Raw genomic sequence first — 115343 nt, 5'->3', positions numbered from 1 at the left:
TCCGGGCCGGTGACATTCAGCGGGAACGGTCGGTTCTACGTGTTGTCCGCCCCGGCGCATCACAGCTATCCGACGCGGCTGATCACTTTGGCTGACGCCCGACGCGTCGAGATGGGCGCGAGAGAAACGGCGAATGAACGGGTGATTATCCAGTTCCTGCACCCCGAGGTGTGCAAAAGCTGCCAGCTTTTGATGGGCTACACGCAATTCGCCGAAGGGTCGGTCTGGAACACCATGCCTGCCCATCTCCATGATCGCAGGATGGAGGCGTATCTTTATTTCAAGCTGCCCGAAAACCAGCGCGTGTTTCATCTGATGGGTGAGCCGTCGCAGACCCGGCACATCGTCATGGCCAATGAAGAGGCGGTGATTTCGCCGCCCTGGTCGATCCATGCGGGCGCTGGCACGTCATCCTACACCTTCTGCTGGGCGATGGCGGGGGATAATGTCGATTTCACCGATATGGACATGGTGGCGATGGGGGATTTGCGGTGAAGGCCTTTTCGCTGGAAGGACGCCGCGCGCTTGTGACCGGGGCCAATACCGGCATCGGGCAGGCGATTGCAGTGGGTCTGGCCGAGGCCGGGGCTGAAGTGATCTGTGCCGGACGCCGGGCGTGTGACGAGACCGTTGCTGCGATCACGGCAGAAGGTGGGACTGCGTCGTCGGTGCTTGTTGATTTCTCTGATCCGATGGCCGGGCAGGGGTTGTTCGACGACCAGCCCATCGATCTGCTCATCAACAACGCAGGGATCATCCGTCGCGCCGATGCGGTGGAGTTTTCCGAGGCCGATTGGGACGACGTGATGGACGTCAATCTCAAGGCGCTGTTCTTCACCACGCAGGCCTTTGCAAAAGCGTTACTCGCCCGGGGCGGCACCGGGGCGGTGGTCAACATCGCTTCATTGCTGTCCTTTCAGGGGGGCATCCGCGTGCCGTCCTATACCGCGTCAAAACATGGTGTCGCTGGGCTGACCAAGCTCTTGGCGAACGAATGGGCGGCTAAGGGCATCAACGTCAATGCGGTCGCCCCCGGTTATATCGAGACCAACAACACCGAAGCGCTGCGCAACGATCCCGACCGCAATCAAGCGATCCTTGACCGCATCCCGGCGGGTCGCTGGGGGCAGGCCGAGGACATCGCCGGAGCCGCTGTCTACCTATGTACGCCCGCGGCGCGCTACGTGCATGGCGCGGTTCTGAACGTGGATGGAGGCTGGCTTGCACGCTGACCTGACAGATCGACCACAGACAGGCATCGTGCATCTGGGCCTTGGTGCGTTCTTTCGTGCGTTTGGATGTGTTTTCATCGAAGACGCCATGGCTGCTTCAGGGGGGGATTGGGGCATTGTGGGGGTATCCCTGCGCAGCCCCGATACGCGTGATGCGCTGCGCGGACAGGATTGGGGATACACCTCGGTCACACTGGCATCTGAGGGCGAGCAGACGCGCTGGATCACCGTTCTGAATGACGTGCTTGTCGCGCCCGAAGACCCCGAAGCGGTGCTGTCGGCGATGGCGAACCCGGAGGTCCGGATCGTGACGCTGACGGTCACCGAAAAGGGCTATTGCCACAACCCCGCGACTGGTGCGCTGAACGTCGATCACCCGGATATTCAGCACGATCTGTCCCATGATGCGCCGGTCTCTGCGATTGGCTTTCTGGTTCGCGCGTTGCAGCGTCGACGGGCGGCGGGTGCGGCCCCCTTTACCGTTCTGACCTGTGACAACCTTCCCGAGAACGGACGGCTTGTGCGCGGTCTTGTGCTGGATTTCGCACGGCGGCTGGACCCGGCACTGGCGGACTGGATCGAGGCCGAGGGCAAGTTCCCCTGCACCATGGTGGACCGGATCACACCCGCCACCACTGAGGCCGACATCGCGCGGGTGGCCGAGTTGACCGGGCGTCCCGACGCGGCACCGGTGATGCATGAACCCTTTGCCCAATGGGTGATCGAAGATGACTTCGTCGGTGACGCGCGCCCGGATTTCGTCGCTGCGGGTGTCGAAATGGTGCGGAATGTCACGGCACATGAACATATGAAGCTGCGCATGCTCAACGGCACCCATTCCGCGCTGGCCTATACCGGCTATCTGGCCGGGCACGAGACCATTGCCGACACCATCGCCGATCCCGTCTTTGCCGCCTATGTGCGGCGGCTCTGGTCCGAGATCATGCCGGCGGTGCAGGCCCCCGAGGGGGTGAGCCTGACGGAGTATGCTGATGCGCTGTTCGACCGCTATGCCAATCCCGGCATCCGCCATCGGACATGGCAGATCGCGATGGATGGCAGCCAGAAACTGCCGCAGCGTCTCTTGGGCAGTCTTGCGGCCAACCTGTCTGCCGGGCGTAGCTGCCCGGCGTTGTGCCTCGCCGTGGCGGCGTGGATGCGATATGTTGGTGGCATGGATGAGCAGGGGCAGGAGATTGACGTGCGCGATCCGTTGGCGGCGCGGCTACGGGATGCATCCCACAGTGCCGATACGCCCGAGGGTAAGGTTGCAGCTTTGCTTGGAATGCGAGAAGTTTTCCCAGAGGAACTGGCGGAACAGTTGGCGCAGCCCGTGACCGAGGCGGCGATCCATCTTTGGGCCAAAGGTGCCCGCGCTGCGATCCAAGAGGGGACGCTATGATCGAAACCTGGCGCTGGTACGGTGAATTCGATCCGATCACGTTGCCTGAGGTGTTGCAGACGGGGGCTACCGGTATCGTCAGCGCCCTGCATGCCATCCCCTATGGTGAGGTCTGGCCGCGTGTGGCCATCGCGGACCGCAAGCGCGCGATCGAAGAGGCGGGGTTCGTCTGGTCCGTCGTGGAAAGCCTGCCGGTGCACGAGCGGATCAAGAAAGGCGAGGGCGACTTGTCCGCGCTTTTCGCGAATTACCGCCAGTCGATGGCCCATCTGGCGGAAGAAGGCGTGCGCACGATCTGCTACAACTTCATGCCGCTCTTGGACTGGACTCGCACCGATCTGGCGGCCCCGGTTGCCGGAGGTGCCACCTGTCTCCGGTTCGAGGCGACCCATATGGCGGCATTCGAGATCCACATGCTCGGGCGGCAGGCCGCCGAGGACGATTACAGTGACGAAGTGCGCGTGCGGGCCGCTGCGTGGTATCAGCAGGCCAGCGAGGCGGAGCGGGACAAACTGCTCAGGTCGATCATGGCAGGAATGCCGGGGGCGTTCGACCGCTACGACATTCCGGGACTGCGCATAGCGCTGGCCACTTATGACGGGATCGACCGGGACGCTTTGCGCGCGAACTACGCTCGGTTCCTGGCTGAGGTTGTCCCGACCGCCGAAGACCTTGGCATCCGGCTTTGTGTCCATCCCGACGATCCGCCGCGTGATATTCTTGGCCTGCCGCGCATCGTGTCGACGGGCGACGATCTGGAATGGGTGCTGGCGACGCAGGACAGCCCGGCCAGTGGCGTGACGCTCTGTTCCGGCTCGCTTGGCGCGCATCCGGGGAATGATGTGCCCGCAATTGCCGCGCGAGTGGCCGACCGCATCCATTTTGCGCATCTGCGCAACGTGCGCAAAGAGGCGGATGGGTCTTTCGAGGAAGCGGCGCATCTGGACGGCGATACGGATATGGTGATGTTGCTTCGGGTGCTGCTGCGCGAAGAGGCGCGGCGGAGGGCCGAGGGGCGCGCGGATCACGTCATCCCGTTCCGACCTGACCATGGCCATCATATGTTGAGCGACCATGACCGGGATTTTGTGCCCGGCTATCCGCTGATCGGGCGTTTGCGCGGGCTTGCGGAATTGCGCGGTGTGATCCGGGGGATTGGTCATGTCTGAACCGCTGGTGCTTCATCCTTCTGACAATGTGGCGGTCCTGACGGCACGGGCGCAGGCGGGCGAGGACCCTCTGGGGCTTGGTACGCCTTTGGAAAAACCGCTGTCCGCCGGGCACAAGATTGCTCGCATGGCCATCCCAGCAGGTGCGCCGATCCTCAAGTTCGGCCAGTTCATCGGCAAGGCGACCCGCGCCATTGCCGCCGGGGATCACGTTCATACGTCCAACTGCATCTTCGAAAACCCCGAGCAATCTTACGCCATCGGGGCCGATCTGGCGGCGGCACAGGCGGCAATTCCTCAAAGCGAGCCTCTGACGTTCCAAGGCTTTTTGCGCCCTGACGGACGGGTGGGCACACGCAATTACATCGCGCTTCTCGCGACGGTGAACTGTTCCGCCACGGTGATCCGCCGCGCCGCGACCGAGATCGAGGCGAGCGGTGTGCTCGACGCCTATCCCGATATCGACGGCATTGTCGCGCTGGCGCATGGCACGGGCTGCGGCATGGCAGGCAGCGGACCGGGATTCGAGATTCTTGACCGCGTGCTCTGGGGCCATGCCACCCATCCGAATGTGGGTGCAGCGGTGTTTGTGGGCTTGGGCTGCGAAGTGATGCAGATCGCGCGGATGCAATCGCATTTCGGGGCCGAGAGCACGGCGCATTTCCACGGGCTGACCATTCAGGACACCGGCGGCACGCGCGCCACGATTGATGCGATCAAGGATCATGTGGTTGGGCTGCTGCCTGAAGTGGACCGCATATCGCGCAGCCCGCAGCCGATGTCGGCGCTTCGGGTGGCGTTGCAATGCGGTGGGTCGGACGGGTTTTCCGGAATCACCGCAAACCCGGCGCTTGGGGTGGCGAGTGACTTGCTGGTTGGGCAGGGTGGCACTGCGATCCTGTCGGAAACGCCCGAGATTTATGGCGCCGAGCAACTGCTGCTGCGCCGCGCCGCTTCTGACGCGGTGGTGCAAAAGCTGATCGGTCAGATCAAATGGTGGGAACAGTACACAGCGCTGAATGGCGGATCGCTCGACAACAACCCGAGCCCCGGCAACAAGCAGGGCGGGATCACCACCATCCTCGAAAAATCGCTGGGCGCTGCGGCCAAGGGCGGGTCCACCCCTTTGACCGCAGTCTACGACTATGCCGAACACGTCGATGTGCCGGGTCTCGTGTTCATGGATACACCCGGCTATGATCCGGTGTCGGTCACCGGCCAGATCGCAGGTGGCGCGCAGATCGTGGTCTTTACCACTGGGCGCGGATCGGCCTTTGGGTCGAAGCCCGCACCGACAATAAAGCTGGCCACATCGGACCAGCTTTTCGCACAGATGCCCGACGACATGGACCTCAACACCGGCGATATCCTGTCCCAAGGTGTGACCATCGCCGAGAAGGGGCACGAGATTTTCGACCTAATCCGCGCCACGGCATCGGGTCAGGCCACGAAATCCGAAACCCTTGGCCTTGGCGATCACGAATTTGTCCCGTGGCAAATCGGGGCGGTGATGTAGACCAGCGCGCCGCTGGGCCTACCGGACCGCGCGAGCGGCTTGTCTCGGCCTGCAAATGGACGCATCTTCGCGCCATGACGCGTTCTGCAGACATCAAACACCGTGGCAGCACACGGCACTGGGCGCTTGGCCTGATCCTGGGCGGGCTGGCTGTGCTTTTGGCGACGCTTGTTCTGTTGTTGCCTGGGCTGGAACGCATCTATCTAGGCCAATTGGGCAAGCGCGAGGCATCGACCCTGACGCTTGCGGTCGAGGGCCTGACCGGATCCCTGCGCCGTTTCGAGGCATTGCCGGGTCTGATCGCAGAGCGCCCTGACCTTGCGCGCGCGCTGCGCGATCCTTCGGACACCGCCTTGATTGATCGGGTGAACGACGAACTTCACCTGACTGCAGAAGAGGTGGGTCTGTCCGACATTTTCCTGATCGACCCGACCGGTCTGACCATTGCCGCCAGCAACCACTGGAAAGCGCTGTCCTTCGTTGGCCGGAACTTTGCCTACCGTCCCTATTTCACAGGGGCGCTTGCTGGCGAGCGGGGGCGGTTCTTCGCTCTTGGAACCACGTCAGGCGAGCGTGGCTATTTCTTTGCAGATGCAGTCCGCGACGGATCCGAAATCATTGGCGTGCTGGCTGTGAAATTTACCGTTGATGCGTTCGAGGATGCTTGGCGCGACGGGGCAAACGAGATTGTTGTGCTGGACGATGCCGGGGTGATCTTCATGGCCAGCCGTCCGGAATGGCATTTTCGGTCGCTGGGACCGCTCAGCCCCGAAGCCCGTGCGGCGATCGAAGACACCAAGAAATACCCGATGGATCGGCTTGTGCCGTTGCAGACCGAGCAAGAGCCGTTCGACGACACGTTCCGTCAGGTCACCATTACCAATGACACGGGTCCGGTCGAGCGGTTCATCGTGCAAAGCCAGATGATCCCCGAAGCCGGCTGGGAGGTGTCGCTTCTCACACCGAGCGAGCAGGCGTGGACCCGCGCCATCGGGACAGCTGCGGTCTCTGCGTTGCTGCTCTTGCTGGTCGGACTGATCGCCACTGTGGTCATCCAGCGCCGCATCCAGATGCAGGAACGCATCGCGGCTGCGCTGTCGATGCAGGAAGAACTGGAACTTCGGGTGACGCAGCGCACGGCAGAGCTTGAAACGGCGAACCGCCTAATCACACAGGAGGTCGAAGAACGCCGCGCGGCAGAGACCCTGCTGCGCCAGACCCAGACCGAATTGATCCAGGCGGGCAAGCTCGCCGCGCTGGGCCAGATGGCCGCCGCGCTCAGCCACGAATTCAACCAACCGCTTGCGGCAGTGAAATCCTTTGCCCGCAACGCTGGGGCTTATCTGGATCGGGGTGAACCGGACAAGGTGCGCCAGAACGTCGGCTTGATCGACGACATGGTCGACCGACTGGCCGCAATCTCGACCCATCTTCGGAATTTTGCCCGACGCCCCGGCGAAAAGACCGAACCGGTGCTGCTCAATCGTGCGCTGGACACAGCGCTTGTCATTGTTGAACCCAAGATGCGCGCCTCGGGCTGCCGGGTGAGCCGTGATGAGATCGACGGCGAAATATGGGTTCAGGGTGGACAGGTGCGGTTGCAACAGGTCTTCGTCAACCTGCTCAGCAATGCGGTCGATGCGATGAGCGATGTGCCTGATCCCGTCGTCGATCTGGTGTTGGACCGCGACGGTGGTCATGTCCATGTGCGCGTTCGGGATCGGGGGACCGGCATGACCGACGCTGAGATCGCACAGCTGTTCGATCCGTTCTTCACCACCAAGGAGCCGGGCAAGGGCATGGGGCTGGGCCTTTCGATTTCCTACAACATCGTGCGCGATTTCGGCGGCACGCTTGAGGGTCGCAATCATCCTGAGGGGGGTGCGGTGTTCAGTGTGACACTGAAACTGGCCGAAGCCCCGTCATTGGCGGCTGCTGAATGACTGGACCTGCGCCAGTTCTGTTCGTCGATGATGAGGAACCGCTGCGGATTGCAGCGCAGCAGACACTTGAGCTGGCTGATCTGGAGTGCCGGTGCTTTGACCGTGCGGCTTCGGCGCTGCCGGTGATCGGTCCCGACTTTCCGGGCATCCTTGTCACCGACATCCGTATGCCCGGAATGGACGGAACCGAGCTTTTGCGCGCCGCCTTGCAAATAGACCCGGAGTTCCCGGTGATCCTCGTCACCGGACATGGTGATCTTGATCTCGCCGTGGCCATGATGCGCGAGGGGGCATATGACTTTATCGAAAAGCCCTATGCGCCCGAACGGCTGGTCGAGGCGGTGCGGCGCGCTTTGGACATGCGCCGACTGACCATTGAAAACCGCAGGCTGCGCACGGACATGGCCCCTCTGATCGGGATCAAGGACGGTCTGCGCGGTTTCAGCCCCGAAATGGAGACCGTCCGTCGCCAGATCCGCACAGTTGCCGTGAGCGATGCCGATGTCCTGATCGTTGGCGGGACGGGCACCGGGAAAGGGCTTGCCGCTCAGGCCCTTCACGCGGCCAGCAAACGGGCGGACCGCCCTTTTGTGGCGATCAACTGTGCCGCGCTCCCCGCTGACATGATCGAAAGCGAATTGTTCGGCCATGAGGCGGGGGCTTTTGCGGGGGCAACGCGGGCGCGGTCCGGAAAATTCGAACATGCACGGCGCGGCACGGTGTTTCTTGACGAAATCGACAGCCTGCCTCTGGCGTTGCAGGCCAAGCTTTTGCATGCCGTCGAAACGCGGTCGATCAGCCGTCTGGGATCACATGACCGGATTGATCTGGATGTCCGCTTCATCGCGGCGTCGAAATCCGATCTTGAAGCAGCTGCGGCCCAAGGCACATTTCGCAGCGATTTGCTGTATCGACTGAATGTCGTGACCATCCGGATGCCGACTTTGGCGGCGCGTCGACAAGACATCCCCATGCTCTTTCTGACCTTCGTGGCGCAAATGGCCGACCGCTATGAGCAGCCCGTACCGCAGGTGCCGGGTGCGGTTCTGGATGCGATTGCCGCGCGGGACTGGCCGGGCAATGCACGTGAGCTGCGCAATGCGGCAGAACGCTATGTCCTCGGCCTGCCGGACGGTGCGGATCAGACTCCACCGGTCGCGGGAACATTGATCGAGCGTGTTGCAGAACATGAGCGGGCACTGATCGCCGCCAGTCTTGCGGCCAATGCGGGCAGGCTGAAAGAGACCTACGAAGCCTTGGGAATCTCGCGCAAGACGCTCTACGAGAAGATGCAGCGATACGGCTTGGAGCGTGAGTCGTTCATCGAGCCAGAGAGCTGATCGTCGGCCGTGCTGCCACGCAACCTTGGCGATGTGTCGAAGGCGACCCACGAAAATGGCGGTTTGTACCCCTTTCCACCCATTGGCGGGAAAAAACCGCGTTCTTTAAAAAATGTTCGCGGTAACGGCGCTATGCGACGTGCAGGGTGACATGGTTCCTGAGCGGCAACCCGGCGAGGAGACACAGGCCGGGTGTTACATTCATTGTATGCGTTTGGGAGGAACCAATGCAGAAGATCACAGCACTCACCTTTGCCGTCACCTGTGCCATCACGGGTCAGGCATTCGCCGAAAGCCATGTCGACCGCACCGGCTGGCCGGAAAGCTTTACCGTGGGCACAGCATCGCAGGGCGGCACCTTCTTTGCCTATGGCTCGGGCTGGGCAAACCTTGTTGCAGAAGAGCTGGGCGTGTCCGGCGGTGCCGAAGTCACCGGTGGACCGATGCAGAACATGGCGCTGGTTCACACAGGTGACGCGCAGTTCGGCATGACCACAATGGGCCCGGCAGCGGAATCGCTGGCAGGAACAAACCCGATCGCACCGGGTCTGCAGATGACTAATGCCTGCGCCATGTTCCCGATGTATGAGACACCGTTCTCGGTGACCGCGCTGTCCTCGTCCGGCATCACGTCGATCTCCGAGATCCCGGCAGGTGCCCGGATCGGTTTTGGTCCGGCTGGCTCGACATCCGACACGTACTTCCCGCGGATGATGGAAGAGCTGGGCGTCAACTTCGAGCGTCGCAACGGCGGCTGGTCCGATCTTGGTGGTCAGCTTCAGGACGGTCTGCTGGACGTGATCGCGTTTGCCGCAGGCGTTCCGGTTCCTGCCGTGTCGCAGCTTGAAGTGCAGACCGACGTGAACATCATCGAGTTCACCGAAGAAGAGCAGGCCAAGATCGTCGCCGCCTTCCCGGTCTCCGCGTTCGAGATCTCGGCCGATGCCTATACGACGCTGACCGCACCTGCGCGGTCGGTGTCTATGTGGAACTTTGCAATTGCGAATTGCGACCTGCCGGCAAGCTTTGTCAACGCGGCTGTTGACGTTGTCATGTCCGACAACGCGCGGATGGTGAACATTCACCGCGCGGCCACCGCCACGCTGCCCGAGCATTGGGACAAGAACACTGTCATGAAGTGGCATCCCGGTGCAGCCCAGTGGTTCAAGGACAACGCGGGCGCTGACATTCCCGACAGCATGATCCACGGCATGTAATCTGACTTCCGGCGGCGCGACAGACGTCGCGCCGCCGCTTTTTTGCATCCCGCGCGCCAGAGGCTGCGCCAAGATGGATGCCTTTTCTCACACATGACACGAAGCGCCGACGCAAGCAGCCAAGGCGGCTTTGCCAGGGAGGTGGCAATGGTTCAGGAATCCACACAGGCCGACGCGCCGGTGATCGCGGAAGGCGTCGACGAAGAGCCGGTCGAAGCCAACCGGAGATTGTTTACGGGCTGGCGGATGCAGATTGTGGCAGCGGTTGCCGCTGTCTATGCGCTGTTCCATATGGCGGCGCTCAACGGGGTCTCGATTTCGGCCTATACCGGGATCACAGTGCCGCTCTTGCCGCAATTCCCGATGGAAACCTGGAATTTCCGGATCGTGCATATCGCGGGTGCCTTGGCCTTGGGCTTTGTCGTCTACAACGCCATGTTGTTCTCGGACAAGGACGAGAACACGCAGGGCGGCATTTGGGGCAAGCTTGCCTATGTGCTGTTTATTCCGGCTCTCTTTGCTCTGGGCACCAGCCTTTGGTTCGCACAGACAATCGCCTCTGGCACGCTGCCCGAGATGGGTGGGCTGACCACATGGCCCGCATTCGCCGGAACCCCGATTTACAATCAGGAGGTCTGGTATTTCGGATTTCCTTTGCTGATCGCAACCGGGGGCGGCATTGTCCTTGGCTGGCTCGAGACAGCGCCAAGGGATCGCTTTCGGGTGTCCGACATCCTGCTTGGCGTCTGCGGGATCGCGGTGGCGGCCTATCTCGTGGCCATCTACGGGACCGCAGCCCGCAACGCCGTGGGAACACCGTTTGTGCCGATTGGTGTGGCATTCGCCGCAACTGCCGGGTCCGCGATGATCCTCGAACTGACACGTCGCGTTGCCGGTCTGGCGCTGGTCATCATCACCGGCGTGTTCCTTCTTTACACTTTCGTCGCGCACCTGCTGCCCGGCATCCTCGCGGTGCAAAGCGCCTATAGCTGGCAGCGGTTCTTCGGCCATGTCTACTCGGACGCCGGTATCCTCGGCCCGACTACGGCCGTGTCGTCGACTTATATCATCCTCTTCATCATCTTCGCGGCCTTCCTTCAGGCGTCGAAAGTGGGCGACTACTTTGTCAACTTCGCCTTCGCCGCAGCCGGTCGCGCACGGGGTGGTCCGGCAAAGGTTGCGATCTTCGCCTCGGGCCTGATGGGTATGATCAACGGCACGTCTGCCGGTAACGTGGTGGCGACCGGATCGCTGACCATCCCGCTGATGAAGAAGGTCGGTTACCGTCCGACGACTGCTGGTGCTGTCGAAGCCGCCGCCTCGACCGGTGGGCAGATCATGCCGCCGATCATGGGGGCAGGGGCCTTCATCATGGCCGAGATTACCGGCATTCCGTATCAGGAGATCGCCATCGCGGCCATCATCCCGGCGATCCTTTACTTCGTGTCGGTCTACTTTATGGTCGATTTTGAGGCGGCCAAGCTGGGCATGCGGGGCATGCGCGAGGATGAACTGCCGAAACTCGCCAAGATGGTGCGTCAGGTCTACCTGTTCATCCCGATCATCATTCTGATTGCTGCGCTGTTCATGGGGTATTCGGTGATCCGTGCGGGTACGCTCGCGACGATGGCCGCTGCCGTGGTCAGCTGGCTGACCCCGTTCCCGATGACCCTGCGGGGCATTGCCAAGGCGTTTGAACTGGCGGGCATCATGTCGATCCAGATCATCGCAGTCTGTGCCTGTGCGGGTATCATCGTCGGTGTGATCTCACTGACCGGAGTCGGTGCACGCTTCTCGGCTGTGCTTCTGGACCTTGCAGGTGTAAGCCAGCTTCTGGCGCTGTTCTTTGCCATGTGTATCGCGATCCTGCTGGGGATGGGGATGCCGACAACGGCGGCCTATGCGGTGGCTGCGTCGGTTGTGGCACCGGGGCTTGTGCAGCTTGGCATTCCGCAACTGACCGCGCATTTCTTCGTGTTTTACTTCGCGGTTCTGTCAGCCATCACGCCCCCCGTGGCTCTGGCCAGCTACGCGGCGGCGGGTATTTCGGGTGCGAACCCGATGCAGACCTCGGTTGCCTCGTTCAAGATCGGCATCGCGGCCTTCATCGTGCCCTTCATGTTCTTCTACAACAGCGCCCTCCTGATGGACGGCACGTGGTTCGAGGTGATCCGCGCCGGGATCACGGCGACCTTCGGCGTGTTCCTGTTGTCAGGTAGCGTTCAAGGCTGGTTCATGGGTCAACGATCGGCGTGGTTCATCCGCGTGGGTCTGCTTGCTGCAGCGCTTCTGATGATCGAAGGCGGTCTGGTGACAGACCTGATCGGCATTGCTGTGACCGCAGGTGCATGGCTGATCCAGCGCTTCCTGCACCCTGATCCCAATGCCAGCATCGCGGTACGTGGCGCGGACTGAGACACATCGAGCAGCAACAAACCAAGGGTCGGCCTGAAAGGGCCGACCCTTTCTTTGTGCGGATCACTGGTCTTCCAGAACCTTGCGCGCCACGCGGAAACACTCCAACGCCTGCGGCACACCGCAATAGATGCCCACCACGTGGATGATCGCGCGGATCTCTTCTTTGCTAACGCCGTTCTTGATTGCGCCGCGACAGTGGATTTCCCATTCGTGCATCTTGCCCAAAGCACCGATCATGGCGAGGTTCATCATCGACCGTGTCTTGGGATCGATCACATCATCGCCCCATCCAAAGCCCCAGCACCACGCGGTCATTGCTTCCTGAAACGGGCGGGTGAAATCATCGGCGCTGGCAAGGTTCTTTTCGACATAGTCTGAGCCCAGCGTCGCCTTGCGCTGTTCCAGCCCTTTCAGGAAAAGGTCTTCGTCGAATGTGCTCATGGCGGGTCTCCCTGTTGTGCCGTGTCACGCAAGAGTTTGGACGGGTTTTCAGGCAAGGCCAACCAGCGTGATGCGGAGCATGACATATCGCTGTGACACGCGAACGCTACTGCACGCTGGGACAGAGGCATCCGATCAAACGGGCGGATCTGCATCGACAAATCCGTCGAAGACGATTGCAGTCCCGCACCGGTCCCGCGATACATACACATGGTCCTCTTGGACATACGGACACATCTCGACGATGCCCTCATTGAAGAACATTGCGGCTGACCCGCCGCCCGAGACGAAATCCCGAAAGGTGTTCGATGGCAGTTTCCTCGTGCTCCTTGCCCTGACACTTGCGGGCGGGGTCGCAGTGGGGGTCGTGTCAGGTTGGGGTCGCGTGGGCGACATTCTGCTTGAAACCTTCGGTTTTCTGGCCGTGCTCGCGCCCAAGATCGGTGCGGGGATCTTCATCGCGGCGACCCTGCCGATCCTGTTGCCCCGCGACCGGGTCGGGCGGTTGATCGGTCGGGAAAGCGGTGTCCGCGGATTGGTGGTGGCAACCGCCTGCGGGGCAGCCATTCCAGGTGGGCCGATGATGACTTTCCCGCTTGCTGCAGGGTTGGGTGTGGCTGGGGCGGATTTGGGCGCAGTGATCGCTTTCATCTCGGGATGGAGCCTGTTGGGACTGAACCGCACCCTGATCTGGGAGTTCTCTTTTCTGCCCACAGACCTTGTCTGGACCCGCTACTTGCTGAGCCTGCCGATGCCCGTCCTGTTGGGGATGGCGGCGCGGTCCTTGATGCAAAGGCGCGCCGCGTGAACATTCTCATCGGAACAGTGCTCATCGGGGCGGGTGCGATCTGGCTTTGGTTGCAATTGCCGAACGAGGAGTGGCGCAGGGCATCTTACCGAGCGTCACTGGACACGTTCCTCTTTACCGCGCCACGGGTGATCGTCGCCCTGCTGGGCGCAGGGTTCTTTGCCGAATTGCTACCCGAGGACCAGGTGCGGCAGCTCTTGGGAACCGAGGCCGGGATCACTGGCATTCTCTTGGCCATTGCGCTTGGACCACTCACACCGGGGGGAGCGTTCGTCAGTTTCGCCATTGGCGCCGCCGCACTCAAGGCTGGGGCCTCGCCGGTCGCGGCAATTGCCTATGTCACGTCCTGGTCGCTGTTTTCGACAACCAAGATCTTTGCCTACGAGTTGTCTTTCATGGGGCGTCAGGCGACATTGACCCGTATCCTTGTGAGCCTTCCGGTACCCTTTGTGATCGCGGCAGTTGTTTCGGTGCTGATGTGAGCCTCGCACGGCTTGAGCGTTCACGACTTCGGCAACAACCGCTTGATCCGGCGGCAATCAAATGCCGCAGCATTGTGCCTGCAACAGATGGGCGTTACCTGCTCCAAGCCAATTGACCCATAATACCCAGCCCGAGGGTAACGGGTCTTTTGCCTCTCGTTGGTCTTCTGCAAGGCTTGCTACCGCGTTAGAGTGAAGAAATGGACATCGTCCTCGTCACCACGATCATCGCTTCGCTGTTTCTCGTCATCGGCGCGGCAGAGCCGCTCGCGGCGCGACTTCGGCTGCCCTACAGCGTGATCCTTGCCACGCTGGGCATTCTGATCGGTGCCAGCGCGACCTTCTTCCTGCAGACGGAATTGACGGACGCGCTCAACCCCGTGGCCGAGGCGATCCTTGCCCTGCCGATCCGGTCCAATGTCTTCCTCTATGTGTTCCTGCCGACCCTGCTGTTCCAGGCGACGTTGGGGATGAACTTGCGAAGAATGCTGGATGACTGGGTTCCGATCCTTGTCCTGGCCATCGTCGCGGTCGTCGTTGCCACCCTCAGCGTCGGATACGCTCTTGCCTGGGCAAGTGCGCTGCCGCTGGCGGCGTGTCTGCTGATCGGCGCGATTGTGTCGACAACCGATCCCTCGGCGGTGGTGTCGATCTTTCGCTCAATCTCGGCGCCGCAGCGGCTGACACGGATCATCGAAGGCGAAAGCCTGTTGAATGACGCGGCAGCGATTGCGCTTTTCGGCCTTTTCATGGGGTTCGTGATGCTGGGTGTCCCCGACCCGGAACTGTCGGACGCGGTCGCGCAGTTTCCGGTGCTGATCGCAGGCGGGGCTCTGACCGGATGGCTGGCGGCGCGGCTCGCGGTCTGGATCATGGCGATCGTGAACCAGCACGAACTGGCGCAATTGTCGATCTCGGTCGCGCTGCCCTATCTGGCCTATATCGGCGCGGAGCAAATGATCGGAGCGTCCGGCGTGATTGCCGTGGTGGCCGCAGGCATCACGATGAACCTGACCGCTCCGGGTCGCTTGCCGCCCCAGACATGGACAAACCTGCGTGAACTCTGGGGTGTGCTGGCGCATTGGGCGGGCGCGCTGATCTTTATTCTGGCGGCCTTGTTGATCCCGCGCTTGCTGGAAGAGGTGCGTCTGGGAGATTTCGCCCTTGTCGCGGTGGTTGTCTTGGCCGCCATTGCCGCGCGGGCGGTGATCCTCTTTGGCCTTTTGCCGATCCTGAGCTTTTTCGGCACATCGCCCCCCGTCGAACGCCCATACCGCGTGGTGATCCTGTGGGGCGGGCTGCGGGGCGCTTTGACCCTCGCGCTGGCGCTTGCTGTGACGGAAAGTTTCCGCATTCCGGTCGAGACAAAACGGCTTGTCGGGATATTGGCCACGGGTTTCACGCTGTTTACGCTGATCGTGCAGGGCACGACGCTGCGCTGGGTGATCCGGAGGCTGGGTCTGGATCGGCTGTCCCCCATCGACGAGGCACTGTCGCGCCAGGTGATCGCCGTGGCCTTGCAGACGGTGCGCGAGTATGTGGCGACGACCACCGAAAACTATGATCTGAGCCGCGACATTGTCCGGTCCGAGGCCAAACGGTTCAGCACACGTCTGGATGATGCGGTGAAATCTGCGGAAGACAGCGCGGATATTCTGGACCGGGACCGCATCACGCTGGGGCTGATCGCGCTGGCGGGTCAGGAACGCGACACCATCCTGCTGCGTGTCCGCGATCGCACCATTTCCGCGCGGATCGCGGAACAGGTCCTTTCCGATGCGGAGCGTCTTATCGAAGGCGCACGGACGCAGGGACGTAGCGGATATCAGCGCGCGGCCCGGCGCAGCATCTCCTACGGCCGGACTTTCCGGATGGCCGTGTTTCTTCACAACCGGGTGCGCCTCTCCCGTCCGCTGGCGCTGATGACCGCCGATCGCTTTGAATTGCTGCTGTCGCAGCGCTTGATCCTGCGTGATCTGGGTGACTTCATTCAGGCGCGCATCCGGCGTATTCATGGGCGTCGCGTTGCCGACCTCCTGCAGGATTTGCTCTCGCGTCGGAACGATGCCATCGAAACCGCGTTGGAAGGATTGCGGCTGCAATATCCCGGCTATGCCGAAGAGCTGGAGCAGCGCTTTATCCGCCGCACGGCGCTGCGGATCGAAGAACGCGAATATACCGCGATGCGCGATGACGGTCTGATCGGAGCCGAGGTCTTTACAACTCTGATGCAGGATATTGCCGGCCGTCGCATCTTGGAAGAGGTGCGGCCCAATCTTGATATCGCGTTGCAGCGCGCTGAATTGATCCGCCAGTTGCCACTTTTTGCCGATCTCGATGAGGCGGCACAAAAACGGCTGGGGCGGGCTCTCAAGACCCGCTACGTGAATGCCGACGATATTGTCGTGCGCAAGGACAGCCCGGCTCGAAACGTCTTCTTCATCGCCTCTGGCGCTGTTGAACTTGTCACCGCGCGGCAAACTCTGCTTTTGGGGCGGGGCGAGATGTTCGGACAGATGGCGGTTCTGTCCAAGAAAAACCCACGCGCCATGGTACGTGCGATTGCTCCCTCGACCTTTCTTGTTCTGGACGAAACGCGTTTCCGGCGGCTTCTTGAAAGGAGCAATTCGCTTCGGAACGCGGTGCGCGCCAGCGCGGAGAAGCGCGGAATTCCTCCTTCGCAAATCATGCCCGGGGCCGCTGAATAGGCGCGCTGGGATCGGTACTGCAGGCGCTAGAAGGTTTAGTACACGACACCCTTGCGCAGGATGAAACAGCCGAACGGGCGGTCTTCGGTGCATTGCACCACGGCAAAGCAGGTGGCCGCGTGTTTGTAAAACGCCTGCCGTTCGATGCTGGACAGTACGCCGCCTTCGGGCAGGCGCGGTTGCAGGACATCCCAAACGGCCTGATGCGCCTCCGAAATTGTGTCGGGTGCGTTGTCGATCTCCATCCGAAGCGCAGAATAGGTATGGAAGCTGTCAAGCGGCATCACCTGAGTGATCAGGTCGGCCAGTGTCGGCGCATCATGGCCGGGATAATGGATCACCTCTTTGACGATGCACCCCGCGGCAGAAGCGGCTGACGGGTAGTTGCGGTCGGTCAACACGATCTCATCGCCATGCCCCATCCGGGCTAGTGTGTAGAGCAGGTCAGGTGTCAGGCGCGGGTCCAGTCCGATCAACATGGCAGGGCTCCATTGGCAGAAGGCAAGGCCCGACCTCGCACGTGGCTGGGTCGGGCCTGATGGTCTTAGCGTGGCGGCAGAGGCATCCAGTCGGCCATGGCCACATCCGCGTGCTGGAATTGGGGCATCTTCGCGCCGAGGTCTTCCATGTTGCGGATATCGTTGTCGTTCAGGAAGGCCTGCGTGATGAGGGTCGGCGGCACGATCACCGATGCGCCCGGGTTCTCGCCTGCCAGCATCAGCGCCAGTGCGCGAACGGACACTTCCCCAACAACCGCCGGGTTGGTCGCCACGGTTGCTTTCCATCCGCTGCCCGCCTCGCGCATGAGTGCGATGTCGGCGGTCGAGATGTCGGCGGAGTAGATGCTCAGATCACCGCCGATGCCCAGCTCGTCTGCGGCGATCTTCACACCTTTGGCAAACTCGTTATAGGGCGCGAAGAAGACCGAGATGTTCGGGTTCGCCTGCAGGGCCGCGCGCGCCTGGTTGGCGTTCGCGTTGGCAATCGGGTTGTCGAGCGTGCCGATGCGCGCCGCTTCGGTGATGCCGGAATTGGCGGCCTTAACCTCTTCCCACGCGACATGGCGACGGTCCAGCGGGGCGATGCCTGGCACGTAGACGTAGCCGGCGGCAAAGCTGTTGCCGTTGTCTTCGATGGCCTGTTCGAGTGCCAGCTTGCCCAGCAGGTAATCCGACTGTTCGATCTGCGGGATCGCCTCGTTCTCGACGTTCACATCAAAGGCCACCACCTTGATCCCCGCATCGACAGCGCGCTGTGCGGCGTCGCGCATGGACTCGGTCAGACCGTGCTGGATGATGATCCCATCGACGCCAAGCGCGATGGCCTGATCCACCATGTCGGCCTGTAGCGCTGCGTCCTGACGGCTGTCGAGCACCCGCAGGTTTACACCAAGTGCTGCGGCCTGCGCCTCGACGCCCGACAGATACGCCTGGAAAAAGTCACCGGTGGACAGGTAGCGCACCAGCGCGATGGTCACGTCGCCGGGATTGTCCAGCGGGGCGGGGGCGCTCTGCGCCGTGGCGGCACCCGCACCGAGGGCGAGGCTGGCGGCGCTCGTAAGGGCCATGAAGTGACGTCTCAGCATGATGATATCCTCCCTATCGCTGATTGTCAGTGTCCTGCGCCGCTGCGACGCGACGACAGGTAGAACGTGAATACAAGGGCTGCGACCAGAACCGCACCCTTGACGAAATCCTGTGTGTAGTAGGGCGCGTTCATCATGGTCATGCCTTGCAGCAGGATGCCGACGAACAGCGCACCGATGGCGGTGCCGAATGCGTTGGGCCGGGCTGCGCCCAGTACAGCAAAGCCGATGAGGGCCGCAGCGACCGAGTCCAGAAGTAGGTTGTTGCCGCTGGCGATGTCGCCGCGCCCCAGACGGGCGGCCAACAGAATGCCGCCGATGGACGCGGTCACACCCGAAATCATGTAGGCCGCGATCTTGTAGCGGTTGACCGGTGTCCCCACCAGCGCCGCTGCGCGTTCGTTCGATCCGATGGCATACATCAATCGCCCGTGCCGGGTGAAGCCAAGGAACAGCCAGATCAGCACGGCGATGCCGATGAAGATGACCACCGGCATGGGCAGAAGTCGGTCAATGACCAGATCAAAGCGGTGCCGACCGAGCCAAAGGAAGGCGGCGGAAAAGGTGCCTTCGGCCACTGTGCCATCGGTCAGCGTCATGCCCGTGGCAATGGAATTGCCCTGCGTCGGGATGCGCTGCAGGCCGATCAGCAGGAACATCATGCCAAGCGTCGCCAACAAGTCGGGCACACGGAATTTGACGATCAACAGCCCGTTGATCAACCCCACCAGCGCCCCCATCGCCAGACACAGAAACACCGCCACGAGAGTCGGGTGTTCGAGGATCACCATCGAATAGGCCGACAGCATCAGCGCCGATGTGGCCACTGCGCCGATGGACAGATCGAAACCGCCCACAACCAGCGTGCAGGTCACGCCGAGTGCCAGAATGCCGGTGATCGCCACGGATTGCAGCACGAACGCCGCAGAAAGCGGGCCGAAAAAGCCCGGGGCCGCAATGCTGAAATAGACAACCATCCCGAAGAGCAGGATCAGGAATCCGTAGCGGATGGCAATGTCGAGTAGTCGGTCGTTCATGGATGTGTGCCTGTTGCGGTCAATTGGGCCCCCGAGATGTCCGCGACCAACGCGGCGAGGTCGACATTCTGGTTCTTGTGTTCTCCGACGATGGCGCCTTCGTTCATCACGACGATGCGGTCCGCGATCTCCAGCGCCTCGTCGATTTCCGCAAGGAACACGAGTGTTGCCCGACCTTTGGCCGTGGCACGGATGTGCCGCCCGATGTCGCGCCGCGCGCCGATGTCGACGCCTTGGAACGGCTCGTCAAGCAGGAGCACCTTTGCCGGTTCCAGAAGCCAACGGGCGATCATCACCTTCTGCTGGTTGCCACCCGACAGCGTGCTGATGCCGTCGCCCACCGATTGACAGACGATGCCAAGTTGGCTGACCATCTCCTGCGCGCGGGTTTTCTGGCGGCTGGCCTTGAGGAACGACCCGACGCTCAGACCTTTGAGAAAGGGCAGGGTCATGTTGTCTGCTATGTCGAAGGCGGGGATCACAGCGTTGGTGCCTCGGTCCTTGGGCGACATGAACACGCCCTGTGCCACGGCATCTTCGACCGAGCGTGGCGTGTAGTCCGTGCCGTTGATGCGGATCGCGCCGCTGGCTGGGCGGGCTATCCCGTAGAGGACTTCGGCCAGACGGCTTTTCCCGCTGCCCAGAAGGCCGACCAGCGCCACAACCTCACCATCGCGGGCGTGCAGGTTGATCGGGGCGGCGTCTTCGAAGAGCCTCAAATCCGTGAGTTCCAGAACCGGCGCGGTGCCGCTTTGCACGGCGACATCCACCTCGGTCATGCGGTGGCCCAGCATGGCCGTCACGGCGGCTTCGTAGTCGAGCGGTTCGGTGTCGAAGGTGCCGGAAATCGCCCCGTCGCGCATGACGATGATCCGATCCGCGATGCGGCGGATGTCGGACATGCGATGCGAGATGTAAAGGATCGCAACCCCCTGCGCGCGCAGCCGGTCGATCAGCGCGAACAACCGGTCCGCCTCGGTTGCAGAGAGTGACGATGTCGGCTCATCAAGGATCAGCACCTTCGGCGCGCGGGCCATGGCGCGGGCGATGGCGATCATCTGGCGATCCGCAACCGACAGATCGGACACGCGGGCGCGCAGGTTCACATCGATCCCCATGGCGGCGGCGACCTTGGCCGCCTCGGTGCGAAGGTGGCGTTCGCGCACGAAAAGTCCGTGGCTGCGTTCCACCAGACGGTCCAGCATCAGGTTGTTGGCGACGTCCAGATCGGGAATCACACCGTCATCGATGGATTGGTGAACCGTGACGACACCTTGCCGGATCGCGTCTGCGGCATCCACGGGGTCAAACGCCTGACCGGCCAGCAGCATACTGCCGCCGTCGGCGCGGTGATGTCCGCAGATCACCTTGACCAATGTGGATTTGCCCGCGCCGTTCGCCCCCATGAGCACGGTCACGGACCCCGGTTCCAAGGTCACATCAATCCCGCGCAATACATGGTTTTTACCGAACGATTTTTGCAAACCGTTCACTCTGAGCGCATCGACAGCCACTCGGTTCCTCCCCTGATGTGCTGACGGTAGGCGGGGCGGAATACATTTGTCAAATGATTTGACATAAGTGTAAATTGAAGGCTACGCACAAAGGGAGTGTGCATTGGAGGAAGCGGGGAGGCCACTGATGAGCGCAAGCGCCAGCTATGAAGCCCTGAGTGTAGAGACATTGCCTGAGCGTCTGAAAGGCGTCGCCGCATTGGCGTCACAGGTGGGCGCGGACCATGCGACGTGGCAGGTGCAAGAGGTCGGGGATGGCAACCTGAACCTCGTCTTCATCGTGACCGGCCCCGAAGGCAAAGCGGTGGTAAAACAGGCGCTGCCCTACGTCCGACTGGTCGGGGACAGCTGGCCGCTGCCACTTTACCGCGCGTTCTATGAATACCACGCGCTGACCCGTCAGGTTGGGCGCGACCCCGGATCGGTGCCCGGGATTTACCATTTCGACGAGGCACAGGCACTGATCGTGATGGAGTTCCTGTCGCCGCATGTGATCCTGCGCCGCAAGTTGATCGCGGGGGAACGGGTCGACGGGCTTGCAGAGTTCTTGGGCAAGTTCTGCGCCCGCACCGCGTTCCGTGGGTCCGAGCTGTCGATGAAAAGCGGTGACAAGAAAGCGGATGTGGCTCTGTTCGCGGGCAATGTGGATATTCCGGCCATCACCGAGGCGCTGGTCTTTACCGATCCCTATTTCAGCGCCGAAATGAACCACCACACCGAGGGTCTGGACCCGGTCGTCAAACGCCTCCGGTCTGATGTTGCGCTCAAGGTGAAGGTGCAGCAGGCGTTGCAGCGGTTTGTGTCCAACACCGAAACCATGGTGCATGGCGATCTGCATTCGGGGTCGATCATGTCGACGGGCCGCGAAAGCCGGGTGATCGACCCGGAATTCGCCCAATACGGGCCGATGGGGTTCGATATTGGCATGCTCTGCGCGAATTTCCTGATGGCCTATTTCAGTCAGCCCGCCCACCGGGGTGAGGATCTGGCCGACTATCAAGAGTGGATTCTGGGCGTGATCGAAGAGGTCTGCACGACCTTCGAGACCGAGTTCCGCCATCTCTGGAAAACCGAGCGGACGGGCATTCTCTACCCAGCCTGCTTGTTCGAAGATCAAGGTCACGACAGCACCCCCGCCTGTGATGCGGTTCTCGCGGGCATCTGGCGCGACGCATGGGCGGTCTGCGGGATCGAAATGCACCGCCGCTGCCTGTCTCTGGCGCATAATGCCGATTTCGAAGACATCGCCGACCCGGCGGTTCGGGCACCCTTGGAAGCGCGCAATCTGCTCATGGGCGCGGAACTGATCCACGAGGCCGACAGGCTGACCGATGCCAGCGCAGTCTGCGCCATCGCGCGGGACTTCAACGGAAAGGACGTCCTATGAAGATCGACGGAACCCATTACCGCTCGCTGTGGTGGAACCACGAGAAGTCCGTTCTCGAGATCATTGACCAACGCTGGTTGCCGCATGACTTCCGGGTGATCCCGGTGGCGACGATGCAGGACTACGCCGATGCCATCTACGAGATGCGCGTGCGCGGCGCGCCGTTGATCGGGGCCACGGCAGCTTACGGTATGGCGCTTGCGATGGCGGAAGACCCGTCAGATGCAAACATGGATGCGGCGTGGACGTTCCTTGAGAAAACACGCCCGACGGCAATCAACCTGCGCTGGGCGCTTGACCGCTGCCGCGCCGCGTTGCGACCTTTGGCAAAGGGCGACCGTGCTGCTGCGGCCTTGGCGCTGGCGCATGAGATTGCGGACGAGGACGTTGAGATCAACCGCCGGATCGGGGAAAATGGTCTGGCGATCATCCGTGAAATCGCCGCGAAGAAACCGGCAGGGGAACCCGTGCGCCTGCTAACCCATTGCAACGCGGGGTGGTTGGCGACGGTGGATTGGGGCACAGCCACAAGCCCGATGTATCAGGCGCATGATGCGGGCATTGCCCTGCATGTGTGGGTTGACGAAACCCGCCCCCGCAATCAGGGCACGCTGACCTCGTGGGAGTTGGGCAAACATGGCGTGCCGCACACCTACATCACCGACAATGCGGGCGGGCATCTCATGCAGCACGGGATGGTGGACATGGTCATCACCGGCACTGACCGGACGACGCGGCAAGGGGATGTGTGCAACAAGATCGGGACCTATCTCAAGGCGCTCGCGGCAAAGGACAACAATGTGCCGTTCTATGTGGCGCTGCCATCACCGACCATCGACTGGACCGTGTCGGATGGTGTGGCCGAAATCCCCATTGAAGAGCGCAACGCGCGGGAAGTCACCCATGTTCAGGGCGTTCTTGACGCCGGTGGCATCGGTACGGTGCAGGTCACTCCTGAAGGCACCCCGGGTGGCAACCCGGCCTTTGACGTGACGCCGAACCGTCTGGTCACTGGCTTGATCACCGAACGCGGTGTCTGCGATGCGTCCGAAGAAGGGCTGGCCGGCTTGTTTCCCGAATTCGCCCGCGCGACAGAGTAGGGCACCCCGATGCCTGCCACCCCGCTTGGCAAAATGCGCACGGCTTCGGTGGATGCAGCACGGCTGCCCGCACGGGACGACGCGCCTTTTATCGAGGCGGCGTGGCTCTATTACCACGACGGGCTGAACCAGAACGACATCGCCGAACGCATGCGGATCAGCCGGGCGTCGGTGGTCAATTACCTCAATGAGGCGCGCAATCGGGGTTGGGTGCGGGTGCATATGGACAGCGACGTGTTCAAGGGGCACCGGCTGGCCGAGGAGCTGTGCGCCGCCTACGGTTTGACCGAGGCGATGGTGGTGCCGGACGATCCTGTCGATCCGCATGGCGTTGCGGCAAGCGTCGCGCGGGTGACACGGGCGGCGGCGGACTGGCTGCCGCGTTTGCTCGAACCCGGCGACCGGCTGGGCGTCTCCTGGGGCGCAACGGTCTACCAGATGGCGCAGCAGGTGCCCAACACGCCCGTGCCGGACCTGTCGGTCATCCAGCTCTTGGGATCGCGGCCTGCCGCTTTGGGATTTGCCGCCGAAGCCTGTACGGCAATTCTGGCGCAACGGTTGGGGGCCGAATGCATCAACTTCCATGCCCCTCTGGTTTTGTCGAACAAGGCGCTGCGGGATGCGCTGTGTGACGAGCCCGTAGTACGCGATCAATTGGACGCGCTGGCCACGTGCAACAAGACGGTTCTGGCATGTGGCACCTGCGATGCAGACGCCCATGTGGTGCGCAGCGGTATCCTGACGCCCGACGAAATCGCGTCCCAACGATTAAAGGGGGCCGTCGGCGTGATCTGTGGGCGCCTGATTGATGGAGAGGGACATCCCGTGGTGTCTGCCGTCGAGGATCGGATGATCGGTGTCTCACTGGATCAGATGAGGGGCAAGGAGATGGCGCTTCTTGTTGCGGCGGGACCGGGGCGGGCGCGTCCTGCGCGCGCTGCGATGAAGGGTGGCTTTGTGACTCATCTGGCGACCAGCGCGCAGGTCGCCGAAGACCTGATGGAGATGATCTGATGACCCCAGCCGCACCACTGCAAGACACCAAAGAGACCCGGCAGGCGCTGATTGCCGCCTGTCTCTGGATGAACGAACGCCATCTCAATCAGGGCACGTCCGGCAACATTTCTGCGCGGACCGAAGCGGGCATTCTGATCACACCGTCGGGTGTGCCTTATGAAGACCTCACGCCTGATCTGATGGTGACCATCCCGCTTGATGGTCAGCCGGATGGAGCGGGATTGAAACCGTCGTCCGAATGGCCGTTTCATCAAGGGCTGCATCAGGCACGACCCGATATGCCCGTGGTTCTGCACGCCCACCCGCCCTATTGCAGTATCCTCGCGGTGCAGCGCAGACCGATCCCGGCCTGTCATTACATGGTGGCGGCTTTTGGCGGCAACGATGTGCCTTTGGCCGATTATGCGCTGTTCGGCAGTCCCGAGCTTTGCGCCAACATGGCCGAGATCATGGCAGACCGTCATGCATGTCTTATGGCCAATCATGGGGCCACGGTTCTGGGTGAGACGATCGCCAAGGCGCGGTGGCGGTTGGAGGAATTGGAAACGCTCGCGCGCACCTATCTGTTCAGCAGAATTGGTGGAGAACCTCATATCCTGTCGGAGGCCGAAATCGCTGAGGTCCTTGTTGCTTTTCAAAATTATGGGCCGCGACCAGCGGCGACAGAAGAAGCCTGAAAACGCGGGTTTGAACACCTCTTCGGCAGACACGAATGCCGTGACCGTGGTGTCGTGAATTTGGCAGACCCGTCTGTTGCGCTCTTTGTGTCGCTTCGAAACCGTGGCGCGTGCTTTTGAACAATGGCACGCGCGAGATTTTCGGGCTAACTTCCCCCAAGAAGGAAGGTGACCATGAAAATTCTAGCCGCACAATCAAGAGCTGGGGAGACGTCCAGCGGTTTGGCCGAGATCGCTTCTCGGCTCGAGATGGACCGTAATGGCACGCCGGACTTTCTCGCGCTTCATTTCGGCGTTGGACTTGATGCAGCGGATCTTCATCAAGGTGCGCAGACCGCTTTCGGGGCCACAGCGTTGCACGGTGGGTCGTCCTGTCTGGGGATCATGGGATCGTCAGGTGTCGATATCGGCGGGTCCGGTCTGGGGGTGTTTGCGATCTGGGACGCCGATGGCAGTTATGGCACCAGTTCCGTCGATTTGGGCGATGACGCTGAAGCTGCGGCGCGCGAGGCGGCCACCGAAGCACTGTCCCGTGCAGGACGTCCCGGTGAAATCCCCGAGATGGTCTGGCTGAGCGTCGCGCCCGGACGCGAGGAAGATGTGATCGCCGGATTGTGTGCCGTTGTTGGCGAAGACACATTGATCGTCGGAGGCAGTACAGCCGACAATGATGTCTCAGGCAAGTGGTCGCTGTTCGGGCCGGACGCAGTTCATTCAGACGGGCTGGTCGTGTCGGTCTTGTTCCCATCCACACCTGTCGCTTCAGTTTACAAGAGCGGGTACGCGCCAACAGGATCGAACGGAACAGTGACCCGGGTCGAGGAACGCCGCCTTTACGAGATCGACGGACGCCCAGCGGCCGAAATTCTGAATGAGTGGTCCGCCGGTGCTGTTCCGGTTGCAGAAGAAGAGCCGCGATCCATCCTTGCGGACTCCACGTTCTGGCCCCTGGGTCGTGAGATGCGACGGGTCGCGGGCGTTCCGTTTCACCTGTTGGCGCATCCTGCCGTTGCCCATCCTGGCGGTGCGGTGGACCTGTTTGCAGCGGTGTCCGAAGGGGATCAGCTTTGGCAGATGCAGGGATCGGTGGAAAGTCTGGTCGAGCGGGCCGGCCTTGTCGCGGAGCAGGCCAGCCAGAACGCCGGAGGCGAGGTGACAGGGGCACTGGTGGTCTATTGTGGTGGGTGCATGTTGGCGGTGAAGGACCGGATGGACGACGTGTCGGCCGGGATCAACGACGTCCTTGGAGACAAGCCATGGCTTGGCATCTTCACATTCGGCGAGCAGGGCGTGCCAGCCGGAGAATATGCAAAGCACGGAAATCTGATGATTTCCTGTACGATGTTCAGTGCGCCTGAACTGTGATAAGCCGGATTGTGCGAAGGATCGTGCTGTGGTTGCACATGCACGATCGCGGCTTTTCGGATCGTCCCTTTTCGAAAGGGGTGATCCTGTGGGTTCGAGTATTGTGGGGCGGTTTGACAAAAGAACAGATGGTTTGACACGCGGACCCGAAACATGACCAGTGAAACCCGAGAACCAATGATCTCGCAAAGCCTCTACGAGCGCGAAAAACAGGCGCGTCTTGAGGCGGAAGCGCTTCTTGAGGCGAAGAACAACGAAATCGTCGAGATCAATTATCGGCTTATGGCCGAGGCCGAAGCCGTGCGCACTGCGCTGGCAAATAACGAAGCGGTTCGTCTGCGGGAAGCGGTGGCGCTCAAGGAACGGTCGATCCTTTCGGAGGCGCTCAAGGCACTGACCGGAAAGTCCGGCGCAGATGAAGCCATGCAATCCCTGTTGGACGTGTTGAAGCGCGAAATCGGTGGTCGTGACTGCTTTTTCATTCAGGCCGACGGCGACCATACGATCATTTCGACCTGTGCGGACAAGGTCAACCAAGGGCATGCCTTGCCTTTGCCCGCAACGATGATCGACCGGTCGCGTCGCCTGACAAAGATGACAAACCTCATCGAAGGCTATTCCTGGCCCGGTGGTGCGGAAGAATTGGCGTCGACCATGATTGTCCCGTTGGAGATGCCCGACGAAAAAGCCGGGGCGTTTCTCTTGGGATGCAAGGTGGCAGGACGGTATTCGTCTGGCGACCTCCGAACTCTTGAGCAAGTCTCGAAACTGGCTGCTCAGGCGTTGCTGGCGCTGCGCGAGGCCCGGCGGAATGCGCTCTTGCTCGGGCTGATCGAAGGCAAACCCCTGGAAAGGTCGGATGCTGTTCTTGATGCCCCGTTCGAAGCAGTCCACAACGCGTTTTCACGTCTGACCGAGATGCAGGGTCAGGTTGTTGGCATTCTTGATGCGCTGCTTGGGGCACCGCTCAAGGACATTGACGCGGCAATTGATGCGGCCCTCGACCAAATGGGCAGGCTGACTGACACCGACCGGGTGTATGTGTTCCGCCTTCGCAAGGACGAGGCGTTCATCGACAACACGCACGAATGGTGCGGCCCCGGGATTGAGCCCGCGCTGGAGATGCTTCAAGGTCTTCCCATCGGGATGATCGACCATTGGCGCACGCTTTTCGATGCGGGATCAGAAGTCGTGATCCCGGATGTGGCTGCAATGCCGGATGACGCTCCGGAAAAAGACCTGTTGGTGGAACAGGGCATACGTTCGCTTCTTGCTGTGCCGATGGTCGAGGATGGTGCCTTCAGAGGCTTTGTCGGCTTTGACGCGGTCCGTGACCAGCGCACCTTCCTGCCGGGTGAGGTGCATCTGATCCGGTCGGTGGCAAAGGTCATCGTGTCCGTTCTGGCGCGCCGGGATGCCGAGGAGCGTTTGGTTTCGGCTCATGCCGAAACGCTGACGCAACGCAACAGACTTGAAGCCGTCTTGTCTGCCTTGCCCGACCTGATTGTCGAACTTGACCGCGAAGGCCGGTTTGTCTCGTGGCATTCCGGGGCACTTTCGCTGCCTGAAACAATTGACGCAACTTACGTCAATCGAACACCCGAAGAAAAACTGCCTGCCCACCTTGCCAAGGTCTTGCGCCAGAAACTGAGCGAACTGGACGCAGGTGCAGATGTGGTCAACCACACTTTCCAAATGGCATTGGGCAAGTCTGTCACGGGCTGGTGGCAACTGACGGCGTCGACGATCCGCGATCAGGGCTATGTGCTGGCTTTGCGCGACATCACCGAGGCACGCGAAAAGGCGGCAGAAGTTGAACGCCTGTCCGAAATCGCGCGACGCACCACCAACCTTGTTGTGGTGACCGATGCACGGCGGCGCATTGAATGGGTGAACGAAGCGTTTGAACGGACAACCGGTTGGACACTGAACGACGTCAGAGGCAAGAACCCCGGGCGCATTTTGCAGGGACCTAACACCGATCCTGCAACCGTCGAAAAGATGCGAAAGGCTCTGGACCGCGGGGAAGCCGTTCAGGTCGAAGTGCTGAATCAATCGCGTGACGGTCAGGAATACTGGCTGTCGATTGATATTCAGCCCTTACAGGACGAGGCTGGAGGTATACAAGGGTTCCTCGCGGTCGAGGTCGACATCACTGAACAACGCGAGCAGGCTGAGTCGCTGCGAAAGGCTGCCCGAGATGCCGCACTGGCGCGGGCAAACCTCGAAAAAGCCGTGGAAGCTTTGCAGGACGGGTTCGTTCTCTACGATGCCGATGATCGGCTTGTGATCTGCAACAGCCGCTACCGCCAGATCTATGAATTGTCGGCACCGGCGATTGTCCCGGGCGCGAGCTTTGCCAGCATCATCCGTTACGGTCTTGAGGTTGGCCAGTACCCCGAGGCGATTGGGCGCGAAGAGGAATGGCTGGCAGAAAGGTTCGTTCTGCACTCGCAGCCTGACCGTGAGTTCGAACAGCAATTGCCGGACGGCTCATGGCTGCGCGTGTTCGAAAGAGCCATGCCCGACGGCGGTCGCGTCGAATTGCGCGTGGACATTACCGACCTCAAGCTGGCCGAACAGCGGGCACTTGCAGATCGTGCCGCAGCAATGGAAGCCAGCCTTGACGGGATCGCCATCACTGATGCCGAGGGTCGCTTCGTTTACACCAACCGCGCACATCTCGATATGTTCGGTTATGCGGATGAACGCGATCTTCTTGGTGAACCGTGGTCCATGCTTTTTGCACCGGACGAAGTACGCTGGATGGAAATTAATGCCGTGCCTGCGCTGATGCAGGACGGAGGCTGGTCCGGAGAGGTTGTCGGCCTTGCCAAAGACGGTAGCCCGGTCGATCAGGACGTGTCTCTGACGGTGAACGCGGACGGCGGCGTGCTGATCATAACGCGGGACATTTCTGCGCGCAGACGGGAACGGGCAGAGCGCGAGCGGCTGATGAATGAACTCCAACTCGCACAACGCCGCGAGATGATCGGGCAAATGGCAGCTGGACTGGCGCATGATTTCAACAATCTTCTGGCCATCATCTCGGGTGGGGCGTCGCTGATCGCCGAAGAGGGCGGCTCCGCAGCTGCCGGCGCAATGCGGATATTGACGGCGTCGGATCAGGCTGCAGGCCTGGTAAAGCGCCTGTTGACCTTGGGTGCGCGCCAATCGGCGCGGATCAATCTGGACCTGCGCCGACCCGTCCAGGAAGCGGCTGATCTCGTCCGGTCCAGCCTGCATCCTTCGGCCCGGCTTACGGTGACTGTGCCCGAGACGCCAGTCGAAGCTTTGGCAGACCCGACGGATGTGCTCCAGCTCCTGCTCAACCTCGCGATCAATGCGCGCGACGCGATCGCTGACAGTCCCGGTGCGATTTCGATCCGGCTTTCGTCTGCAAGCTGTCATGTCCCGACCGGGGCAATGGCTGTCGGGCGCGTTGATCCTGCCCGTTGCTACGCCTGTCTTACGGTCGAAGATACCGGCCCCGGCATGCCGCCGGATGTCGCCTCGCGGATCCTGACCCCTTATTTCAGCACAAAGGGAGATTTGGGCACCGGATTGGGGCTGGCGGTCGTGTCTTCGGTCATCGAAGACAATGGAGGGGCTTTGAGGCTGACCACGGAACTTGGAAAAGGCACAAAATTCGAAGTGTTCTGGCCAATCGATATGGTCGAGCAACCGGTCGCGCCGGATGATCCGGATTTTGAAGGGACTGGTCGTCTTGATGGCCGCATGATCCTTGTTGTGGATGATCAGCCGGAAGTGCTTGACGTTATCACAGCCTATCTCGAAGCGGCCGGTGCCGAGGTCGCGGCGACCACCAATCCTGAGGACGTTCTCGATGCGTTGCGCGATGATCCTGACACGTGGGACTTGCTGGTCACAGATTACGACATGTCGGGAATGACGGGGGCCGAACTGACCGAAGCCGCCAAGGCAATCGTACCGAACCTGCCATCCATTCTTGTCACCGCACTGGCTGGCGAGGCGGGTCGGTCCGGTGCGTTGTTCACCGCGGTGCTGTCAAAGCCGATTGACCGCCAATCGCTTGTATTGAAGTCGGAATTGGCCTTAATGTCTTCCGTCGAACAGCACGGGTAAGGCATGCGCGTATTAATCGCCGACGATCAGGAAATGTTGCGCGAAGTGCTGGAGGCCATCCTGACTCGGGCCGAGATGACAGTCACGCTGGCGCATGATCTTGACCATGCACTGGCCGAAATTGCGAACTGTGATCCGTTCGACTTGATCCTCCTCGACTACCACATGCCGGGGATGGACGGTCTGGACGGCGTGCGCCGTACCATGGCCAACGGAAAGGGTGCACGCGTGGCCCTGATGTCCGGCAATCTTCCGCATCACGTGGTTCGGGATGCGCTGAGCTTCGGCGCAGCCGGGTTCCTTCCCAAAAAGCTTGCTGCGAAAAGCTACATCGAGGCTGTGCGTGCCATGGTGTCTGGCCAACAGGTCAACCTTCTGGACTCTGATCCCGATCAGCCGAGGAAGGCATCCGCATCCATGTCGGAACAGCGTCTGACAACGCGCGAACTTCTGGTTCTCAAGCAACTCGACAGCGGCAAATCCGTTGAACAGATCGCCAGCGATTTGGGGTTGAAGGAGCTAACGGTGAATTTCATCGTCAAGACATTGTGCCGGAAGTTCGAGGCTCAGGACCATGCGGAAACCGTGGCGATCGCCAGGAAAGAGGGCGTCCTCTGATCTTTGGCCGGTTCTGACGTCGCGCGCGTCTCTTGCCCAGCGGATTTGCTGTCGCGTGCTCAACTGGAACGACGGTTGGATCAGGCTTCGGGCCGGCGTGAAGACGACACACAGACCGTCTAAGGAATCGCATTGGCGTTGGTGTTAAGATCCATCACCGTTCTTGGTTTGGCTTCCGGATCGGCGTCCAGAACGGCATGCATGCGCTCCATCACGTGGAAGAACGTGTCGAGGTCTTCGGAGCTGACGGCATCGGTCAGATGCCGTTCAATCCGGGTGGCCGCCGGGATAATGTCCGCCAAGGCGGTACGTCCTGCATCTGTCAGCGAAATTGCGACGAGACGCCCATCGCCATCGCCTTGAGTCTTCTGCACCAGCCCCTCTGCCTCAAGCCGCGACACCGCACGGCTGACCCTTGGCTTTTCCAGATTGACGCAATTGTGGATGTCACGGATCGACACCGCTCCGCAGCGCAAGAGATGCACCAGAACCCGCCATTCCGCGACGGCCAGCCCATGGGTCCGTCCGTATTCCACCGACAGCCGTCTGCTGACCCGTTCCGACAGAACCGCCAGCCGGTAGGGCAGGAACGAAGACAGGTGAAAATCGTCGGGTGTCATGGAGTGATCCAAAATCGTTGCATTTGAAATGATATTGACTTTCGTTGCTTTTGCAACGACGAATGATCTGCCCCGGGATAACATGGGCTGGGGCACGATAGGGAGACGCGTACACATGGCTTTTGCATCGCAGGGCGACACCGCAGAAAAGCAGATTTCCTTTACCGAGATCGGCGAGGGCCTTTACGCCTTCACCGCCGAAGGAGATCCGAACTCGGGCGTCATCATTGGCGATGACAGCGTGATGATCGTCGAAGCACAGGCGACGCCGCGCCTTGCACAGAAGGTGATGGACTGCGTTCGCACCGTCACTGACAAACCGATTTCACACGTGGTACTGACCCATTATCACGCGGTGCGGGTGCTGGGGGCCAGCGCATTTGGCGCTGAACAGGTCATCATGTCCGACGCGGCGCGCGGGATGGTTATGGAACGCGGGCAAGAAGACTGGGACAGCGAGTTCCAACGCTTTCCGCGCCTCTTCGAAGGCCATGAAAGCATCCCCGGCCTGACATGGCCCACCACCACCTTCAGCGACAGCATGACCGTTTATCTGGGCAAGCGGAAGGTCGAGATCAAACAGATCGGTCGTGCGCATACGGCCGGTGACAGTGTGATCTGGGTGCCGGACAGTCAGACCATGTTCACCGGTGACATCGTGGAATACCACTCGGCCTGCTATTGCGGTGATGGCCATTTCGAAGAGTGGGGTGCAACGCTGGACGCGGTCAAAGCCTATGATCCGCAAAGCATTGCGCCGGGCCGTGGCGACGCTCTGGTCGGGCGCGAGATGGTGGATGCAGCCCTCGCCAACACGCGGGATTTCGTCGACAGCACCTATAACGCGGTCAAACCGATTGCCGCGAAGGGCGGAAGCCTCAAGGATGCATGGGACGCGGTGCGAGATGCCTGCGACCCGAAATTCAAGGATTACGCGATCTACGAACACTGCCTGCCGTTCAACGTCGCCCGCGCCTATGACGAAGCGCGCGGGATCGTGCATCCGCGCATCTGGACGGCGGAACGCGACCTCGAAATGTGGGCGCAACTGCAAGGCTAAAGGCTGACTGAAGGGGGAGGAGACCCATCATGCCGCTCGATGACCGTTACCAACTGGCGTTCAAACTCTATCCCTACGCGCGCAGCACGGATCAGGACGCGTCTGCTGCGGTCCGTCATCCGGTTGTCGTGATGGGCGGCGGCCCGATTGGCGTCGCCACCGCTTTGGACCTTGGCCTTCAGGGCATTCCGGTTGTGCTCTTGGACGACCACGAAGGCGTCGGGCAGGGGTCGCGCGCCATCTGCTTTGCGAAACGTACGCTTGAGATCGCTCATCGGTACGGATGCGGACAACCGATGCTGGACAAAGGTGTGGTCTGGAACCTTGGCAAGGTGTTCCATGATGACCGGCAGGTCTACGAGTTCAACCTGCTGCCCGAAACCGGCCATCGCTACCCCGCCTTTATCAATCTCCAACAGCCCTATTTCGAACGCTTCCTTGTGGAACGCGTCCGCGAGGCGCAGGCGGCAGGTGCGCCGATTGATCTGCGCGGTAAAAACCGGGTGGATGCGGTTGAGGTCAAGGACGATCACGTTGTCCTCGACATCGCCACGCCGGATGGCCCGTATCGGATCGAAGCGGACTGGCTAATCGGTTGCGACGGTGCCTCCAGCCCGCTCCGCAAGATGATGGGGCTCGATTTCGAAGGCCGGGTGTTCGAGGACAATTTCCTGATCGCTGACATCACCATGAAAGCGGATTTCCCGACCGAACGCTGGTTCTGGTTCGAGCCGCATTTCAAATCCGGCGACTCTGCGCTTCTGCACAAGCAGCCCGATGGTGTCTGGCGGATCGACTTCCAACTAGGCTGGGACATCGATCGCAAGGAAGAACTGAAGGAAGAGAACATCCGCCGCCGTCTGGATGCGATGTTGGGGCCAGATGTGGAGTATGAGCTGGTCTGGACCTCAATCTACACCTTCCAATGTCGCCGTATGAAAAAGTTCCGCCACGGTAGGGTGATCTTTGCCGGGGATGCCGCGCATCAGGTGTCACCCTTCGGCGCGCGCGGCGCCAATTCCGGCATTCAGGATGTGGACAATCTGGGGTGGAAGCTCGGGCTTGTTCTGAACGAAAAAGCGCCTGAAAGCCTGCTGGACAGCTATGATGTCGAGCGGCGGTACGGCGCGGACGAGAACATCCTGAATTCGTCCCGCTCAACCGATTTCATCACGCCGAAATCGAAGATCAGCCATGTGTTCCGCAATGCGGTACTGGATCTGGCCGAGCACCACGCCTTTGCCCGTCCATTGGTCAATTCCGGTCGGCTCTCCGTGCCTTGCGTCTATGATGGTTTGCCGCTCAACACACCCGATGCTCTGCCCGCTGGACCCGCCCGCACACGGCCCGGTGCGCCGTGCGCGGATGCGCCATTGGGGCAGGGGTTCCTGCTGGATCACCTTGGCGGAGACTTCGTATTGCTCGGCGTCGGGGGTGATGTCCCCGACACGCTGGAGGTCGAAGGGCTTACCGTCCGCTGTCTGTCCGTGCCTGCCGACGGGGAGATCAAAGACCGGTATCTGGGCGATGCGCCCGCTGCCGTTTACCTGATCCGCCCCGACCAGCATGTCGCCGCGCGCTGGCCTGCCTATGACACTGATATGGTTCGTGCGGCCCTGCGGCGCGCCATCGGAAAGGACTGACGCGATGGCTTTGAACACCACTCCCAATATACCCGATCCCGATGGGTTCTACGCGGAATTGCTCAATGCCCATGAGGGGCTGAGCGACGATGACAGCATCGCGCTGAACGCCCGTCTGATCCTGATCCTCGCCAACCATATCGGCGACCGCGCGGTGCTGACCGAAGCGCTGGCCGCCGCCTCGAAAGGAGACAAGTCATGAATGCTCCGTACACATCCGGCCTCGTTCAGGCCAAAGGCACCCTGACAGAGCCGGGATATATGCCCGGCTGGGGCAATGATTTCGAGACGGAGGCTTTGCCCGACGCCCTGCCGCGCGGCATGAACAGCCCGCAGAAATGCAATTACGGGCTTTATGGCGAACAGCTTTCCGGCACGGCCTTTACTGCAGAGCGCCCTGAACGCACATGGTGCTACCGCATTCGGCCTTCGGTCAAACATTCCGCTCGTTACACGCGGATTGATCTGCCCTATTGGAAAAGCGCGCCGCACATTCCCGAAGACGTGACCAGCCTTGGTCAATACCGCTGGGACCCTGTGCCGCATACGGGTGAGGCGCTGACCTGGCTCACGGGCATGCGCACCATGACCACGGCGGGGGATGTGAACACGCAAGCGGGCATGGCGAGTCACATCTACCTTGTGACCGAGAGCATGAAGGACGGCTATTTCTTCAGTGCCGACAGCGAGTTGCTGGTCGTTCCTCAGGAGGGGCGGCTGCGCTTTGCGACCGAGCTTGGCCTCATTGACATCGAACCCAAGGAAATCGCGATCCTCCCGCGCGGTCTGGTCTACCGGGTCGAAGTACTGGATGGCCCGTGCCGGGGCTTTGTCTGCGAAAACTACGGCCAGAAATTCGACCTCCCGGGGCGTGGACCAATCGGGGCCAACTGCATGGCCAATCCGCGTGACTTCAAAGCGCCGGTTGCTGCGTTCGAGGACCGCGAGGTTCCATCGACCCTGACCGTCAAATGGGCCGGGCAGTTTCATGAGACCAAGATCGGTCAAAGCCCGCTCGACGTGGTCGCGTGGCATGGAAACTACGCGCCCTACAAGTATGATTTACGGAACTATTGTCCCGTCGGCGCGATCCTCTTCGACCATCCCGACCCGTCGATTTTCACCGTTCTGACCGCCCCTTCAGGGGTTCCGGGTACGGCGAATATCGACTTCGTTCTGTTCCGCGAACGCTGGATGGTGGCGGAAAACACCTTCCGTCCGCCGTGGTATCACAAGAACATCATGTCCGAGCTCATGGGCAACATCTACGGACAGTATGACGCCAAGCCGCAGGGCTTTGTCCCCGGCGGCATGAGTTTGCACAACATGATGCTGCCCCATGGCCCGGATCGCGAGGCGTTTGAAAAGGCGTCGAATGCCAACCTCGGTCCCGACAAATTGGACCGCACCATGTCCTTCATGTTCGAAACGAGGTTCCCGCAGCATCTTACTGAATTTGCGGGGAAAGAAGCGCCTTTGCAGGACGACTATATCGACTGCTGGGACAGCTTGGAAAAGAAGTTCGACGGCACGCCGGGGAAGAAATAATCGATGGGTCTGCGTCGGTCCTGGCTGGAAAGCGCCAATGCGCCGGAGTGTGATTTCCCGCTGAACAATTTGCCCTATGGCGTGTTTTCGGTGGGCGACGGCGATCTGCGCTGCGGTGTGGCGATTGGCGACCGCATCGTTGATTCCACCGGGCTAGAGGCGGCGGGTATTCTGCGCGCCGATCCTGATGCGGATGTGCTGGACGCGCCTTATTGGAACGATTTCATGGAGTTGGGGCGTGAGGCGTGGTCCCGTTACCGCGCGGCGCTGACTGCCATGTTGGCCGACGGCGCGGACGAGGCGGTGCAGGACGCGATCATCACCCATTCCGTCCCGATGGCCCAGGCGGTGCTGCATATGCCGTTCCGTGTGAGCGAGTTCACCGATTTCTATTCCAGCCGCCATCACGCCACCAATGTCGGCACGATGTTCCGGGGGGCCGAAAACGCCTTGCCGCCGAACTGGCTGCATATCCCGATTGGCTACAATGGCCGTGCGTCCTCGGTTGTGGTCTCCGGCACGCCCGTCACGCGCCCGCATGGTCAGATCAAGGGACCGGACGATGCCACACCGCGCTTTGCGCCGTCGGCCCGGTTCGACATCGAACTCGAAATGGGCGCGATTGTGGGGCAGGCGTCCGACGGGCCAATCAGCGTGGCCGAGGCGTTCGACAACATCTTTGGCTACGTGATCCTGAACGACTGGTCGGCGCGGGACATTCAGGCGTGGGAATACCAGCCGCTCGGCCCTTTCCAGTCCAAGGCCACAGCGACGACCATCAGCCCGTGGATCGTGAGCGCCGCCGCACTTGAACCGTTCCGCACCAACACACCTGCACGGGACAAGCCGCTGCTGGATTATCTGTTGGAACCCGGTCCGATGCTCTACGACATCGCATTAGAGGTTGGGCTGACGCCAGACGGCAGCACCGAGACCGTTATCGCCCGGACCAACTATCGCGAAATGTATTACTCGGCTGCGCAACAATTGGCGCATCACACCAGCTCTGGCTGTCCAATGCGGGTGGGCGATCTGCTTGGGTCTGGCACAATATCAGGGCCGGAACGGCACAATTGTGGGGCCTTGCTGGAATTGAGTTGGGGTGGAAAAGAACCGATCACGCTGGAGACCGGCGAAATGCGGACTTTTGTTGAAGACGGCGACACTCTGAACCTGCGCGGTCATGCGCAAGGGGACGGCTACCGCGTTGGCTTCGGTGCATGTGTCGGAAAGGTTCTGCCCGCGCGACGGTGAGACCTTTCACCCCAGATGCGCGGTGGCCTCGATTTCGACCTTGGCCTCGTCTTCGATCAACGCGCTGACCACCACCATGGACATCGCGGGGAAGTGCTTGCCGAACACGTCGCGATAGGCTGCGCCGACTTCGGCCTGATGCGCCAGATACTCGGCCTTGTCGGTCACAAACCATGTCAGCCGGGTGACATCTTCGACTGTGCCGCCTGCTGCTTCGACGATGGCGCGGATGTTGGATAGAGCCTGCCGCATCTGGCCGATGAAATCCGAAGCCACAAAGACCTTGTTGGCATCCCAGCCGATCTGCCCGCCGATATGCAGCACGCCGTCCTTGGTCAGCATCCCGTTGGCATAGCCCTTGGCGGGCAACCAGCCCTCGGGCTGGATCGTTTTATGTGTCATCTCGGGCCTCATGGGTCTTGACTGTGTTGCGCAGTTGTTCGGGCCATGGTTCGGGGCGGCCCATGCTATTGACATGCACCAAGGTGGCGCGGGTCTCAAAACGCAGCTCGTCGCCGCATGTGGCGGTCATCTTGTAGGTCATAGACGTCGTACCAAGCCGTGTCACCCACAGCCTCAGCTGCAACAGATCACCGTGGTAGCTTGGCAAGACGAACCGGGTTTCGATCTGGGCAGTGGGGACGCCTTCGGTCTTGAGGATTTCTTCAAACGGATAGCCGAGAGCTTCGTCAAAGAACTCTTCGACAAGATCGTTCATCATCTCGAAATAGCGGGGAAAAAAGACGATCCCCGCCGGGTCGCAATGACGAAAGAGGACCTTTTGGTCTTTGGCAAAGGCGGGTTCTGTCATTGTTCTTTCAACCTGAAACGCTGGATCTTTCCGGTCGCGGTCTTGGGCAAGCTGTCCGTGAACACGACCGACCGAGGGTATTTGTAGGGCGCGATGGTCGCCTTCACATGCTCCTGCAAGGCTTTGACCATATCGGCAGTCCCGAGATGTCCTTCGGACAGCACCACATGGGCCTGAACGACATGTCCGCGTTCCTCGTCACGCGCGCCAATCACCGCGCATTCGGCCACGGCTGGATGGGCCAACAAGGCCGCTTCCACCTCGGGACCGGCGATGTTGTAGCCGGAGCTGACGATCATGTCGTCATTGCGCGCGGCGAAGTGAAAATAGCCATCTTCGTCCCGCCAGAAACTGTCGCCGGTGATGTTCCAGCCATCCTGCACATAGGCGCTCTGGCGATCGCCCTTGAGATAGCGACACCCGGTCGGGCCGCGCACCGCCAGCCGCCCGACCTCACCGTCTGGCACCACTTCTCCTGCATCATTGAGGACCTTGGCCTCGTACCCGGTCACAGGTTTGCCGGTGCAGGCAGGCTTGTGGTCGTCAAACCGGTTGGAGATGAAGATATGCAGCAGCTCCGTCGCACCGATCCCGTCGAGCATGGGTTTGCCCGTCTTGGCGATCCACTCGTCATAGACAGGTCCGGGTAGGGTTTCCCCAGCCGAAACCGCCGCCCGCAGGGACGACAGGTCGGCCCCATCCTCCATCGCGCGCAGCATCACGCGATAGGCGGTGGGGGCGGTGAAACAGACCGTGGCTTTGTATTTCTCGATGATCTCGATCATGTTCGGCGGCGTCGCCTGTTCCAGCAGCGTGGCTGCCGCGCCGAACCGTAAAGGAAAGATCGCGAGCCCTCCCAGCCCAAATGTAAACGCCAGCGGCGGAGAGCCGACAAACACGTCGTCCGGTGTCACGCCCAACACCTCGCGCGCATAACCGTCGGCGATGATCATCAGATCCCGGTGGAAATGCATCGTCGCCTTGGGCACCCCGGTAGACCCCGACGTGAACCCCAGCAGCGCCACATCGTCCCGCCCCGTGGGGACGCAGGTGAACCGCACGGGCTTTTCCAACGCCAGTCGGTCCAATTCTGCATCGTGGTTAGAGGTGCCATCGAACCCGACCACGGATGTCAACGTCGCGCTGTCCTTGGCGCAGGCCACCATCTCGTCCATCAGTCGTGTGTCGCAGAGCGCATGCGTGATTTCGGCCAGTTCTACATAGGTCCGCAACTCCGCCGCGCGCAGCATCGGCATGGTGTTGACCACCACCGCACCCACCTTGGTTGCAGCCAGCCAGCAAGCCACCATCGCCGGGTTGTTGGCCGACCGGATCAGCACGCGATTGCCCGGTTTCACGCCCAAATCCTCGACCAGCACATGGGCCAGCCGGTTGGTCCAGTCGCTGAGTTCCTTGTAGGTGCGCAACCGCCCGTTGCCGATCAGCGCGGTGTGGTCGCCAAAACCCTTCTCGACCATGCCATCGGTCAGTTCCCATCCGGCGTTCAGCCGTTCGGGATAATCGAACCCCGCCAGATGGAACTCGGGCCAGAGGTCAGGCGGCGGAAGGTTGTCGCGGGCGAATGTGTCGACATGGGCAGAGGGTCCGAGCATCACGTTCCTCCTTCGAAGGCAGCAAGGGTCTGACGGGCAATGATGACTTTCTGAACATCCGACGCGCCTTCGTAGATGCGCAGCGCGCGGATCTCGCGGTAGAGCGTTTCGACAGCCGTGCCCGACCGCACGCCGTCGCCGCCGAAAAGCTGAACCGCCTTGTCGATGACCTGTTGCGCCTGATCGGTGGCAAAGAGCTTGGCCATCGCCGCTTCGCGGGTGATGCGCGGCGCCCCGCTGTCGCGTGTCCACGCGGCGCGGTAGACGAGCAGGGCGCTTGCATCGACATCGACGGCCATGTCCGCGATATGGCCTTGGACCATTTGCAAATCGGCCAGCGGCGACCCGGCGATCTGCCGCGTTGTCACCCGCGCCAAAGCCTCGTCCAGTGCGCGGCGTGCAAAGCCAAGCGCAGCGGCCGCTACAGTGGTGCGGAAGACGTCGAGCACCGACATTGCAACCTTGAACCCCTGACCGGGCGCGCCCAGCAGCGCACTCGCGGGGACACGACAATCGGTGAAGCGCAACGTGGCGAGCGGATGTGGCGCGATGGTGTCTAGCCGTTCTGCAATCTCGAAGCCCGGAAGGTCGGGGGTGACGATGAAGGCCGACAGGCCCTTGGCCGCCGGAGCCTCTCCGGTGCGGGCAAAGAGCGTGTAGACATCGGCGATGCCGCCATTTGAAATCCACGTCTTTTCGCCGTTCAGCACGTAGCTGTCGCCATCGTGCGTGGCGGTCATGGCGGAGTTGGCCACATCCGATCCCGACCCCGGTTCGGTCAGCGCAAAGGCGGCAATCGCCTCACCCACGCGGGTTTTCGGGAGCCAGGTGGCTTTCTGCGTCTCGGTTCCAAACAGCGTTATTGCCCCGGTGCCCAGCCCCTGCATGGCAAAGGCAAAATCGGCCAGCCCGTCGTGCCGCGCCAGCGTTTCCCGCGCAAGGCATAGCGCGCGCAGATCAAACTTTCCGTCGTCGCTTGAGGTAGGTTGCAAAAGACCCGCCGCACCCAATTGAGCGACAAGCGCCCGGCACGCTGCATCCGTGTCGCGGTGGTCAATCTCCAAACCCAGCGCCACCTCTTCGACACGCGCCGCCCAGTCCCGATGGGCGGGGTCGAAAAACGGCCAGTGGAGGTAGCTTTGATCTGCCATCAATCGCCCTCGAACACAGGTTTTTCCTTGGCCACGAACGCGTCATAGGCGCGGCGGAAGTCGTTGCCCTGCATGCAGATCGCCTGCGCCTGCGCCTCGGCCTCGATCGCTTGCTCAAGACTCATCGACCATTCCTGCGCCAGCATTGTCTTGGTCATGGAATTGGCGAAGGTCGGACCTGCCACGATGCGTTCGGCAAGCTTGATCGCCTCGGCCTCCAGCGCGTCCGCTTCCACAACGCGGTTGAAAAACCCCCACGCCTCGCCCTCAGCCGCACTCATGGCGCGTCCGGTGTAAAGCAGGTCTGCGGCACGCCCCTGTCCGATGATCCGGGGCAGGATTGCGCACGCGCCCATGTCGCAGCCCGCAAGTCCGACGCGGTTGAACAGGAACGCAGTCTTGGCCTCGGGCGTGGCCAAGCGCAGGTCCGAAGCCATCGCCATGATCGCGCCAGCCCCCGCGCAGACGCCATCGACAGCCGCAATCACTGGCTTTCCACAGCCGATCATCGCCTTGACCAGATCGCCGGTCATGCGGGTGAAGGTCAGCAGTTCCTTCATGCTCATCCGCGTCAGCGGGCCGATGATGTCATGTACATCGCCGCCCGAGGAAAAGTTGCCGCCATTGGGCAGGATCACGACGGCATGGATGTCGTCTGAATAGACCAGCGCCCGGAACCAGTCGCGCAGTTCGGCGTAACTGTCGAAGGTAAAGGGGTTTTTCCGTTCGGGCCGGTCATGCGCAATGCGCGCGATGCCGCCTGCGATCTCGCAACGGAAATGCTGTGGCTTACTCAGATCCATGTCTGGCCTCCTGCGTCATGGCCTTTTTCAGCAGGCCCATCAGTGTCTGGGTATCGCTGTCCGAGAGTGGCGCGAGCAGTTCGTCAATCCACGCCTCGTGCTGAGCAGCGAGGTCTGCAAACGCGGCCTCTCCCTTGGGGGTCAGTCGCGCCAGATTGGCACGGCGGTCGCCGGGCACGGCCACGCGCAGCGCCAGCCCTTCTTCGACCAGCCGGTCAACGATCCCGGTCACATTGCCGTTCGACACTTTGAGGTAGCGGGACAGATCGCTCATCTTCAGCCCGTCTTTGTGGCGGGCAAGGGCGGCCATCACGTCGAACCGGGGCAGGGTGGTGTCATGCCGGTCGCGCAACCGGCGGCGCAATTCGCCTTCGATCCCCGAAGACAGTTTCAGAAGCTGCAGCCAGAGGCGCAGGCGAGCCTTAGACATCGGTTCGGTCTGAACGCTGTGTTCGGGTTTCATACCTCGCCCCCCGAGACTGACAGAGCATGTCCGTTGATGCCAGCCGCGGTTGGCGAGGCAAGGAAAAGCGCGGTTCCGGCAATCTCGGACGGGGTGATCAGCCGCCCTTGCGGGTTGCCTGCGGCGACCTTCGCGGTCGCAGCCTCGCGGTCCAGATCGAAGCGTTGCATCAACCCGGTGATGGCGCCTTCCGCCAGATCGGTATCGGTGAAGCCCGGACAAATCGCGTTGCAGGTGCCGCCAGTTTTGGCCACGTCCAGCGCGATGGAGCGCACAAGCCCCAGCACACCGTGCTTGGCCGCGGTATAGGCGGGAACAGAGGCGTTGCCCTGCAAGGACGCGGTCGAGGCGATGGCGATCAGCCGTGCCTCCGCTGGCCCCGTCCGCAATGCTTCGCGGAAGGTGAGGAACGTGCCGGTGAGGTTGACGGCAAGCGTCGCGTTCCAATCGTCAAGCGACAGCTTCGCCACCTTGCCGGATGCGCCCCAGCCTGCGTTGGCGATCACCACGTCGAACGGGGCGTCGAACAGGGCCGCGATGTCTGCTTCCGAGGTCACATCGGCCTGACGGCAGGTGATATCGCGCCCCTCGGCGGCATTATGCAATGGCTCGATCCGGCGGCCTGCGATGGTCACCGCATCGCCGTGGTCGGCAAAGGCATGGGCAATCGCCCGACCTATGCCCGTTCCGCCGCCGGTGACCAGAACCCGCCTCATGCCCGCACCGCCTCGGCCTCGCGCTCGGCCAGCCGCCACGCCTGATCGCGCCCGGCGAGATAGGGCAAAGGCCAGTCCTGTGCCGCGCGGTCGCCAAGCTTGGTCGCTTCGTGCAGGGTCCAGTAGGGATCGGCCAGATGCGGTCGCCCCACGGCTACCAGATCGGCACGCCCGGCCATCAGGATCGAGTTGGCGTGATCGGCTTCGTAAATATTCCCGACTGCCATCGTACAGAGCCCCGCCTCGTTGCGGATGCGGTCCGAGAATGGGGTCTGGAACATCCTTCCATAGACGGGTTTGGCCTTGGTCGAGGTTTGTCCTGCGGACACGTCGATCAGGTCGGCTCCGGCATCGGCAAAGGCTTTGGCGATCAGCACCGCTTCGTCCGGTGTCACACCGTCCTCGTCCAGCCAGTCGGTGGCCGAAATACGCACCGACATTGGTTTCCCCTCAGGCCAGATCGCCCGCATCGCAGAGAACACCTCACGCGGGTAGCGCAGACGGTTCTCAAGACTGCCGCCGTACTCATCTGTACGGATATTCGAGGCGGGCGAGATGAACGACGACAGAAGATACCCGTGTGCCGCGTGCAGTTCGATCATGTCGAATCCGGCCCGATCTGCCATTTCGGCAGAGGCCACGAATTGCGCTGTGATCTCATCCATCTCTGCCCGTGTGATTTCGCGCGGGGTGGCGTTGTCGTCCGACCACGGCACGGCCGAGGCGCTGACCAAGTCCCAGTTGTCCGTGGGCAAGGGCGCGTCCATTCGTTCCCATCCCAATTGGGTCGAGCCTTTGCGCCCGGAATGGCCGATCTGGCAGCAGATTTTCGTATCCGTAACGCCGTGTACGAATTTTGTCAGCCGCGCCCAGGCCGCTTCGTGTTCGGGCGCGTAAAGCCCCGGACAGCCCGGTGTGATCCGCCCCTCGGGCGACACACAGGTCATTTCGGTAAAGACCAGCCCCGCGCCCCCCTTGGCACGTTCGCCGTAGTGAACAAGGTGCCAGTCGGTGGGGCAGCCATCCTCTGCCATGTATTGCGCCATGGGTGAGACCACGACGCGGTTCTTCAGCGTCATGTCCCGCAGACGGAATGGAGTGAACATTGGCGCCCGCAGAGGCGCGTCCTCCGGCACACCCGCCTGCGTCATGAACCAGCGTTCCGCGCCTTCGAGCCACGCCTTGTCGCGCGCCCTCAGGTTCTCGTGGCTGATCCGTTGGCTGCGGGTGAGCATCGAGTAATTGAGCTGCACAGGATCTAGGCCCAGATACCGCTCCACCGTTTCGAACCACTCCATCGAATTGCGCGCCGCCGATTGCAGGCGCAGCACTTCGAGACGGCGTTCGTCTTCGTAGCGCTGGAACGCGCGGGTCATGTCAGGCTCTGTGTGCAGGTACTCGGCCAACGCAATCGCGGATTCCAGCGCCAGCTTGGTGCCCGACCCGATGGAGAAATGCGCGGTCGCGGCGGCATCGCCCAGCAGCACGACGTTCTCGTGGCTCCATGTCTCGCACAGCACGCGAGGAAACCGGATCCAGGCCGATCCCCGGATATGCCGCGCGTTGGTCATCAGGGCGTGGTCGCCAAGGTGGTTTTTGAAGATTTCCTCGCAGGTGGCGATGCTTTCGTCCTGCGTCATGTCGGCAAAGCCGAAGGCGTCAAACGTCTCTTGCGTGCATTCCACGATGAAGGTCGCGGTGTTGTCGTCGAACTGGTAGGCGTGCGCCCAGACCCAGCCCTTGTCGGTTTCCTCGAAAATGAAGGTGAACGCGTCATCAAAGCGCTGATGGGTGCCCAACCAGACAAACTGACAATGGCGCAGATCGATGTCGGGTTTGAAGCTCTCGGCATAAAGCGTGCGGGTCTTGGAATTGAGACCGTCGCTGGCAACCACAAGGTCGTATTCCTGACGGTAATCGTCAGCGCTGCCGATTTCGGTCTCGAACCGCAGTTCGACGCCCAATTCCCGTGCCCGTGCCTGCAGCAGGATCAACAGCTGTTTGCGCCCGATCCCGCAGAACCCGTGCCCAGAGGACACAAGTCGTTCGCCGCGATAGTGCAGGGCAATGTCGTCCCAATAGGCGAAATGGGCGCGGATCGCCTCGGCACTTTGTCGGTCATTGGCGGCCAGATTGTCGAGCGTTTCGTCCGACAGCACCACGCCCCAGCCGAATGTGTCGTCTGGTTTGTTGCGTTCGATCACCGTGATCTCATGCGAAGGATCGCGCAGCTTCATCGAGATCGCGAAGTAAAGCCCCGCCGGACCGCCCCCCAGACATGCAACACGCATTTCGACCTCTTTCTTTGGCAGCTTGAAGGGAAGGCTGCACGAGTCGCAAATTTATTTCAAGTTTGAAATTTTAAATTTGAAATAAATTCATCGCCGCGCCTCCGATGGAGGGAGGCACTTGCCATTCTTCACCCGCGCCCCGACAAATACGCCAACACTTCAGGACAAAGGCGACCCAGAGCGATGACCGTTTCGATAGCCAAACAAGGCCGCGTTGCGGTCGTCACCATCGACAATCCTCCGGTCAACGCATCGTCGCAAGCCGTGCGCGCGGGGCTTTTGGAGGCAGTTGCGGCGACTGAGGTTGCCCCTGATATCGACGCGGTTGTTCTCGCCTGCGCCGGGCGCACCTTTGTCGCCGGGGCCGATGTGCGCGAATTCGACCTGCCGCCTGTGGAGCCGCATCTGCCGGACGTCATCGCCGCCATCGAGGCAGCATCGAAACCGTGGGTCGCGGCGATCCACGGCACCGCTTTGGGCGGCGGGTTGGAACTGGCGATGGGGTGCCACGTGCGCATTGCCGACCCCAAGGCGCGCATGGGGTTGCCCGAAGTGACCCTTGGACTGGTGCCGGGGGCAGGGGGAACGGTTCGTTTGCCGCGATTGGTCGAGGCGGAACTGGCTCTGACGATGATCGCGGGGGGTAAACCAATCTCGGCCAAAGCCGCGCTGGAGGCCGGTCTGATCGACGCGATTGCAACGGGCAATCTGTTGGGCGAGGCCGTGGCCTTGGCAAACACGCTGGATGCTCCACGGCGCACGCTTGAGAATGCAGTTGTCGGCGCAACCAATCCTGACGCATTCGACAAGACGGCATCGGGCTTGCGTCGCAAAGCACGCGGACAGGTGTCGATTGGGGCGGCCATCGACGCGGTTGAGCGTGGCTTGCGCTTGCCCGCGCAAAAGGCTTTGGCCGAAGAACGCGCGACCTTCCTTGCCTTGAAATCCAGCGATCAGGCCCGCGCCTTGCGGCACATCTTCTTTGCCGAACGCGCCACCTTGGCTGACCCGAGTTTCAAACAGACCCCGCGCCCGGTCACCCGGATCGGCGTGATCGGTGGCGGCACAATGGGGGCGGGAATCGCATCGGCCTGCCTGATGCGCGGGTTCCATGTGACGTTGATCGAACGCGATGACACAAGCCTTGCGGCCGGAACCAACCGCGTGTGTGGGACGCTCGACAGCAGCGCCAAGCGCGGCCTTCTGCCTGACCTGGATGCGGTCATCGCGCGGTTCGAAACCGCTACGGATTACGCCGCTCTGGCGGATGCGGATTTGGTGATCGAGGCGGTCTTCGAAGACTTGGAGGTCAAGAAACAGGTCTTCGCACAACTGGATGCGGTCACCAGACCGGATGCGATTTTGGCGACCAATACCTCCTATCTCGACGTGAACGCCATCGCGGGTGTTCTGTCCGACCCCTCGCGCGCCATTGGTCTGCATTTCTTTTCCCCGGCCCATATCATGAAGCTCTTGGAGATCGTCCTGCCCGACGCGGTGGCCGAGGATGTGATTGCCACGGCAGCGAAGTTGTCGAAATCGCTGGGAAAGATCGGGGTCCTGTCCGGTGTCTGCGACGGGTTCATCGGCAACCGCATCATGTCGGCCTACCGCGCCGAGGCGGATCGGTTGTTGATCGACGGGGCCACCCCTGAACAGGTGGATGCCGCAATGCGGGACTATGGCTTTCCGATGGGCGTGTTTGAAATGCAGGATCTAGCAGGGCTGGATATCGCCTGGGCGATGCGCAAACGGCGGCTGGCCGAGGGCAAGATCAGTGGCCCTTATATCCGGATCGCAGATCGGCTCTGCGAGATGGGTCGGTTCGGGCAAAAGACAGGCGCGGGATGGTATGACCATTCCGACAAAGGCGCGCAGCCGTCCGAGCTGGTGATGTCGATCATCGCTGAAGAGCGTCAGGTGATGGGCAAAGCTGACCCAAGCTTTCCCACTGAACATGTCATGCCGCGCATACTGGGCGCGATGACCCGCGAGGCGGAGGCGGTGCTCGCCGAAGGCATCGCCCGGTCTGCCAATGATATCGACGTGGTCATGGTCAATGGATATGGGTTTCCCCGTTGGAAGGGTGGGCCGATGTTAGCGTCGCGTGCCGCCGCGGACTGACGCCCCTCGCGCGCGGCAGGATCGACGCGCGGAACATCCTGCCCTAGATGCCAAGTTACGATCTTTTTGAAAGGCCAACCATGCACCCGCAGACTGTTCCCGACGCCTTGTTCCACACCCGCGTTCGCAACGATGCCCTGGGCGGACCCAACCCGTTTGAATGGAAGCAGTTGACCTCGGATGATGTCTTCTCCGGCAAGCGGATCGTTCTGTTTGGCGTGCCGGGTGCGTTTACGCCTGCCTGTTCGGACAGCCACCTGCCGGGATACGAGGCGCATGCCGACAGGTTTCGTGCGTTGGGTGTCGATCAGGTGATCTGCGTATCCGTCAATGATGCCTTCGTGATGCATCAGTGGGCCCTGTCTCGGAACATCGAAAACGTTATGATGCTGCCTGACGGAAACGGCGAATTCACCCGCAAGATGGGGATGCTCGTCGAACGCACCAGCAATGGCATGGGTCTGCGAAGCTGGCGGTATTCGATGTATGTGAACGACGGACAGATCGAAAAACTGTTCAGCGAGCCGGGGTTCAAGGACAACCCACCGGGTGTGCCGCTGGATGTGTCTGCCGCCGAGGTCATGTTCGCCTATCTTCGGGGGCTTTGACGCCTTCGAATACCTGTAAATGGTCTCGCAGGTGGCAAGCCGCACGTCTGACTGGGGCTGTTCAACTTGTTCGGCTTGCGCCTATCCTTTGCGGACAGCCGGTTTTAGAAGGTAGATCATGTCCAAAATCGAAGATGTCCCCAAGGCACAGCCGGTGCGCAGCCGGAACCCCGAGCGGACACGGGCTGAGATTTGTCGGTGGCGGTCACCGAGTTTGCCGAACACGGATTTCACGGCGCGCGGGTGGAGCGCATCACCAAGGCTGCCAAGTGTAATGCGCGCATGATTTACCACTACTTTGGCGGCAAGGAGCAATTGTACCTCGCGGTTCTGGACAGTGTTTACGCCCAGATCCGAAACCGCGAAGCGCAGTTGCGGTTCGGGACAGCCGATCCCGTTCTCGAAGCGCGCCGTCTGGTGGAATTCACCTATGATTACTTTGCCCAGAACGGCGATTTCCTGAAGCTGATCCGTAATGAGAACCTGTTGAACGGCAAGTATATCAAGAGATCACAGATGATCCGCGACATGTCGCAGCCTTTTATCACGGCGATTGGTGAATTGATGGAACGGGGTCATGCAGCAGGCTCGTTTTCCCGCAAACCCGACCCGGTTCAGCTTTATGTGACTGTTGTCGCGCTGTCTGCGCACCACCTCAACAACGCCGCTACGCTGGGCACCGTTGTCGGGCAGGATCTGACAGATCCTGAATGGCAAGACGCGCGGCGCGGCCATGCCGTTGACGTTGTTCTGTCCTATCTTGGGGCTGGAACATAGGTCTGACGTTCGCGCTGTGGGTGAAACGTTCACTTACTTACGATTTCACGAAAGCAGAGATTGAAGCGCCGGTTGGCCCGTTCGGCTGATTTCCACTTCGTCGCGTTTTGCCAGACGGGTGTGGCAGGGTGACGATTCTTGCCGCCATCCGTCGTCGTAATCGACGGAAGCATGTGACATTTTTTCGTGTCGGTATACTTCCGCATATGCAAGTTTTACGGGCAAACAGCGTGCAAATCGGTTGCGATTTGATCGCGGGCGAAAATTAGTCAAAAATAATTTACTTAGAATTTTGGCCTGGAAATACTCTGCGATTTACCAGCAGGCATGAACATTTCAGCACACCCCGCAGACCCTGTAGAGACCGTAAGCCTGACCGCGGTGCCAAGTGCTGCCGCGACGCGGATCAAAGCCGTGGAATTGCAGCAGGCCTCAGTTGTTTTTGGCACTGGCGACAAGGCTGTGACGGCCTTGTCCCCCACGAAACTGACCCTGGAGCAGGGCGACTTCGTTGCTCTTGTCGGGCCCTCGGGCTGTGGAAAGTCGACCATCCTGCGACTGGTCACCAGCCTGATCACTCCGTCCTCGGGCGCGGTACTGGTCGGTGGGCGGGATGCTGCGATCCGGCACCTGCGTATGGGGATGGCGTTTCAGAACCCCACCATGCTGCCGTGGCTGACGATCGAGCAGAACGTGATGATGCCGCTCAAGATCGTCAAACCGTTCAAGAACACCTTTCGGCAGGACCGCAAGGGCGCGTTCCGCGACAGGGTGCACACGCTCTTGGGGCAGGTCGGGCTCAAGGATTTTGCAGGCCATTTTCCGTGGCAATTGTCCGGTGGGATGTTGCAGCGCGCCAATCTGTGCCGGGCGCTGGTGCATGATCCCGATCTTCTGCTGTTGGATGAACCCTTCGGCGCATTGGATCAGTTCACCCGGGAAGAGCTGTGGCAGATCCTGCAGGACCTCTACCTTGACCGCAAACCCACTGTCCTTCTGGTCACCCACGACCTGCGCGAAGCCGGCTTTTTGGCCAAGCGGATTTGCGTGATGAGCGCGCGTCCGGGGCGGATCATTTCCGATGAGGTGGTGCCGTTGCCGCAGCCGCGCGCCATCGAAACGATTTACTCGCCCGAATTCGTCGAAATGACCCAGACCCTCCGGGCGCTGATCGCCCAGGTCCGGACCTAGGAGCGCGCCATGACCGAAAAGCAACGCATCCGGATGTGGTCGTTTTCCCTGATCGCAGGTTTCTTCCTCATGTGGGAACTGCTCTGCATCGTGCTGGGCGTCTCCGATCTTGTATTGCCGCGCCCGTCCGAGATCCTTGTGACGCTCTGGACCAAATTCCCGATCCTTTGGCCGCATATCCTGCAGACCCTCTATTCGACGCTGATCGGATTTTCGCTTGGGGTTTGTATTGGCGTGTCTCTGGGTGTTCTGGTCGGGACCTCCAAAGTGGCGTATTCCGTCGCCTATCCCTTGCTGGTCGGGTTCTCGTCGATCCCCAAGGTCGCAGTCGTGCCGATCTTTGTGCTCTGGTTCGGCTCTGGCACCACACCTGCGATCCTGACCGCGATGGTGATCTGCGTGTTCCCCATCGTGGTGAACATCGCAACTGGCCTTGCCACGACCGAGCCCGATCTTGAGGACGTGCTCAAGACGCTGGGTGCGTCAAAGTCCGAAATCCTCTGGAATGTCGGTCTGCCGCGCACCATGCCGTATTTCTTCGCCTCGCTGAAAGTGGCCATCACCCTGTCTTTCGTGGGCGCGGTTTTGTCCGAGACGGTGGCCTCCAACCGGGGCATCGGCAACGTGATGATGACCGCATCATCGAACTTTCAGGTGTCGCTGGTGTTCGCCGGTCTGATCATCCTCGCCATGCTTGGGGTCGTTCTTTACGCGCTCTTCTCCTGGCTGGAGCGCCGGGTGACCGGATGGGCCACCCGTGACACCGAAATCGCCATCACCTGACCTGTATTCCCTTAGATCGAAAGGACAAAGACGATGAAGCATACCCTGTTTGCCGCCGCAGTCGCCGTGATGGCCGGGATCACCCCGGCGATGGCCGAGATGACGGACATCAAGTTTACCCTTGGCTGGAAGACCCAAGGGTCCGACGCGCCCTTTCTGGTGGCGCTGAACAAAGGCTACTTTGAAGAAGAAGGTCTCAACGTCACCATCGATCAGGGGGAAGGCTCTGCCGCCACCGTGACCCGCATCATGAGCGGTGCCTACGACGCCGGGTTCGGTGACATCAATGCCATCATCCAGAACGCCGCTGCGCGTCCGGGCGAAGCACCGGTGATGGTGTTCCAGATGTGGAACCGCCCGCCGTTCGCGATCGCGGTGCCCAAGGAACTGGGGCTGACGTCGCCCAAGCAACTCGAAGGCAAGACACTGGGCGGCGCTCAGGGCACACCGACAACGCGCCTGTTTCCGGTCTTTGCCCGCCTGAACGACATCGACATCGACACGGTGAAGTATGAAAGCCTTGCGCCGAACCTTCAGGAACCCATGCTGATCCGCGGGGAAATCGACGGGGCGTACACCTTTACGGTTTCGAGCTGGTTCAACCTCATTGCCAACCGCAAGGATCCGGCAGCTGATTTCGACTGGTTCAACTACGAAGACTACGGCATGGACCTTTATTCCAACGGCATGATGGTCTCGCGCACATTGCTGGCGGAAAATCCCGAAGCCGTCGCGGGGCTTGTGCGCGCGGTCACAAAGGCGACGCTGGAAGTCATGAAGGATCAGGATGTCGCGGTCGAAGCCATCATGGCTTTTGACAACCTCGTCGACCCAGAACTGGAGCGGGCGCGGTTGGAATTTGCACTGACCAAGCTGATGAACGCGCCCGAGACGGCCGAGACGGGCATTGGCGATCTTGTGGATGAGCGTCTGACCCGGTCCATCGCCCTCATTGCCGAGGGTTACGGCCTCGACACTATCCCCGAAGCGTCGGAAATCTTTGACCGCTCCTTCCTCAGCCCCGCATCCGAGCGGATGCTGGACGTGTCGATCAACTGATCCAAATTAATTGCCAGATGCGCCGGGGCTATCGCCCGGCGCATCGCTTGAGACAGCTTACCAATTCAAGGGAGATCCGAATGGACATGAAGACCGATCCCGTCGTCGAGGCCAAGGCAATCGTGGAAGCCTACCTCGAACGCTCCATGGTTCCGGATCCCGAAGGCGCATCGGCCTATGTCTCGCAGGATTTTCAGTTGGTCTTTACCGGGGGTCGCCGGTTTTCAGGCCCGGCGGACGCCTCGGCCTTCAATGCCAAACGGTACGCCTGGGTGAAGAAACGGTTCTTGCGCACTGACGCCGCACTCGATGCCGAGACCGGCGACGTGCATGTCTACAACACCGGCTATCTTTACGGCGAATGGAAAGACGGCACTACGTTCGAGACCAACCGGTACATGGACAAGTTCATCGTGCGCGGGGGAAAGATCGTGGCGACGGATGTCTGGAATGACAGTGCGGAAATCCTGCTTCACAAGGCCGGATTGGCGGAGGCGGATCTCTAGATGCTGCACGACCATGGGCGCTACGCCTACAGCCCGATCACCGGGCGACCGGATTACACCTGGCCGAATGGGACGCGGCTGGCGGTCTATATCGGACTGAACCTCGAACACTTTGCCTTTGGAAAAGGATTGGGTGCGGAAATCGCGCCCGGCGGGCCGCAGCCCGATGTGTTGAACTATGCGTGGCGCGACTATGGCAACCGTGTCGGCGCGTGGCGGATGAGGGATATGTTCGACGCGCTGGGCATGCCGGTCAGCGTTCTTGCCAACAGCGCGATGTACGATTACGCGCCCGACCTGATCGCGGCCTTTCGTGAGCGCGGCGACGAAATCGTTGGACATGGGCGCACGAATTCCGAACGGCAAAGCGTGCTTGACCGGGCAGGTGAGGCGGCACTGATCGCAGAGGCGACGCAGGTCCTGACAGAGGCCGAAGGTATGGCTCCGCAGGGATGGCTGTCACCTTGGATTGCTGAAAGTGTCGATACGCCCGACCTTCTGGCCGAGGCGGGCTACGGCTATACCCTCAACTGGTGTATGGACGATCAGCCGGTCTGGATGCAGACCAGCGCGGGGCGGCTTCTGTCCATTCCATACCCACAAGAGGCCAACGACATTCCCTCCATCGTGGCGCGCAAGGACGGCGCGGCGCAGTTTGCGGACATGATCATCGACAATTTTGACGAAATGCTGGAGCAGTCCAGAACGCAGCCTTTGGTCATGGGCATTGCACTGCATCCCTATCTTGTGGGGCAACCGTACCGGCTGCGCCATCTTCGTCGGGCCCTGGCGCATATCTGCGCACATCGGGACGATATCTGGCTGACCCGAAGCGGGGAGATCCATGAGTATTGCCGGAACAGCATTCCTGATTTGATCGTGTAACCGGGACCTAACGCGCTGGCAAAAAGCGGGACGGGTGAAAATCGGCGTGCCCGATGCAATATTTTACCACTTGGCAAAAATCGGGGGCACCGTGGATCATCCATGGCGGGATCGGGGTGCTAAACCGTTTATCCTGAAACTTCGGCTCGACGCTCCGCGCCTCCTGCGCGATGATGGACGCGGTACAAAGGGTTCAAGAGTCGGACGGCATCGTTCCGGCGACCCTTCTCCACATGCCCCGGCGAAAGGAAGCGACGCCGCATGGAACCGTCCGGCACCGACCGTTTGAAGACCGTCATATTGCTGCTTGCGGCGACGGGCCTCGCTTTGGGGCTGGTCCTCTGGTTTGCCGACAGGCCGGATCTCGCGGACCTTGTCTGGATTGCCGGGGTTGTTCCCGCGCTTGTGGCACTGGTGATCGAGATCCTCCGCAGCCTGCGATCTGGCGAAATCGGTCTGGACATCGTGGCGGCGCTTTCGATGTCGGCGGCATTGGTCTTTGGCGAAACACTGGCCGCTGCGGTGGTTGCGGTCATGTATTCCGGCGGTACCTTCCTTGAGTCTTTTGCGGAAGGCCGCGCGCGTCGCGAAATGCACGACCTGTTGTCCCGCGTGCCACGAACCGCGACGCGACACCGCGATGGTGGGTTGGAAGAAGTCCCGCTGGACGAGATCGCCATGGGCGACCGGCTTTTGATCCGGCAGGGCGATGTGGTGCCCGTAGACGGGACAGTGGCGTCTGACACGGCCTTCGTGGACATGTCCGCGTTGACGGGTGAATCCTTGCCAGTCCGCTTGGCGCGTGGAGCTGAGGCGATGAGCGGCTCGACCAATGCGGGTGAAGCGTTTGACCTGACCGCGATGCGCGAAGCCAAGGACAGCACCTATGCGGGTATAGTCCGGCTGGTCGAGGAGGCGCAGGCCTCCAAAGCTCCGATGTCCCGGCTGGCGGACCGCTGGTCACTGGGGTTTCTTGTCGTGACGGTCTCGATCGCTTTGGCGGCGTGGTGGTTTACAGGCGACCCGATCCGGGCGGTGGCGGTGTTGGTTGTGGCAACGCCTTGTCCACTGATCCTTGCCGTACCAGTGGCCCTTGTGGCGGGGCTGTCGCGGGCCGCGCATTTCGGCGTCCTGATCAAGGGTGCTGGTCCGCTCGAAACGATGGCAAGGATCCGCACGCTGATCCTCGACAAAACCGGCACGCTGACGGATGGCCGACCCCAGATCGTGTCGATCAACAGCGCAAACGGCATGCCTGCGGACGACATCCTGCGCTTTGCCGCATCCCTGGATCAGGCCTCGAAACACCCCGTGGCGCAGGCCGTTGTGGCTGCGGCCAAGCTGCGCGGGCAAGCATTGCCGATACCGACCGATGTGATGGAGATGCCGGGCGAAGGTGTCAAAGGGCGTGTCGAGGGCCGCGAGGTGATTGTCGGTGGCGATGATTTTGTAGCGTCATTGGTTGGTCGAGGGGACAGGGGGCTGCCCGGCAAGGACGTGGGGTCTGTGTTGGTTGCTGTTGCAATCGACGGGCAGATGGCAGGGCATCTGGTCATGTCGGACCCGCTGCGCGAAGGAACAAGCGCCATGCTGGCGGGGCTGCGTCGCCAAGGGATCAGTCGGATTCTGTTGGCCACAGGTGACCGCGCTGAGGTCGCCGAACGCGTGACCGAAGGTCTTGGTCTGGATGGGCTGCGGGCCGGGCTGACACCGGACCAGAAAGTTCTGCTGGTTCTCACAGAGCGCAAACATGGACCGGTGATGATGGTAGGCGATGGGGTAAACGACGCCCCAGCGCTGGCAGCGGCCGATGTGGGTGTCGCCATGGGCGCAAGGGGCGCTGCCGCGTCGGCCGAGGCCGCTGACGTGGTGCTACTGGTGGATCGGATCGACCGGTTGGGGCCGGGGATCGAGATCGCGCGCGCGTCCCGTCGGATCGCCATGGAAAGCGTGGTTGTGGGGATCGGACTTTCTGTTCTGGGCATGATTGCTGCGGCCTACGGATATCTCAGTCCGGTTCAGGGCGCGCTGTTGCAAGAGGTGATCGACGTGGCTGTCATCCTCAATGCCCTGCGGGCGCTGCGCATCGCACCGCAGGATGTTATGTCGGCGAACCCGGCGTCGAGACCAGCCGCCGGCCAGGACACAGCACAGGGGGCGACCCCATAGGCCGATAGAAGCTGACCGTCGCACACTGCAAACCCTTGCATCGACGCGTTTCTTGCCCACCCAATGCAAGACCACTTTCAAAACAGGACTGCGCCATGAACGACGCCACCCAAGCCAGCGCCCAAAGCTACGCTCCAGACTCCCGGAACGACGAAGTCGAAGTTTATGTGAACGGAGCGTTTTTCCCTCGTGACGCGGCCAGTGTGTCAGTCTTCGACAGTGGCTTCGTTCTGGGGGACGGAGTGTGGGAGGGGCTGCGGCTTGTGAAGGGGCGGCTTCTTGCGGTCGACGACCACATGGCGCGGCTTTATGAGGGCGCCAATTCCATCCAACTGGATATCGGGATGGATCGGGACGCATTGGTTGGCGAAATCTGGAAGACCCTCCGTCATAACAAGATGGAAGACGGCGCGCATATTCGTTTGATGATTTCGCGCGGCGTGAAATCCACTCCGAACCAGGACCCGCGATTTATCGTTGGCGGCGCAACCATCGTCATCGTTGCGGAATACAAGCAACCCAATGCGGCGCTCAAGGCGCGTGGATTGAAATTGCTGACCTCGACCATCCGCTGTTCGACGCCGGATGTGTTCGATCTGCGGTTGAATTCCCATTCGCGGCTGAATTTCATTCAAGCGCTGATCCAGGCGATCAATATGGGCGCGGACGAGGCTTTGATGCTGGATGACCGCGGCTTTGTGGCAAGCTGCAATTCGACGAATTTCTTTATTGTCCGGGGCGAGGAGTTGTGGACGTCTACCGGAAGCACCTGTTTCAACGGGATCACGCGGTCCAAAGTCATCACGCTGTGGAACAATGCAGGCAAACCGGTTTTCGAAAAGGATTACACGCTTGCCGAAACTTATGCGGCGGATGAAGCCTTTGTGACCGGAACGTTAGGTGGGATCACTCCAGTGACGATGATCGATGGGCGCAACGTGGGTAGCGGCACACCGGGGCCTGTCACTGCAGGTATTTCGGAACTCTACAAGGCATTTATCGGGGAGTGATTGTTTCTGCGCGGCAGTTGCCAAGCTTTTTCATGGCAACAACTTTTTCAGTCTTTTGGTGCTGAGGCGAGGGGTAGGATCGTCTAAACCCCGCTCGAATAGTGAAAAGCTATATGATTAGATTTTTAACTTGTATCGCATGGCTTGCTGTCTGAAATGGCGCGGTATTCAGCAAGAACACCCCATACAGGAAGCCCTCAATGATCCTTGAAACGCTTCAAGTCGCCGTTGCCGACTACGTCGCCACGGTGACCATCAGCCGCCCGCCCGTGAATGCGCAGAACAATAGGCTGCGCGAGGAGATGCAGGTGGTCATGGACAGCTTGGGGGACAGGGTCGATGTCCGTGCGATCATCCTGACAGGTGAGGGGAAGGCGTTTTCTGCCGGGGCGGATCTGTCCGAGCGGCCTACACAAGAACCCGGAAATTACACGGCGCACAATCGCCGCGTTCGGGCCAGCTTTGATTGTATCATGGAGTGCCCCAAGCCGGTCATCGCCGCAGTCAATGGCCCGGCCATCGGAGCAGGCTGTGTGACAGCATTGTGCTGCGACATCTTGGTGTTCTCGGAAAAGGGATACCTCCAGATGACCGAGGTGACTGTCGGCCTCGCTGGCGGTGTATCGCATGTGCGCCGTCATTTGGGTGAATCCGATGCGCGCATGATGCTGTTCACCGCGCGCCGACTGTACGGACTTGACTTGCTGCGCATGGGCGTGGCGTCGGCCTGTACCGCGCCAGAGGATTTGATGGAAACTGCGATGGGCATTGCCCGAGACATCGCGAAGGCCAGTCCATCGGCGGTGAGGGCGGCAAGGGCGTCTTTCCAGGTGACAGAGGGACAGTCGATCTACGAGGGTTACCGCGTTGAACAAGGGCAAACCAAGGCACTCTCGACCTCCGAGGACAGCGCCGAAGCGATGGCGGCGTTCCGGGAAAAACGCGTGCCCGTGTTCAAACCGTGAATGCAACATCGCGCAGTTTCGGTGCGAACAGCAGGGGCGCAGGCATGGCGATCACTGACGAGATGATCCACACGGCGACGCGCGAGCTGTATTCCCGCGCATTGCGCAAAGTGCCCGAGGACGCAAAGGCGGCCCTTGCAGGCGCGATGAAGACGGAAACCAACGAGACCGCGCGTCATACGCTTGAGCTGCAACTGCGCAGCGCGGAACTGGCGGAAAAGAAGGATCGGTTCGTCTGCTCGGACAGCGGAGTGCCTGTATACTTTGTCAAGATCGGTGCGAAGGCCCCGTTGGCGTGTGATTTCAAAGCAGCGATCCGCGCGGGTTATGAAGAGTTGGTTGAGACGATTGATCCGCCAATGCTCAAGCACGTGACCAATCCTTTGACATTGGAGAGGGGCCATCACGGCAAGGACATGCCCATCGTCAGCTATGACTTCGAAAGTGGCCTCGATTATGTCGAGATGATCTGCTCGCCCAAGGCGCTTGGATCGGGGCGCTGGGCGGCGATGTAGTTGTTTACCTTCCCGTCGCTTGAAGAGATCGAGACATATATCCTCGACGTGGCGATCAAGGCAGGCGCGCAGCACTGCCCGCCGGTGGTGATGGGGGTCGGGATCGGTGGGACCTTTGACCATTGTGCGGGTCTGGCCAAAAAGCAGACCTTGCGCCCAATCGGTCAGACCAACCCCGAGCCAACGCTGGCATCCATTGAAGAGCGCTTGTTCAAGGCCGTCAATGCGCTGGGTTTTGGGCCAATGGGCACTGGTGGCGACACAACCGTGCTCGGGGTGCATGTGGATTATTCAAGTGGCCATGGCTTCACACCCGTTGCCGTGGCGTTCAACTGCTGGATCAACCGCCGCACCAGCGTGAAGATCTGGGGGGACGGTCGGATGGAGTGGGGCGAATAATGACTCTGCGGGAACACGACTTGACCCTGCCGCTGACCGAAGACGCGGTGCGCGCGCTCAAGATCGGCGATCTTGTGTATCTGACCGGTGAAGTGTTCGCGACGGCCGGAATGCCGACCCATGACCGTTTGCTGGGATGCCTGGATGGGGTGGAGCCTCTGCCTTTTGATATGCGAGGCGCTGCGCTGTTTCATTTGGGTAGCCTGAATGAAGAAGCCGAGGATGGATCGCTGAGGATCGTCTATATGAACCCCACGACCAGCACGCGGTTCAACGGCCACATGCCGCGTCTCATTCCGGGGCTCGGCCTGCGGGCTACGGGCGGCAAAGGGGGACTGAGTGCTGAAAGCGCGCAGGCCATGGCCGAGACGGGCTGCGTGTATCTTTCCTTCCTTGGCGGCGGTGCGGAAATCATCACCGCGGGCATCAAGCGGGTCACCGGGATCGGCTGGCCTGAAATGATTTCGCACTACCGTATTGCGCGGATCGAGGTTGATCGGCTAGGCCCCCTGACGGTCGGCATCGATGCTCATGGCAACAGCATCTATGATCAGACAACAGCGGCCGCTCTGGACAAACGCGCCGCCATTCTGGCCGAGATGCGCGCTTCAAGGCAGAGCTGAGAAAAACAAAGCCCGGGTCTGATCTATCGGAGATACTATGGTGGTCCAGACGGCCCCAAGTTTTTGACCGGACAGGTAAATTCTATGCAGACTCTCACGACGGCACCCACTTTGATGACCGAGCGGTTGATATTACGCGGACCAGAAAGGAATGACCTGCCGACGTTCACCCGTTTCATGACAAGTGCTCCATCGCTGCAGGCGCAGGGGGAAACGGTGACCTCTCAACAGGCGTGGTTCGGTTTTCTGACAGGCATCGGTCACTGGCAATGGCACGGCTTCGGTTTCTTTACTCTGGTCGAACGGAGCACGGGGCAGCCGATTGGCCGCGACGGTTTGATCCAGCATTCCGATTGGCCCGATATCGAACTGGCTTGGCATTTGTTCGAAGGGGCAGAGGGGAAAGGATTTGCCACAGAAGCCGCGCGGGAAGTCAAGACCTGGGCCATTGAGGCACTCGGGCTGGGCCGGCTTTACAGCTATATCAATGTTGCAAATACCCGGTCGCAGGCGGTGGCAAAACGGCTTGGCGCTGTCAGCGATGGAACCCGCGCACCCCATGAGCCAGAGGCGGAGGTGTGGGTACATCCGTTGAACAGCGATTGACCCAACACCTTACGACTTCGGACCGAGCGACACGACCGGGAGCGGGTTCTCGTCAGAGGATGACGTCGACTGTCGCCTGCTCGCCCTCGGCGCTTGGGGTAAAGACCATGGATACGGCTTTGGCCTCGGCGTCCGACAGTCGATTGAAAATGCGGTCCCGACCATTGGCCGGATGGCCGTCAATGTAGAATTGCGTCGTCAAACGTTCACGACTGTCGTCAAAGACTTTGACGTGAATGTGGGGCGTGCGGCCCGGATAGGTCACGGGCTTGATGGTGCGAAAGCTGTAGCTGCCATCGGCGCCTGTGATGTCGTGACCAAAGCCCTGAAAGCCGGCATCGAACGCGATGCTCTGGCGATCGCCACTGTGCAGGTATTTGCCGTTCATGTCACATTGCCAGATCTCAATGCGGTAACCGGCCAGAGGGGTGCCATCTTTGTCGGTGAGGCACCCCTTGAGCGTGAAGACTTCGCCGCCCGCTTCGCGGACTGCGCCGATGATCTTGACCAGATCGTTGTCAACATCTGCGCTGCGCATGGAGGGAGTAGGATAGAATGGGCCCTCGGTCGCCGGAGGTGTCGCGGTCGCAGCCAGAAGCGGTTGCGCGGCGGCTGCGCCAAGAGCACCAATCCCGGTTGCGAGGAGATGCCGGCGTGTCTGATTTTTCGAGGTCATATTTGTATGGCTCCGTTTCCAAGTCTCTAAAGTTAAACGCAGCGACCTGGTTGTTCCGTCGCCAAAAGATGTTTTATTTGCCGCTTTTCAGCGCAAATTTCCTCTGGTCTCGATAAACGCTCTCAAAAGACTATAAAAGTAGCTTTTTAGTGATGCCAAGTGAACAGCACGTCATCACATGAAATCCGGATGGTCTTGGAGTGTGGCTTTAAAAAGCGACTATAACTGTTTGGAATCTTTTGGACTTGCCGTTTGTTTTAAGGGTTTCGAAGCGAAATGCTTGACTTGGTCGAGTTGGATCACCGGCGTCGCTTCGTGCCTCGCGGAGGGCCGAAAGCAGCGTCACGTCAGCTTGATCTCAACACGAACCATGTCGCCACGGTAGATGCCGTTCGCGACAAGCGCGATTGTCCCGTCCTCTGCCACCGCAACGCGTTGAACATAGGCAATTGGGTCTCCGAGTGGCACGCCAAGAAGTCCGCTGACTTCCGGATCGGCCGAACCGATGGTCAGAACCTGGCGGGCATCCACGATCTTCAGGCCTGGGATATCCGCGATCAACCGCATCGACGTCTTTGACGTAAAATCCGCCGCGTCGATTTTGTGAGCCAACCGTTCGTCGATAAAGACATCTGCCAGCAGGAAACACTCGCCTTCACGGCTGTGTCGTCTGCGCAGGTGCAGGTAGGAGGGGGCGAGCGTGCTGTATCCGCTCGGATAATCCGTTGGTTTTGCGCCGGTTTCTTTGCTGAGAAGCTCAATATGAGCGTTGTCGCGCGACATCAAAAGGCCGTTCCAGTCTGTCTGGACCTCACACCACAAATCGCGGCGGTTGCTTTTGCGAACAAAGGTCCCCTTGGCGCGGAATCGCTCGATCAGGCCTTCCTGCTCCAGCAAGCCAAGTGCCTGTCGGATCGTCATGTTTGCGACGCCACATTCCTTTGCCAGTTCCTCGACCGTTGGAATGCGGGAGTCGATGGGCCATTCGTTGGTCTCGATCCGACGCCGAAAAAGCGCAGCCAGTTGCAGGTAACGGGCGACGGCGCTTTTGCGCAGCGCTGTAGCTGTCTGTGAGGGTTTGCCTGTATCAGCCATGTCTGTCTCCGAACGGTTCCGGGCCGGTTTTGGGGCCTCTTGTTACCATAAAGGTTCACTTGTGCTAGCTTATTACTCTTTCTCTGTTTGCAGCAAGAGCGCTGACCTCTGAACCGGTCAGCGTGTCGTTGGACCCAAGACACACACCTGTTCAAAGAAAACTGCGGCTGTTGGCTGATCCGTCGGACGTGGAGAGAGGTTTGGCGAAACGCACGCAACGCGCGCAACGGCTCGGAAAGAACGCATCTGCAAGCGGTCCGGTGGCAGCCTGTCAGGTGCGTTACGTCGATTACTCGGCCGCAGCGCGTCTGGGCAGCGACGGCAGCTCTGTCACAGAGGGCGGGTCGCTTTTCAATTCCGGAGCGATATGGTCGGGCAGGGGAATGCCGTGGGCATTCAACGTCATCGCCACCATAGAGTAGTAACCGACGAGCGCGGTCAGCTCCACCGTGCCAGAGGGGCCCCAGCGATCCAGAACAGAACTATATGCAAGGTCTGTAACTTTGCCGTTTTCCAGAAGCTCGCGGCTGAATTCGTAGATCTCCCGCTCTTCTTCGCGGGTGAAATTCGGCGGCTCACACACTCGGATTGCTTCGATGATGGTCTCTCGCAGCCCGGCATTGCGGGCGTCCCTTGCGTGGATCGTCCACTCGAGTTCGCTGTTCCAATGCCGTGCGGTCACAAGAATGGCCAGTTCGTTCAGATCGAGAGGCAGGCTTGTCTCAAAGCGCAATACCTGACCAAGAGCTTGCCAGCGGTCTGCCAAAGCCGGGTTGTGCAGGGCGGCGCGCAACGGGCCGACAATCGTGCCGCGTGGGCCACTTACGATCTTGTCGTGGACGGCTTTCTGAGCCTCGTTCATCTCTTCAGGGCTTGGCAGAGGAATACGGGGTGCCATCAATCTGTGGTCTTCTTTATCAGTCCATGCGTTGCGAGGATTTCGTTGGTGTGTTGGCCCAAAAGCGGTGGAGGTGTCTCGAAACGCAAGGCAGCGCGTTCAAATCGCATGGGACTGACCACAGACGGAACAGTGCCCGACAGAGGATGGGGCAGATCGCGCAGTATCTGTCTGTGGCGCACCTGCGCGTCGGCGAAGACCATCGGCACAGTGTTGATCGGCCCGCAGGGGACTTTCTGCGCGCCAAAGATCGCGATCCAATCAGCCAAGTTCTTGGCGCCAAGAGCCTCACAGATCAGCGGGTGTAATGTGCCAAGGTTCCTGACCCGTTCGCGGTTGGTCGAATAGCGTGCATCCTCAGACAACTCTGGCCTGCCAATCGCCGTTGCAAAGCGCTGGAACTGTTCGTCGTTGCCCACGGCAAGCACGATGTGCCCGTCGCGCACCGGGAACACGTCTTGCGGTTGAATGTTCGGGTGCTTGTTGCCGCGCCTGACGGGTGTTTCGCCGGAGACCAGATGGTTCATCGCCTGATTGGCCAACATGGCGGTAGCCACATCGAGCATGGCGATATCAACGGTTTCGCCCTTGCCACTCTGACTGCGCTCGGCCAAGGCGGCAAGCACGGCGATCGCTGCATACATCCCGGTCATGATGTCGACGATCGGTACTCCGACTTTCTGCGGCCCGCCTTCGGGCGCGTCATCTGGGGCGCCGGTTACGCTCATGAGACCGCCCATGGCCTGGATCATGAAATCATAAGCCACGTCCTTGGCGCGCGGCCCGTCCTGCCCAAATCCGGTGATTGAACAGAAGATCAGCTCGGGATTGACGGCCTTCAGGTCATTGGGGCCTAGCCCATAGCGGTCGAGTGTACCGACCTTGAAGTTTTCCAGAACGACATCGGATGTCGCCGCAAGCGCCTTGATCGTCGCCTGTCCCTCGGTCGAGGCAATGTCGACTTCGATGGATTTCTTGCCACGGTTGACCGAAAGGTAATATGCCGACTCTGCGGTGTCATTGCCATCGGTATCCTTGAGATAGGGCGGCCCCCATTTGCGCGTGTCGTCGCCAGCACCAGCCCGTTCGACCTTGATGACCTCGGCACCAAGATTGGCCAGTATCTGCCCGGCCCAAGGCCCGGCCATGATACGGGATAGGTCCAGCACGCGGATATGGTTCAGCGGCCCAGTCATCCAGTTGTCCTGTAAGTAAAGGAAGGGAAGGCGTCGACAGAACCCGCAGGCCCTTCGCCATCGTCAACAATGGCCGTCACTGCGACAGAGGGACGGGTCGAAACCGTGGCATACCAGGCCGCAAGTCCCGGCAAGGCTGCCTTCCAGCCGCAATCGCCATAACGGAACTCCAACTGCCCGAGTGCGCAGACCGTTGCGATATGACCCAATCCGAAGTCGGTTTGCTTTAGCTCGGCGCTTTCGTTTTCGAGCACGGCAAGGGCGGCGCGGGTCTTTGTCTCAAACGAATTCAGGATCACGGGGTCGGCATGAGCACCACGTCCGCGTTCGGTGCGCCAGAGCAGCAGTATGTCCGTCAGCCCGTCCGCCAAAGCCTGCCAGCGCAGATGTTTGATCCGAGAGGTTGGCTCAGTCGGCAGGAGATCCGTGTGTCCCGACAAACCGATCAGGTATTCACAGATCACGCGGGAGTCGAACAGCGTTTGGCCGTCGTCGGTGATCAGAACCGGGATCTTGCCAAGCGGATTGTCCGTGAGGATCTCGGGGTTCGGAGGCGCGGCGAAAACGGCGACAGAGTGGAGTCGCTCAACCTGATCCATCATGCCGCATTCTTCGAGCACGATGCTCACCTTGCGCACAAAAGGAGATCGAGGGGACCAATGCAATTTCATGCCGCGACACCTTTCAGGGTCGTTTCCAGAAAGTCGGATAGCATCGCGGTGAACGCATCTGGCTGCTCATAGCAGGGGACGTGGCCTGCGCGTTCGATGATCTGCATCTTGGCCTGCGCGATCGCAGGTTTGAGCTTGGTGGCCATCCCTTCGGGTATCGCGCCATCTTCGGCGCCTGCGATCAAAAGCGTCGGGCACGTGATGCGGGCAAGTTCGTCGGCGTAGTCATAGTCCATCAACGCAGTTGTGCAGGCGCGGAACCCGTCGAGTGGCGTTGCCGCAATCATTTTTGCAAGTTCTTGGCGACGCTCCGCACCGGTACCACTTGTCAGCCAGCGGTCCACTGTCGCAGCCGCGAATGCCTCCATCCCGGACGCTTCCGCCATCGCGATGCGGTCAACCCAGCCAGCGGCACCACCGGGTGCCGTCCTTGCCTGACCGTCGCACAAGACCAGCGCGGCGAACCGATCCGCAGCCATCTTGTGGGCAGCTAAGCCGGTGGGCACCCCCATCGACAAGCCAACATAGGACGCACGCGCGACGCCAGCCGCATCCATCACCGCCAGAAGGTCGGAGCCGAGATCGTCAAAGTCGATCGGTTGCATGGGCACAGTTGATTTGCCGTGCCCGGCCTGATCGTAGCGCAAAATTCCATAGCGGTCTGCCAGTGCAGCGGCCTGCGCATCCCAAAGCGTGATGTCCGTGACGAGCGAGTTTCCGAAGATGATCCACGGCGCAGTGTCCGACTGCGGGGCAATTGCCTCGGCATATAGGTGATATCCGCCGCGGTCGATTTTGAGGATTTGAGCTTTGGAAACTTCCGATGTCATCCCTGTGCCCGTCCCCTGGATTGACGTGTCGCGCCCTGCGTCGTGGTTCGGTTTGGCCCGGGCTTTCGCGGTCCAGGCAATCTATGATCGAACTAAAAGCTATTTATATAGTTTTTTATGGGTGCGCAATCGCGAATTCGCAAAATAGCAAGTTGGAATACATGGATAAGACATGCACCTCCGGTCCAAGATCGTTCCGGAACATGGTTAGAGGTGTCAGAATTGAACACCGTTTCCAGACTTGAACTCGGTGATTTTGAAGATCGACCCAAGTTCGAAAAGTATAGATGCGGTCCTGTCTCGGGCAAAAACGTGACCCTTGCTTTCATGGATGATATTGGTGAAAGACCCCCCAAAAAAAGTCATCATTTTTCTCGTTGCTTCTCATTGGTTGCAGCGCTCTGAAGGCGTGTTGTGCCCTCAGACGATGTTGACATCGATCTAAAAGCTATGTTTATGACTGAATTGGCGGCGGGAAAGGGAAGGCCATGCAAATTGCCAGGCACTGGGTCAAAAATGCATGCGTGGTTGTTGAGGCTGCAACAGCATTTTTTGCGCTGCCTAAAGCGTTTTTACCGCACTTACGGCGGTTTTGGTCGACGGGTTGACTTTCATCATGTGCATTGTGATGGCCCTAACCAGCCCGATCTTCTCCTGATGAAAGTACGAAGATGATCTGCGACGAAAGCGTTGTTCGCACAGAGATACTGAATGGTTTTGGTATAGTGACGATAGACAACCCACCGGTTAACGCCGGCTCAACTGCGGTGCGGCAGGGTTTGCTGGCATGTCTGGCCGAAGCGTCGAAAATGGACCTCCAGGGTGTCATCATCATTGGGGCAGGTCGCAGTTTCATGGCCGGATCGGACATCAAGGAATTTGGCGCTCCGCTGGTGCCCCCGGAACTGCCGCAGGTGATCGAGGCGATTGAGGATTGCCCACATCCGGTATGCGCTGCGATCCATGGTGCCGCTCTTGGTGGTGGGTTCGAACTGGCCTTGGGTTGCGATCTGCGCGTTGCTGCGCCGAATGCGGTTCTGGGTCTGCCCGAGGTAACGCTGGGCATGGTGCCGGGGGCAGGCGGTACGCAGCGTCTGCCGCGCCTTGTCGGGGTGGCAGATGCTATCGATTTGGTGTGTTCGGGGCGGCATGTTCCGGCGCCAGAAGCTTTAGACTTGGGGATGGTGGATGCGCTGTCGGCAAGCAGTGAGGCCGAAGACCTGATCGCCGCCGCGCAAGACGCGATCCGGGCAGCTTCGGGTAAACGAAGGCTGCGCTATTTGCCTGTGCCTGCTGTCGACCCTGAGGCTTGCAAGGCGGCTGAACGCACCGCCTTGCGACGCGGAAAAGGACGCCCAAACGTTGTCGAGGCGGTCGCTCTCGTCAAATTATCCGCGGAACTTCCGGCCGACCATGCACTGCTGATTGAGCGCGCCGCGTTCCAGACTTTCCGATTTGAGGAAGAGGCCTTTGCGCTGCGCCATCTGTTCTTTGCCGAACGCGCCGCCATGCGGGTCGACGGGTTGCAGGCCAAGCCAGCAGAGATCACGCAGGTCGGTCTGGTCGGCGGCGGCACAATGGGGCAGGGCATCTGCCGGGCGATGCTGGCGGCGGGACTGCGGGTCACTTTGGTTGAACGGGACTCGCGGGCGCGTGACAAAGCGGCCCATGCCATCGTGAAAGCGCTGGATGATGGCGTTGCCAAGGGCCGCATAAGCGTTGATGTCGCCGAACAGCGAAAAGCGCTTTTCACGCCAAGCGCGGATCTGGCTGATTTGGCGGAATGCGATCTGGTGCTTGAAGCCGTTTTTGAAGACATGGCCGTGAAGAAAGAGCTCTTCGGCGCGTTGGATGCCATCCTGAAACCCGGCGCGATCCTCGCGACCAATACGTCTTACCTCTACATCGACGAGATGGCTGCCGTCACATCGCGCGCCGAGAATGTGGTCGGGCTGCATTTCTTCAGCCCTGCCGATATCATGAAGCTTCTTGAAGTTGTGCGCACCAAGGACACGTCCGCTGACACATTGGCGACGGCACTGAATTTGGCAAAGAAGCTAGGAAAGCAGCCCGTGGTGGCGCGGGTGGCCGAGGGCTTCATCGGCAACCGCATCTACGCCGCGTATCGGCGGCATGCCGAATTCCTGATCGAAGAGGGCGCAACCCCCCAAGACGTTGACACTGCCGCGACGGAGTTTGGTTTTGCCATGGGCCCGTTTGCAGTGGGGGATATGTCTGGTCTCGACATTGCCTGGAACATGCGCAAACGGCAGGCGGCAACCCGCGATCCCGCCACGCGCTATGTCGAGATACCGGACAGGCTCTGCGAGGCGGGCCGGTTCGGCCGCAAGACGAACGGCGGCTGGTACGATTACGATACCGGCGAAGCGCATCCGTCAGACGCAGTCGCAGCGATCATCGACGAGGCCCGCGCCGCCAAGGGCATCACGCGCCATGTGTTCTCAGTTGAAGACATTCAGGACCGACTGCTGGGTGCGATCCTCAATGAAGCCGCTTTGGTTCTTGAGGAGGGCGTGGCGCAGCGCTCTGGCGATATCGACGTGACACTTGTTCACGGTTATGGCTTTCCTCGTTGGACCGGGGGGCCGATTTGGTGGGCTTCCGGCCAACCAATGAAGCGGATCAAAGCTATGATGGCTGCCGTATCCACCGCTGCAGGTCCAAAAGCCCCGAGCGGCTCGGTCCAGGATATGCTGGCGCCGTTGAGGGCCGAGCGGAAAGAAATTGATAGAAGGAAGTCCGGCGATGCGTGACGTTTACATCTGCGATTACATCCGAACCCCCATAGGGCGTTACGGTGGTGCATTGTCATCAGTCCGGCCGGATGATCTGGGGGCGGTGCCCATGCGCGCCTTGATGGCACGCAACCAGCGTGTTGATTGGGCGTCGGTGGACGAGGTGATCTATGGCTGCGCCAATCAGGCAGGTGAAGACAACCGCAATGTCGCGCGCATGTCGCTTTTGCTGGCGGGTCTGCCTGAGACGGTACCTGGAACGACGATGAACCGGCTTTGCGGGTCGGGCATGGATGCGGTGATCACGGCGGCGCGGGCCATCCGCGCAGGGGAGACCGAGCTGATGATTGCGGGTGGCGTCGAAAGCATGTCGCGCGCGCCCTTCGTGATGCCCAAGGCCGACAGTGCCTTTTCCCGCAGCGCGTCAATCGAAGACACCACGATTGGCTGGCGCTTCGTCAATCCTTTGATCAAAGCGCAATACGGGATCGATTCGATGCCCGAGACAGCTGAGAACGTGGCTGAAGATTTCTCCGTAAGCCGCGAGGATCAGGACGCTTTTGCGCTTAGGTCCCAGCACAAGGCTGGGATCGCAATGCAAAACGGTCGGCTGGCGCGGGAGATCACGCCGGTCAGCATCCCACAGCGGAAGGGAGAGCCCCGGATCGTCGACACCGACGAACACCCGCGTCCCGAAACGACGCTTGAGGATCTGGCCAAGTTACGTGCGCCATTTCGTGAAGGCGGGTCGGTCACGGCGGGAAATGCCTCGGGTGTCAATGATGGTGCGGCGGCGCTCATCCTTGCGTCTGAGGCGGCGGCCAACGCAAACGGTTTGACCCCGATTGCGCGGGTTCTCGGCGGGGCGACCGCTGGTGTGCCGCCACGGATTATGGGGTTTGGGCCGGCGCCTGCCTCGAAAAAGCTGATGGCACGCTTGGGGCTGTCGCAATCCGACTTTGACGTGATCGAGCTGAACGAGGCCTTTGCCAGCCAAGGCCTTGCCACCTTGCGAGATCTTGGCGTTGCGGATGACGATCCCCGAGTGAACCCCAATGGTGGTGCAATCGCGCTTGGTCATCCGCTGGGCATGTCAGGCGCGCGGATTGTCGGCTCTGCGGTGTTGGAGTTGCAGGTCACAGGCGGCAAACGCGCGCTGTCGACCATGTGCATCGGTGTAGGACAGGGGATCGCAGTGGCCATTGAAGCCGTGTGACGTTGTCGGCCTTGACGCGGTAGTGCGCGGGTGAGGGCACTTGGCGAAATGCAATGGTTTACGACAAGTGGCAGCGAGACATCGCTAGTATTTCTATTCTTCGCAAAGCGTGGCCTTCACGCAAATCGGCGCCCTTACAGTGGCGTTCGCCGGGCGACTTTGATCAGACCGGGCAACTGCAAGCACGTTTGCAAGACCTGTGTCGCGACGTGGAACCCTAAAGCGCATTCCAGAATGCTTCGGCTGCGGGGCCCAAATGGCGGTCATCGGACCGAATTTTGCGTAATTGTCGACGGGTCTCTGGGTCTCGCGGCATGAGAAAGGCCAGCTCTTCGGGTTGATGTTGCAAGGCACCGCGCGGCAGGATCGTGGCCCCGAGACCCGCGCGTACAAAGGAGAGCAGAGCGGTCGTGTTGCGGGCCACCAGATTGCAGGCCTCCAATAGCTCTGTCACGCGTGGATGGTCGACAAGGTGGCAAAGCGGGTTTGCGATGAGAGGTTCCCGCTCGAGCAGGCCCCAGGAAAGTGCGCAGCCGTCCGCAATCGCCCGCGAGATCTGGCCATCCTTCCGACAGACAATACCAAGGTCGTCTTCGAGGATCAGATTGCCGTTTGCCGGATCGTCCGGTGTCGCTGACAGGATACCGATATCGGCGGCGTCGAGTTTGACCCGTTGGCGCACCGCCGCGCTGTCCAGGTCGCTGATTTCGAGCCTCACGTCCGGGCGGATGCGGCGGAACGCGGCGATCACCTCGGGCAAGACGGCAATCGTCGCCGAGGGCACAGCTGCAATTCGGACGGTCCCCGCGGTAGAGATTGCGTGTCTTCCTAGGCCTCGATGCTGCGAGAAAATGCATCCGTGGCACGGCTGCTTTCCTCCAATACGAGCTGACCGAGCGGCGTCAGCCGGTTCTTGCGGTCGGTCTCAAAGAGGGGCGCGCCTATGTCGGCCTCCAATTGCGCGAGCGTCATCGACACGGCTGAGGGCGTTCGGGCGAGCAGCGAGGAGGCCGCGATCAGGGATCCCTGCTCGGCGACGATCCGGAAAGTGCGCAGCATTTCAAGCTTGATTGCCATTTCAGGTTTCCTGAAGTTGTGTTCAGATCTTCAAGATAGCCTGAAATACCTCTCCTCGTTTAGGACTGATGTCAAGCAGGACGAGGAAGAGCGATGCAGACCGGACTCTATATTGATGGCCGCTGGGTCTCCGGCGTAAGCCAGCTTGAAAATCGAAACCCGTCGGATGTGTCGGATTTGATCGGGCTCTATGCTCAGGCCGGAGCTGATCAGCTGGATGAGGCGTTGCACGCTGCCAAACGTGCGCAGGTGGCTTGGTGGGCTGCGGGCATCCAGAAACGCCATGACGTGCTGATGGCGATCGGGACCGAGTTGATGGCCCGCGCCGCGGAGATTGGCCGCATTATTGCCCGCGAGGAAGGCAAGCCGCTGGCCGAAGGCAAAGGCGAAGTCTATCGCGCCGGGCAGTTCTTTACCTATTTCGCGGGTGAGTGTCTGCGAAATCAAGGCGATCTGGCCGAAAGTGTCCGACCCGGGGTCGAGATCGACGTGCGCCGCGAGCCGGTGGGTGTGGTGGCGATCATCTCGCCCTGGAATTTCCCGGTGGCTACGCCTGCCTGGAAGATCGCCCCAGCACTTGCCTTCGGCAATTCGGTGGTCTGGAAACCCGCGAACCTGACCCCGGCCAGCGCGGTGGCCCTGACCGAGATCATTGCCAAGCAGGATATTCCGACAGGGCTTTTCAATCTTGTCGCGGGTCCGGGCCGCGATGTTGGCCAGCGACTTGTGGAGAGCCGCGACGTGGCGGCGATCAGCTTTACCGGTTCTGTCCCCGTTGGGCGCGGTATCGCCGCTTCGGCCATCCAGAACATGACGAAGGTGCAGATGGAGATGGGGTCGAAAAACCCCATGGTCATCATGGACGACGCCGATCTTGACCTCGCGGTCGCAAATGCTTGCGGAGCGGCCTTCGGCGGGACAGGCCAGAAGTGCACCGCCGCCTCGCGCCTGATCGTCCATGCATCGATCCATGATGCCTTCGTCGAAAAGCTGGTGACGGCGGCCGAGGCGCTGAAGGTCGGTCATGCTCTGGAAGACGGTACACAGTTGGGTCCCGTGGTCAGTGAAGATCAACTGAAGCAAAACCTCGACTATATCGATATCGGCAAGAGCGCAGGCGCGGAATTGCTGACTGGCGGAGAGCGCCTGGAGTGCGGGACCGAGGGCTACTACATGGCCCCCGCCATTTTCGCGGGCACAACCAACGACATGCGGATCAACCGCGAGGAAATGTTTGCACCGATCACATGTGTGATGAAGGCCGATAGCTATGACGAGGCGCTGGCCATTGCCAACGACAGCGCGTTCGGCCTGACTGCCGGGATCATGACCCGCAGTCTTGCGCGTGCGAGCCACTTCCGCGCCAACATGCGTGCCGGCTGTGTGATGGTGAACCTCCCGACGGCGGGTACCGATTATCATGTCCCCTTCGGAGGGCGCGGTGCGTCGTCTTACGGCCCGCGCGAGCAGGGCACCTATGCCGCAGAGTTCTACACATCCGTGAAGACCGCCTATGTCGCGGCGGGCGAGCCGACATGAGCGTGCTGATCGACGGCCTGCAATACGCCAACTGGTCCGAAGAAATCTTCCGACAGATGCGCGCGGGCGGTGTGGACGCGGTGCATGTCACCATCACCTACCACGAAACGTTCCGCGAGACGGTGCTGCAGATCGAACGCTGGAACCGCTGGTTTGAACAGTTCCCAGACCTGATCTTTCAGGGCCGCACAGCCGAGGACGTCAAACTGGCGCAAGAAACCGGTCGTACGGCGATCTTCTTTGGCTCGCAGAACCCGTCCTGTATCGAGGACGATATCGGATTGGTCGAGATCCTGCACACTCTGGGTCTGCGTTTCATGCAGTTGACCTACAACAACCAGTCGCTGCTGGCGACGGGCTGCTACGAGGATGACGACGCAGGGCTGACGCGCATGGGCCGCGAGGTCGTGGCCGAAATGAACCGGGTCGGCATGGTCGTGGACATGAGCCATTCCGGCGAACGCTCGACTCTGGAGGCGATCGAACACTCGACCCGCCCGATCGCCATCACCCATGCAAATCCCACCAACTGGCACGCGGCCTTGCGCAACAAGTCCGACACCGTGCTGAAGGCCTTGGGGGAAACCGGCGGGATGCTGGGTTTCTCGGTCTATCCGCATCACCTGAAGGGGGGCAGCGATTGCACGCTGCAGGACTTCTGCGAGATGATCGCGCGGACTGCCGACCTGATGGGCATCAACCAGATCGGGATTGGCACTGATCTTTGCCAGGATCAACCTGACAGCATTGTCGAATGGATGCGCGTCGGTCGCTGGACCAAGCGGATCGACTATGGCGAGGGCAGCGCTGCGGCGCCGGGTTTTCCTGACATGCCCAAGTGGTTCGCCGACAACCGGGATTTCGGGAACATCCGCGCCGGCTTGCGTGCCGTTGGTATGAGCGATGCAGATGTGGACGCGGTCATGGGCGAAAACTGGCTGCGCTTCTTCGAGACAAGTTTCAGCGCCGTCCCTGCAACGGGCGACGCGACCGCGCGCGGCGCGGAATGACCACCCGCACGGGAGGCGGGAAGATCTTTTTTGGGGAGGACCAAAATGACCGAAACGACTGAAACCAGAGCGCCTACAGCCGATTTTGGACGGGTGGATAAACCCCTGTTCGCGGTAACCGGTGGCTTTATCGCGCTGTTCTGTGCGCTGGCTCTCTACGATATCGACCTGCTGTCGCGCATGGTTGATTGGGGCTTTAACGTCTCGGCCAAGTATTTCGGCCTCTATTGGCAGGTGCTGCTGCTGGCCACGTTCCTGATCGGGCTTGTGCTATGCGTTCTGCCCGGTGCGAAGACCCGCATGGGCAATCTGGCCACACCAGAATTCACGGTGTTCCAATGGGGCTCCATGATCATGTGCACGCTTCTGGCAGGCGGCGGCGTCTTCTGGGCTGCGGGCGAGCCAATTGCGCATTATCTTTCCACCCCGCCGCTCTTTGGTGATCTGAGCGGTGACCTTCAGGCGCAGACATACGCGGCGCTGGCGCAAAGCTTTTTGCATTGGGGCTTTCTGGCCTGGGCGATCCTCGGCTCGCTGACCACGGTGATGTTGATGCATTACCACTACGACAAGGGTCTGCCCCTGGCGCCGCGCACACTTCTCTATCCGGTGTTCGGAGACAAGGCGATCAACGGTCCGATTGGCCTGATCGCGGATGCCTCATGCATCATTGCTGTGGTCGCGGGCACCGTCGGTCCGATCGGCTTTTTGGGATTGCAGATGTCCTATGGACTGAACGCGCTCTTCGGCATACCGGACACCTTCGCCACCCAAACTGTCGTGATCCTGGCGCTGGCCAGCCTTTACACAGTTTCGGCGATTTCCGGTCTGTCGAAAGGCATCCAGCTTTTGTCAAAGATCAATGTGATCCTGGCTTTCGTCCTGCTGGCTTTCATGCTTATCGCCGGTCCGACTTTCTTTATCTTTGACGGCTTTGCCGGGGGCATGGGCGTTTACCTGTCGAACTTCTTTGACATGGCGATGTATCGCGGCGAAGCGGGCCTGTTCGGCGAACCGGGCTGGCTGGGCTGGTGGACAGTGTTTTTCTGGGGCTGGTTCATGGGCTACGGTCCGCTGATGGCGATCTTCATCGCTCGTGTCAGCCGGGGCAGGTCGATCCGGTCCATCATCCTGATGCTGTCCATCGTTGCGCCTATCGTCACCAATTTCTGGTTCACCATCATTGGTGGTACTGGAATTGGACTCGAGCAGGCAACCGCAGGCGTCATTTCAGGACCGTTCGAAGGCTTCAACCTGCCGGCTGGACTTTTGGCCATCACTCAGGCCATGCCGCTGGGCTTTTTGCTGTCGCTGCTGTTTCTTGTGCTGACGATGATCTTCGTCGCCACCACAAGCGACTCGATGAGTTACGTGATCGCAACGTCCATGTCTGACGACAATCCTTCGACTGCGCTGCGTGCCTTCTGGGGGCTTGCAATGGCGGTGATGGCACTGATCCTGATCTCGACCGGGTCGGGCGGCATCGGCAAGTTGCAAAGCTTTATCGTGGTGACGGCGGTTCCCGTGTCGCTGGTGCTGCTGCCGTCGCTTTGGGATGCATTGCGCATCACGTTGATGCTGGGCAAGAAAGCCTGATCATAGTTCAATAGGCGCGGGCGGACCAAAACCGGCCGCGCCATGGACCGATGACCCGCGAGGACACCATGGATTGCGCTTCCCTGAACCCGATGCCCGAGGCCGCAGCGTTCCGCCGTCCGCCGTCGGAAGTGATGCGGTTGGCACGGATGGGCAGCGCACACCCGACGCGCCTGTCGTTCCTTCGAAACCTCCTGCGTCGGGTGATCGAGGAAGGGTGGACGTTCGACCGGCCGGTCTGGGAGATCGACGCAACAGGCGTCGGACGCGCCGTCTATCGCGCCACTGGGCCGGATCGAACATACTCGTTGGTGGCATTCGCGCATGATCTGCCTGACGAGATGCGCTCGGACCGTGTGATCGCCACAGCCTGGGATGCAACCTTCACGCTCTTCGACGGGGAACCCACATCTGCTGATCTGGATCGTTTGCAGGCCAACGTTCCACTCCAGGAAGCCGGTCGCGTCAGCCCTCGGGAACTGACGCTGAGCCGTGCAAACCGCTCGGTGCGGCTGTTCGGCCATGTCATCGAACGGCTTGCCAAAGGGTTGCAGCCCGACATGGCCGAGGTCGAGGCGGTCGGATACCTGATGCGGACCACCGCCGTTTACGGCTCTGGCAAGTTCGGTGCCGCCGACCGCGGCGCCATTGCGGATAGACCTGAACTCAGCGCACCCTTTCAGGCCGAGATGCTGTCGGTCTGGCTGACACGGCAATTCACCGTAGACATCGCAGAACACTTGGCCGCCATTCGCGGCGGAGCGGAAGCCGTGCGGCTGGATCCTGCCATCAAGAAAGGGCTGGGTGTTGGCAATTCCACCGGGCTTGGTATGGCCCCGTTCCTGGTGCGCCACCCCGTGTTGTTGAACAACTGGATGATGGCGCGCGAAGAGGCACTTGCGCGCGTCCGATCGCAAGATGCGGCGAGTGCCGAGGCGGTGTCCGGTTTCCGCACGGCCCTTGCGGAAGCCAGAGAGAATGCCGAGCTGTGGCAGTCAAGCCATCCGATCCAGATCGAGAAACTCACCGCTTTACGCGATGATCTTTCTAGCCTTGCCGACTGGATCTCGACCTGGCCTGAACCGAATTCGCAAAAGCCCTGGGACGCGCTCTGGCGCTGGGGCGAGACCGCTTTGTCGCTGGAAGGACAGGAGGCGCTGATCGCGCTGATGCTTGAGCCACATGGTGATCTTGTCGACGGGCTTGCCGATTGCATGACGGCGGACGAAGGAGCTTCGTTCCGGCTGGATGGTGCCATGACCGTAGCGACACTGTCTGCCAGCCTGAGAGACCACTACGACTGGGCGCTGGGCATTGATTTCGACCAGCAAGAAAACGTCGCGCGGTTCTGGTACGTCTCCGAAGAAAAGCTGGAACCACGGCTGGGCAATCGGTTCGAGGAGGACGGCGCGTCGCTCGAGCAACCGTTGTGCATAGCTCGGCTGGCGCAAGACCTTCATTCGGCACTGGCAGCCTGGCCCGGAGATGCCGCATTGGCCGCATTCCTGCTGGCCCATCCCGAGCATCGGTTCATGGCGAGGCGGGTACAAATCCTTCACCGCCATCCCTATGCCGAGGTGCAGGACAACCTGATCGCTGAACAGATGCTGCCGATCGATCTGATGCGCTGCAAGCTGGCCTTCTTCGGTGCCAGCCGTTTCGACCCACGCTCCGACAAATGGGTGCGGATCAGCCTGTTTCAGGGGCTGCCATATCCTTCGGACATGTCCCCGGAAGGCTGGCCATGACCGCAGAACAGCATGAGGCTATCGAAGCCAACGATCCGACCCGCTCTGGATCGCTCGTGCCCACCACCAACCGTACACGGCTTTCGCAGAACGAGATCGAGCAGTTGTGCCTTAAAGCAGCGCGTGGCGCTGGGATGAGTTGGGGACTGGCCGAGGAGGCGGGCTTTGCTGCCGCCTGGCTTGCAACGCGCGGTCTGGACGGACCCAGTGCCTTATTGGCCCAGCTTCGGGTGGGGCAGGGCCGTTCTTGGCGCGAGATATGTCCGATGATTGCGCCTGGACGATTTCGGGCAGCGGACGGCGGGTGTCTATGCCCAATCGCGCTTGGGGCAGCGTTGTGCGATCATGCAAGGCTTCCGGAGACGTCGCTGGTCGAAACCGCCGTTCGGGTCGGCCCGGTCGATCATCCGGTCCTTCTGTTGCCATTCTTGGCTGACTTCGCTCGGACCCGGCGCGAGGGCGTGCGGCTGGTCTGGTCCCGCGGCGCGGTTCTGTTGACCGCTGAAGGCGGGATGTTCGGTGATGCGGCTGCACTTGCGCAAGAGACCCGGCTGGACGCCGCGCTCGAGGTCGAAGGCCCCGTTCGGGATGACACCTCGACCCAATCGGAACCACTTTTGGTGTCGGCGGAAACGTTGGGTGAACTCAATTCATTCGCTTTGCGCACCACGGTGCCGACGTCCGAAGTCTCGCGCACCGGTGCTGGCGCCGCGATAGGTGACAACGACTGAAACAGGAGATTAGGCGAATGACGATTCAAAGGTTGCACCCGGGGAGTCGCATGAGCGAAGCGGTCCGCATCGGGGATATCGTGTTCCTTGCGGGTCAGATCCCCGATGATCTGACGGGCGACATCGCGAAACAGACTCGGGAAGTGTTGGACAATATCGACGCGGTGATGGCCGAACTGGGTGGCAGCAAGGCCGACATCGCGTCGGTTCAAGTCTGGCTCAGCGATATGTCGGATTTTCAAGATATGAATGCGGTTTGGGACGCGTGGGTCGATCCCGCCAACCCACCGGCCCGGGCAACCTGCGGTGTGGCTCTTGCGCGTCCCGGAATGCGCGTAGAGATGATCGTGTTTGCGCGCGCGCCGAAGTGAGGACAGCCCCGGTTTTTGATCTTGTGATCGCTGTTCCACCGCGCACTTCTGCTGCCGAGAGACGACTGTGTTGTCCCGGCTAACCCGCGTTACAGATTTTCTGCGATCAGGATTTCTATTCTGATGCGTTCCTGCGAGGCGAGGGTGCTTCTGTTCTCGCATTTCGCCCTCAGAATTCGGACGGCACTACGAACGAGGTGACCCGGGTCCTGATGGATCACGGCGTCGATTTCACCGCTCCGCAGCGCGGCTTCGGTCGAGAGGGTGCGCTCATGGGCGATAACAACAAGGCGATTGATTGCATTCAATTGGCCTCCGACTTCGATCGGAGTGCGTGCCTCTGCCCCCATGATGTAAAGCCCTACGACGTCATCGTGTGCGTCCAAAGCGTTGCGCAATACATGTCGGGTGCGTCCCGGATCCCCGTGCGTTTCAAGGGTAGGGAGGACGCGCAGATTGGAATAATCGCTGTTGATGACTCCATCAAAGCCAAGCCGCCGTTCAAGGCTGTCGCGGGATTGGGTGGTCTCGGTCAGGGCGATGATAGTGCCCTGCCTTTGTCCAAGGAACCGTCCCATCAGGCGGCCAGCCGTCGCCCCGGCGGCGCGGTTGTCAATGCCGACAAAGCCGTCTTCCTGCTGGTTGGCAACGAAGGGAATCGTCTCGATCCCGCGCTCGCGCATCCGGTGAAGCGCGTCACGGATTTGAGGCGTCTCGGGCGCCATGATCGCAATCCCGTCGATTTTGTCTGGTGACAGACGACCAAGGGTGCGGGCGGCTTCGTGTGGATCGCGATCATCAATGCGGATCACCTCGGTCTCGATCATCTCGGCCCGGCCCACCCGGTCAAACTCGCGGATGCGCTCGATGATTTCGTCAAGAAATTCACCGCCGGACCGGGGCACGGCAAAGGCAAAGCGATAGGCCCGCTGCCGCGCCAAAGTGGCCGCGATCTGGTTGCGTTCAAAGCCGATTCTCTTGATCGCGTCATTGACGGTGGCAATGGTTTTCTTGCGGACGCCAGAGCGGCCGTTCAACACGCGATCGACTGTTGCCAGGCTCACGCCAGCAGCTTTCGCAAGGTCTTTTGTGGTCGGACGCATGAGGCCGATTTCTCGATATTTCCGTTGTTTTCTTAAGGTTTGTTGCAGACTTGCAGAGTGTGGACAAGCCCTAAATGAGGTGCGCACCTCAGAAACGTATTGATTTGAGGTGCGTACCTCATTTAAGCCTAGTGATCAGTCGAGTCGCGGCAGGAGGGCTGCGGCAGCGTAACTGGGAGGCTATCTAAATGAATACCAAACACTTGATGACGGCTGCCGTTTCGGCATTGATCGCGGGCGGGGCTGCAACCTCGGCTGCGGCAGAAGACCTGACGCTGTGTTGGGCGGCGTGGGACCCGGCGAATGCACTGGTCGAGCTGTCGAAAGACTTCGAAGCGCAGTCAGGTCACAATATGAGCTTTGAATTCGTGCCATGGCCGAATTTCGCAGACCGGATGCTGAACGAACTGAACTCGGGCGGCAAGCTCTGCGACCTGATGATCGGTGACAGCCAGTGGATCGGGGCGGGTGCTGAGAACGGTCACTACGTGAAGCTGAATGACTTCTTCGACGCCAATGGCATCGACATGGCCGATTTCATTCCCGCAACCGTCACCGGGTATTCCGAATGGCCCAAGAACACGCCGAACTATTGGGCGCTGCCCGCCTTCGGCGACGTGGTTGGTTGGACCTACCGCAAGGATTGGTTTGAACGTCCTGAAATCGCAGCGGAATTCAAAGACAAGTACGGGCGTGACCTTGGCGTTCCGACCACGCTGGAAGAACTGAAGGACATCGCCCAGTTCTTCCAAGGCCGCGACATCGACGGCACCACCGTTTATGGCGCCGCAATCTACACCGAGCGGGGGTCCGAAGGGATCACGATGGGCGTGACCAACGCCCTCTACAACTATGGTTTCCTTTATGAAAACCCCGAAAAGCCTTACGATCTGGAAGGTTTCGTAAACTCGGCAGGCGCGGTTGCAGGCCTCGAGTTCTACAAGGAACTCTATGACACCGCGACACCTCCGGGATCGTCCAACTGGTACATGGGCGAAAATATCGACGCCTATCGGTCTGGCCAGGTCGCGTTGCAGATGAACTTTGCGTTTATCTGGCCGGGCGTCGAGGCTGACCCGAACGTCGGTGGCGGCAAGTCCGGGTATTTCCCGAACCCCGCAGGCCCCGCAGGCCAGTTCGCTCAGCTTGGCGGTCAGGGGATTTCGGTCGTTGCCTATTCCGACAAGCAGGATGCGGCGCTGGAATATATCCAGTGGTTTGCGCAGCCGGAAATCCAGGCCCGTTGGTGGGAACTGGGCGGCTATTCGGCCCTGCGTGCTGTGGTCGAAGACCCCGGTTTTGCCAGCAGCCAGCCTTACGCACAGACCTTCCTCGACAGCATGGCCATCGTGAAGGACTTTTGGGCGGAACCGGCCTATGCCGATCTTCTGCTGCCGATGCAGGAACGTATCCACAACTATGTCATTGCAGGCGAGGGCACCGCTCAGGACGCTCTGGATGGCTTGGTTCGTGATTGGATCGAAGTCTTCGAGGACGAAGGCAAGCTCTGACGCTTCTCCCTCCAGGGGCGCGTGACGTCCCGAACGCCCTTGGCGACTTTTCCAGTCGCCAAGGGCCGTTTAACCATAACTTTGGCGCGGGGTGCACGACTTCGCGTGTTGGGGCAGAACAATGACTGACACACCCATCCATAAGGTCGCACAGGCAACGCCCGAGTCCATGGCGCGACGCATCCGTGGCCTGTCGGATCGCACAATCGCCTGGATCTTCGTGGCACCCACGATCTTCCTGTTGCTGGCGGTCAACATCTTTCCGCTGATCTGGACGATCCGGCTGAGCTTTACCGATTACCGGGTGAACCGTCCGAACCGTGAGGTGGAATGGGTCGGTCTGCAGAATTACGAACGCATCCTGTCGGACCCGGATATCTGGGCGACGATGCAAGCCACCGCGCATTTCCTGATCTGGACGATTGTCCTGCAGGTGCTGATCGGGTTCGCGCTGGCCTTCCTGATCAACAAGAAGTTTCGGGGCAACGACCTCTGGACGACGATCATCGTCTTTCCGATGATGCTCTCGCCCGCCGTGGTGGGGAATTTCTGGACGTTTCTCTACCAGCCGCAGATCGGATTGTTCAACTACGTCGTTGCCTTTGTCACTGGTGCCGATCCTGCAAGCTTTTCGATGATTGGCGACGTACATCTTGCACCGTGGGCGATTATCATCGCCGACACGTGGATGTGGACGCCATTTGTGATGCTGATCTGTCTTGCCGGCCTCAGGTCGATCCCGGACAGCATCTACGAAGCAGCGGAATGTGACCGCGCCAGCAAATGGCGCCAATTCTGGACCATCACCGTTCCGATGGTACTGCCCTTCCTGATGCTCGCCGTTCTTTTCCGGGGGATCGAGAATTTCAAGATGTTTGACCTTGTCGTGCAGCTCACAGGTGGAGGTCCAGGCAACACCACGACCCTGACCTCGATCGACCTCAAGCGGGAAGCGTTTGAGAAATGGCGCACGGGCTATTCCTCGGCCTACGCGGTAATCCTGTTTGTCACCGTCTTTGGCCTCGCCTCGATCTACGTCAAAGCGCTGAACAAGGTGAAAGAAAGATGAGCTTTTCCGTCACAGAACCCAGCAACGGGACCAAGTGGTTCGCTGGCATCCTCGTCATCGGCTACGCGCTGATCACCATCGCACCGCTTTTGTGGATCATTGCCACCGGCTTCAAATCCGGCCCGGATTCCATTGCCTATCCGCCGAAAGTGGTATTCGAGCCGACGCTTGAAGGCTACGTCAACCTCTTCACCGACCGCACCCGCGCCACACAGGACATGCTCGACGCAGCGGGCGAGCCGCAGACATGGTACGACCAGATCGCCCGCGATCAAGGCACCGTCATCACCGGCCCGTCGCGCTATGGCGAACGGTTCATGAACTCGGTCATCATTGGGTTCGGTTCAACTGCGCTGTGCATGCTTTTGGGCACTGCTGCGGCCTATGCGTTCAGCCGGTTCCGCGTGCCGCTTAAGGACGATCTGCTGTTCTTCATCCTGTCGACGCGGATGATGCCACCAATCGCGGTTGCGATCCCGATCTTTCTGATGTTCCGACAACTGGGCCTGAGCGATACGCACCTTGGGATGATCCTGCTCTACACGGCGGTGAACCTGTCGCTGTCGGTCTGGCTGCTCAAGGGATTCATCGACGAAATTCCCGTGGAATACGAAGAAGCGGCGCTTATCGACGGCTACACACGCTTTCAGGCTTTCTACAAGGTGGTGCTGCCGCAAGCGGCCACGGGCATCGCGTCCACCGCGATCTTCTGCCTGATCTTCGCGTGGAACGAATATGCCTTTGCCGTGCTGCTGACCTCCGGCACCGCACAGACCGCGCCGCCGTTCATCCCAACGATCATCGGCACTTCGGGCAAGGACTGGCCCGCCGTCGCCGCCGGTGCCACGATCTTCCTCGTGCCGGTCATGGTCTTCACCATCCTGCTGCGCAAGCACCTGCTGCGCGGGATCACCTTCGGAGCGGTGCGAAAATGAGCAACTTCATCTCAGGACTGCTGCGGTTCCGCCGTGGCCCGTGGGAAATGCTGGCGTCGATTCTGATTGCGCTCGGGGTTGTCATGCTAATGCAGCCCTTTGCGATCACGCTCTACAGCTGGTCTTTCCTGATCACCCTTATCGGCACGGTGATGTTCATCATCGTCAGCCACTTCCCGGAGTAACCCATGGCACAAATCAGAATTGAGAACGTGCGCAAGGAATTCGGGGCGTTCACAGCGGTGCAATCATCGACCTTTACCATCGAGGATGGCGAATTCTTCATGCTTCTGGGGCCATCGGGCTGCGGCAAGACCACGACATTGCGGATGATGGCGGGACTCGAGCTTCCGACCAGCGGCCAGATCTACATCGATGGCGAAGAGGTCGGCCAGAAACCGGCAAGTCAGCGTGACATCGCCTTCGTCTTTCAAATGTTCGCGCTGTACCCGCACATGAACGTGCGCGGCAACATCAGCTATCCGCTCAAGAGCCAGGGCATGCCGCGCGCGCAGATCAAAGCAAAGGTGGGTGAGGTCGCCGAGATACTTGGCATCACCGATATTCTTGACCGGCCCGTAGGCGGTCTGTCCGGTGGCGACCGTCAGCGTGTTGCGCTGGGCCGGGCGATCGTACGTGATCCCAAGGCGTTCTTCATGGACGAACCGCTTGGTGCGCTTGATGCCGAGTTTCGTGAGCACATGTCCGAAGAGCTCCGCGCCCTGCATGACCGGATGGGGGCCACGACCGTCTACGTGACCCATGATCAGCTTGAGGCCATGCAGATGGGCGACAAGATCGTCGTTATGAACCATGGCGTCGTCGAGCAATTTGGCGTCCCACAGGACATCTACGACTGGCCTGCCACCAAATTCGTGGCGCAGTTCATAGGGTCGCCGCCGATGAACTTCCTCGATTTCAATGGAAGGATAGGCGCAGGACAGGACGAGGTGTATCTGGGGGATGTCGCGGTCAAGATCCCCCTAGCATCGACGGTGCCGAAGGAGCTTTGTCGCTTGGCGTGCGGCCGGAGCACATAAAGCTGGACGATAATGCCAGCTACAGAGGGCGGATCGTGGCAACCGAATACCTTGGAACCACGCAGATCGTGACGCTCGACACCCCGAACGGTGTACTCAAGGCGCGGGTGGCCAGCTCTGACAAGATCACCGAAGGCCAGACCACGGGGCTGTCGTTCGATGCCCGTACCGTCACTCTGTTCGAGAACGCGCAGGGGCGCGCCCTGCGGTCCCGCGCCAATGAAGGAGTGCTGATCCATGGCTGAGGTAACCCTGACAGGCGTCACCAAGTCCTTTGGCACGAATGTCGCCCTCGAAGATGTATCGATGACGGTGCCCGATGGCTCTTTTGTTGTTCTGCTGGGTCCGACCGGGGCGGGAAAAACAACGACGTTGCGCATGGTGTCCGGGTTGGACAAACCCGACCGTGGGCAGGTGAGCATCGGTGGGCGCGACATGGCCGGGTTGTCACCCGCTCAGCGTGACGTGGCGATGGTGTTCCAGCAGTATTCGCTTTATCCGCACTTGACTGTCCGGCAGAACCTCGAATTTCCGCTGAGATCTCCGATCCTGAAGACCCCTCAGGCCGAGATTGATCGCAAGGTCGGCGAGATCGCGGAAGTCCTGCAAATCTCTCACAAGCTAGAGAACAAGGCGACCGCCCTGTCGGGCGGTGAGATGCAGCGCGTGTCGATTGGCCGGGCCTTGGTGCGCAACCCGGCGGTTTATCTGATGGATGAGCCGCTGAGTTCGCTGGATGCCAAATTGCGGGCGGATCTTCGGATCGAGCTGAAGTCGATCCAGGCGGATCGCGGCGCAACGCTGCTTTACGTCACACACGACCAGATCGAAGCCATGACCATGGCGACCCACGTGGGCGTTCTGGACAAGGGCCGACTGGTGCAGTTCGGCACGCCGCGCCAGATCTACGAAGACCCGGTCAGCATCTATGCGGCCAGCCGTCTTGGCCAGCCGCGCATCAATGTGCTGCCGGCAGACGTGTTTGCCGGTGCTCCGGCAAAGGCGAAAAGCATCGGCCTGCGTCCCGAGCAGATCGTGCAAGGCGAGGGGGAGGATAGCATCGTTGCCCGTGTCGAACATCTGGGCGACCAGACCCGCCTTCATCTGAGCTTCAAGTCACATGAAATCGTGACAGTCACTGAAGCCCATACGACCCTGAAATCGGGCGATATCGTCAAAATTCGCCCCAATAATCCATTCTACTTCGACGCCATCGGCGGGCGACTGGCCTGAGGGAGGATATCATGGCCCAATTCATCAATAACAAGGAAACCACGGTCATAGAGGCCATTGACGGCCTGCTCCAGTCTTCAGGCGGCGATCTTGCCCGGCTGGACGGCTATCCGCATATTCGGGTTGTGCTGCGTGCGGATTGGGACAAGTCCAAAGTCGCGTTGGTCTCGGGTGGCGGGTCCGGCCACGAACCAGCCCATGCCGGTTTCGTAGGCGAGGGCATGTTGACAGCCGCGGTCTGCGGCGATGTCTTCGCATCGCCTTCTGTCGATGCAGTGCTGGCGGGCATCCTCTCCGTCACCGGCCCGGCAGGTTGCTTGCTGATCGTCAAGAACTACACCGGAGACCGGCTGAATTTCGGGCTGGCTGCGGAACGCGCGCGCGCTTTCGGCCTGAAGGTCAACATGGTGATCGTCGATGATGACATCGCGCTTCCCGACCTGCCACAGCCGCGTGGCGTTGCGGGAACGCTGTTCGTTCACAAGATCGCCGGTGCCATGGCCGAAAGCGGCGCGTCGCTCGACGATATCACGACCGTGGCCGAACGCGTGATCAAGGGCACGAAATCAATCGGTATGTCGCTGGACACCTGCACGGTGCCCGGCTCACCGAAAGAACAGCGCATTGGTGCAGGCAAAGCCGAGCTTGGCCTTGGCATTCATGGCGAAGCAGGCGTGCTTCAGGTCGACTATCACAATGCCGAACAGGCGATGGCGGCTGTGACGGCCAAATTGGCCGCGGTGATGGATCCTGTTCCCCATGTCGTCCTGTTGAACAATCTTGGCGGGGCCTCTGAATTGGAAATGTCCATCCTTGCCAATGACTTGGTGAAATCCTCCATCGGAAAGAACCTCAAGCTGATTGTCGGTCCGGCAGCGATGATGACATCGCTGGACATGCGCGGCTTCTCCGTATCGGTCTTTCCGCTAAAGGCCGAAGATCATGCCTGGCTCAGCGCACCCTGCGCTCCCTCGGCTTGGCCGGGTTGCAAAGCGATCAAACCCGTACGTACCGTTGAACTTCCCGACGGTTTGCGTCCGATCCAGCCGATCCCGTCCCAGCACAAGGCCACGGCCGACTTCCTGACGCGCTGCTGCCAGATCCTGATCGCTGCCGAGGCAGACCTGAATGCGCTGGACGCGAAATCCGGGGATGGCGACACGGGCTCTACGCTGGCAGGCGCCGCGCGCGCCTTGATTGGCGCACTCGACCGGTTGCCCTTGGCCGATCATACCCAGCTTTTCCGGGCAATCGGTCAGGAACTGACACAGACGATGGGCGGGTCGTCCGGCGTTCTTCTGGCGATCTTCTTCACTGCGGCAGGTGATGCAGCGTCCAGCGGACTCAGCATGGTTGCAGCGCTGAAAGAAGGTCTGGATCGGATGCAACGGATCGGCGGCGCGCAACTGGGCGACCGCACGATGGTAGACGCACTGAAACCGGCGCTGGACGAACTGGATGCAAGCGACCTTGCCAAAGCCGCGACGGCTGCACGAAAAGGCGCGGACCATACCGCGACAATCACGCGGGCCAAAGCGGGGCGTGCGTCCTACATCAACGCCGATCAACTTCAAGGTCACGTAGACCCCGGTGCAGAAGCCGTGGCCCGCCTCTTCGAGCAACTGGCATCATGACCGTTGATCAATCGCAATAGGGTGCAGCTGGGACGAAAGCGCGGAGCGGCAGTCAGACAGTATGCCGATGTTTGCTCCGACGGGGTGGCTCATGTGCGACTTGGGTCGCCCGGCGTCGATCAAGGGCTGGAATGCTCGGTCGGGAGTGTTTGATGTGGCCGTTAGCGACGTGCAGGCGCAAGGTCATTCAAGGCGCTGTCGTTGGGGTGTTGCCGCCATCGTCCGGTAATGCGCATGGGCCGCTCAGACCCTTTCGGTCACTCGGCTCTTGGGTCTGCCTGACGACGCCGGGCCCATGAAAACCAACGGCGGCCCCTGTGCACTTTGCCATCCGCTGGGCGCGCCAGGTGTCCGGCTTGCCGGCACCGCCATGCGGAACCTTGCCCGACGATGAAACGGAAGTGGACTCTTCACGATAAGCATCGGCGTGGAACAGGAGACCGCGCTGGCGCTCGGACTGCCGAGGGCAGGTTAATCCAAAATTATGCATTATTGTGCCGAATCGATACTTGGGTCATGCTGAGTTGGCCGGGGGAAGGTACGGCGTGCATGGATTTAATCCGTGCTATTGCGGTAAAATAAGAGTGCAGCCTCAAACAGGCCTTGATTTGGGTTAAGCATTATTTTGCACATATTGGCAGCGCGTCCTGCCTGAATCCCTCGAGTTCACAAAATCACTCGGGGAGGAGTGCGCGATGAAATTGTTTTCCAAGGCTCTCGAACAGGGCGACAGATTGATGGCCCTGCAAGCGGGGCTAGTCCATGGAAGGATCGGGCGAAGGGCCTTTATCCAGATGGCCGTCGCGGCGGGGGCGACACTTGGCAGCGCGCAGGCCTGGGCCCAAACGTTGGGCGATGCGGCGATCACCCAACGCTACAATGCGCGCGCTTTGGCGGGATCCTATGATTACATCGTAATCGGCTCGGGCTCAGGTGGGGCAGTGGTCGCAGGGCGGCTGGCCGCTGAAAGCGATGCGCGCGTTCTTGTCCTCGAGGCGGGCGGCACCGACCAGCTTGACGCAGTTCTCAACCCGCTCATGTGGGGCACCAACATCCGCTCCGAGCGGGACTGGAATTACAGCGCCGAGCCCTCGGATGCGGTCAATGGTCGTTCTCTGATCCTGCCGATGGGCAAGGTCGTGGGTGGCGGTTCCTCGATCAACGTGATGATCTGGGCACGTGGTCACAAGAATGACTTCGACTTCTGGGCGGACGAGACCGGCGACGAGAACTGGAATTACGCCAATGTACTCGAGATCTACAAGCGGATCGAGGATTGGCAGGGTCCTGCAGATGCAGCGCGCCGGGGCAGCGGCGGGCGGCTCTTCGTTCAGGAAGTGCAGAACCCCAACCCGATCGCGCCCGCATTCTTGCAGGCCTGTGAAAGTGTCGGCATCCCGGCCTATGCCGATATGAACGGCGAAATGATGGAAGGCGAGGGCGGCGCGGCACTGGCCAATGTACGGATCAAGGATGGGATGCGCCGTAACATTCCGTCGGACTACCTGTGGGAAACGCTGGCGCGGCCCAATATCACCCTTTTGACCGGCGCACTGGTGCATCGCCTGACGATGGACGGGACGCGCGTCACGGGGGTGACCTTCGAGAAGGATGGTGAGGTTCACAGCGTCATGGCGGACAGCCGGGTCATTCTTTCGGCGGGCGCAATCAACTCTCCGAAGATCCTGATGCAATCGGGTGTCGGCCCGGCGGAGCATCTGCGTGAACATGGGGTCGAGGTGCGTCATGACCTGCCCGGTGTTGGACAGAACTTCCAGGATCACATCCTGGCGGCAGGCTGCGTCTGGGAATATGTCACACCGCTGCCGCCGCAGAATTCGGCCGCCGAGGCGACGTTCTTCTGGAAATCCGACAGCGCGCTGGACACCCCGGATCTGCAACCCTTCCAGATCGAGGTGCCCTACGCCTCCGAGGTGCATGGCTCCACCTACGATATCCCTGCGGGGACCTGGACCATCGCACCCGGCATCGTGCGCCCGGTTTCGCGCGGAGAGGTCAGGCTGACCGGTGCTGATGTTGGTGATGCGGTTGCCATTGATGGTGCATTCCTGCGCGAAGAAGCGGATTTGGTGGCACTCGAAAGCTGCATCGAGCTGTGCCGCGAGATCGGCAATTCCGCTGCATTGTCGGAATTCGTCAAGCGCGAAGTGATGCCCGGACCGATCTCGGGAGCGGAGTTGCGAGAATTCGCACGCAACGCCGCGGGCACCTATTTCCACCAAAGCTGCACCTGCAAGATGGGCCGCGACGAGATGTCGGTTGTGGATGGCCGATTGGCGGTTCACGGGATCGAGGGGCTTTCCATCGCCGATGCCTCGGTCATGCCCAGAGTCGCGACTGGCAACACGATGGCATCAACAGTGGTGATCGGGGAACGCATGGCCGATATCTTGTTGGCCTGAACCGGGGGCAACAGCCGGGATCGGGGCGGATTTTTCGGAAATTCGCCCCGCTATCAGTGCCTTGGGCGACGACCTTCAGCCCAGAGCTGTCTGACGTTTGCCGCTTGGGTAATTGTCGCGTCAACCACCAGATCGGTTCGCGCTTCAGGTCTCAAGGGTCCTCACCGAAGACCACCAGGCCTCGACCTCAGTCAGGTCAACGCGACTGCGAGGACCGATGCCGACAAGCGTGGGCAAATCCGAGGCAGTGGTCCGGGTGATGTCGATGTTCTGACCGACGACTTGCACGACCCACGCGTCGCCAGCGCTGTCGACAATTGTGCCTTTCACACGGAAAAGGCCGGATGGTCGGTGGGTCAGTGCTTTGTGCAATGCTGCCTTGTCTATGCCAGTGACCTCTTGGCTGACCCATGCCGTGTAGTCGGGATGCTGGGTGACGCTGTCGGTCAAAGTCGCCGGTGCCGGGTCTGACAACACAAGGTTCAAGACGGCAGCGCTGTTCGGGTCTCGCAGAATCGGCGCATGTGTGAGTTCGGCCAAACCTGCCTCTAATGCGTGCGGCACCTGTTTTGTGATGACCACAAGATCCGCCCGAGAGACTTGGTTGCGCACCTGCGGGCCGATCAGGGGATCGTTGGACAAGCCGTCGAAAGCCTCGCCATCGACCAGCGTCACGATCCCGGCGTAGCGCATGTCGGGCTCAGCGCGGGCCGCGTTGGCGATGCGTGCGGGGTCTGCAACGCCACTGGCTTCGACGATGAGATGGTCGGGGCGCGGGTGGCGGTCCAGCGCGTCGCCGAGCGCAAGAAACAGGTCCGATCCCATGGTGCAGCACACGCAGCCATTGGTCAGGGCGATGGTGTCTTCGTCTTTCGAGGCTAGCAATGCTGCGTCGATGTTGATGGCACCGAAATCATTGACGAGGATCATCAGCTTCAATCCATGATCTGCGGCCAGCAACTGATTGATGAACGTGGTTTTTCCGGCGCCAAGGTAGCCTGAAATCACGGTCATCGGCAGCGGGGTCATACCAGTGTCGCCCGACCGCCAAAAACCGTTCCAAGTACGGGGATGTCTTTCAGAGTGGTGGGGTCTACCTCAAGCGGGTTCGACCCAAGAATGGCAAAATCGGCACGTTTTCCGACAGAGATCGAGCCGATCTCGCCGTCCAGTTTCAGGGTTTTTGCCGCGCCCATCGTGATGGCATAAAGCGCCTCTGGTACCGAGATACGCTGCGATGCACCCAGCACTTTGCCGGTCATCGTCTGACGGTTGACGGCGCACCATGCGGTGAACAGCGGGCCCAGTGGGGTGACGGGCGCGTCCGAATGTATACCGACCGTCAGACCCGCATCCAAAGCGGAGCGCACGGCATCCATGCGGTTTGCCCGATCTCTGCCAATGGTCAATGCGACGTGCTGATCGCCGAAGTACCAAAGATGGTTGGCGAAGAGATTGACCGAAATGCCGAGGTCGGCACAGCGCTGGAATTGCGCACCATCCATCATCTGCCCGTGTTGGAGCACATGCCCGTGGTCGGGCCAAGACGCTTGGCGCATTGCGGCGGCCAAGGCGTCAATCACCACTTCGGACGCCTCATCCCCATTGACATGGATGTGCATCTGCACCCCGGCGGCATGGAGCGCGGCACAGGTCGCATAGATCTGCTCAGGGGCCATGTTCCAGATGCCATTTGGTTGTCCACCAACATAACCGGGCCATTTGACCCGCGCGGTCCATCCCTGGATCGAGCCGTCGGTCATCAGCTTGACCGCGCCAAGACGGACTTTGTTGGTGGATTTCGCCTTCAGTCCCAAGGCGCGTGTTGCGAGGGTTGCAGGATCACCGCTGGCCGCAAGCGCGGGCACGATGCGCAATGGAAAATCGGTCTCGCCGGTGACGGAAAACATTACGTCGAGGTCTTCGTCCTCAAGCTGAGAAAACAGGTCAGTCACCGTCGTGACACCCGCCCGAGTGGCCACCTGTGCATAGGACCGGATTGCGCTTTGCTTTTGTGACAAGGCACGAAAGTCGATCCCCAACCGCCGCATGATCGGGAACATCGCGGCCATTTCCTGCAACTCGCCAGTTGGCGCGCCATCGCGGCCTTTGACAACGCCTTCCACGTTGGTCGCCTCGGAATAGCCAACCAAGTCAAGCGCGGCGGAATTCACGCACATCAAGTGGAAGTTCGAAAACAGGATGGCGATGGGCCGTTCGGTCGAGACCCTGTCAAGATGGGCGCGGCTGAGGCGTTCATCCCGCAGAAAGATCGGGTCGAACCCCCAACCGATCAGCGGTGCACCCGGAGTGAGCGTGGCTTCGATCTCGGACAGACGCGCAACGACATCCTCAAGCGAGGACAACCCTGTCCAAAGGCGACCTTCGGGGTCGATCCGGTCGTGATAACCGGTATAGGCAAACTCCCAGATCGCGCCCGCCATCATATGTGCGTGGCCTTCCACAAAGCCCGGCATCAGCACTGCATCGCAAAGTGACGAGTCCTGTGTCACAGCTCCCCATTGGTCGGCGCAGGTCGCATCGCCGATGGCCAGAATGCGCCCATCGCGCACCGCGACATGGGTGGCGCTGGGCATTGTGGGGTCCATGGTCAGGATCGTTTTTGCTTGAAAAACAGTGATGTCAGACATGGAACCTCTCGCGTTTGCTGCCCAAGGCGTAACGCAGAAACCACGGCGCGCAAATCGTTTTGCGCCACAAGGCCGGGGCAATCCCTGTCGGCAAAGCGCCTTGCAGTGCGATGAAAGGACCCGGCTTTTTGCAATTCGGCCTAGGCAGATTCAGATCGCCATGCCAAGTTGAGAGAAAAAACCAGTTGGACAACAAGGAGAATGAACATGGGACTTCACACAAGAACACTGGGCGCGGTCGTGGCGCTGGCAATGTCGACCGCGGCGGTTTCGGCGCAGGACATCACGATGAACGTGGGCTTCGGCGCCCCTGAAGATTCGCTCTATGGCCGCTTTGGCGCGATCTTCGAGGAACTGGCCGAGCAATACACCAACGGCGCGGTTGATGTCCGCTTGCGCTGCTGCAATCAGGTCGCAACCGAAGACGAAGGCTTCCGCGCCATGCAGTTGGGCACGGTGGACGGCTTCTTCATCACCGCCAACAACGTCTCGCCGCACTGGCCGCTGATGGATGTGACCGTGCTGCCCTATATCTTCCAGAACACCGATCACCTCGCTCGCGTGGTGGATGGGGAAGTGGGCGATTTCATCAAATCGCAGCTTTTGGAAGACACCGGTGTGCACCTTCTGAGCTTTGGTCCGGCGCTCTACCGTGATTTCTACAACTCGGTCCGCCCGGTGAACACGATGGCGGATATGCAGGGTTTGAAAATCCGCACACCGAACAATGCCGTGATGCTCCAGACATTCGAGGCGTTCGGTGCGATTCCTGTGCCGCTTGCGTGGTCCGAAACCCCAACCGCGTTGCAGACCGGCACGGTGGATGGCGGTGACAATGGCACATCCTTCATTCGCGACATGAGCTTTTACGAATTCATGCCGAACCTCGTCATTCTTGAGCATTTCGTATCGATGGCACCGCTCTTTGCGTCGTCGAGCTTCATGGACCGTCTGAGCGATGAACAGCGCGAACAAATCATGCGCGCTGCCATTGATGCAGGAAACAAGTTCAGCGAAGAGGTGCGCACCGAAACCGAAGAAGTCCGCCAGTGGCTTGCCACTGAAGGCGGCATGACCCGCACTGACCCGGATCGGGCAGACTTTATCGCGGCTGCCCAAAAGGTTCAGCAAGCCGTCGCAGCCGAGCGTGGGGAAGAGTTTGTCGCTCTCGTCAACATGATCAACGCCGCAGCGCAATAAGCACCAAAGGCGAGAGCCGAAACATGCTCTCGCCCAATACCGACTGGGGGCAGGTCATGGCCGTTCTGCGATGGCTCGAAAAACACTTTGAAGAGGCGTTGTGCTGCATTGCGCTGGCCGTCATCGCGGTGGCGGTGATCTCGCAGGTTCTGGCGCGCTACGTGTTCGAAGTGGCCCTGCACTGGACCGAAGAAACCGCCGCGATCTGCATGGTCTGGGCGGTTTATCTGGGCGCGTCACTGTGCGTCCGCGAACGGTTCCACATTCGTATTCTGGTCGCGGTTCAAGCTCTGCCCACGCGCATGGGCCGCTATACGATCTATATGGCAGACCTAGCCTGGGCCGCCTTCAGCATCATCATGATCCGGGTCAGTTGGGAGTACCTCACCGTCCTTTGGAAATTCCCTTCGCGCAGCCCGAGCCTCGGGATCAACGAGTTCTACCCGCAGACCATTCTGGTGATCGGCTACAGCCTGATGCTGGCCCGGCTGATCCAGACGTATGTATTGTGGTATCGCGACGGGGCGCATGGGCTGCCCGGAATGCTGGTTGAAGATGGCGATGCTCCGGACGAGGAGCATTTGTTTTGAACGAGCTGACTATCCTCGCCATCGCGTTTGTCGTTCTGACGCTGATCGGTGTGCCGTTGTTTGCCGCCGTTGGGCTTACTACAGCCTTGGCGCTGTTCCTGATCGACATCCCATACACGCTCTTGGCGCAGACAGGGTATAACAGCCTCACGCCGTTTCCGCTGCTGACCATTCCATTGTTCGTGCTGGCCGGGCGTTTGATGGAAACCGGCGGTATGGCAACCCGCATGATCGGCATCGCCACCAAGCTGGTGGGGGCGTATCGCGGGTCGATGGGGCTGGTGACGGTGTTCGCCTGCATGCTTTTTGGCGCGTTGTCCGGGTCTGGCCCGGCGACGACGGCTGCGATCGGATCGGCCACGGTCCCAGCGATGAAGAAAGAGGGCTATGACGTGCCCTTCGCCGCTGCCATCACGGCAAGCGCGGGCGCGCTGGGCAGCCTGATCCCGCCATCGAACCTGATGATCATCTATGGTCTGGTCTCGGAAACCTCGATCCCGCGCCTGTTTCTGGCGGGGATCATCCCCGGCTTCATCGTGACGACGCTTCTGATGATGACCACCTACCTCATCGCCCGTCGGCGCGGATATGGCGGCGGTGGTGATCCGTTCACATGGGGCCCGTTTCTCAAAGCCGCGTGGGAGGGCAAATGGTCCATCGGCGCGCCAGTGCTGATCCTGGGCGGCATCTATGGTGGCATCTTCACCCCAACCGAAGCGGCTGGCGTCGCCGTGTTCTACGCTCTGTTCGTCGGCCTGTTTATCTACCGCGAACTGACCCTGCGCAAAGTGCTTGAGGCGTTGCGCTTCACCGCTTTGCTGACAGGCATCCTGATCCTTCTGACCCCAACGCTTGCCTTTGGCCAGTTGACCGCTTTCTACGATGTGCCCGCCGCCGTGCAGGCCGGCATCACGTCGATCACCACAAGCCCGTTCCTTGTCCTGATACTGATCGGTATTTTCTACATCTTCATTGGCACTTTCATGGAAAGCCTCGCGCAGATCGTGCTTTTCACAGCCGTGTTCCTGCCGCTGGTGGTGTCGCTGGGCATCGACCCTGTGCTATTTGGCATCTTCACCGTGATCACCTGCGAGATCGGCTTTCTGACACCGCCTTTGGGCGCAAACCTGACCATCGCATCGCGCATCTCGAAAATTTCCCTCGAACGGATCTCGGTCGCGGTGCTGCCGTTCATCGGGGCCTATATCGTTGGCTTGATCATCCTGATCCTGTTCCCGGAATTAACCCTGTTCCTGCCCAATTGGGTTTATGGACCCGCATCCGTGAGGTAGCCCGATGTTCGATCTGATCCTGAAAGGTGGCGAGGTGTTTGACGGCACCGGGGCGGCGGGCAAAGTCACGGATGTCGGCATCAAGGACGGCATGATCGTCGAGGTCGGAGAGATCAACGACGACACCGGGACCAAGGTGATCGACGTCTCCGGCCTTGCCGTCTCTCCGGGGTTCATCGACATGCACACGCACTCGGACTTTACCCTGATCGCCGATGGTCGGGCCGAAAGTCAGGTGCATCAGGGTGTGACAACCGAGGTGATTGGCCAATGCGGCATATCCTGTGCGCCGGTCTGTTCGCATGATGCCATCCGACAGGTCTCGCCTTGGTTTACGGAAAAGGCCAAGCATCGCAAATGGCTGGGATTTGGTGAGTATCTCGACGTTCTGGATGACACCGATCTTGGCGTGAACGTGGTGGCCTTTGTCGGCCATGGCACCATCCACCGGGCTATTCTGGGTGGTGAACTGCACGCCGGGGAACCCGACGATGTGGCGAAGATGGCCAAGCTTGTTGATCAATGCATGGAGGAAGGGGCAGGGGGCTTTTCATCGGGCCTTGAATATTTCCCCGGCATTCTGGCGGCCCCGGACCACCTTGTCCCGATGGTGGAAGTGGCCGCGAAATACGGCAGGCTCTACGCCACCCATGTGCGCAACCGCGACACCGAATATGATCTGGGGTTCACCGAGGCGATGAGCACAGCGCGCCAAGCGGGCGCGCGGCTTCAGATCAGCCACATCCAGCCGAAATTCGGCGCACCCAGCCACGCCATGGAACACACACTCGAGATGATTGACATCGCGCGCACCCATGATGGCGACATCGCATTCGACGTGATCCCGCATGACTGGAACCATACGCTGATGGCGGCGATCCTGCCGAAATGGGCGCAGGCGGGTGGCATAGACGACGTGCTGAAACGGCTGGCCGATCCCGAGGCACGCGAACGGATCAAGGCAAACCCCAAGCCGATGTGGCTGATCGTCAAAGCGCGGCAGTGGAAAGACATCATCCTGCTGAACGCCACGGAAAACAAAGACCTTGTTGGCGCAAGCTTTGACGAAATTGGCCGCATGCGCGGCGTTGATCCTTACGACGCGGTTCTCGATATCCTGCTCGAGGAGGGCGAGAACATGATGGCCACGATGTGGTCTTCAAAGAGCTTTCTGAACACGGATATCGACCTTTGCCTGCAGCAGTCGGAATGCGCCGTGATCTCGGACACCGTCGCCATCGCCAATGACGGCATCCTGAGCGATCATATCGGCTCTCTCAGCGGCTATGGCTGGGCGGCCCGGTTCCTGCAACATTACGTCCGGGACAGGGGCATTCTGACCCTTGCACAGGGCATCGCCAAGATCACCGGTATCCCGGCGGACCGGCTGGGATTGAAGGGCAGGGGCAAGCTGAAAAAAGGCTATCATGCCGACATCTGTGTATTTGACCCTGCTGCCATTTCCAGCAACGCCACGGCGCGGCATCCCCGTCGCTATGCCTCGGGCATCGCGCATGTGTTGGTGAATGGCAGCCTGTCCATGCACAACGGGCAACGCACGGCAAACAATACAGGCGTCGTCCTGCGCGATTTCCAGCAGGTCGGATGAGACCAGTGCGCATATGACGTTTGTTTCCCGCAAGCGGAGCACTATCCGCTGAGCAGGGCTCCGGTTTGACGCTGGATTGAGGCCGTTCCCCAGTTCGTTACCCGTGTGCGGTGTGCGCCGGATTTCCTGCAGTTTTGCGTTTGCTGGCTTCGATAGTCCGAATCCAAATCCTTTTTTTCGCAATCCAGAGGTTTCGCGGTCGCAGCATTCTGCGCGCGCCGCGCATGCCGTTCCGGATTCAAGAATGGAGAAAGCGATGCAAGTCCGCAGGTTGGCTGAGTTGCTGCGGCGCGGCTAGGGATAATGTTGACAGGTCAGATGCAAAGTGCAAAATTTTACAGGTAGTGGAAAAAAATTCGCCAAGCGGGACTAGCCGAAACGCGTGGCGCCACACACGGGGGGAACATGGCGCTCACGCCCGAAAAGACAGCGATGGAGGCAAGCCTTTCGGTGCGGGCAGCATGGCTGCATTACGTCGGAGGTTTGACGCAAGCGGCCGTTGCCAAGCGGCTTGGCGTTCCTTCGGTAAAGGCGCATCGGCTGATCGCACGCGCGGTGCAGGACGGGTTGGTCAAGGTCTCGATCGAGGGCGACATTGCCGAATGCATCGAGCTGGAAAACGCGATGGCGGCCAAGTACGGGCTGGAAACATGTGAAATCGCGCCGGATCTTGGCGAAGAGGGGCTGCCTCTGCGTACGCTTAGTCAAGCCGGGGCGTCTTTCATCAAGCGTGAGATCGACAACGGATCCCGTGCCTGTATCGGGATCGGGCATGGTCGAACATTGGCGGCTTCGGTCGAACAGATGAGCCGCTGCGACGGGAAGAATGTGAAGTTCGTCTCGCTTCTTGGTGGCCTGACGCGGAATTACTCGGCAACGCCGCATGATGTGATGGCCCGGCTGACGGAAAAAACCGGGGCGACGGCCTATGTGATGCCGGTGCCATTCTTCGCCAACTCGGTCGAAGACCGCGAAGTGTTGCTGAACCAGCGGGGTGTTTCGAAGGTTTTCGAAATGGCGGCCAATTCGGATCTGAAAATCGTGAGTATCGGCACGACCGAGCCCAGCGCGTCACTGGTGTCGTCGGGAATGCTCGAGATGGAAGAGATCAAGGACGTCGTGGCCAAAGGCGGTGTAGGCGAATTGCTTGGTCATTTCTTCGATGCTGCTGGCCAGACGATACGGACCAGACTGACCGAGCGCACCATGTCTGCGGGGCTGAATGGGCGCGATGGGAATGAAATTGTCGCTATCGCCGGCGGCATGGAGAAGGTCGGCGCGATCCGATCTGTTTTGATGAACGGCTGCTTGAGTGGCCTCATCACCGACGAGCGCACGGCCCGTGCGCTCTTGAAAGACTAACAAGAATGGAAACCAAGGGAGGAAACCATATGTACGATAAGGAAAACAAACTGATAGACAGTTTCACGGCTGGAAAGATTAGCCGTCGTGAACTGCTTCGTGGCCTCGGGGCAATGGGTCTTTCGACGTCCGTCGCGGCTGTTTTGGTCAACGCTTCGGCCACTCGGGCACTGGCGCAGAACGGGTTCAACTGGAAGGCACATGAAGGCACCACTGTGCGTCTGTTGCTCAACCAGCACCCGTACACCGATGCATTGATCGCCAACCTCGAAAACTTCAAGGCACTCACCGGTATGAACGTCGAATATGACGTGTTCCCGGAGGATGTTTACTTCGACAAGGTGACCGCAACGCTGTCCTCGGGGTCCAGCGAATACGACGCCTTCATGACCGGTGCCTACATGACATGGACTTACGGTCCTGCGGGCTGGGTCGAGGATCTGAACGAATGGATCATGGACGACACCAAGACAAACCCGGACTACAACTGGGAAGACGTACTTGAGGGCGTTCGCAAGTCCTGTGCCTGGAGCGGTGTACCCGGAGCGGCAATTGGGTCGGATGATGCCAAGCAGTGGTGCATCCCGATGGCCTACGAGCAAAACAACCTGACCTACAACAAGCGCATCTTCGACGCCAACGGTCTGTCAGTGCCGACGAACATCGACGAGTTGCTGGATACTGCCGCGGCGGCGAAAGCCGTGATGGGCGGCGGATACGGCATCGGTGTCCGGGGCTCGCGCAGCTGGGCAACGATCCATCCGGGTTTCCTTTCCGGTTATGCCAACTTCGGCCAAACTGACCTCACCGTTGGCAGTGACGGCATGCTCTCGGCGGCCATGAACACGGCTGTCTCCAAGGAATACCATGCAAAATGGGTCAAGATGATCCAGGACAGTGGTGCGCCTGACTGGTCAACGCACACATGGTATCAGGTCGGCACCGACGTCGGTGCAGGCAAGTCCGCCATGATGTTCGACGCCGACATCCTTGGCTACTTCATGAACGGTGGCGACAATGCCGAAGCAGGCAACCTTGCCTTCAGCGGGTTTGCCGCAAACCCGGAAGCTTCGGCAGCTACGCCGAATATCTGGATTTGGTCCATGTCCATGTCCCGCTTCTCGCAGAACAAGGACGCCACATGGTACTTCATGCAGTGGGTCACAGGCCCGGAGCATGATCTGTTTGGCGCGCGTGAAATGGACTTGGTAAACCCTGCACGTTCTTCGGTCTGGGCTGATGAGATGTTCCGCAACAAACTTTCGGCATCCTATCCCGGTTACGTTGAAATGCACGATGCTTCGGCCCCCGGAGCCTCGATCAAGTTCACGCCACAGCCGCTGTTCTTTGACCTGACCACCGAGTGGGCGGAAGCGATGCAGAAGATGGTGGCAAACGAGATCCCGGTCGATGAGGGTCTCGATATGCTGGCGGAATCCGTTAACAGGCAGCTGGCAGAAGCCGGTCTGCACTAGAGGTTCGCCCAAGCGACCGGGCCCGCCTGCCTCTCAGCAGCGTGGGCGGGCCCACCCTCAGCCACCCGTTATCCATCCCCAAGGCCCGTCAATCTTGAACGCCCGGCGTTGTCCGGTTTCAGGAACCCAAGAGAGTTATCCCATGTCAGATGCGACCCACAGCGGCCTTCCCAAGCGTCGCTTCAAGGTAAGCCGGCGGATGCTGCCTTATGTGCTGAGCCTTCCGGCGCTGCTGGTTTGTATCGGCATCCTGATCCCTTTCGTTACGGCGGTCTTGTATTCGCTGCAGCGCTATCGGCTGTCGCAGCCTTGGGCGCGCAAGTGGAATTGGGGTGAAAACTATTGGAATTTCCTCAGCGACGATTCCTTCTGGAACACGCTGAAAGTCTCGATGACCTACGCCTTTACAACGGTGGGCATTGAATTGCTGTTGGGGCTGGGGATCGCGCTTCTTTTGCAGAAGCGGACAAAATTCAACAACTTCGTGTCGATCATGCTTTTGATGCCACTGATGACGGCACCTGCGCTTGCGGCTTTGATGTGGAAGCTGATGACCAACCCGGGCTTTGGCATCCTTTCCTATTTCGCGGGCCTCCTGGGCTTTGAGGACTTCAACTGGGCGTCTGATCCGCAAACCGCTATGCTCACGGTCGTGATCGTTGACGTCTGGGTCTACACGCCCTTCATCATGATCCTATTGCTGGCCGGTCTGCGGTCCCTTCCGCAGCAGCCATTCGAGGCGGCTGCTTTGGATGGCGTGCCGCGCTGGTTCGTATTCTACCGCATCACACTGCCGATGCTGACGCCCTTCCTGCTGACCGCGGTGCTGTTCCGCATGATCGAAAGCATCCAGCAATTCGACATCATCTATGCGATGACCCAAGGCGGTCCGGGCGATGCGTTGACCGTGTTCCAGGTCGAAGCCTATCTAAACTTCTTCCAATCGACGAATGTGGGCCGGTCTGCGGCATTGATGATGATCCTGTGGGCCATAACCTATTTCCTGTCGAACATCTTCATCAAGAACTGGCTGCGCCTGCGCGAGCGGCAGCGCGGCGAAGCATAGGGGCGCGGTCATGAACACCATCTCTCCCATCGAGACTGTCCTGCGCGGCATCGCGATCACCCTCGTGATCCTGTTCTTCATGTTCCCGATTTTCTGGATCGTGCTGATGTCGTTTCAGACCAATGCGACCATCCTTCAGGTGCCACCCTCGATCTTCTTTGAGCCTACCTTACAGAACTATCGAGGGCTGATCACCGGCCAGCTTGTCACGGACACCAGTTCGCTCGAAATCAGGTTCATGAGCAACCTGTTCAACTCGCTGTTCCTGTCGACAGCGTCTGTTGCCGTAGGGCTGATGCTGGGTGTGCCCGCGGCCTATGCCTTTGCGCGCCTTAAATTCCGGGGCTCGGAGGATATTGCCTTTACCCTGCTGTCGTTCCGATTTGCGCCGCCCTTGCTGGTGCTTTTGCCGTTGACCATCTATTTTCAGCAGCTTGGCCTGGCCAATACCTATGGCGGATTGATCTGGGTGTACCAGCTGATCGTCTTGCCGCTGATCCTTTGGATCGTGCGCGGCTATTTCGAGGATATTCCAGCCGACATTGAATATGCCTACCGTATCGCCGGACATCGGTGGTGGACGACGTTCAGAAAGATCGCCCTGCCACTGGCCGGACCGGGGATCGCTGCCGCAGCTCTCTTGGCCTTTATCTTTGCGTGGAACAACTTTGTCTTTGCTCTGGTGCTGGCCTCCGCAGACAAACAGCCGGTCACGGTTGGGGCGCTCGCCTTCATCACGGCGTCTGGCGTGCAATATGGACAGATCGCTGCGGGGATCATTCTTTCGATTGCACCCACTTTCGCCCTTGCCCTTTATGCACAACGCTACCTTGTCGAAGGCCTGAGTCTTGGCGCGGTGAAAGGATAGACCATGACTTTGGCGCTTGAGAATATAGTCAAGGCTTTCAAAAAGGATGTCGTTCTCGACGGGGTCAGCCTGTCGGTGGGGCGCGGCGAAACACTGGTGCTCTTCGGGCCGTCGGGTGCGGGCAAGACCGTTTTGCTGCGCTTGATTGCCGGTGTGATCGAGCCGGATGCGGGAACGATCACGATCAAGGGGCGCGACATGGAAGGGGTCGAGCCGGAAGATCGCGGGATCGGCATGGCCTTCCAGAATTTTGCGTTGTTTCCCCATATGGATGCGACCGAAAACATCGCAGCCCCTCTGACTGCGAGGAACATGAACAAGACGGCGATCACAGAAACAGTCGGCAAGATCGCTAGGATGCTGAAGATCGACCACGTTCTGCACCACAAGCCCAAGGAGTTGTCCAACGGTCAGAAGCAGCGCACGGCCTTGGCCCGCGCATTGGCGGGAGAGCCGGATATTCTTTTGCTCGACGATCCGTTGCGAAATGTGGATGCAAAGCTTCGCTTCGAGATGCGCCTGGAGTTGCCGCGGTTGCTCAAGGATCAGAACGCCACGGTGATCTATGTCACGCAGGATTACAAAGAAGCAATGGCGCTGGGCGACCGGATCGCGGTGATGAATGCGCGTGGAATTGAACAAACCGGTACCCCGGAAGAGATTTATCTGACCCCGGCGAATATCGAGATCGCCCGGCTGTTCGGAGATCCGGTGATCAACCTGTTGGATGTTTCGCCTGTGCAGGTTGAGGGGGGTGTGTGCATTACGCTGTCTGGTGTGCCCGTGAATATTGATGCGGGCTATTCGGATATGGTCGGACGCGATTGCATCATTGGCATTCGCCCCGAGGCAATCCGCTTTGTCGAGGAAGGTTCGGCCGAAGCGATCCCCCTCACGATTGAAGCCGAGACACCGCTCAATGAAAAGACCGTGACGCTGGGACTGACGCAAAATGGACGCGAGATCATGGTGTCGCGACCTGCGGGCACGCCCGGGCCCTCACAGGGCACAGGGTATATTGTTATCGATGCGAACCATATTCATCTCTTTGACCGCGCCACCGGCAAACGGATCGTCCCGGTAAAGACACAGGCGGCTGGATCACAAGGAGTGGCACCATGACCTTCTTGTTGAAACTGTCGGGCGTCGACAAATTCTACGGCCCTGTCAACAAGGGCGTTCATGCCGTTCAAAATATCAATATGGACGTGATGAAGGGCGAGATCATTGCCCTTCTGGGATCGTCCGGCTGCGGCAAAACCTCGACGCTGCGGATGATCGCGGGGTTCGAGGAAACCAGCCGAGGCACGATTACGCTGGCAGGCCGCGAGGTGCAGGCATTGCCACCTGTGCGGCGCAATGTGGCGATGGCCTTTGAGGGCTACTCTCTCTATCCGACTGTGACCGTGGGCGAGAACATCGCCTTCGCGCTCAAGGCCGCCAGACTCCCGACTGCCGAGGTGGAGGCAAAGGTCAGGGAAGTGACCGAAATGCTGGAAATCACCGACATCCTGGATCGCTACCCTACGTCCGTGTCGGGGGGGCAGCAGCAGCGGGCTTCTTTGGCACGGGCGCTGATCCGGGACGCTGATTTGCACCTTCTGGATGAACCCATGGGCCAACTGGAGCCGCAATTGCGCACGCTCCTGCGGGGGCGTATCAAGCATTACATCAAGGAACGTGGGTTGACCGCCATCCTTGTGACCCATGACCAGACCGAAGCCAATGCCCTGGCCGACCGGATCGCAGTGATGGAGGGTGGTGTCTTACAACAATTCGCAACGCCGCAAACCATCAAGGAGGCGCCTGCCAATCTGTTCACAGGCACTTTTGTGGGCGAGCCCCCGATGAATGTCTTTGCCGCTGAAGCAAGCGACCGCGACGGACAACTGCAGCTTGACCTGGGAGACGGGCTGCACCTGACCTATGCCGCCGATGCCTTCGCCCCGGACGTGCGTGCCACGCTTCTTGCGCGCAAGCAGATCATGCTGGGCGTACGCCCATATGCGGTGCACCGCGACACGCATGGCGCTCGGGCGCAGGTGATCGCGAACCAATGGCTCGGGGATCAAAGCCATATCGCGGCAACGTTTGCTCAGGGCACGATTGTCCTCGTAGAGCATGATCGCGCAGACGTCGCGGTGGGGGATGCCATCCACGTGCGCCTCGCTCCGGAAGACCTGCATGTCTTCGACAAGGACACCGGTGCTGCTCTGAGCCATGGAGCACAGATGGCATGACAGGTCAGGGGCGTGATATACTGATCGGGATCGACGCGGGCACTTCGGTGATCAAGTCGGTTGCCTTCCTGCTGGAAGGCACCCAGGTTGCGATGGCTTCCGTACCAAATCGTTACACGAGCCGTGCAGACGGTGCGGCGTTCCAGTCGCAGTCGAAGACATGGGCGGATTGTGCTCAGACTCTCCGGGATCTGGCCGACAAGGTGCCGGGTCTTGCCGCGCGCACCGCAGCCCTTGCGGTGACTGGGCAAGGGGATGGCACATGGCTTGTGGGCAAGGACAATCAACCTGTGACGGATGGCTGGCTTTGGCTGGATGCACGCAGTTCCGCCACGGCGATACGGCTGCGGCAGTCGGAACCCCGCGCGCGTTTCGAAAGCACCGGAACCGCGTTGAACGCCTGTCAGATGGGGGTGCAGCTGGCCCACATGGATACAACACAGCCTGACATGTTGGACGCAGCCGAGGTGGCCCTACATTGCAAGGACTGGCTGTATCTCAACCTGACAGGCGCGCGCGCGACAGATCCATCGGAAGCGAATTTCACATTCGGAAACTACCTTACTCGGACTTACAATGACACCGTGATTGCCAGTCTCGGGCTGGAGCACAGGCGCGCGCTGTTGCCCGAGATTGTCGACGGCGCGGGCCAAACCCACGGCCTCACCGCCGAAGCGGCACGACAGACCGGCCTTCGGGAAGGCACACCCGTGTCACTTGCGTATGTCGATGTGGTTTGCACCGGGTTGGGCGCTGGGCTGTATACGCCAGAGGCGGCGACTGGCTGCACGATCGTTGGATCGACGGGCATGCACATGCGCGCAGCGCCGGCGGATCAGGTCAAACTGAGCGCAGAGCCTTCGGGGTATATCATGGTGTTGCCGGTGCCGGGGATGGTCGCGCAGATTCAGACCAACATGGCCTCGACCTTGAATATCGACTGGCTGCTGGGGCTTGGCGCAGACCTGATAACTGAAATGGGCGGCACGGTCAGTCACTCCGATCTGGTTGCCCGGATCGAAGACTGGTTGGCGCGCACGCCGCCGGGCGAGGTAATCTACCATCCATATATCTCGGAAGCTGGTGAACGCGGGCCCTTTATTGACACCAATGCCCGTGCCGGGTTTGCAGGGCTTGGCTCAAAGCATGGCTTTGCCGATCTTCTGCGCGCGGTGATCGAGGGTTTGGGCTATGCGGGGCGCGATTGCTATGACGCGATGGGCGGGGTGCCAAGCGAGGTGCGTCTGACCGGAGGGGCGGCACGCTCGACCGCGTTGCGGAAAATCCTGTCGGCTGCCTTGAACGCATCGGTGCGGACCGCGTCACGCGAAGAAGCGGGGGCTGCCGGTGCCGCCATGACCGCCGCAGTCGCCATCGGGGCCTATGCGGATATGAACGACTGCATCGCCGATTGGGTGCAGCCTTTGCTGGGGCCGTCCGAAGCCCCGGATCCGGCGCTTGCGGCGCGCTACGATGCCTTGTTCCCGTCGTACCGCAACATGCGAAGAGATGCCGGTCCGATCTGGGCGACGCTGGCCGCGATGAAGGAGACACACCATGCCTAAGTCGGTAGCGATCATTGGGGATCTCTTCATGCTGCCCGAGGCCTTTGAACAGGCTTTGGTCGCGGCGTGTGGAGACGAGGTGACCATTCGCATCCGCAAGGACAACTGGCCGGATGAACCCATGGAGCATGGCTATGCCGTCGAAGGCATGGATGGTCTGAAGGAATACTTTGGAACTGCGGATGATGTTGTGGATTTTGTCGGGGATGCGGAAATCCTGGTGACCCATCTCGCGCCATTGTCGCGTGGCATGTTCGAGCGGATGCCCAACCTCAAGCTGGTTGCGGTCTCACGTGGCGGGCCTGTCAATGTGGACATGGCCGCGGCAGCAGACCACGGCGTGACGGTCGTCAATACACCGGGTCGGAACTCTACCGCAGTGGCGGAATTCACGCTTGGCGCCATCCTGTCCGAGACCCGCAAGATCCGCGAAGGCCACGAGTTGCTTCGGCAGGGGATATGGCGCGGCGATCTTTACCGGGCCGATATAACCGGTCGTGAACTGAACGAGATGACCGTGGGCGTCATTGGTTATGGCAATATCGGCACCAAGGTGGTGAAACTGCTGCGAGCCTTTGGGACAAGAGTGCTTGTCTGCGATCCCTATGTTCAACTTGATCCGGAAGATGCAATGGCCGGGGTCGAGCACGTTTCGTTGGAACGGCTGCTGGGCGAAGCGGATGTTGTCACCTTGCATGCGCGCGTTACGGATGAAACCCGGAACATGATGAATGCAGAGGCGTTCAAGGCGATGAAAAAGGATGCCTTGTTCGTGAATACGGCGCGTGGGCCAATGTGCAATTATGACGATCTCTATCAGGCGCTGGTGGACGGTGAAATCGGCAGCGCCATGCTCGAGACCTTCGGGATCGAACCGGTCCCCGTCGATTGGCCGCTTCTGCAACTGCCCAATGTGACGCTGACTCCGCATATCGCTGGTGCCTCGGTACGAACGGTGACGTTCGCCGCTGAACAAGCCGCAGAAGAGGTGCGCCGTTACATTGCAGGCGAACCCGCGCGCAACCCGTGCTGATCTGATGGGACACCGCGAGGACATAATTGCAGCCTGCAAGGCGCTGGAGGCGGATGGCCTGAACCGGGGTGCATCTGGCAATGTGTCGGTGCGCGATGGTGATCATATGCTCATAACCCCATCCGCCGTTGGCTATGACGTGATTGCGCCCGAGATGATTGCCAGGATGTCGCTGGCCGATGACAGCGGCGCATGGGAGGGGCCGAACAAACCGTCGTCCGAATGGCGCTTTCACCGTGACATCTTGCGTGCGCGGCCTGACTTCAATGCCGTGGTTCATACCCACGCACCTTATGCGACCATCCTTGCCATCGCGCGCAAGCCGATCCCTGCGGTCCATTACATGATTGCGGCCTTCGGTGGTCCGGACATTCGGGTATGCGACTATGCCCGCTACGGAACGGCTGATCTGTCAGCCCATATTCTGGCAGCGATGGACGGGCGCAATGGTTGTCTAATGGCCAACCACGGCATGGTTGTTGGCGCAAGCGACCTGACACGTGCGCTATGGCTGGCAGGGGAACTCGAAGCGCTGGCGCATCAATATGTCCATACACTTGCAATTGGCGGGCCGGTGCTGCTCAGCGATGCCGAGATCGAAGAGACCGCACGCGGTTTCGCAAGCTACGGTGTGCAGTCGAAGGACAGTACGGAATGAGCGAAACGGTTGACGTTTTCATCATCGGTGGCGGCATCAATGGCGCGGGCATTGCTCGTGACGCTGCAGGCCGGGGGTTGAACGTCGTGCTCTGCGAAAAGGACGATCTGGCGCAGGGAACCTCGTCGCGGTCAGGCAAGCTGGTTCACGGCGGATTGCGATACCTTGAGTATTACGAATTTCGGCTGGTGCGCGAGGCGCTGATCGAGCGGGAAGTGTTGCTCAACGCGGCACCGCATATCATCTGGCCAATGCGCTTTGTACTGCCCCATTCTCCGGATGACCGCCCTGCGTGGTTGGTGCGGCTGGGATTGTTTCTGTACGACAATCTGGGAGGGCGGAAAAAACTGCCAGGCACGCGGGTTCTGGATTTGCGCCGCGATCCCGAAGGCGCGGCGCTCAAGGACGGGTACACCAAAGGGTTCGAGTATTCGGACTGTTGGGTCGATGACAGCCGTCTTGTGGTTCTGAATGCGGTGGATGCCGCCCAGAACGGCGCGCAGATCCTGACCCGTACGGCCTGCACCTCGGCCCGACGCAACGGAGCGACATGGGACATCACTGTTCAGGGTCCTGAAGGACAAAGAGCGTTTTCAGCCCGTACTTTGGTCAATGCGGCAGGGCCGTGGGTGACGGATGTCATTGGCAGGGTCGCTGGCACCAACAGCAAACGTGGTGTGCGGCTGGTCAAGGGATCGCACATTGTCACACCGAAATTCTGGGAGGGGCCACAGGCCTATCTGGTGCAGAACACGGACAAGCGTGTCATCTTTATCAACCCTTACGAGGGCGACAAGGCTCTGATCGGCACCACAGACATTGCCTATGACGGCGCGCCCGAAGCTGTGACGGTGGACCAGAGCGAGGTCGATTATTTGCTTGCTGCCGTAAACCGCTATTTCCGGCAGGAACTTACCCAAAAAGATGTGGTGCAAAGCTTTTCAGGCGTGCGGCCGCTTTATGATGACGGTGCGGGAAATCCATCAGCCGTGACGCGCGATTATGTCTTCGACCTAGAAGCGTTGGGCGGTGCCCCTCTCTTGAACGTGTTTGGGGGTAAGATCACCACGTTTCGCAAGCTGGCCGAACATGCGATGCAAAAGATTGAGACCTATCTGCCCGGCATGGGGCCGGACTGGACCGCGCAAGCGCCTTTGCCCGGTGGCGATATCGCGGGGGCTGATTTCGATGGGTTTCTGAACGACATCCAACGTGAATACCCGTGGCTGCCGCATGAACTGGCGTTGCACTGGGGCAGGCTATACGGAACGCGAATGCGCATGATCATTGGGGACGCTACCTCGCTTGAGGGCTTGGGGATGCACTTCGGCGCGCGGCTTTACGAGGCCGAAGTGCGCTATCTGGCGGCCCATGAGTGGGCGAGGTCCGCGCAGGATGTGCTGCACCGCCGTACGAAGGAAAACCTTCATATGACGAATGCTCAGATCGCGGAATTCACCGCATGGTGCGATGAAAATCTGGGACAGTTGGCATGATCATGCGTCCCGATGATCTGAAGGATTTGGCCAGCCTGTCGGCGAAAATCGGGTCTGATCCGATGCTGGTTCAGGGCGCGGGGGGCAATACGTCCATCAAGGATGGGGAGGTGATGTGGATCAAGGCTTCGGGCACACTCCTGGCCGATGCTCTCCGGCACGAAATTTTTGTGGCCTGCGATTTGCCTGCGATGCGTGCCAGCCTTGCGAAGGGCGAAGCGCGGGCTGACCAACCCATGGAATTCGCCTTGGCAAAGGACGGCTTGCGCCCGTCGATCGAGACTTCGCTGCACGCGGTCTTTCCCCAGCGCGTCGTGCTGCATGTCCATTGTATTCATACGCTGGTTCATGCGGTTCAAGCCGATCCGGTTGCTGCGATCGGCGCGAAACTGAATGGGTTCAACTGGGCAATCGTGCCTTACGCGAAACCCGGCGCCAGTCTCGCCGTCCAAGTACGCGGTGCTGTTGAGACGGGTTGTGATGTCATCGTCCTTGGCAATCACGGCGTGATTGTCGCAGCAGATACCGTCATTGCAGCAGGGGATCTTCTGCAAAATATCGCTGAGGCGCTTCGCGTTGATGCGGTATCCCTGCAGGCGGAAAAAATGGGTGATCTGCCGCCGGGGTGGACTGCCGGGCCTGCTTCGCTGTCCCATGTTGCCTGCGCACCTGCGCTTTTGTCGATGGCAACCGGCGGCAGTCTGTATCCCGACCATGTCATATTCTGTGGGATGGGGGCTTTGGCCTGCGACGTGCTACCTGCAGGCGACAGCCCGCCTTTTGTTCTGATCCCCGGCAAGGGCGCCGCGATGCGGGCGGATGCAACGCCCGGAGCCTGGGCTCTGGCCCGATGTCTGGGGGATGTCCTGATCCGAATGCCGGAAGATGCGGAATTGAACTATCTCACACTGCAACAAAACGGGGAATTGCTCGATTGGGACGCCGAGAAGTATCGGCAGGCGCTGAATGGCTGAGCTTTTCCTCGGTATCGATTTGGGCACATCCGGGGCGCGGGCGATCGTACTTGATCGCACAGGGCAGGTGGTCGGTACCGGGAAATCGGCGCTCTCGGACCATGTGGGTGGGCCCCGAAGTCCCGCTACATGGTGGGCGGCAACACAACACGCGATGCGCGCCGCATTGGCAGAGGTGGCGTCGCAGGACGTGGTCGCATTGGCGGTCGATGGTACCTCGGGAACGATGGTGCCGATTGATGCCGCCGGTGTGCCCCTGTCCGAAGGGTTGATGTATAATGATGCCTGCACCGATGCTGGTCTACTGGATCGGATTACGGCAGCGTCGCCGGCGACAACAGCCGCCCGTGGTGCAACCAGCGGGCTGGCGCGGGCCGTGCAGCTTTTGGCGACGGCTCCGGCACGGATCATCCATCAGGCTGACTGGATCTCTGGTCAGTTCAGCGGAAGCTGGGTCAGCGACGAGAACAATGCTCTCAAGACCGGGTATGACCCGGTCAGCGGTCACTGGCCGGACTGGATCTCGGACGTGATTGACCCAGAGGTCTTGCCGGATGTCGTGGTGCCCGGAACGGTGGTGGGACAGGTCGGCAGGAACGATTTCGGCCTCAGTCCAGATTGCAAGGTGGTCGCCGGAACGACAGATGGCTGTGCTTCCTTTCTGGCAACCGGTGCCAAGCAGCCGGGGGACGGAGTCTCTGCGCTTGGCAGCACCCTGACGATCAAGCTGTTGTCAGAGGAGCCGATATTTGCCCCCCAATTCGGTATCTACAGTCACAAGATACTGGGCTTGTGGTTGGCTGGCGGCGCGTCGAACACCGGCGGGCAGGCACTTTTGGTTGATTTTTCACCCGAACAGATCGCGGGATTTTCAGAGTTGATCGATCCCGAGACAGAGACCGGTTTGTCCTATTATCCTTTGGCCCGGGCAGGAGAGCGTTTTCCCATCAATGACCCCGATCTGGCACCGGTCATGGGGCCGCGTCCTGACACAGACAGCCTGCATCTTCAGGCGATGTTCGAAGGGATCGCAGCCATCGAAGCGCTTGCGTATCGCCGTCTGGCAGAACTGGGCGCACCTGTCTTGCGCAGCGTCAGGTCCGTGGGGGGCGGCGCTGCGAACCCTGTTTGGACGCGCATCCGAGAACGTCATTTGTCCGTTGCCATGCCGGAGCCGCTTTCCGGAGAGGCAGCCTACGGCACAGCACTTTTGGCAAGATCGGCGCTATGAAGACAGACCTTGCAAGCCTCGCTCATCAGTATGATGCCTTTTTGATCGACCAGTTCGGTGTCCTGCTCGATGGTACGGGCGCGTATGACGGTGCGCCGGCGGCCTTGTCGGCTCTTGCGCAGTTGGGCAAGAAGATTGTGCTTCTGTCCAACTCGGGAAAACGCGCCGCGCCGAACGTGGCGCGGTTGACACGACTGGGGTTCGATCCGGACAGCTACCTGACGGTGATGTCTTCCGGGGAAGCCGCCTTTGCCGAGCTGAAGGGCAGGATCGGGAAAGAAATCCCGTTGGGGGCATCGGTTTGGGTCCATGCCAGAGATCACGATATGTCTCCCGTCGATGGGCTGGAACTTACCCCCGTTGAAGACGCGGCTGCGGCGGATTTACTGATCATCGCCGGGAGTCGCGCCGACGAGTTCGAGTTAGCGCAATATAGCAGCTGGCTGGCCCCGGCAGCACAGCGTGGCGTGCCCGCGTTTTGCACGAACCCCGACATGAAGATGCTGACGCCACTTGGAACGCGATTTGGGGCAGGGGCCATCGCTACGCTCTACGAGGAACTTGGTGGCAAAGTCGAATGGGTCGGTAAGCCATTTCCATTGATTTACAGGTTGGCCCATGACGCATTGGGGCAGGCAGAGCGTGTGCTGTGCATCGGCGACAGCCCGGAGCATGATATCGCGGGAGGGCAGGCCGCCGGATTTGCGACAGCGCTTGTGCGCACTGGTCTGCATGCGGACCTGTCTGACACTGCGCTGCTGGAGCATTGCCGCTCTACTGCCGTCCCTGACTTCATCATACCGCGCTTCAGTCTGGAGGGACCGTGATGCCACTCTCGCTGTCACTGAACACCAATCCCCTGGTCAATCGGTTTGCCGAGCCAGATGACCTGATCGAAACCGTTGCGCGGGATTTGCGCATCCGCGACCTGCAATTGACCCACGAGTTCATCAACCCAAGCTGGCCCGCAACCGTGATCGACCGGCTGACCAAATCCATGGCGGCTGCCTTGGCCCGCACCGGCGTGCGCGTCACCAGTGGTATGACGGGTCCGTATGGACGGCTCAATCATTTCGGCCATCCCGATGCAGAGGTGCGGCGCTACTATGTCGAGTGGTTCAAGACCTTTGCCGATATCACGGCTGCCTTGGGCGGGAGTTCCGTGGGCACGCAGTTTGCGATCTTCACCTACCGCGATTTCGACGACCCGATCCGCCGCGAAGCCTTGATCGAGCGTGCCATCGTGTGCTGGGCAGAGGTTGCGGAGCATGCGAAACGGGCGGGTCTGGACTTCGTCTTTTGGGAACCGATGAGCATCGGACGCGAATTTGGAGAAACCATTCCTGCAGCCTTGGCGCTGCAGGACCGTCTGAGCGCTTCAAATATGGCCATCCCGATGCTGATGATGGCTGACATCGACCATGGTGACGTAACCAGCCCGGACGCCAGCGATTATGATCCCTATGCATGGGCGCGCGCTGTGCCAAAAGTCAGCCCGATCATCCATATCAAGCAGAGCCTGATGGACAAGGGGGGCCACCGACCATTCACGGCAGAGTTCAATGCCAAAGGGCGCATTCACCCTGAAGCCCTGCTGAAGGCTTTGGCTGAGGGCGGTGCGATCGACAATGAAATATGTCTGGAATTGTCCTTCAAGGAACGTGAGCCGAATGACCGCGAGGTGATCGCTCAGATTGCCGAAAGCGTTGCCTTCTGGGCGCCTCACATCGACAGCGGTGTGCAGGATTTGAACATATGACCGATGTGAACCGGTTTTCGGAAACGAGGTAGCAGCATGACGGACGCCTCCTTTTGGATTGGCACCAGTTGGAAGATGAACAAAACCCTCGGAGAGGCACTGGCGTTTGCCCGTGTCCTTGCCGCCGCCGACGGCATGCGAGACCCGCGCATCCAGCGCTTTGTCGTGCCTCCTTTCACATGCGCGCGCGACGTTGCGGCTGTACTTGCAGACACCTCGGTAAAGGTCGGTGCGCAAAACATGCATTGGGCCGATGCAGGTGCTTGGACCGGAGAAGTTTCTGCGCCGATGCTGGTGGATTGCGGTCTTGACGTGGTGGAACTCGGGCACTCAGAGCGGCGCGCGCATTTTGGTGAGACCGATGAGACCGTTGGGCTGAAAGTGGCGGCGGCTGTGCGCCACGGGCTGATCCCGTTGATCTGCATCGGCGAAACACTGGATGAACGTGAGGCTGGGCGCGCGACAGATGTGCTGGCGTCACAGGTCAAAGCCGCATTGGTCTCGGTATCGGGCGAAGCGCCCGTTTTGCTTGCCTATGAGCCGGTCTGGGCGATTGGCGACGGTGGTATTCCTGCGACTTCGGATTATGCGGATGCGCGACAGTCCGAAATCATTGCTGTCGCAGGTGACATCTTGGGGCGGCGCGTGCCGTGTCTCTACGGTGGGTCGGTCAATCCGGACAATTGCGAAGAGTTGATCCGCTGTCCGCATGTCGACGGGTTGTTCATCGGTCGGTCCGCCTGGGACGTCGCGGGATACCTCAACATACTTGAAAAATGCGCTGCAACTTTGGATTTGGGAGAAACGACATGAGAATTGCCGTCGCAGGCGATAGCGCTGGTGAAGAACTGGCAAAAATCCTCGCTGATCATCTGGCTCAAAGTTACGACGTGGTCGAGATGTCGCGCACGAGCGATGGGCCAGACGCGTTTTACGCTGACCTGTCCGACCGGGTTGCAAGCGCCGTCATCGCGGGCGAGGTCGACCGCGCCATTCTGATCTGTGGCACGGGTATCGGGGTCTGCCTTGCTGCAAACAAGGTGCCGGGAATTCGTGCGGCGCAGTGCCACGATACCTATTCCGCGGGAAAGGCCGCGACGTCGAACAACGCGCAGATCATCACCATGGGTGCGCGTGTGATTGGTGTGGAACTGGCCAAAGACATCGCCGGTGCGTTCTTGACCAGCAGCTTCGATCCCAATGGACGCTCGGCTGGAAATGTCCGTGCGATTGATGCGGTCGATGCCAAGTACAACAAGCGCTGACAGCGTCAAAGATCGCGGACGGCCTCGGACCAGGCCGCAAGGAGGATGGCTGTAGAGGCAGCGCCCGGATCCTGGTGACCGATGGATCGCGCCCCAAGCTTCTTTGACCGTCCCCGGTTGCTTTGCATCTGCGTGGTGCCTCTCGCCCCGTTGGATGCGGCCTCGGCCGCTGCCGCTAGGCACGTCTTGACGGTCGCATCTTGTGCGGCTGCAGAGGTCGCCGCATCGATTGCCGGGAGCCACGCATCAAGCATGGTTTTGTCGCCGGCAGCCGCACCTCCACGATCCTTGATCCCGTGACACATGCCTTGAAGCCACGCGACCATCGCCGCGCTGTCCAGATTGAGCCGATCGGAAACGGCTGCTCCGGCCCTTTGAAACCCCGTCGCATAGAGTGGACCGGCAGAGGCCCCGACAGCGTCAAGAAAAGCCGCCGCTATCGCCTCGCTCAACTCTGAAATGGTGGCCTTTTCAGGTGCGTGATCCAACGCGGCCAGAGCGGCCTTCCAGCCGATTTCCATTGTGATGCCGTGGTCTCCGTCCCCGATAGCGCCATCCAGTTCGCAAAGCCAGTTGCGCGCCGCGAAGATGGCTGTGGCCGAGGCTGCCATCATCTGGCGGAACACGTCAGGCGTTATCGGTCCTGTCGCCACAAGTTCAGTGCGTGGGGTGACGCTCACAGGTTTGTCGGCGGATTGGCTTCTTGGGTTCGGGATATTCGGGGCAGAGGCGATCAGCGGATCGCGCGGCGCGCCGACCTGAAGGGCGGGCGTATCGCAGGGATGGTCCAGCCAGGCTTGCAGATCTTCGTCCAGCTTCATCAGCGAAACGGATGCTCCGCCCATTTCGAGGGACGTGCAGTATTCACCAACCCAACTGTTGTGGATTTCGACCCGCCGGTCAGACAGCATCTCGGCGACTCGGCGATGCAGCAGATAGAGTTCAAGCAGGGTGGTCGATCCAAGTCCATTGACAAGAACCGCGACCCTGTCACCCGCCGTCAAACCGAGCTCGTAGAGGATTGGGGTCATCAAACGATCTGTCACGGCGTCCGCTGACTCTGCCGGAATACGGGCAATGCCCGGCTCACCATGAATGCCCATTCCGATTTCCATCTCGCCGAGCGGGATCTCGAAATTTGCCTTTCCGGTTTGCGGCATGGAACAGGCTGATAGGGCAACCCCCATGGTGCGCGTTGCGGCATTGGCACGACGCGCTGCCTCTTGGACCTCTTGTAGGGACGCATTCTGGTCTGCGGCGGCGCCGGCCACTTTGAAGACGAAGAAATTGCCGGCAATCCCGCGTCGTTCGTCAATCTGATCTGGCGGAGCCGAGGCGACATCGTCTGTGGTCACGAAAGAGCGCGCGGTGACGCCATGTTTTGCCATCTCCTCCTCAGCCATGGCAAAATTCATTACGTCGCCGGTATAATTACCGAACAGGAACAGCACCCCTGCACCACCACTAGCCGCCAGACCCGCATCCACGATCTGGGCCGGAGAAGGGGAGGCAAAGATGTTTCCCAGCGGTGCCGCGTCCGCCAGACCCTGACCGACATAGCCCGCGAATGCCGGTTCATGCCCGGAGCCCCCGCCGATCACGATACCGACCTTGCCCTCGCGCGGACCATTGCGCGCTACAATCGCACGCCCGGTTACGCCTTGAGTGGTCAAATGTTTCGGATGTGCCGAGAGCATCCCTGCGATCAATTCAGAGATCAGATTGTCGGGGTCATTTATGAGTTTTTTGCTCAAGGGGCTTTGCCTGATATGAAGTTATTTTTCGTCCGGCTGCAGGGCGCTGTTCTTGGGGAAGGTCTTTGCGCAAAAGACATCCTGCCTTGATGTGAGCCTCAGCAACATTGAATTCGATTATGTGGAATTCCAGGTGTGCATCAAGCGTTGGTTGAACCACGCACCTTGCTGGTCTTGTCGGCTCTTGCTGCTGGAAACCTGGAGCGGACGTGGCTTTGACTGGGTCTGTCGGGCCCTGTTCCCCAACTGCGGTGCGCGCCAACGGCTTCGCTAATCGAAACCACATGCGATGCGTAAGGATAGGCGCGCTCCCATGGGGTGGCCTTGGATTAGTCGATCCAGTGGTGACGTTCGAAATGATGCATTGCCTCGAACGTACAGAATTCCACGGGGCCAAGCACGATCCTCGGCACCCTCTCGATAAGTTCTGCGCCAACCCTGTCCGAAAGTGCGATGATGGATCGGGCTTCTTCCGGTGAGAACCAGCGCAGGTTGTAGGCCAGCGTGATGTGGAACTCGTAAGCATCGTGGTCGGGGCGCACGAGGTTGGTTGCGGCCTGCAATTGATCACGGGTCAATCTGAGCAATGCCTCTTCGCTTTTGTCGGCACCGGACATCCGCACGCTGAAGCCGCCAAAAACTCCGGTGGGGCGGGCAATGACGGTGCGGGTCAGGCCGATATCCTGAAGCCGATCTGCGAAATCCATGGTCACAGTATCCACGGAAGCCTCGTTCGGCAGATGCCCCGGCCAGCGATCAGATGTGCGGGCATAGTCGATGACGCCTTCGAAGATCGTCATGTGAAAACTCTCGGGCGGCAGAAAGGTGAACCCGTCGGCCAATAGCCCTGCCTTAAGTTGATCCTGTGCGTCCACCAGTGCGGCGAAAGGTTTTGATCGTGGATCGACATGACAGATCGTCGTATTGCCGCGACAGGTCAGCGGCTGTCCATCCGGTGTGAACTTGAGGCCCACCGCGCTGGGCGCCGCCCCGCCCGTCAATGCACCAGTCAGGTAGTCAAACGCGCGCTCATGGTCGGTCATGGAGCTGGTTCCTCGGTTTCAGAATGAACAGAGCAAGCCCTCCGGTCGCAAACAATCCTGCAAGGGCAAAACTGACCCCGGTCGTCATCAGGCTGGTCGCCTCGGCAGTCACCCCGAAGAGAAACGCGCCAAGGGCCGGGCCGACCCGGAAAATGATCGTGTAGAGGCTCAGGATGCGACCAAGCCGATCCTGTGGCGCTTCAAGTTGAACATAGGCCAATGCGGCGATATTCGACGATGACATGGTTGCGCCATGCAGCAGCAGGATGGCCAGAGCTAACCAGAAGATCTCTGTCACCGCAAAGACCAGAAGGGACAGGGCGAAGACCGACGATGTGGTCAGGATCTGCACCAAGGCTCCGCGCCCGTCCTGCGCTTTGGACATCGTGAGCGCCCCGAGGATCGCGCCTACCCCAAGCGCGGCATTCAGAAGGCCCAGCCCGACCTCGCCCCGACCAAAGGCCACTTCGGCATAGGCAGGGAACAATTCGCTGGCCGGTCGAATAAGCAATCCCTGCGCCAGTTGCAGCATCAGGACTCCGAGAATGAGCGGTGTGTGCATGAGATCGCGCATCACG

General features: G+C 60.4%; 100 protein-coding genes and 3 pseudogenes (2 of these 103 running past the window's edge). 75 read left to right on the top strand and 28 right to left on the bottom strand.

Annotated elements, in window-relative coordinates; translation table 11 throughout:
- From kduI to ACMVPR_RS10010, 9 genes are all read left to right on the top strand, one after another.
- On the top strand, positions 1-495 hold the 3' portion of the coding sequence (gene kduI / locus ACMVPR_RS10050; protein WP_416882755.1) for a 5-dehydro-4-deoxy-D-glucuronate isomerase. Its footprint begins 330 nt before the window's first position; the window shows 495 of its 825 coding nt (coding positions 331-825); its start codon lies beyond the left edge, outside the window; its stop codon occupies positions 493-495.
- A complete protein-coding gene (gene kduD / locus ACMVPR_RS10045; protein WP_416882754.1) occupies positions 492-1232 on the top strand; it encodes a 2-dehydro-3-deoxy-D-gluconate 5-dehydrogenase KduD in 741 nt (246 codons plus the stop codon). Before kduI ends, kduD begins: the two co-directional genes overlap by 4 nt.
- Complete coding sequence (locus tag ACMVPR_RS10040; protein WP_416882753.1) at positions 1210-2634, top strand: mannitol dehydrogenase family protein; 1425 nt, start codon at positions 1210-1212, stop codon at positions 2632-2634. Before kduD ends, ACMVPR_RS10040 begins: the two co-directional genes overlap by 23 nt.
- Positions 2631-3803, top strand: a complete 1173-nt coding sequence (gene uxuA, locus ACMVPR_RS10035; RefSeq protein WP_416882752.1) for a mannonate dehydratase — start codon at positions 2631-2633, stop codon at positions 3801-3803. Before ACMVPR_RS10040 ends, uxuA begins: the two co-directional genes overlap by 4 nt.
- On the top strand, positions 3796-5319 hold the full coding sequence (locus ACMVPR_RS10030; protein WP_416882751.1) for a UxaA family hydrolase: 1524 nt from the start codon (positions 3796-3798) through the stop codon (positions 5317-5319). Before uxuA ends, ACMVPR_RS10030 begins: the two co-directional genes overlap by 8 nt.
- A 74-nt stretch (positions 5320-5393) precedes the next feature.
- Positions 5394-7262 (top strand): sensor histidine kinase, encoded by a 1869-nt coding sequence (locus tag ACMVPR_RS10025; protein ID WP_416882750.1) that lies wholly within the window; start codon positions 5394-5396, stop codon positions 7260-7262.
- Entirely contained in the window at positions 7259-8602 is a 1344-nt protein-coding gene (locus tag ACMVPR_RS10020) for a sigma-54-dependent transcriptional regulator (RefSeq protein ID WP_416882749.1), read from the top strand. Before ACMVPR_RS10025 ends, ACMVPR_RS10020 begins: the two co-directional genes overlap by 4 nt.
- A gap of 227 nt (positions 8603-8829) precedes the next feature.
- Positions 8830-9819, top strand: a complete 990-nt coding sequence (locus tag ACMVPR_RS10015) for a TAXI family TRAP transporter solute-binding subunit (protein WP_416882748.1) — start codon at positions 8830-8832, stop codon at positions 9817-9819.
- 147 nt (positions 9820-9966) lie between these two features.
- Positions 9967-12234 (top strand): TRAP transporter permease, encoded by a 2268-nt coding sequence (locus ACMVPR_RS10010; RefSeq protein ID WP_416882747.1) that lies wholly within the window; start codon positions 9967-9969, stop codon positions 12232-12234.
- Between the two features lie 63 nt (positions 12235-12297).
- Here ACMVPR_RS10010 and ACMVPR_RS10005 read toward each other — a convergent pair whose 3' ends face one another.
- On the bottom strand, positions 12298-12678 hold the full coding sequence (locus ACMVPR_RS10005) for a carboxymuconolactone decarboxylase family protein (protein WP_416882746.1): 381 nt from the start codon (positions 12676-12678) through the stop codon (positions 12298-12300).
- 244 nt (positions 12679-12922) lie between these two features.
- On the opposite strand from ACMVPR_RS10005, the gene ACMVPR_RS10000 reads away from it, so the two are divergent.
- The 3 genes from ACMVPR_RS10000 (at position 12923) to ACMVPR_RS09990 (ending at position 16676) form a co-directional block, all read left to right on the top strand.
- The gene (locus ACMVPR_RS10000) at positions 12923-13486 is read left to right on the top strand and encodes a hypothetical protein (protein ID WP_416882745.1); all 564 of its coding nucleotides are present in this window, start codon (positions 12923-12925) and stop codon (positions 13484-13486) included.
- A complete protein-coding gene (locus ACMVPR_RS09995; protein WP_416882744.1) occupies positions 13483-13968 on the top strand; it encodes a hypothetical protein in 486 nt (161 codons plus the stop codon). The genes ACMVPR_RS10000 and ACMVPR_RS09995 overlap by 4 nt, the downstream gene beginning before the upstream one ends.
- Positions 13969-14168: 200 nt before the next feature.
- Positions 14169-16676: a cation:proton antiporter gene (locus tag ACMVPR_RS09990; RefSeq protein ID WP_416882743.1), complete on the top strand. Its 2508-nt coding sequence runs from the start codon at positions 14169-14171 to the stop codon at positions 16674-16676.
- A 35-nt stretch (positions 16677-16711) separates the two neighbouring features.
- Here ACMVPR_RS09990 and ACMVPR_RS09985 read toward each other — a convergent pair whose 3' ends face one another.
- The 4 genes from ACMVPR_RS09985 to ACMVPR_RS09970 all read right to left on the bottom strand — a co-directional run bounded on the left by ACMVPR_RS09985 (position 16712) and on the right by ACMVPR_RS09970 (position 20812).
- Positions 16712-17155: an RbsD/FucU family protein gene (locus tag ACMVPR_RS09985; protein WP_416882742.1), complete on the bottom strand. Its 444-nt coding sequence runs from the start codon at positions 17153-17155 to the stop codon at positions 16712-16714.
- Positions 17156-17220: 65 nt separating this feature from the next.
- Positions 17221-18261, bottom strand: coding sequence for a substrate-binding domain-containing protein (locus ACMVPR_RS09980; RefSeq protein ID WP_416882741.1), 1041 nt, complete (start codon positions 18259-18261; stop codon positions 17221-17223).
- A 26-nt stretch (positions 18262-18287) separates the two neighbouring features.
- Positions 18288-19298 (bottom strand): ABC transporter permease, encoded by a 1011-nt coding sequence (locus tag ACMVPR_RS09975; protein WP_416882740.1) that lies wholly within the window; start codon positions 19296-19298, stop codon positions 18288-18290.
- Positions 19295-20812, bottom strand: a complete 1518-nt coding sequence (locus ACMVPR_RS09970) for a sugar ABC transporter ATP-binding protein (RefSeq protein ID WP_416882739.1) — start codon at positions 20810-20812, stop codon at positions 19295-19297. The genes ACMVPR_RS09975 and ACMVPR_RS09970 overlap by 4 nt, the downstream gene beginning before the upstream one ends.
- A 127-nt stretch (positions 20813-20939) precedes the next feature.
- On the opposite strand from ACMVPR_RS09970, the gene mtnK reads away from it, so the two are divergent.
- The 7 genes from mtnK (at position 20940) to ACMVPR_RS09935 (ending at position 31083) form a co-directional block, all read left to right on the top strand.
- Complete coding sequence (mtnK, locus tag ACMVPR_RS09965) at positions 20940-22199, top strand: S-methyl-5-thioribose kinase (RefSeq protein WP_416882738.1); 1260 nt, start codon at positions 20940-20942, stop codon at positions 22197-22199.
- Complete coding sequence (mtnA, locus tag ACMVPR_RS09960) at positions 22196-23299, top strand: S-methyl-5-thioribose-1-phosphate isomerase (RefSeq protein WP_416882737.1); 1104 nt, start codon at positions 22196-22198, stop codon at positions 23297-23299. Before mtnK ends, mtnA begins: the two co-directional genes overlap by 4 nt.
- A gap of 9 nt (positions 23300-23308) precedes the next feature.
- The gene (locus ACMVPR_RS09955) at positions 23309-24313 is read left to right on the top strand and encodes a sugar-binding transcriptional regulator (RefSeq protein ID WP_416882736.1); all 1005 of its coding nucleotides are present in this window, start codon (positions 23309-23311) and stop codon (positions 24311-24313) included.
- On the top strand, positions 24313-24993 hold the full coding sequence (locus tag ACMVPR_RS09950; RefSeq protein WP_416882735.1) for a class II aldolase/adducin family protein: 681 nt from the start codon (positions 24313-24315) through the stop codon (positions 24991-24993). The genes ACMVPR_RS09955 and ACMVPR_RS09950 overlap by 1 nt, the downstream gene beginning before the upstream one ends.
- 174 nt (positions 24994-25167) lie before the next feature.
- Entirely contained in the window at positions 25168-26358 is a 1191-nt protein-coding gene (locus ACMVPR_RS09945; RefSeq protein ID WP_416882734.1) for an FIST signal transduction protein, read from the top strand.
- Between the two features lie 153 nt (positions 26359-26511).
- The gene (locus tag ACMVPR_RS09940) at positions 26512-30465 is read left to right on the top strand and encodes a PAS domain S-box protein (protein WP_416882733.1); all 3954 of its coding nucleotides are present in this window, start codon (positions 26512-26514) and stop codon (positions 30463-30465) included.
- Between the two features lie 3 nt (positions 30466-30468).
- A complete protein-coding gene (locus ACMVPR_RS09935; RefSeq protein WP_416882732.1) occupies positions 30469-31083 on the top strand; it encodes a response regulator transcription factor in 615 nt (204 codons plus the stop codon).
- Between the two features lie 119 nt (positions 31084-31202).
- On the opposite strand, the gene ACMVPR_RS09930 is transcribed toward ACMVPR_RS09935, so the two are convergent.
- Complete coding sequence (locus tag ACMVPR_RS09930; protein ID WP_416882731.1) at positions 31203-31703, bottom strand: MarR family winged helix-turn-helix transcriptional regulator; 501 nt, start codon at positions 31701-31703, stop codon at positions 31203-31205.
- A gap of 115 nt (positions 31704-31818) precedes the next feature.
- Here ACMVPR_RS09930 and ACMVPR_RS09925 point away from each other — a divergent pair, with 115 nt between their 5' ends.
- Genes ACMVPR_RS09925 through fahA form a run of 5 tightly spaced genes read left to right on the top strand, consistent with a single transcriptional unit; the run spans position 31819 to position 37208 of the window.
- On the top strand, positions 31819-32763 hold the full coding sequence (locus ACMVPR_RS09925) for an MBL fold metallo-hydrolase (protein ID WP_416882730.1): 945 nt from the start codon (positions 31819-31821) through the stop codon (positions 32761-32763).
- 29 nt (positions 32764-32792) lie between these two features.
- A complete protein-coding gene (locus ACMVPR_RS09920) occupies positions 32793-34406 on the top strand; it encodes an FAD-dependent oxidoreductase (RefSeq protein WP_416882729.1) in 1614 nt (537 codons plus the stop codon).
- Between the two features lie 4 nt (positions 34407-34410).
- Positions 34411-34608, top strand: coding sequence for a DUF2783 domain-containing protein (locus ACMVPR_RS09915; RefSeq protein ID WP_416882728.1), 198 nt, complete (start codon positions 34411-34413; stop codon positions 34606-34608).
- Entirely contained in the window at positions 34605-35954 is a 1350-nt protein-coding gene (hmgA, locus tag ACMVPR_RS09910; RefSeq protein ID WP_416882727.1) for a homogentisate 1,2-dioxygenase, read from the top strand. The genes ACMVPR_RS09915 and hmgA overlap by 4 nt, the downstream gene beginning before the upstream one ends.
- 3 nt (positions 35955-35957) lie before the next feature.
- Entirely contained in the window at positions 35958-37208 is a 1251-nt protein-coding gene (fahA, locus tag ACMVPR_RS09905; protein ID WP_416882726.1) for a fumarylacetoacetase, read from the top strand.
- Between the two features lie 6 nt (positions 37209-37214).
- Here fahA and ACMVPR_RS09900 read toward each other — a convergent pair whose 3' ends face one another.
- The 8 genes from ACMVPR_RS09900 to ACMVPR_RS09865 are packed head-to-tail and all read right to left on the bottom strand — an operon-like array spanning position 37215 to position 45056.
- On the bottom strand, positions 37215-37610 hold the full coding sequence (locus ACMVPR_RS09900; protein ID WP_300587743.1) for a RidA family protein: 396 nt from the start codon (positions 37608-37610) through the stop codon (positions 37215-37217).
- Positions 37600-38019 (bottom strand): acyl-CoA thioesterase, encoded by a 420-nt coding sequence (locus ACMVPR_RS09895; protein ID WP_416882725.1) that lies wholly within the window; start codon positions 38017-38019, stop codon positions 37600-37602. Before ACMVPR_RS09895 ends, ACMVPR_RS09900 begins: the two co-directional genes overlap by 11 nt.
- Complete coding sequence (locus ACMVPR_RS09890; protein WP_416882724.1) at positions 38016-39632, bottom strand: AMP-binding protein; 1617 nt, start codon at positions 39630-39632, stop codon at positions 38016-38018. The genes ACMVPR_RS09895 and ACMVPR_RS09890 overlap by 4 nt, the downstream gene beginning before the upstream one ends.
- Positions 39632-40783: an acyl-CoA dehydrogenase family protein gene (locus tag ACMVPR_RS09885; RefSeq protein ID WP_416882723.1), complete on the bottom strand. Its 1152-nt coding sequence runs from the start codon at positions 40781-40783 to the stop codon at positions 39632-39634. Before ACMVPR_RS09885 ends, ACMVPR_RS09890 begins: the two co-directional genes overlap by 1 nt.
- A complete protein-coding gene (locus ACMVPR_RS09880) occupies positions 40783-41586 on the bottom strand; it encodes an enoyl-CoA hydratase family protein (protein WP_416882722.1) in 804 nt (267 codons plus the stop codon). The genes ACMVPR_RS09885 and ACMVPR_RS09880 overlap by 1 nt, the downstream gene beginning before the upstream one ends.
- The gene (locus ACMVPR_RS09875; RefSeq protein WP_416882721.1) at positions 41573-42049 is read right to left on the bottom strand and encodes a MarR family winged helix-turn-helix transcriptional regulator; all 477 of its coding nucleotides are present in this window, start codon (positions 42047-42049) and stop codon (positions 41573-41575) included. Before ACMVPR_RS09875 ends, ACMVPR_RS09880 begins: the two co-directional genes overlap by 14 nt.
- Entirely contained in the window at positions 42046-42765 is a 720-nt protein-coding gene (locus tag ACMVPR_RS09870) for an SDR family NAD(P)-dependent oxidoreductase (RefSeq protein ID WP_416882720.1), read from the bottom strand. The genes ACMVPR_RS09875 and ACMVPR_RS09870 overlap by 4 nt, the downstream gene beginning before the upstream one ends.
- Positions 42762-45056, bottom strand: coding sequence for a bifunctional salicylyl-CoA 5-hydroxylase/oxidoreductase (locus ACMVPR_RS09865; RefSeq protein ID WP_416882719.1), 2295 nt, complete (start codon positions 45054-45056; stop codon positions 42762-42764). The genes ACMVPR_RS09870 and ACMVPR_RS09865 overlap by 4 nt, the downstream gene beginning before the upstream one ends.
- A gap of 183 nt (positions 45057-45239) precedes the next feature.
- On the opposite strand from ACMVPR_RS09865, the gene ACMVPR_RS09860 reads away from it, so the two are divergent.
- The 14 genes and pseudogenes from ACMVPR_RS09860 (at position 45240) to ACMVPR_RS09795 (ending at position 59276) form a co-directional block, all read left to right on the top strand.
- Entirely contained in the window at positions 45240-47180 is a 1941-nt protein-coding gene (locus ACMVPR_RS09860; protein ID WP_416882718.1) for a 3-hydroxyacyl-CoA dehydrogenase NAD-binding domain-containing protein, read from the top strand.
- Positions 47181-47260: 80 nt separating this feature from the next.
- Complete coding sequence (locus ACMVPR_RS09855) at positions 47261-47788, top strand: peroxiredoxin (protein WP_416882717.1); 528 nt, start codon at positions 47261-47263, stop codon at positions 47786-47788.
- A gap of 198 nt (positions 47789-47986) precedes the next feature.
- The gene (locus ACMVPR_RS09850) at positions 47987-48565 is read left to right on the top strand and encodes a TetR/AcrR family transcriptional regulator (protein WP_416882716.1); all 579 of its coding nucleotides are present in this window, start codon (positions 47987-47989) and stop codon (positions 48563-48565) included.
- 327 nt (positions 48566-48892) lie between these two features.
- Positions 48893-49756 (top strand): ABC transporter ATP-binding protein, encoded by an 864-nt coding sequence (locus tag ACMVPR_RS09845; RefSeq protein WP_300587722.1) that lies wholly within the window; start codon positions 48893-48895, stop codon positions 49754-49756.
- A 9-nt stretch (positions 49757-49765) separates the two neighbouring features.
- The gene (locus tag ACMVPR_RS09840; protein WP_416882715.1) at positions 49766-50539 is read left to right on the top strand and encodes an ABC transporter permease; all 774 of its coding nucleotides are present in this window, start codon (positions 49766-49768) and stop codon (positions 50537-50539) included.
- A 33-nt stretch (positions 50540-50572) separates the two neighbouring features.
- On the top strand, positions 50573-51598 hold the full coding sequence (locus tag ACMVPR_RS09835; RefSeq protein WP_300587719.1) for an ABC transporter substrate-binding protein: 1026 nt from the start codon (positions 50573-50575) through the stop codon (positions 51596-51598).
- 80 nt (positions 51599-51678) lie between these two features.
- Positions 51679-52104 (top strand): nuclear transport factor 2 family protein, encoded by a 426-nt coding sequence (locus ACMVPR_RS09830; RefSeq protein WP_416882714.1) that lies wholly within the window; start codon positions 51679-51681, stop codon positions 52102-52104.
- A complete protein-coding gene (locus tag ACMVPR_RS09825) occupies positions 52105-52989 on the top strand; it encodes a polysaccharide deacetylase family protein (RefSeq protein ID WP_416882713.1) in 885 nt (294 codons plus the stop codon).
- A 261-nt stretch (positions 52990-53250) separates the two neighbouring features.
- The gene (locus tag ACMVPR_RS09820; RefSeq protein ID WP_416882712.1) at positions 53251-55158 is read left to right on the top strand and encodes a heavy metal translocating P-type ATPase; all 1908 of its coding nucleotides are present in this window, start codon (positions 53251-53253) and stop codon (positions 55156-55158) included.
- Between the two features lie 95 nt (positions 55159-55253).
- A complete protein-coding gene (locus ACMVPR_RS09815) occupies positions 55254-56168 on the top strand; it encodes an aminotransferase class IV (RefSeq protein WP_416882711.1) in 915 nt (304 codons plus the stop codon).
- 200 nt (positions 56169-56368) lie between these two features.
- Positions 56369-57133: an enoyl-CoA hydratase/isomerase family protein gene (locus ACMVPR_RS09810; RefSeq protein WP_416882710.1), complete on the top strand. Its 765-nt coding sequence runs from the start codon at positions 56369-56371 to the stop codon at positions 57131-57133.
- Between the two features lie 44 nt (positions 57134-57177).
- Positions 57178-58047: pseudogene (locus ACMVPR_RS09805) on the top strand (fumarate hydratase).
- A complete protein-coding gene (locus ACMVPR_RS09800; RefSeq protein ID WP_300587709.1) occupies positions 58047-58670 on the top strand; it encodes a fumarate hydratase C-terminal domain-containing protein in 624 nt (207 codons plus the stop codon). The pseudogene ACMVPR_RS09805 and the gene ACMVPR_RS09800 overlap by 1 nt, the downstream one beginning before the upstream one ends.
- 84 nt (positions 58671-58754) lie before the next feature.
- Positions 58755-59276: a GNAT family N-acetyltransferase gene (locus tag ACMVPR_RS09795; RefSeq protein ID WP_416882709.1), complete on the top strand. Its 522-nt coding sequence runs from the start codon at positions 58755-58757 to the stop codon at positions 59274-59276.
- A 52-nt stretch (positions 59277-59328) separates the two neighbouring features.
- On the opposite strand, the gene ACMVPR_RS09790 is transcribed toward ACMVPR_RS09795, so the two are convergent.
- The 6 genes from ACMVPR_RS09790 to ACMVPR_RS09765 all read right to left on the bottom strand — a co-directional run bounded on the left by ACMVPR_RS09790 (position 59329) and on the right by ACMVPR_RS09765 (position 64642).
- Entirely contained in the window at positions 59329-59952 is a 624-nt protein-coding gene (locus ACMVPR_RS09790) for a hypothetical protein (RefSeq protein WP_416882708.1), read from the bottom strand.
- A 342-nt stretch (positions 59953-60294) separates the two neighbouring features.
- Positions 60295-61047: a GntR family transcriptional regulator gene (locus ACMVPR_RS09785; RefSeq protein WP_300587706.1), complete on the bottom strand. Its 753-nt coding sequence runs from the start codon at positions 61045-61047 to the stop codon at positions 60295-60297.
- 289 nt (positions 61048-61336) lie between these two features.
- Complete coding sequence (locus ACMVPR_RS09780) at positions 61337-61945, bottom strand: carboxymuconolactone decarboxylase family protein (RefSeq protein WP_416882707.1); 609 nt, start codon at positions 61943-61945, stop codon at positions 61337-61339.
- Positions 61945-63141, bottom strand: a complete 1197-nt coding sequence (locus ACMVPR_RS09775) for a CaiB/BaiF CoA transferase family protein (RefSeq protein WP_416882706.1) — start codon at positions 63139-63141, stop codon at positions 61945-61947. Before ACMVPR_RS09775 ends, ACMVPR_RS09780 begins: the two co-directional genes overlap by 1 nt.
- The gene (locus ACMVPR_RS09770; protein WP_416882705.1) at positions 63138-63812 is read right to left on the bottom strand and encodes a glutathione S-transferase family protein; all 675 of its coding nucleotides are present in this window, start codon (positions 63810-63812) and stop codon (positions 63138-63140) included. Before ACMVPR_RS09770 ends, ACMVPR_RS09775 begins: the two co-directional genes overlap by 4 nt.
- Positions 63809-64642, bottom strand: coding sequence for an alpha/beta fold hydrolase (locus ACMVPR_RS09765; protein ID WP_416882704.1), 834 nt, complete (start codon positions 64640-64642; stop codon positions 63809-63811). The genes ACMVPR_RS09770 and ACMVPR_RS09765 overlap by 4 nt, the downstream gene beginning before the upstream one ends.
- A 671-nt stretch (positions 64643-65313) precedes the next feature.
- Between ACMVPR_RS09765 and ACMVPR_RS09760 the strand changes: the two genes are divergently transcribed.
- Together ACMVPR_RS09760 and pcaF are read left to right on the top strand one after the other, a co-directional pair.
- Positions 65314-67416 carry a 3-hydroxyacyl-CoA dehydrogenase NAD-binding domain-containing protein gene (locus tag ACMVPR_RS09760; RefSeq protein ID WP_416882703.1) on the top strand — a complete coding sequence of 701 codons (2103 nt, stop codon included), beginning with the start codon at positions 65314-65316 and terminating at the stop codon, positions 67414-67416.
- On the top strand, positions 67409-68614 hold the full coding sequence (gene pcaF / locus ACMVPR_RS09755; RefSeq protein WP_416882702.1) for a 3-oxoadipyl-CoA thiolase: 1206 nt from the start codon (positions 67409-67411) through the stop codon (positions 68612-68614). Before ACMVPR_RS09760 ends, pcaF begins: the two co-directional genes overlap by 8 nt.
- A 217-nt stretch (positions 68615-68831) precedes the next feature.
- Here pcaF and ACMVPR_RS09750 read toward each other — a convergent pair whose 3' ends face one another.
- On the bottom strand, positions 68832-69431 hold the full coding sequence (locus ACMVPR_RS09750; RefSeq protein ID WP_416884644.1) for a LysR substrate-binding domain-containing protein: 600 nt from the start codon (positions 69429-69431) through the stop codon (positions 68832-68834).
- An 11-nt stretch (positions 69432-69442) separates the two neighbouring features.
- Entirely contained in the window at positions 69443-69691 is a 249-nt protein-coding gene (locus ACMVPR_RS09745) for a helix-turn-helix domain-containing protein (RefSeq protein WP_416882701.1), read from the bottom strand.
- Positions 69692-69784: 93 nt separating this feature from the next.
- On the opposite strand from ACMVPR_RS09745, the gene ACMVPR_RS09740 reads away from it, so the two are divergent.
- From ACMVPR_RS09740 to ACMVPR_RS09715, 6 genes are all read left to right on the top strand, one after another.
- Positions 69785-71230: an aldehyde dehydrogenase family protein gene (locus ACMVPR_RS09740; protein WP_416882700.1), complete on the top strand. Its 1446-nt coding sequence runs from the start codon at positions 69785-69787 to the stop codon at positions 71228-71230.
- Entirely contained in the window at positions 71227-72240 is a 1014-nt protein-coding gene (locus ACMVPR_RS09735; protein ID WP_416882699.1) for a membrane dipeptidase, read from the top strand. Before ACMVPR_RS09740 ends, ACMVPR_RS09735 begins: the two co-directional genes overlap by 4 nt.
- Before the next feature lie 45 nt (positions 72241-72285).
- Positions 72286-73836, top strand: a complete 1551-nt coding sequence (locus ACMVPR_RS09730) for a BCCT family transporter (RefSeq protein ID WP_416882698.1) — start codon at positions 72286-72288, stop codon at positions 73834-73836.
- 68 nt (positions 73837-73904) lie between these two features.
- A complete protein-coding gene (locus ACMVPR_RS09725; protein ID WP_416882697.1) occupies positions 73905-75584 on the top strand; it encodes a hypothetical protein in 1680 nt (559 codons plus the stop codon).
- A complete protein-coding gene (locus ACMVPR_RS09720) occupies positions 75581-76315 on the top strand; it encodes a DUF3726 domain-containing protein (RefSeq protein ID WP_416882696.1) in 735 nt (244 codons plus the stop codon). Before ACMVPR_RS09725 ends, ACMVPR_RS09720 begins: the two co-directional genes overlap by 4 nt.
- A gap of 17 nt (positions 76316-76332) precedes the next feature.
- Positions 76333-76686 carry a RidA family protein gene (locus tag ACMVPR_RS09715; RefSeq protein ID WP_416882695.1) on the top strand — a complete coding sequence of 118 codons (354 nt, stop codon included), beginning with the start codon at positions 76333-76335 and terminating at the stop codon, positions 76684-76686.
- 89 nt (positions 76687-76775) lie between these two features.
- Here the strand turns inward: ACMVPR_RS09715 and ACMVPR_RS09710 are convergent, their stop codons facing one another.
- A complete protein-coding gene (locus tag ACMVPR_RS09710; RefSeq protein WP_416882694.1) occupies positions 76776-77789 on the bottom strand; it encodes a LacI family DNA-binding transcriptional regulator in 1014 nt (337 codons plus the stop codon).
- 188 nt (positions 77790-77977) lie between these two features.
- On the opposite strand from ACMVPR_RS09710, the gene ACMVPR_RS09705 reads away from it, so the two are divergent.
- The 9 genes and pseudogenes from ACMVPR_RS09705 (at position 77978) to ACMVPR_RS09665 (ending at position 87634) form a co-directional block, all read left to right on the top strand.
- Positions 77978-79300 (top strand): ABC transporter substrate-binding protein, encoded by a 1323-nt coding sequence (locus tag ACMVPR_RS09705; RefSeq protein ID WP_416882693.1) that lies wholly within the window; start codon positions 77978-77980, stop codon positions 79298-79300.
- Between the two features lie 121 nt (positions 79301-79421).
- Positions 79422-80369, top strand: a complete 948-nt coding sequence (locus ACMVPR_RS09700; RefSeq protein ID WP_292265522.1) for a carbohydrate ABC transporter permease — start codon at positions 79422-79424, stop codon at positions 80367-80369.
- Entirely contained in the window at positions 80366-81304 is a 939-nt protein-coding gene (locus tag ACMVPR_RS09695; RefSeq protein WP_292265523.1) for a carbohydrate ABC transporter permease, read from the top strand. The genes ACMVPR_RS09700 and ACMVPR_RS09695 overlap by 4 nt, the downstream gene beginning before the upstream one ends.
- Positions 81301-81489, top strand: a complete 189-nt coding sequence (locus tag ACMVPR_RS09690; protein WP_300587658.1) for a hypothetical protein — start codon at positions 81301-81303, stop codon at positions 81487-81489. The genes ACMVPR_RS09695 and ACMVPR_RS09690 overlap by 4 nt, the downstream gene beginning before the upstream one ends.
- Before the next feature lie 3 nt (positions 81490-81492).
- Positions 81493-82589: pseudogene (locus ACMVPR_RS09685) on the top strand (ABC transporter ATP-binding protein).
- A complete protein-coding gene (locus ACMVPR_RS09680) occupies positions 82582-83577 on the top strand; it encodes an ABC transporter ATP-binding protein (protein ID WP_300587652.1) in 996 nt (331 codons plus the stop codon). Before ACMVPR_RS09685 ends, ACMVPR_RS09680 begins: the two are co-directional and overlap by 8 nt.
- A gap of 11 nt (positions 83578-83588) precedes the next feature.
- On the top strand, positions 83589-85211 hold the full coding sequence (locus tag ACMVPR_RS09675; RefSeq protein ID WP_300587649.1) for a dihydroxyacetone kinase subunit DhaK: 1623 nt from the start codon (positions 83589-83591) through the stop codon (positions 85209-85211).
- Positions 85212-85455: 244 nt separating this feature from the next.
- Positions 85456-85605: pseudogene (locus ACMVPR_RS09670) on the top strand (3-oxoadipyl-CoA thiolase); the annotation flags it as partial.
- Between the two features lie 301 nt (positions 85606-85906).
- Positions 85907-87634 (top strand): GMC family oxidoreductase, encoded by a 1728-nt coding sequence (locus ACMVPR_RS09665; protein WP_416882692.1) that lies wholly within the window; start codon positions 85907-85909, stop codon positions 87632-87634.
- Positions 87635-87778: 144 nt separating this feature from the next.
- On the opposite strand, the gene ACMVPR_RS09660 is transcribed toward ACMVPR_RS09665, so the two are convergent.
- Together ACMVPR_RS09660 and ACMVPR_RS09655 are read right to left on the bottom strand one after the other, a co-directional pair.
- Entirely contained in the window at positions 87779-88663 is an 885-nt protein-coding gene (locus tag ACMVPR_RS09660; protein WP_416882691.1) for a CobW family GTP-binding protein, read from the bottom strand.
- Positions 88660-90285, bottom strand: coding sequence for an amidohydrolase (locus ACMVPR_RS09655; RefSeq protein WP_416882690.1), 1626 nt, complete (start codon positions 90283-90285; stop codon positions 88660-88662). The genes ACMVPR_RS09660 and ACMVPR_RS09655 overlap by 4 nt, the downstream gene beginning before the upstream one ends.
- 207 nt (positions 90286-90492) lie before the next feature.
- On the opposite strand from ACMVPR_RS09655, the gene ACMVPR_RS09650 reads away from it, so the two are divergent.
- The 20 genes from ACMVPR_RS09650 (at position 90493) to ACMVPR_RS09555 (ending at position 111968) form a co-directional block, all read left to right on the top strand.
- Positions 90493-91485, top strand: a complete 993-nt coding sequence (locus ACMVPR_RS09650) for a TRAP transporter substrate-binding protein (RefSeq protein ID WP_292268070.1) — start codon at positions 90493-90495, stop codon at positions 91483-91485.
- A gap of 23 nt (positions 91486-91508) precedes the next feature.
- Positions 91509-92075, top strand: a complete 567-nt coding sequence (locus ACMVPR_RS09645; RefSeq protein ID WP_416882689.1) for a TRAP transporter small permease — start codon at positions 91509-91511, stop codon at positions 92073-92075.
- Positions 92072-93367, top strand: a complete 1296-nt coding sequence (locus ACMVPR_RS09640; RefSeq protein WP_416882688.1) for a TRAP transporter large permease — start codon at positions 92072-92074, stop codon at positions 93365-93367. The genes ACMVPR_RS09645 and ACMVPR_RS09640 overlap by 4 nt, the downstream gene beginning before the upstream one ends.
- 4 nt (positions 93368-93371) lie before the next feature.
- On the top strand, positions 93372-94976 hold the full coding sequence (locus ACMVPR_RS09635) for an N-acyl-D-amino-acid deacylase family protein (RefSeq protein ID WP_416882687.1): 1605 nt from the start codon (positions 93372-93374) through the stop codon (positions 94974-94976).
- 405 nt (positions 94977-95381) lie between these two features.
- Entirely contained in the window at positions 95382-96338 is a 957-nt protein-coding gene (locus ACMVPR_RS09630; RefSeq protein WP_300587622.1) for a sugar-binding transcriptional regulator, read from the top strand.
- A gap of 29 nt (positions 96339-96367) precedes the next feature.
- Positions 96368-97813, top strand: a complete 1446-nt coding sequence (locus ACMVPR_RS09625) for an ABC transporter substrate-binding protein (RefSeq protein WP_292268075.1) — start codon at positions 96368-96370, stop codon at positions 97811-97813.
- Positions 97814-97955: 142 nt separating this feature from the next.
- Positions 97956-98879, top strand: a complete 924-nt coding sequence (locus ACMVPR_RS09620; protein ID WP_300587619.1) for a carbohydrate ABC transporter permease — start codon at positions 97956-97958, stop codon at positions 98877-98879.
- 10 nt (positions 98880-98889) lie between these two features.
- Positions 98890-99747 (top strand): carbohydrate ABC transporter permease, encoded by an 858-nt coding sequence (locus tag ACMVPR_RS09615; protein WP_300587616.1) that lies wholly within the window; start codon positions 98890-98892, stop codon positions 99745-99747.
- A gap of 3 nt (positions 99748-99750) precedes the next feature.
- Positions 99751-100869 carry an ABC transporter ATP-binding protein gene (locus ACMVPR_RS09610; protein ID WP_416882686.1) on the top strand — a complete coding sequence of 373 codons (1119 nt, stop codon included), beginning with the start codon at positions 99751-99753 and terminating at the stop codon, positions 100867-100869.
- Entirely contained in the window at positions 100866-101987 is a 1122-nt protein-coding gene (locus ACMVPR_RS09605) for an ABC transporter ATP-binding protein (RefSeq protein ID WP_416882685.1), read from the top strand. The genes ACMVPR_RS09610 and ACMVPR_RS09605 overlap by 4 nt, the downstream gene beginning before the upstream one ends.
- Positions 101984-103552, top strand: coding sequence for an FGGY family carbohydrate kinase (locus tag ACMVPR_RS09600; protein WP_416882684.1), 1569 nt, complete (start codon positions 101984-101986; stop codon positions 103550-103552). The genes ACMVPR_RS09605 and ACMVPR_RS09600 overlap by 4 nt, the downstream gene beginning before the upstream one ends.
- Complete coding sequence (locus ACMVPR_RS09595) at positions 103545-104585, top strand: 2-hydroxyacid dehydrogenase (protein ID WP_416882683.1); 1041 nt, start codon at positions 103545-103547, stop codon at positions 104583-104585. The genes ACMVPR_RS09600 and ACMVPR_RS09595 overlap by 8 nt, the downstream gene beginning before the upstream one ends.
- Before the next feature lie 4 nt (positions 104586-104589).
- The gene (locus tag ACMVPR_RS09590) at positions 104590-105243 is read left to right on the top strand and encodes a class II aldolase/adducin family protein (protein WP_416882682.1); all 654 of its coding nucleotides are present in this window, start codon (positions 104590-104592) and stop codon (positions 105241-105243) included.
- Positions 105240-106739 carry a glycerol-3-phosphate dehydrogenase gene (locus tag ACMVPR_RS09585; protein ID WP_416882681.1) on the top strand — a complete coding sequence of 500 codons (1500 nt, stop codon included), beginning with the start codon at positions 105240-105242 and terminating at the stop codon, positions 106737-106739. The genes ACMVPR_RS09590 and ACMVPR_RS09585 overlap by 4 nt, the downstream gene beginning before the upstream one ends.
- Entirely contained in the window at positions 106736-107713 is a 978-nt protein-coding gene (locus ACMVPR_RS09580) for a class II aldolase/adducin family protein (protein WP_416882680.1), read from the top strand. Before ACMVPR_RS09585 ends, ACMVPR_RS09580 begins: the two co-directional genes overlap by 4 nt.
- Positions 107706-108944, top strand: coding sequence for an FGGY-family carbohydrate kinase (locus ACMVPR_RS09575; RefSeq protein WP_416882679.1), 1239 nt, complete (start codon positions 107706-107708; stop codon positions 108942-108944). Before ACMVPR_RS09580 ends, ACMVPR_RS09575 begins: the two co-directional genes overlap by 8 nt.
- Positions 108941-109771 carry a TIGR01459 family HAD-type hydrolase gene (locus tag ACMVPR_RS09570; protein ID WP_416882678.1) on the top strand — a complete coding sequence of 277 codons (831 nt, stop codon included), beginning with the start codon at positions 108941-108943 and terminating at the stop codon, positions 109769-109771. Before ACMVPR_RS09575 ends, ACMVPR_RS09570 begins: the two co-directional genes overlap by 4 nt.
- Complete coding sequence (locus ACMVPR_RS09565; RefSeq protein ID WP_416882677.1) at positions 109771-110703, top strand: sugar phosphate isomerase/epimerase family protein; 933 nt, start codon at positions 109771-109773, stop codon at positions 110701-110703. Before ACMVPR_RS09570 ends, ACMVPR_RS09565 begins: the two co-directional genes overlap by 1 nt.
- Before the next feature lie 36 nt (positions 110704-110739).
- A complete protein-coding gene (locus tag ACMVPR_RS09560) occupies positions 110740-111516 on the top strand; it encodes a triose-phosphate isomerase (RefSeq protein ID WP_416882676.1) in 777 nt (258 codons plus the stop codon).
- A complete protein-coding gene (locus tag ACMVPR_RS09555; protein WP_300587583.1) occupies positions 111513-111968 on the top strand; it encodes an RpiB/LacA/LacB family sugar-phosphate isomerase in 456 nt (151 codons plus the stop codon). Before ACMVPR_RS09560 ends, ACMVPR_RS09555 begins: the two co-directional genes overlap by 4 nt.
- 5 nt (positions 111969-111973) lie before the next feature.
- On the opposite strand, the gene dhaL is transcribed toward ACMVPR_RS09555, so the two are convergent.
- From dhaL to ACMVPR_RS09540, 3 genes are all read right to left on the bottom strand, one after another.
- Positions 111974-113722: a dihydroxyacetone kinase subunit DhaL gene (gene dhaL / locus ACMVPR_RS09550; RefSeq protein ID WP_416882675.1), complete on the bottom strand. Its 1749-nt coding sequence runs from the start codon at positions 113720-113722 to the stop codon at positions 111974-111976.
- A gap of 329 nt (positions 113723-114051) precedes the next feature.
- The gene (locus ACMVPR_RS09545; RefSeq protein WP_416882674.1) at positions 114052-114765 is read right to left on the bottom strand and encodes a DUF1868 domain-containing protein; all 714 of its coding nucleotides are present in this window, start codon (positions 114763-114765) and stop codon (positions 114052-114054) included.
- Positions 114752-115343, bottom strand: the final stretch of a protein-coding gene (locus ACMVPR_RS09540) for an MFS transporter (RefSeq protein ID WP_416882673.1). It continues 665 nt past the right edge of the window; the window shows 592 of its 1257 coding nt (coding positions 666-1257); its start codon lies beyond the right edge, outside the window; its stop codon occupies positions 114752-114754. Before ACMVPR_RS09540 ends, ACMVPR_RS09545 begins: the two co-directional genes overlap by 14 nt.

Source organism: Marivita sp., from assembly GCF_048006345.1.
Classification (GTDB): domain Bacteria; phylum Pseudomonadota; class Alphaproteobacteria; order Rhodobacterales; family Rhodobacteraceae; genus Marivita.
This window is presented reverse-complemented; position numbering and strand designations above follow the sequence as displayed.

Coding starts and splice junctions, on each gene's coding strand:
- ACMVPR_RS09725 (WP_416882697.1), top strand. CDS start 73,905: ATGGATTGCGCTTCCCTGAACCCGATGCCCGAGGCCGCAGCGTTCCGC.
- pcaF (WP_416882702.1), top strand. CDS start 67,409: ATGCGTGACGTTTACATCTGCGATTACATCCGAACCCCCATAGGGCGT.
- ACMVPR_RS09880 (WP_416882722.1), bottom strand. CDS start 41,586: ATGGATCTGAGTAAGCCACAGCATTTCCGTTGCGAGATCGCAGGCGGC.
- ACMVPR_RS09735 (WP_416882699.1), top strand. CDS start 71,227: ATGAGCGTGCTGATCGACGGCCTGCAATACGCCAACTGGTCCGAAGAA.
- ACMVPR_RS09930 (WP_416882731.1), bottom strand. CDS start 31,703: ATGACACCCGACGATTTTCACCTGTCTTCGTTCCTGCCCTACCGGCTG.
- ACMVPR_RS09885 (WP_416882723.1), bottom strand. CDS start 40,783: ATGGCAGATCAAAGCTACCTCCACTGGCCGTTTTTCGACCCCGCCCAT.
- ACMVPR_RS09720 (WP_416882696.1), top strand. CDS start 75,581: ATGACCGCAGAACAGCATGAGGCTATCGAAGCCAACGATCCGACCCGC.
- ACMVPR_RS09845 (WP_300587722.1), top strand. CDS start 48,893: ATGAACATTTCAGCACACCCCGCAGACCCTGTAGAGACCGTAAGCCTG.
- ACMVPR_RS09565 (WP_416882677.1), top strand. CDS start 109,771: ATGCCACTCTCGCTGTCACTGAACACCAATCCCCTGGTCAATCGGTTT.
- ACMVPR_RS10005 (WP_416882746.1), bottom strand. CDS start 12,678: ATGAGCACATTCGACGAAGACCTTTTCCTGAAAGGGCTGGAACAGCGC.
- ACMVPR_RS09585 (WP_416882681.1), top strand. CDS start 105,240: ATGAGCGAAACGGTTGACGTTTTCATCATCGGTGGCGGCATCAATGGC.
- ACMVPR_RS09610 (WP_416882686.1), top strand. CDS start 99,751: ATGACTTTGGCGCTTGAGAATATAGTCAAGGCTTTCAAAAAGGATGTC.
- ACMVPR_RS09945 (WP_416882734.1), top strand. CDS start 25,168: ATGAAAATTCTAGCCGCACAATCAAGAGCTGGGGAGACGTCCAGCGGT.
- ACMVPR_RS09695 (WP_292265523.1), top strand. CDS start 80,366: ATGAGCTTTTCCGTCACAGAACCCAGCAACGGGACCAAGTGGTTCGCT.
- ACMVPR_RS09935 (WP_416882732.1), top strand. CDS start 30,469: ATGCGCGTATTAATCGCCGACGATCAGGAAATGTTGCGCGAAGTGCTG.
- ACMVPR_RS09900 (WP_300587743.1), bottom strand. CDS start 37,610: ATGACACATAAAACGATCCAGCCCGAGGGCTGGTTGCCCGCCAAGGGC.
- fahA (WP_416882726.1), top strand. CDS start 35,958: ATGGGTCTGCGTCGGTCCTGGCTGGAAAGCGCCAATGCGCCGGAGTGT.
- ACMVPR_RS09675 (WP_300587649.1), top strand. CDS start 83,589: ATGGCCCAATTCATCAATAACAAGGAAACCACGGTCATAGAGGCCATT.
- ACMVPR_RS09745 (WP_416882701.1), bottom strand. CDS start 69,691: ATGGCAATCAAGCTTGAAATGCTGCGCACTTTCCGGATCGTCGCCGAG.
- ACMVPR_RS09770 (WP_416882705.1), bottom strand. CDS start 63,812: ATGAAATTGCATTGGTCCCCTCGATCTCCTTTTGTGCGCAAGGTGAGC.
- ACMVPR_RS09890 (WP_416882724.1), bottom strand. CDS start 39,632: ATGCTCGGACCCTCTGCCCATGTCGACACATTCGCCCGCGACAACCTT.
- ACMVPR_RS09895 (WP_416882725.1), bottom strand. CDS start 38,019: ATGACAGAACCCGCCTTTGCCAAAGACCAAAAGGTCCTCTTTCGTCAT.
- ACMVPR_RS09620 (WP_300587619.1), top strand. CDS start 97,956: ATGTCAGATGCGACCCACAGCGGCCTTCCCAAGCGTCGCTTCAAGGTA.
- ACMVPR_RS09715 (WP_416882695.1), top strand. CDS start 76,333: ATGACGATTCAAAGGTTGCACCCGGGGAGTCGCATGAGCGAAGCGGTC.
- ACMVPR_RS10040 (WP_416882753.1), top strand. CDS start 1,210: ATGGAGGCTGGCTTGCACGCTGACCTGACAGATCGACCACAGACAGGC.
- mtnK (WP_416882738.1), top strand. CDS start 20,940: ATGAGCGCAAGCGCCAGCTATGAAGCCCTGAGTGTAGAGACATTGCCT.
- ACMVPR_RS09920 (WP_416882729.1), top strand. CDS start 32,793: ATGCCGCTCGATGACCGTTACCAACTGGCGTTCAAACTCTATCCCTAC.
- ACMVPR_RS09915 (WP_416882728.1), top strand. CDS start 34,411: ATGGCTTTGAACACCACTCCCAATATACCCGATCCCGATGGGTTCTAC.
- ACMVPR_RS09780 (WP_416882707.1), bottom strand. CDS start 61,945: ATGGCACCCCGTATTCCTCTGCCAAGCCCTGAAGAGATGAACGAGGCT.
- ACMVPR_RS09730 (WP_416882698.1), top strand. CDS start 72,286: ATGACCGAAACGACTGAAACCAGAGCGCCTACAGCCGATTTTGGACGG.
- ACMVPR_RS09835 (WP_300587719.1), top strand. CDS start 50,573: ATGAAGCATACCCTGTTTGCCGCCGCAGTCGCCGTGATGGCCGGGATC.
- mtnA (WP_416882737.1), top strand. CDS start 22,196: ATGAAGATCGACGGAACCCATTACCGCTCGCTGTGGTGGAACCACGAG.
- ACMVPR_RS09560 (WP_416882676.1), top strand. CDS start 110,740: ATGACGGACGCCTCCTTTTGGATTGGCACCAGTTGGAAGATGAACAAA.
- ACMVPR_RS09650 (WP_292268070.1), top strand. CDS start 90,493: ATGGGACTTCACACAAGAACACTGGGCGCGGTCGTGGCGCTGGCAATG.
- ACMVPR_RS09665 (WP_416882692.1), top strand. CDS start 85,907: ATGAAATTGTTTTCCAAGGCTCTCGAACAGGGCGACAGATTGATGGCC.
- ACMVPR_RS09875 (WP_416882721.1), bottom strand. CDS start 42,049: ATGAAACCCGAACACAGCGTTCAGACCGAACCGATGTCTAAGGCTCGC.
- ACMVPR_RS09795 (WP_416882709.1), top strand. CDS start 58,755: ATGCAGACTCTCACGACGGCACCCACTTTGATGACCGAGCGGTTGATA.
- ACMVPR_RS09690 (WP_300587658.1), top strand. CDS start 81,301: ATGAGCAACTTCATCTCAGGACTGCTGCGGTTCCGCCGTGGCCCGTGG.
- ACMVPR_RS09740 (WP_416882700.1), top strand. CDS start 69,785: ATGCAGACCGGACTCTATATTGATGGCCGCTGGGTCTCCGGCGTAAGC.
- ACMVPR_RS09985 (WP_416882742.1), bottom strand. CDS start 17,155: ATGTTGATCGGACTGGACCCGCGCCTGACACCTGACCTGCTCTACACA.
- ACMVPR_RS10030 (WP_416882751.1), top strand. CDS start 3,796: ATGTCTGAACCGCTGGTGCTTCATCCTTCTGACAATGTGGCGGTCCTG.
- ACMVPR_RS09680 (WP_300587652.1), top strand. CDS start 82,582: ATGGCTGAGGTAACCCTGACAGGCGTCACCAAGTCCTTTGGCACGAAT.
- ACMVPR_RS10010 (WP_416882747.1), top strand. CDS start 9,967: ATGGTTCAGGAATCCACACAGGCCGACGCGCCGGTGATCGCGGAAGGC.
- ACMVPR_RS09830 (WP_416882714.1), top strand. CDS start 51,679: ATGGACATGAAGACCGATCCCGTCGTCGAGGCCAAGGCAATCGTGGAA.
- ACMVPR_RS09785 (WP_300587706.1), bottom strand. CDS start 61,047: ATGGCTGATACAGGCAAACCCTCACAGACAGCTACAGCGCTGCGCAAA.
- hmgA (WP_416882727.1), top strand. CDS start 34,605: ATGAATGCTCCGTACACATCCGGCCTCGTTCAGGCCAAAGGCACCCTG.
- ACMVPR_RS09790 (WP_416882708.1), bottom strand. CDS start 59,952: ATGACCTCGAAAAATCAGACACGCCGGCATCTCCTCGCAACCGGGATT.
- ACMVPR_RS09940 (WP_416882733.1), top strand. CDS start 26,512: ATGACCAGTGAAACCCGAGAACCAATGATCTCGCAAAGCCTCTACGAG.
- ACMVPR_RS10015 (WP_416882748.1), top strand. CDS start 8,830: ATGCAGAAGATCACAGCACTCACCTTTGCCGTCACCTGTGCCATCACG.
- ACMVPR_RS10025 (WP_416882750.1), top strand. CDS start 5,394: ATGACGCGTTCTGCAGACATCAAACACCGTGGCAGCACACGGCACTGG.
- ACMVPR_RS10000 (WP_416882745.1), top strand. CDS start 12,923: ATGCCCTCATTGAAGAACATTGCGGCTGACCCGCCGCCCGAGACGAAA.
- ACMVPR_RS09590 (WP_416882682.1), top strand. CDS start 104,590: ATGGGACACCGCGAGGACATAATTGCAGCCTGCAAGGCGCTGGAGGCG.
- ACMVPR_RS09700 (WP_292265522.1), top strand. CDS start 79,422: ATGACTGACACACCCATCCATAAGGTCGCACAGGCAACGCCCGAGTCC.
- ACMVPR_RS09800 (WP_300587709.1), top strand. CDS start 58,047: ATGACTCTGCGGGAACACGACTTGACCCTGCCGCTGACCGAAGACGCG.
- ACMVPR_RS09870 (WP_416882720.1), bottom strand. CDS start 42,765: ATGAGGCGGGTTCTGGTCACCGGCGGCGGAACGGGCATAGGTCGGGCG.
- ACMVPR_RS09825 (WP_416882713.1), top strand. CDS start 52,105: ATGCTGCACGACCATGGGCGCTACGCCTACAGCCCGATCACCGGGCGA.
- ACMVPR_RS09840 (WP_416882715.1), top strand. CDS start 49,766: ATGACCGAAAAGCAACGCATCCGGATGTGGTCGTTTTCCCTGATCGCA.
- ACMVPR_RS10020 (WP_416882749.1), top strand. CDS start 7,259: ATGACTGGACCTGCGCCAGTTCTGTTCGTCGATGATGAGGAACCGCTG.
- ACMVPR_RS09855 (WP_416882717.1), top strand. CDS start 47,261: ATGCACCCGCAGACTGTTCCCGACGCCTTGTTCCACACCCGCGTTCGC.
- ACMVPR_RS09775 (WP_416882706.1), bottom strand. CDS start 63,141: ATGACTGGGCCGCTGAACCATATCCGCGTGCTGGACCTATCCCGTATC.
- ACMVPR_RS09865 (WP_416882719.1), bottom strand. CDS start 45,056: ATGCGTGTTGCATGTCTGGGGGGCGGTCCGGCGGGGCTTTACTTCGCG.
- ACMVPR_RS09860 (WP_416882718.1), top strand. CDS start 45,240: ATGACCGTTTCGATAGCCAAACAAGGCCGCGTTGCGGTCGTCACCATC.
- ACMVPR_RS09570 (WP_416882678.1), top strand. CDS start 108,941: ATGAAGACAGACCTTGCAAGCCTCGCTCATCAGTATGATGCCTTTTTG.
- ACMVPR_RS09975 (WP_416882740.1), bottom strand. CDS start 19,298: ATGAACGACCGACTACTCGACATTGCCATCCGCTACGGATTCCTGATC.
- ACMVPR_RS09645 (WP_416882689.1), top strand. CDS start 91,509: ATGCTCTCGCCCAATACCGACTGGGGGCAGGTCATGGCCGTTCTGCGA.
- ACMVPR_RS09950 (WP_416882735.1), top strand. CDS start 24,313: ATGACCCCAGCCGCACCACTGCAAGACACCAAAGAGACCCGGCAGGCG.
- uxuA (WP_416882752.1), top strand. CDS start 2,631: ATGATCGAAACCTGGCGCTGGTACGGTGAATTCGATCCGATCACGTTG.
- ACMVPR_RS09925 (WP_416882730.1), top strand. CDS start 31,819: ATGGCTTTTGCATCGCAGGGCGACACCGCAGAAAAGCAGATTTCCTTT.
- ACMVPR_RS09575 (WP_416882679.1), top strand. CDS start 107,706: ATGGCTGAGCTTTTCCTCGGTATCGATTTGGGCACATCCGGGGCGCGG.
- ACMVPR_RS09820 (WP_416882712.1), top strand. CDS start 53,251: ATGGAACCGTCCGGCACCGACCGTTTGAAGACCGTCATATTGCTGCTT.
- ACMVPR_RS09605 (WP_416882685.1), top strand. CDS start 100,866: ATGACCTTCTTGTTGAAACTGTCGGGCGTCGACAAATTCTACGGCCCT.
- ACMVPR_RS09545 (WP_416882674.1), bottom strand. CDS start 114,765: ATGACCGACCATGAGCGCGCGTTTGACTACCTGACTGGTGCATTGACG.
- ACMVPR_RS09630 (WP_300587622.1), top strand. CDS start 95,382: ATGGCGCTCACGCCCGAAAAGACAGCGATGGAGGCAAGCCTTTCGGTG.
- ACMVPR_RS09625 (WP_292268075.1), top strand. CDS start 96,368: ATGTACGATAAGGAAAACAAACTGATAGACAGTTTCACGGCTGGAAAG.
- ACMVPR_RS09810 (WP_416882710.1), top strand. CDS start 56,369: ATGATCCTTGAAACGCTTCAAGTCGCCGTTGCCGACTACGTCGCCACG.
- ACMVPR_RS09765 (WP_416882704.1), bottom strand. CDS start 64,642: ATGACATCGGAAGTTTCCAAAGCTCAAATCCTCAAAATCGACCGCGGC.
- ACMVPR_RS09955 (WP_416882736.1), top strand. CDS start 23,309: ATGCCTGCCACCCCGCTTGGCAAAATGCGCACGGCTTCGGTGGATGCA.
- ACMVPR_RS09980 (WP_416882741.1), bottom strand. CDS start 18,261: ATGCTGAGACGTCACTTCATGGCCCTTACGAGCGCCGCCAGCCTCGCC.
- ACMVPR_RS09580 (WP_416882680.1), top strand. CDS start 106,736: ATGATCATGCGTCCCGATGATCTGAAGGATTTGGCCAGCCTGTCGGCG.
- ACMVPR_RS09705 (WP_416882693.1), top strand. CDS start 77,978: ATGAATACCAAACACTTGATGACGGCTGCCGTTTCGGCATTGATCGCG.
- ACMVPR_RS09990 (WP_416882743.1), top strand. CDS start 14,169: ATGGACATCGTCCTCGTCACCACGATCATCGCTTCGCTGTTTCTCGTC.
- ACMVPR_RS09600 (WP_416882684.1), top strand. CDS start 101,984: ATGACAGGTCAGGGGCGTGATATACTGATCGGGATCGACGCGGGCACT.
- ACMVPR_RS09635 (WP_416882687.1), top strand. CDS start 93,372: ATGTTCGATCTGATCCTGAAAGGTGGCGAGGTGTTTGACGGCACCGGG.
- ACMVPR_RS09660 (WP_416882691.1), bottom strand. CDS start 88,663: ATGACCCCGCTGCCGATGACCGTGATTTCAGGCTACCTTGGCGCCGGA.
- ACMVPR_RS09760 (WP_416882703.1), top strand. CDS start 65,314: ATGATCTGCGACGAAAGCGTTGTTCGCACAGAGATACTGAATGGTTTT.
- ACMVPR_RS09615 (WP_300587616.1), top strand. CDS start 98,890: ATGAACACCATCTCTCCCATCGAGACTGTCCTGCGCGGCATCGCGATC.
- ACMVPR_RS09815 (WP_416882711.1), top strand. CDS start 55,254: ATGAACGACGCCACCCAAGCCAGCGCCCAAAGCTACGCTCCAGACTCC.
- ACMVPR_RS09555 (WP_300587583.1), top strand. CDS start 111,513: ATGAGAATTGCCGTCGCAGGCGATAGCGCTGGTGAAGAACTGGCAAAA.
- ACMVPR_RS09710 (WP_416882694.1), bottom strand. CDS start 77,789: ATGCGTCCGACCACAAAAGACCTTGCGAAAGCTGCTGGCGTGAGCCTG.
- ACMVPR_RS09655 (WP_416882690.1), bottom strand. CDS start 90,285: ATGTCTGACATCACTGTTTTTCAAGCAAAAACGATCCTGACCATGGAC.
- ACMVPR_RS09595 (WP_416882683.1), top strand. CDS start 103,545: ATGCCTAAGTCGGTAGCGATCATTGGGGATCTCTTCATGCTGCCCGAG.